103 protein-coding genes, 1 tRNA gene and 1 pseudogene (1 of these 105 only partly in view) are annotated in these 115343 nt (G+C 59.4%); 48 read left to right on the top strand and 57 right to left on the bottom strand.

What is annotated here, in order from left to right; genetic code table 11:
• From AC07W7_RS00705 to AC07W7_RS00650, 12 genes are all read right to left on the bottom strand, one after another.
• On the bottom strand, window positions 1–795 hold the 5' portion of the coding sequence (locus tag AC07W7_RS00705) for an ABC transporter substrate-binding protein (RefSeq protein WP_495038409.1). 516 nt of this gene lie to the left of the window's left edge; the window shows 795 of its 1311 coding nt (coding positions 1–795); it begins with the start codon at window positions 793–795; its stop codon lies beyond the left edge, outside the window.
• Window positions 796–1135: 340 nt separating this feature from the next.
• Window positions 1136–1561 carry an organic hydroperoxide resistance protein gene (locus AC07W7_RS00700; RefSeq protein ID WP_076965220.1) on the bottom strand — a complete coding sequence of 142 codons (426 nt, stop codon included), beginning with the start codon at window positions 1559–1561 and terminating at the stop codon, window positions 1136–1138.
• 57 nt (window positions 1562–1618) lie between these two features.
• The gene (locus AC07W7_RS00695; RefSeq protein WP_141562814.1) at window positions 1619–2347 is read right to left on the bottom strand and encodes a DsbA family protein; all 729 of its coding nucleotides are present in this window, start codon (window positions 2345–2347) and stop codon (window positions 1619–1621) included.
• Between the two features lie 169 nt (window positions 2348–2516).
• A complete protein-coding gene (locus AC07W7_RS00690; RefSeq protein ID WP_076965218.1) occupies window positions 2517–2960 on the bottom strand; it encodes a MarR family winged helix-turn-helix transcriptional regulator in 444 nt (147 codons plus the stop codon).
• Window positions 2961–3103: 143 nt separating this feature from the next.
• On the bottom strand, window positions 3104–4117 hold the full coding sequence (locus tag AC07W7_RS00685; protein ID WP_495038408.1) for a carbon-nitrogen hydrolase family protein: 1014 nt from the start codon (window positions 4115–4117) through the stop codon (window positions 3104–3106).
• A 60-nt stretch (window positions 4118–4177) separates the two neighbouring features.
• Complete coding sequence (locus AC07W7_RS00680) at window positions 4178–5119, bottom strand: fumarylacetoacetate hydrolase family protein (RefSeq protein ID WP_495038407.1); 942 nt, start codon at window positions 5117–5119, stop codon at window positions 4178–4180.
• A gap of 49 nt (window positions 5120–5168) precedes the next feature.
• On the bottom strand, window positions 5169–6299 hold the full coding sequence (locus tag AC07W7_RS00675) for a cupin domain-containing protein (protein ID WP_076964657.1): 1131 nt from the start codon (window positions 6297–6299) through the stop codon (window positions 5169–5171).
• Window positions 6300–6340: 41 nt separating this feature from the next.
• Window positions 6341–8665, bottom strand: coding sequence for a bifunctional salicylyl-CoA 5-hydroxylase/oxidoreductase (locus AC07W7_RS00670; protein WP_495038406.1), 2325 nt, complete (start codon window positions 8663–8665; stop codon window positions 6341–6343).
• Window positions 8662–9117 carry an acyl-CoA thioesterase gene (locus tag AC07W7_RS00665; RefSeq protein WP_076964655.1) on the bottom strand — a complete coding sequence of 152 codons (456 nt, stop codon included), beginning with the start codon at window positions 9115–9117 and terminating at the stop codon, window positions 8662–8664. Before AC07W7_RS00665 ends, AC07W7_RS00670 begins: the two co-directional genes overlap by 4 nt.
• A 6-nt stretch (window positions 9118–9123) precedes the next feature.
• Window positions 9124–10632 (bottom strand): indolepyruvate oxidoreductase subunit beta family protein, encoded by a 1509-nt coding sequence (locus AC07W7_RS00660; protein WP_495038405.1) that lies wholly within the window; start codon window positions 10630–10632, stop codon window positions 9124–9126.
• 138 nt (window positions 10633–10770) lie between these two features.
• Window positions 10771–12078 carry an MFS transporter gene (locus AC07W7_RS00655; RefSeq protein ID WP_495038404.1) on the bottom strand — a complete coding sequence of 436 codons (1308 nt, stop codon included), beginning with the start codon at window positions 12076–12078 and terminating at the stop codon, window positions 10771–10773.
• Window positions 12075–14276 (bottom strand): thiamine pyrophosphate-dependent enzyme, encoded by a 2202-nt coding sequence (locus tag AC07W7_RS00650; protein ID WP_495038403.1) that lies wholly within the window; start codon window positions 14274–14276, stop codon window positions 12075–12077. The genes AC07W7_RS00655 and AC07W7_RS00650 overlap by 4 nt, the downstream gene beginning before the upstream one ends.
• A gap of 482 nt (window positions 14277–14758) precedes the next feature.
• Here AC07W7_RS00650 and AC07W7_RS00645 point away from each other — a divergent pair, with 482 nt between their 5' ends.
• Both AC07W7_RS00645 and AC07W7_RS00640 read left to right on the top strand, forming a co-directional pair.
• Window positions 14759–15787: an AraC family transcriptional regulator gene (locus AC07W7_RS00645; RefSeq protein ID WP_495038402.1), complete on the top strand. Its 1029-nt coding sequence runs from the start codon at window positions 14759–14761 to the stop codon at window positions 15785–15787.
• A gap of 51 nt (window positions 15788–15838) precedes the next feature.
• Window positions 15839–16351 carry a VOC family protein gene (locus AC07W7_RS00640; RefSeq protein ID WP_169902155.1) on the top strand — a complete coding sequence of 171 codons (513 nt, stop codon included), beginning with the start codon at window positions 15839–15841 and terminating at the stop codon, window positions 16349–16351.
• Window positions 16352–16436: 85 nt separating this feature from the next.
• Here the strand turns inward: AC07W7_RS00640 and AC07W7_RS00635 are convergent, their stop codons facing one another.
• From AC07W7_RS00635 to AC07W7_RS00620, 4 genes are all read right to left on the bottom strand, one after another.
• The gene (locus tag AC07W7_RS00635) at window positions 16437–18035 is read right to left on the bottom strand and encodes a phytoene desaturase family protein (protein ID WP_242627638.1); all 1599 of its coding nucleotides are present in this window, start codon (window positions 18033–18035) and stop codon (window positions 16437–16439) included.
• Between the two features lie 15 nt (window positions 18036–18050).
• A complete protein-coding gene (locus tag AC07W7_RS00630; protein ID WP_099168921.1) occupies window positions 18051–18842 on the bottom strand; it encodes a cyclase family protein in 792 nt (263 codons plus the stop codon).
• Between the two features lie 174 nt (window positions 18843–19016).
• The gene (locus AC07W7_RS00625; RefSeq protein WP_495038401.1) at window positions 19017–20429 is read right to left on the bottom strand and encodes a purine-cytosine permease family protein; all 1413 of its coding nucleotides are present in this window, start codon (window positions 20427–20429) and stop codon (window positions 19017–19019) included.
• Window positions 20430–20466: 37 nt separating this feature from the next.
• Complete coding sequence (locus AC07W7_RS00620) at window positions 20467–21537, bottom strand: porin (protein WP_083743111.1); 1071 nt, start codon at window positions 21535–21537, stop codon at window positions 20467–20469.
• Window positions 21538–21814: 277 nt separating this feature from the next.
• Between AC07W7_RS00620 and AC07W7_RS00615 the strand changes: the two genes are divergently transcribed.
• From AC07W7_RS00615 to AC07W7_RS00605, 3 genes are all read left to right on the top strand, one after another.
• Window positions 21815–22852 carry an AraC family transcriptional regulator gene (locus AC07W7_RS00615; protein WP_495038400.1) on the top strand — a complete coding sequence of 346 codons (1038 nt, stop codon included), beginning with the start codon at window positions 21815–21817 and terminating at the stop codon, window positions 22850–22852.
• Between the two features lie 5 nt (window positions 22853–22857).
• Window positions 22858–23772, top strand: coding sequence for a LysR family transcriptional regulator (locus AC07W7_RS00610; RefSeq protein WP_099168923.1), 915 nt, complete (start codon window positions 22858–22860; stop codon window positions 23770–23772).
• A gap of 160 nt (window positions 23773–23932) precedes the next feature.
• Window positions 23933–24388, top strand: coding sequence for a YybH family protein (locus AC07W7_RS00605; protein ID WP_099168924.1), 456 nt, complete (start codon window positions 23933–23935; stop codon window positions 24386–24388).
• A gap of 55 nt (window positions 24389–24443) precedes the next feature.
• Here the strand turns inward: AC07W7_RS00605 and AC07W7_RS00600 are convergent, their stop codons facing one another.
• From AC07W7_RS00600 to gtdA, 5 genes are all read right to left on the bottom strand, one after another.
• The gene (locus AC07W7_RS00600) at window positions 24444–25694 is read right to left on the bottom strand and encodes an MFS transporter (RefSeq protein ID WP_495038399.1); all 1251 of its coding nucleotides are present in this window, start codon (window positions 25692–25694) and stop codon (window positions 24444–24446) included.
• 128 nt (window positions 25695–25822) lie between these two features.
• On the bottom strand, window positions 25823–26764 hold the full coding sequence (locus tag AC07W7_RS00595; protein ID WP_495038398.1) for an AraC family transcriptional regulator: 942 nt from the start codon (window positions 26762–26764) through the stop codon (window positions 25823–25825).
• 69 nt (window positions 26765–26833) lie between these two features.
• Window positions 26834–27475, bottom strand: a complete 642-nt coding sequence (gene maiA, locus AC07W7_RS00590) for a maleylacetoacetate isomerase (RefSeq protein ID WP_076964643.1) — start codon at window positions 27473–27475, stop codon at window positions 26834–26836.
• A gap of 37 nt (window positions 27476–27512) precedes the next feature.
• Window positions 27513–28211, bottom strand: coding sequence for a fumarylacetoacetate hydrolase family protein (locus AC07W7_RS00585; RefSeq protein WP_495038397.1), 699 nt, complete (start codon window positions 28209–28211; stop codon window positions 27513–27515).
• A 16-nt stretch (window positions 28212–28227) separates the two neighbouring features.
• Complete coding sequence (gene gtdA / locus AC07W7_RS00580) at window positions 28228–29277, bottom strand: gentisate 1,2-dioxygenase (RefSeq protein WP_076964641.1); 1050 nt, start codon at window positions 29275–29277, stop codon at window positions 28228–28230.
• A gap of 139 nt (window positions 29278–29416) precedes the next feature.
• On the opposite strand from gtdA, the gene AC07W7_RS00575 reads away from it, so the two are divergent.
• On the top strand, window positions 29417–30346 hold the full coding sequence (locus AC07W7_RS00575; RefSeq protein ID WP_099168940.1) for a LysR substrate-binding domain-containing protein: 930 nt from the start codon (window positions 29417–29419) through the stop codon (window positions 30344–30346).
• Window positions 30347–30433: 87 nt separating this feature from the next.
• On the top strand, window positions 30434–31918 hold the full coding sequence (locus AC07W7_RS00570; protein WP_495038396.1) for an aldehyde dehydrogenase family protein: 1485 nt from the start codon (window positions 30434–30436) through the stop codon (window positions 31916–31918).
• A 54-nt stretch (window positions 31919–31972) separates the two neighbouring features.
• Here AC07W7_RS00570 and AC07W7_RS00565 read toward each other — a convergent pair whose 3' ends face one another.
• The 3 genes from AC07W7_RS00565 to AC07W7_RS00555 all read right to left on the bottom strand — a co-directional run bounded on the left by AC07W7_RS00565 (window position 31973) and on the right by AC07W7_RS00555 (window position 36475).
• On the bottom strand, window positions 31973–33100 hold the full coding sequence (locus AC07W7_RS00565) for an NAD(P)-dependent alcohol dehydrogenase (protein WP_076964639.1): 1128 nt from the start codon (window positions 33098–33100) through the stop codon (window positions 31973–31975).
• A 178-nt stretch (window positions 33101–33278) separates the two neighbouring features.
• Complete coding sequence (locus tag AC07W7_RS00560; RefSeq protein ID WP_076964638.1) at window positions 33279–34379, bottom strand: alkene reductase; 1101 nt, start codon at window positions 34377–34379, stop codon at window positions 33279–33281.
• Window positions 34380–35089: 710 nt separating this feature from the next.
• Window positions 35090–36475 (bottom strand): formylglycine-generating enzyme family protein, encoded by a 1386-nt coding sequence (locus AC07W7_RS00555; protein WP_495038395.1) that lies wholly within the window; start codon window positions 36473–36475, stop codon window positions 35090–35092.
• Window positions 36476–37252: 777 nt separating this feature from the next.
• Between AC07W7_RS00555 and AC07W7_RS00550 the strand changes: the two are divergent.
• Window positions 37253–37393, top strand: a pseudogene (locus AC07W7_RS00550) (IS5/IS1182 family transposase); the annotation flags it as partial.
• A gap of 217 nt (window positions 37394–37610) precedes the next feature.
• On the opposite strand, the gene def reads toward AC07W7_RS00550, so the two are convergent.
• Both def and AC07W7_RS00540 read right to left on the bottom strand, forming a co-directional pair.
• Window positions 37611–38120 carry a peptide deformylase gene (gene def / locus AC07W7_RS00545; RefSeq protein WP_495038394.1) on the bottom strand — a complete coding sequence of 170 codons (510 nt, stop codon included), beginning with the start codon at window positions 38118–38120 and terminating at the stop codon, window positions 37611–37613.
• Window positions 38121–38389: 269 nt separating this feature from the next.
• Window positions 38390–40243, bottom strand: a complete 1854-nt coding sequence (locus AC07W7_RS00540; RefSeq protein ID WP_076964636.1) for a sigma-54-dependent Fis family transcriptional regulator — start codon at window positions 40241–40243, stop codon at window positions 38390–38392.
• A gap of 314 nt (window positions 40244–40557) precedes the next feature.
• Between AC07W7_RS00540 and pchA the strand changes: the two genes are divergently transcribed.
• From pchA to AC07W7_RS00520, 4 genes are read left to right on the top strand one after another with little or no spacing between them, the layout of a single operon-like run.
• Entirely contained in the window at window positions 40558–42033 is a 1476-nt protein-coding gene (gene pchA, locus AC07W7_RS00535; RefSeq protein ID WP_495038393.1) for a 4-hydroxybenzaldehyde dehydrogenase, read from the top strand.
• A gap of 53 nt (window positions 42034–42086) precedes the next feature.
• Window positions 42087–42422, top strand: coding sequence for a c-type cytochrome (locus AC07W7_RS00530; protein WP_099168929.1), 336 nt, complete (start codon window positions 42087–42089; stop codon window positions 42420–42422).
• A 10-nt stretch (window positions 42423–42432) separates the two neighbouring features.
• Complete coding sequence (locus tag AC07W7_RS00525) at window positions 42433–43125, top strand: hypothetical protein (protein WP_495038392.1); 693 nt, start codon at window positions 42433–42435, stop codon at window positions 43123–43125.
• Window positions 43126–43138: 13 nt separating this feature from the next.
• Window positions 43139–44707, top strand: a complete 1569-nt coding sequence (locus tag AC07W7_RS00520; protein ID WP_076964632.1) for an FAD-binding oxidoreductase — start codon at window positions 43139–43141, stop codon at window positions 44705–44707.
• 423 nt (window positions 44708–45130) lie between these two features.
• Here AC07W7_RS00520 and AC07W7_RS00515 read toward each other — a convergent pair whose 3' ends face one another.
• Window positions 45131–46120 (bottom strand): AraC family transcriptional regulator, encoded by a 990-nt coding sequence (locus tag AC07W7_RS00515; RefSeq protein WP_495038391.1) that lies wholly within the window; start codon window positions 46118–46120, stop codon window positions 45131–45133.
• Window positions 46121–46805: 685 nt separating this feature from the next.
• On the opposite strand from AC07W7_RS00515, the gene AC07W7_RS00510 reads away from it, so the two are divergent.
• The gene (locus AC07W7_RS00510) at window positions 46806–47669 is read left to right on the top strand and encodes an alpha/beta hydrolase (RefSeq protein WP_099168932.1); all 864 of its coding nucleotides are present in this window, start codon (window positions 46806–46808) and stop codon (window positions 47667–47669) included.
• A gap of 640 nt (window positions 47670–48309) precedes the next feature.
• Here AC07W7_RS00510 and AC07W7_RS00505 read toward each other — a convergent pair.
• The 3 genes from AC07W7_RS00505 to AC07W7_RS00495 form a co-directional block, all read right to left on the bottom strand.
• Complete coding sequence (locus AC07W7_RS00505; RefSeq protein WP_495038390.1) at window positions 48310–49743, bottom strand: MFS transporter; 1434 nt, start codon at window positions 49741–49743, stop codon at window positions 48310–48312.
• The gene (locus AC07W7_RS00500; RefSeq protein WP_197883168.1) at window positions 49740–50822 is read right to left on the bottom strand and encodes an MBL fold metallo-hydrolase; all 1083 of its coding nucleotides are present in this window, start codon (window positions 50820–50822) and stop codon (window positions 49740–49742) included. The genes AC07W7_RS00505 and AC07W7_RS00500 overlap by 4 nt, the downstream gene beginning before the upstream one ends.
• 345 nt (window positions 50823–51167) lie before the next feature.
• On the bottom strand, window positions 51168–51593 hold the full coding sequence (locus tag AC07W7_RS00495) for a cupin domain-containing protein (RefSeq protein ID WP_083743138.1): 426 nt from the start codon (window positions 51591–51593) through the stop codon (window positions 51168–51170).
• Between the two features lie 383 nt (window positions 51594–51976).
• Here AC07W7_RS00495 and AC07W7_RS00490 point away from each other — a divergent pair, with 383 nt between their 5' ends.
• The 4 genes from AC07W7_RS00490 to AC07W7_RS00475 all read left to right on the top strand — a co-directional run bounded on the left by AC07W7_RS00490 (window position 51977) and on the right by AC07W7_RS00475 (window position 53389).
• Window positions 51977–52357 carry a YidH family protein gene (locus tag AC07W7_RS00490; RefSeq protein ID WP_076965271.1) on the top strand — a complete coding sequence of 127 codons (381 nt, stop codon included), beginning with the start codon at window positions 51977–51979 and terminating at the stop codon, window positions 52355–52357.
• 10 nt (window positions 52358–52367) lie between these two features.
• Window positions 52368–52697 carry a DUF202 domain-containing protein gene (locus AC07W7_RS00485; protein ID WP_495038389.1) on the top strand — a complete coding sequence of 110 codons (330 nt, stop codon included), beginning with the start codon at window positions 52368–52370 and terminating at the stop codon, window positions 52695–52697.
• Window positions 52698–52853: 156 nt separating this feature from the next.
• On the top strand, window positions 52854–53009 hold the full coding sequence (locus AC07W7_RS00480; protein ID WP_495038388.1) for an HAD family hydrolase: 156 nt from the start codon (window positions 52854–52856) through the stop codon (window positions 53007–53009).
• Window positions 53006–53389, top strand: coding sequence for an HAD hydrolase-like protein (locus tag AC07W7_RS00475; protein ID WP_495038387.1), 384 nt, complete (start codon window positions 53006–53008; stop codon window positions 53387–53389). Before AC07W7_RS00480 ends, AC07W7_RS00475 begins: the two co-directional genes overlap by 4 nt.
• A gap of 530 nt (window positions 53390–53919) precedes the next feature.
• On the opposite strand, the gene AC07W7_RS00470 is transcribed toward AC07W7_RS00475, so the two are convergent.
• The 5 genes from AC07W7_RS00470 to AC07W7_RS00450 all read right to left on the bottom strand — a co-directional run bounded on the left by AC07W7_RS00470 (window position 53920) and on the right by AC07W7_RS00450 (window position 57647).
• Window positions 53920–53995: transfer RNA gene (locus tag AC07W7_RS00470), tRNA-Gly, on the bottom strand.
• Between the two features lie 60 nt (window positions 53996–54055).
• On the bottom strand, window positions 54056–54616 hold the full coding sequence (gene pgsA, locus AC07W7_RS00465) for a CDP-diacylglycerol--glycerol-3-phosphate 3-phosphatidyltransferase (protein WP_029293776.1): 561 nt from the start codon (window positions 54614–54616) through the stop codon (window positions 54056–54058).
• Between the two features lie 32 nt (window positions 54617–54648).
• Window positions 54649–56472: an excinuclease ABC subunit UvrC gene (gene uvrC / locus AC07W7_RS00460; protein WP_076965275.1), complete on the bottom strand. Its 1824-nt coding sequence runs from the start codon at window positions 56470–56472 to the stop codon at window positions 54649–54651.
• Window positions 56473–56488: 16 nt separating this feature from the next.
• The gene (gene gacA / locus AC07W7_RS00455) at window positions 56489–57130 is read right to left on the bottom strand and encodes a response regulator transcription factor GacA (RefSeq protein ID WP_029293774.1); all 642 of its coding nucleotides are present in this window, start codon (window positions 57128–57130) and stop codon (window positions 56489–56491) included.
• A gap of 151 nt (window positions 57131–57281) precedes the next feature.
• A complete protein-coding gene (locus AC07W7_RS00450; protein WP_495038386.1) occupies window positions 57282–57647 on the bottom strand; it encodes a helix-turn-helix domain-containing protein in 366 nt (121 codons plus the stop codon).
• 81 nt (window positions 57648–57728) lie between these two features.
• Here AC07W7_RS00450 and AC07W7_RS00445 point away from each other — a divergent pair, with 81 nt between their 5' ends.
• Window positions 57729–57968 (top strand): DNA-binding protein, encoded by a 240-nt coding sequence (locus AC07W7_RS00445; protein WP_076964561.1) that lies wholly within the window; start codon window positions 57729–57731, stop codon window positions 57966–57968.
• 36 nt (window positions 57969–58004) lie between these two features.
• Here the strand turns inward: AC07W7_RS00445 and AC07W7_RS00440 are convergent, their stop codons facing one another.
• A complete protein-coding gene (locus AC07W7_RS00440; protein WP_495038385.1) occupies window positions 58005–58454 on the bottom strand; it encodes a GNAT family N-acetyltransferase in 450 nt (149 codons plus the stop codon).
• 644 nt (window positions 58455–59098) lie between these two features.
• Between AC07W7_RS00440 and AC07W7_RS00435 the strand changes: the two genes are divergently transcribed.
• From AC07W7_RS00435 to AC07W7_RS00380, 12 genes are all read left to right on the top strand, one after another.
• The gene (locus AC07W7_RS00435) at window positions 59099–60169 is read left to right on the top strand and encodes a 3-deoxy-7-phosphoheptulonate synthase (RefSeq protein WP_495038384.1); all 1071 of its coding nucleotides are present in this window, start codon (window positions 59099–59101) and stop codon (window positions 60167–60169) included.
• 81 nt (window positions 60170–60250) lie between these two features.
• Window positions 60251–60532 carry a peptidylprolyl isomerase gene (locus AC07W7_RS00430; protein ID WP_032861429.1) on the top strand — a complete coding sequence of 94 codons (282 nt, stop codon included), beginning with the start codon at window positions 60251–60253 and terminating at the stop codon, window positions 60530–60532.
• 135 nt (window positions 60533–60667) lie between these two features.
• Window positions 60668–62527 (top strand): extracellular solute-binding protein, encoded by a 1860-nt coding sequence (locus tag AC07W7_RS00425; RefSeq protein WP_495038383.1) that lies wholly within the window; start codon window positions 60668–60670, stop codon window positions 62525–62527.
• Window positions 62527–63588, top strand: coding sequence for a microcin C ABC transporter permease YejB (locus AC07W7_RS00420; RefSeq protein WP_076964565.1), 1062 nt, complete (start codon window positions 62527–62529; stop codon window positions 63586–63588). Before AC07W7_RS00425 ends, AC07W7_RS00420 begins: the two co-directional genes overlap by 1 nt.
• The gene (locus AC07W7_RS00415) at window positions 63588–64610 is read left to right on the top strand and encodes an ABC transporter permease (RefSeq protein ID WP_169864989.1); all 1023 of its coding nucleotides are present in this window, start codon (window positions 63588–63590) and stop codon (window positions 64608–64610) included. The genes AC07W7_RS00420 and AC07W7_RS00415 overlap by 1 nt, the downstream gene beginning before the upstream one ends.
• A 14-nt stretch (window positions 64611–64624) precedes the next feature.
• Window positions 64625–66214, top strand: a complete 1590-nt coding sequence (locus AC07W7_RS00410; RefSeq protein ID WP_495038382.1) for an ABC transporter ATP-binding protein — start codon at window positions 64625–64627, stop codon at window positions 66212–66214.
• A gap of 16 nt (window positions 66215–66230) precedes the next feature.
• Entirely contained in the window at window positions 66231–67637 is a 1407-nt protein-coding gene (locus tag AC07W7_RS00405) for a sigma-54 interaction domain-containing protein (protein ID WP_495038381.1), read from the top strand.
• Between the two features lie 442 nt (window positions 67638–68079).
• Window positions 68080–69471, top strand: coding sequence for a GntP family permease (locus AC07W7_RS00400; protein ID WP_169864998.1), 1392 nt, complete (start codon window positions 68080–68082; stop codon window positions 69469–69471).
• Between the two features lie 7 nt (window positions 69472–69478).
• Entirely contained in the window at window positions 69479–70252 is a 774-nt protein-coding gene (locus tag AC07W7_RS00395; RefSeq protein ID WP_076964570.1) for a 3-hydroxybutyrate dehydrogenase, read from the top strand.
• 172 nt (window positions 70253–70424) lie between these two features.
• Window positions 70425–72377 (top strand): acetoacetate--CoA ligase, encoded by a 1953-nt coding sequence (locus AC07W7_RS00390; RefSeq protein ID WP_495038380.1) that lies wholly within the window; start codon window positions 70425–70427, stop codon window positions 72375–72377.
• A 145-nt stretch (window positions 72378–72522) separates the two neighbouring features.
• Complete coding sequence (locus tag AC07W7_RS00385) at window positions 72523–75072, top strand: PAS domain-containing hybrid sensor histidine kinase/response regulator (protein WP_495038379.1); 2550 nt, start codon at window positions 72523–72525, stop codon at window positions 75070–75072.
• 41 nt (window positions 75073–75113) lie between these two features.
• Complete coding sequence (locus AC07W7_RS00380; RefSeq protein WP_029293742.1) at window positions 75114–75389, top strand: peptidylprolyl isomerase; 276 nt, start codon at window positions 75114–75116, stop codon at window positions 75387–75389.
• 113 nt (window positions 75390–75502) lie between these two features.
• Here the strand turns inward: AC07W7_RS00380 and AC07W7_RS00375 are convergent, their stop codons facing one another.
• The 8 genes from AC07W7_RS00375 to AC07W7_RS00340 form a co-directional block, all read right to left on the bottom strand.
• Window positions 75503–76411, bottom strand: a complete 909-nt coding sequence (locus tag AC07W7_RS00375) for a sugar kinase (RefSeq protein ID WP_495038378.1) — start codon at window positions 76409–76411, stop codon at window positions 75503–75505.
• A gap of 117 nt (window positions 76412–76528) precedes the next feature.
• The gene (locus AC07W7_RS00370) at window positions 76529–77737 is read right to left on the bottom strand and encodes an amino acid deaminase (protein ID WP_495038377.1); all 1209 of its coding nucleotides are present in this window, start codon (window positions 77735–77737) and stop codon (window positions 76529–76531) included.
• Between the two features lie 17 nt (window positions 77738–77754).
• Window positions 77755–78519, bottom strand: coding sequence for an IclR family transcriptional regulator (locus AC07W7_RS00365; protein ID WP_495038376.1), 765 nt, complete (start codon window positions 78517–78519; stop codon window positions 77755–77757).
• A gap of 179 nt (window positions 78520–78698) precedes the next feature.
• Window positions 78699–79088 carry a RidA family protein gene (locus AC07W7_RS00360; RefSeq protein WP_076964575.1) on the bottom strand — a complete coding sequence of 130 codons (390 nt, stop codon included), beginning with the start codon at window positions 79086–79088 and terminating at the stop codon, window positions 78699–78701.
• A 15-nt stretch (window positions 79089–79103) separates the two neighbouring features.
• Entirely contained in the window at window positions 79104–79871 is a 768-nt protein-coding gene (locus tag AC07W7_RS00355; protein WP_495038375.1) for an amino acid ABC transporter ATP-binding protein, read from the bottom strand.
• The gene (locus AC07W7_RS00350) at window positions 79868–80518 is read right to left on the bottom strand and encodes an amino acid ABC transporter permease (protein ID WP_076964577.1); all 651 of its coding nucleotides are present in this window, start codon (window positions 80516–80518) and stop codon (window positions 79868–79870) included. The genes AC07W7_RS00355 and AC07W7_RS00350 overlap by 4 nt, the downstream gene beginning before the upstream one ends.
• Before the next feature lie 12 nt (window positions 80519–80530).
• Window positions 80531–81193 (bottom strand): amino acid ABC transporter permease, encoded by a 663-nt coding sequence (locus AC07W7_RS00345; RefSeq protein ID WP_057440843.1) that lies wholly within the window; start codon window positions 81191–81193, stop codon window positions 80531–80533.
• Between the two features lie 52 nt (window positions 81194–81245).
• Window positions 81246–82091 carry a transporter substrate-binding protein gene (locus AC07W7_RS00340; RefSeq protein ID WP_495038374.1) on the bottom strand — a complete coding sequence of 282 codons (846 nt, stop codon included), beginning with the start codon at window positions 82089–82091 and terminating at the stop codon, window positions 81246–81248.
• Window positions 82092–82396: 305 nt separating this feature from the next.
• Here AC07W7_RS00340 and AC07W7_RS00335 point away from each other — a divergent pair, with 305 nt between their 5' ends.
• Entirely contained in the window at window positions 82397–82759 is a 363-nt protein-coding gene (locus tag AC07W7_RS00335) for a thioredoxin family protein (RefSeq protein WP_076964579.1), read from the top strand.
• Here AC07W7_RS00335 and AC07W7_RS00330 read toward each other — a convergent pair.
• From AC07W7_RS00330 to rpiB, 3 genes are all read right to left on the bottom strand, one after another.
• Window positions 82756–84318 (bottom strand): TerC family protein, encoded by a 1563-nt coding sequence (locus AC07W7_RS00330; protein ID WP_076964580.1) that lies wholly within the window; start codon window positions 84316–84318, stop codon window positions 82756–82758. The two genes, AC07W7_RS00335 and AC07W7_RS00330, sit on opposite strands and share 4 nt — an antisense overlap.
• Window positions 84319–84740: 422 nt before the next feature.
• Window positions 84741–85721 (bottom strand): sugar-binding transcriptional regulator, encoded by a 981-nt coding sequence (locus AC07W7_RS00325; RefSeq protein ID WP_029293725.1) that lies wholly within the window; start codon window positions 85719–85721, stop codon window positions 84741–84743.
• A gap of 63 nt (window positions 85722–85784) precedes the next feature.
• Window positions 85785–86246, bottom strand: a complete 462-nt coding sequence (gene rpiB, locus AC07W7_RS00320) for a ribose 5-phosphate isomerase B (RefSeq protein ID WP_076964583.1) — start codon at window positions 86244–86246, stop codon at window positions 85785–85787.
• 282 nt (window positions 86247–86528) lie between these two features.
• On the opposite strand from rpiB, the gene AC07W7_RS00315 reads away from it, so the two are divergent.
• The 7 genes from AC07W7_RS00315 to dhaL all read left to right on the top strand — a co-directional run bounded on the left by AC07W7_RS00315 (window position 86529) and on the right by dhaL (window position 93892).
• On the top strand, window positions 86529–88016 hold the full coding sequence (locus AC07W7_RS00315) for a sugar ABC transporter ATP-binding protein (RefSeq protein ID WP_197883188.1): 1488 nt from the start codon (window positions 86529–86531) through the stop codon (window positions 88014–88016).
• Window positions 88013–88990: an ABC transporter permease gene (locus AC07W7_RS00310; protein WP_076964585.1), complete on the top strand. Its 978-nt coding sequence runs from the start codon at window positions 88013–88015 to the stop codon at window positions 88988–88990. Before AC07W7_RS00315 ends, AC07W7_RS00310 begins: the two co-directional genes overlap by 4 nt.
• A 55-nt stretch (window positions 88991–89045) precedes the next feature.
• Window positions 89046–90053, top strand: a complete 1008-nt coding sequence (locus tag AC07W7_RS00305; RefSeq protein WP_076964586.1) for a substrate-binding domain-containing protein — start codon at window positions 89046–89048, stop codon at window positions 90051–90053.
• A 136-nt stretch (window positions 90054–90189) separates the two neighbouring features.
• Window positions 90190–90945, top strand: a complete 756-nt coding sequence (locus tag AC07W7_RS00300) for an SDR family oxidoreductase (protein ID WP_495038373.1) — start codon at window positions 90190–90192, stop codon at window positions 90943–90945.
• 26 nt (window positions 90946–90971) lie between these two features.
• Complete coding sequence (locus AC07W7_RS00295; RefSeq protein WP_076964588.1) at window positions 90972–92087, top strand: MDR/zinc-dependent alcohol dehydrogenase-like family protein; 1116 nt, start codon at window positions 90972–90974, stop codon at window positions 92085–92087.
• A gap of 152 nt (window positions 92088–92239) precedes the next feature.
• On the top strand, window positions 92240–93241 hold the full coding sequence (locus tag AC07W7_RS00290) for a dihydroxyacetone kinase subunit DhaK (RefSeq protein ID WP_076964589.1): 1002 nt from the start codon (window positions 92240–92242) through the stop codon (window positions 93239–93241).
• A gap of 3 nt (window positions 93242–93244) precedes the next feature.
• Window positions 93245–93892: a dihydroxyacetone kinase subunit DhaL gene (dhaL, locus tag AC07W7_RS00285; RefSeq protein ID WP_076964590.1), complete on the top strand. Its 648-nt coding sequence runs from the start codon at window positions 93245–93247 to the stop codon at window positions 93890–93892.
• On the opposite strand, the gene AC07W7_RS00280 is transcribed toward dhaL, so the two are convergent.
• Window positions 93849–94763, bottom strand: a complete 915-nt coding sequence (locus AC07W7_RS00280) for a LysR family transcriptional regulator (protein WP_169902052.1) — start codon at window positions 94761–94763, stop codon at window positions 93849–93851. The genes dhaL and AC07W7_RS00280 overlap by 44 nt on opposite strands.
• A 150-nt stretch (window positions 94764–94913) precedes the next feature.
• Between AC07W7_RS00280 and AC07W7_RS00275 the strand changes: the two genes are divergently transcribed.
• Window positions 94914–96440, top strand: a complete 1527-nt coding sequence (locus tag AC07W7_RS00275) for an MFS transporter (RefSeq protein WP_169902053.1) — start codon at window positions 94914–94916, stop codon at window positions 96438–96440.
• A 70-nt stretch (window positions 96441–96510) separates the two neighbouring features.
• Here AC07W7_RS00275 and sohB read toward each other — a convergent pair whose 3' ends face one another.
• Window positions 96511–97533 carry a protease SohB gene (gene sohB / locus AC07W7_RS00270; RefSeq protein ID WP_076964593.1) on the bottom strand — a complete coding sequence of 341 codons (1023 nt, stop codon included), beginning with the start codon at window positions 97531–97533 and terminating at the stop codon, window positions 96511–96513.
• Between the two features lie 261 nt (window positions 97534–97794).
• Here sohB and AC07W7_RS00265 point away from each other — a divergent pair, with 261 nt between their 5' ends.
• The 6 genes from AC07W7_RS00265 (at window position 97795) to solA (ending at window position 104635) form a co-directional block, all read left to right on the top strand.
• The gene (locus AC07W7_RS00265; protein WP_236310123.1) at window positions 97795–98505 is read left to right on the top strand and encodes a histidine phosphatase family protein; all 711 of its coding nucleotides are present in this window, start codon (window positions 97795–97797) and stop codon (window positions 98503–98505) included.
• Between the two features lie 56 nt (window positions 98506–98561).
• Entirely contained in the window at window positions 98562–98876 is a 315-nt protein-coding gene (locus AC07W7_RS00260; protein WP_495038372.1) for an SCP2 sterol-binding domain-containing protein, read from the top strand.
• A gap of 178 nt (window positions 98877–99054) precedes the next feature.
• Complete coding sequence (gene hglS, locus AC07W7_RS00255) at window positions 99055–100425, top strand: 2-oxoadipate dioxygenase/decarboxylase HglS (RefSeq protein ID WP_495038371.1); 1371 nt, start codon at window positions 99055–99057, stop codon at window positions 100423–100425.
• A gap of 460 nt (window positions 100426–100885) precedes the next feature.
• On the top strand, window positions 100886–101698 hold the full coding sequence (locus AC07W7_RS00250; protein ID WP_495038370.1) for a pyrroline-5-carboxylate reductase family protein: 813 nt from the start codon (window positions 100886–100888) through the stop codon (window positions 101696–101698).
• Window positions 101699–101703: 5 nt separating this feature from the next.
• Entirely contained in the window at window positions 101704–102573 is an 870-nt protein-coding gene (locus AC07W7_RS00245) for a methyltransferase domain-containing protein (RefSeq protein ID WP_495038369.1), read from the top strand.
• A 907-nt stretch (window positions 102574–103480) separates the two neighbouring features.
• Entirely contained in the window at window positions 103481–104635 is a 1155-nt protein-coding gene (solA, locus tag AC07W7_RS00240; RefSeq protein WP_495038368.1) for an N-methyl-L-tryptophan oxidase, read from the top strand.
• 78 nt (window positions 104636–104713) lie between these two features.
• On the opposite strand, the gene AC07W7_RS00235 is transcribed toward solA, so the two are convergent.
• The 4 genes from AC07W7_RS00235 to AC07W7_RS00220 all read right to left on the bottom strand — a co-directional run bounded on the left by AC07W7_RS00235 (window position 104714) and on the right by AC07W7_RS00220 (window position 109026).
• Window positions 104714–104935, bottom strand: coding sequence for a DUF465 domain-containing protein (locus AC07W7_RS00235; protein WP_076965357.1), 222 nt, complete (start codon window positions 104933–104935; stop codon window positions 104714–104716).
• Window positions 104936–105085: 150 nt separating this feature from the next.
• Entirely contained in the window at window positions 105086–107215 is a 2130-nt protein-coding gene (locus AC07W7_RS00230) for a hybrid sensor histidine kinase/response regulator (protein WP_169865037.1), read from the bottom strand.
• Window positions 107216–107312: 97 nt separating this feature from the next.
• Window positions 107313–107951: a ribonuclease T2 family protein gene (locus AC07W7_RS00225; protein ID WP_169865040.1), complete on the bottom strand. Its 639-nt coding sequence runs from the start codon at window positions 107949–107951 to the stop codon at window positions 107313–107315.
• 106 nt (window positions 107952–108057) lie between these two features.
• A complete protein-coding gene (locus AC07W7_RS00220) occupies window positions 108058–109026 on the bottom strand; it encodes a Gfo/Idh/MocA family protein (protein WP_495038367.1) in 969 nt (322 codons plus the stop codon).
• A gap of 142 nt (window positions 109027–109168) precedes the next feature.
• Here AC07W7_RS00220 and AC07W7_RS00215 point away from each other — a divergent pair, with 142 nt between their 5' ends.
• Window positions 109169–109531 (top strand): NUDIX hydrolase, encoded by a 363-nt coding sequence (locus AC07W7_RS00215; RefSeq protein ID WP_076963856.1) that lies wholly within the window; start codon window positions 109169–109171, stop codon window positions 109529–109531.
• 3 nt (window positions 109532–109534) lie between these two features.
• Here AC07W7_RS00215 and AC07W7_RS00210 read toward each other — a convergent pair whose 3' ends face one another.
• Window positions 109535–109783 carry a DUF1652 domain-containing protein gene (locus AC07W7_RS00210; protein WP_076963855.1) on the bottom strand — a complete coding sequence of 83 codons (249 nt, stop codon included), beginning with the start codon at window positions 109781–109783 and terminating at the stop codon, window positions 109535–109537.
• A 409-nt stretch (window positions 109784–110192) separates the two neighbouring features.
• On the bottom strand, window positions 110193–110522 hold the full coding sequence (locus AC07W7_RS00205) for a hypothetical protein (RefSeq protein WP_197883805.1): 330 nt from the start codon (window positions 110520–110522) through the stop codon (window positions 110193–110195).
• 170 nt (window positions 110523–110692) lie between these two features.
• Between AC07W7_RS00205 and AC07W7_RS00200 the strand changes: the two genes are divergently transcribed.
• A complete protein-coding gene (locus tag AC07W7_RS00200) occupies window positions 110693–111235 on the top strand; it encodes a hypothetical protein (RefSeq protein ID WP_169865042.1) in 543 nt (180 codons plus the stop codon).
• 58 nt (window positions 111236–111293) lie between these two features.
• On the opposite strand, the gene AC07W7_RS00195 is transcribed toward AC07W7_RS00200, so the two are convergent.
• On the bottom strand, window positions 111294–111932 hold the full coding sequence (locus tag AC07W7_RS00195; protein ID WP_099170904.1) for a hypothetical protein: 639 nt from the start codon (window positions 111930–111932) through the stop codon (window positions 111294–111296).
• A 103-nt stretch (window positions 111933–112035) separates the two neighbouring features.
• Window positions 112036–114183: a TonB-dependent receptor family protein gene (locus tag AC07W7_RS00190; RefSeq protein ID WP_495038366.1), complete on the bottom strand. Its 2148-nt coding sequence runs from the start codon at window positions 114181–114183 to the stop codon at window positions 112036–112038.
• Between the two features lie 125 nt (window positions 114184–114308).
• On the opposite strand from AC07W7_RS00190, the gene AC07W7_RS00185 reads away from it, so the two are divergent.
• Window positions 114309–115145, top strand: a complete 837-nt coding sequence (locus tag AC07W7_RS00185; protein ID WP_495038365.1) for a 5'-nucleotidase, lipoprotein e(P4) family — start codon at window positions 114309–114311, stop codon at window positions 115143–115145.
• The last annotated feature ends 198 nt before the right edge of the window (window positions 115146–115343 follow it).

Below are 115343 nucleotides of genomic sequence, written 5' to 3'. Positions count from 1 at the left end.
GGTGTTCAGGTCTGGGGGAATGACCACCCCCGTGACGATTTCCACCTCAGCGCGCTTGAACGCGGCGATCTGTGCCGAAAAGTCATCAGTCAGGCTTTGAAAGCGCCCGGGATCGATCAGCCGCAAGCCCTTCTGCGCCAACACCGGCGGGAAGCCTGACTGGGCATCACCCCACGCATTGCCGTCACCGTCGTTGGGGAACAGGCCCCCCACGGACTTGTTGGTCGGTATGCCCTCCCACATTGCGGTGTACGTGCCGATGACATCTTCCAACCCCCAGAAGAAGTGGTAGGTCCACTCGAACCCTTGATCGCGCTGACCGCCACGGGTAAAGAACCAGGGCTGCCACGGCGCGACCGTGGAAATACAGGGGATTTCGTTGATTTCACATTGATCGCAAACTGGGTTGGTGGTTTCCGGCGTTGACGACACCAGCATCAGGTCCACCTGGTCAGACAGAATCAGCTCACTCGCCACCTCTGCCGCTCGGTTGGGGTTGGACTGGCTGTCCTTGACCAGCACCTCCAGGCGATAGGCCTTGCCGGAAACGTCGAGCGTATTCTTCAACAAGCGCTTGAGCGATTCGATGATGTACTGATCGGCCGCCGCAAAGGGTGCCAAGGGGCCGGTCTGCGGGCTGACATAGCCGATTTTGATCACCCGTTCGCCGCCCACGGCGAAGCTCAATGGCAGGCTCGACAACGCCGCACCACCGGTCACAACGCCGGCGGCCCCCAGGAAATCACGGCGCGAGAAGTCTCGGCCAAACAGTTTTTTATCATTGTTATCTGTCATGTCGTACTCCAAAACGGCTGCGTATCAGCAACGTCCGGGCGCTCAAAAGCGCAGCGTGCAGGTATAACCAACATGCCGGGGCAGATGCTTTACGCAAGTGGACGGTTTAGAAAAAGAAACTGACGTTGCATTCACCGCGCTCGGTTGTACGTCAGGCTACAAGCCCGCGATTACCCCAACAATTCTCTTCTCGGCGACTACAGTGTTTGCGAATCCAGAACAATCGATTGACCTGCCCGAGGTCACTGACAACGACAAAGGGGCGAGGCCGAATCTCTCATTCGCCCTCGCCCCTCTCTGGATACCAACCGCCACGTTCTTACCGACCCACCGGGCGATATCAGACCAGCGTCAAGGTCACCTTGATATTGCCCTGTGTCGCATTGGAATAAGGGCACACGATATGCGCCTTCTCCACCAGGCGTTCGGCCACATCGCGCGGCATCCCGGGCAGCGAGATCTTCAGTTCGACTTCAATGCCAAACCCGGTGGGAATAGGGCCAATGCCAACATAGCCGTCGATAAGGGTATCGGCCGGCAACTTCACCTTGTCATTGGCAGCCACAAAACCCAGTGCGCCCAGGAAGCAGGCCGAATAACCCGCCGCGAATAACTGCTCCGGGTTACTGCCCGCCGCTCCGTTACCGCCCAGGGTCTTGGGCATTGTCAGCTTTACATCGAGCACCCGATCTTCGGTAAAGGCTCGCCCTTCTCTACCGCCACTGGCCTGGGCATGCGCGACATATAACGTTTTTTCAACTGGCATATAAACTCCACCATCAGATACAACGGTTTTAAATGGCTTGCCAAGCGTCAAACACACTTACCTGGCACGCCCCATGACCTCTTCCAGCCGGGCAATCAACTGGGCCTCAGACACTTCGCCAACGGCCAGCAATGTCCGCTCGCCTTTGCGTTCAACCAGGATGCTGGGGAACGCATTGATCCCCCAACTGCGGCAACTCTTGAACTCCTGCTCCACCCGTCTTTTCATCATGGGCGACTCGAACAGCAATACGAACTCGGAAAAGTTCAAACCCAGGTCACAGATACTGCGATAAAACTCCACCTGCGTCGGGTCCTGGCCTTCAACATAAAACTTGTATTGAACCGCCTTGAAGAAATCCAACACGGTGAACGTTTCAAGTTCCTGCAGTTCAATCATCATGGCGGCAGTGACCACCGCGCGGCAGGCCGGCTCCGTGTCGTAGTTAAACGTGTCTCTGGACAATAAGTCCCCGCCGAACGGTTGACCGGTCACTTGCTGGATATGCGCCCACTCGTTTCTCAAGAATGCCTTGAAGGGTTCTGTCCATGGGTCGCCACCGCCGGCACGCAGGCCACCGACCGTCAAAACAAAAGCGATGCCTTGTGCTGAACAATACGCAGCCAGACCTTCAATGACCGGGGAAATCCCCCAGCACCAGGAACACATCGGATCACCGATATAGTGCACGACATATTCGGTTTGCTTTTTGCCTAGCGTCAAACCAGGGGCACTTGCCTCGCCATCAACTGAACAGGTGCGCGATTCAGTATCACATTTAATCATTGCAGCCTCTCAGCGCTTATATATCCACAAACCTGAAATCAATTAACGTTGCTTGGGCAAGGTTAATTCACAATCAGCACTTGAAAAATATATAAAAACTTAAAGGACTAATAAGCTTTGTTGAAATATAGGGTGCCATCGCCAGCCGGCGCCGACGATGCCCCGGCACTCAATTCCTCGGGCTGTGCCGGTCGATCAGTTCACGCAAGACTTCCTTGAGGGCCTCGATCTTCTTCGCCTCGAAGGGGGCCAGAATTTCACGCTCGTGTTTCTCGGCCAAGGCCACCAGGCCGCTGACCAGGCGTCGCCCCGTAGGCGTGACACGCACCAGGGTATAGCGGCGATCGTCAAGGCTGGTGGAACGTTCGACATACCGCTGCGACTCAAGCCGGGTCAGCAGCCGGGTGACGGTCGGCTGCTTGCTTACCGTGGTCTGGGCAAGGGCGCTAATGGTCATGGCCCCATCACTGGCCAACGTCGACAACACGCGCCACTCCAGCACCGAGAGCCCATGCTGCTCGACGATGGCATGAAACTGGGTGGAGACCAGGTACCAGGCCTGGCCGAGCAATGCGGGCAAATAATTATCAACAAACGCCTTTGTTCTAGCCATTCCAATCGCCGCCTCGTCCTCTTCCTGAACCGGCGACGATTCTAGCCTCTTTGACGGCGGCGGGGGGGAATTACCCGTACCCCGCGACATGCCTCAAGGCCTCCCGGACAGCAGCGGGCAGGCAATCACTGGCCGTAGGCGACTCATGGCACAAACTCCTGGCTGGGCTCGACTGACGGCTCCTCGACGGGGCCAATATCCTCGAAACGCGCCGACTGTTGCGGGCGGCGATTGATCCGCAGGTCAAAGATGTCAAAGCGGTTGTAATGACCGGCGATGTCGTGCATTTGCCGAGGCTGGATGCAGCGCGACAGGTCGATATTGGCGTAGACAATGCCCTCCTCGTCAATCAACGGCTGGCCGATCACCCGCCCATCCGGCCCGAGGATCCCGGAAAAAGCACTGTTGCGCCGTGAGAGCAAGGCTCGCGCCTGCGGGTAATCGGGCTCGAGCGCCTGGATAATCTCTTCACTGACCGTCGAGCACGAAACGACCGTGAACAGCTTGCCCTCGAAGCAGTGCGCAGCCGCGCGGACCTTGATGGCCTCGGCCATATCGTAGTCGGACGGGGCCACGGGCAAAGAGATGTAGCTGGCCACATGCACCAACTCCCCATCGGCGATCAAGGCAAACCGGGCCAGGGTGTTGGTGTTCTCACCACACGCCAACGCACCGAGGGGCCCCACCGTCGTGGCATGGACGCGCAGTGCCGAAGCATCGCCAGGCGCCCAGGTCAGTTTTTCGGCCCAGGTCGGCACCAGCTTGCGGTGCCGGCCAAGGATCCGCCCCTCATCGGAAATAGTCACCAGCGTGTTGTAGAGCGTGCCCACGCCGTGGCTACTCCGCTCGTTGACACCCACAACGACATTGATGTGATGGCGTGCCGCAGCCTGGGCAATCTTGGCAATCTCGGGGCCGGGAATCTCGATCGCCGAGCGCACCAGTTTCTCGAACCATGGGCTGCCTTCAATCGGGCTGCCCATCCAGTTCCAGTAGGGGTAGCCCGCCACAAACACCTCGGGAAAAGCCACCAGTCGCGCACCGTTGTCGGAGGCTTCCTCAATCAGACGGATCACTTTGTCGACGGTGGCGTCGGTGTCCAGGAAAACAGGGGCTGTCTGTACCGCCGCAGCCTTGAATCGGGGGAGTTCAAGCATGACAGTTCATCCGGTTGTACACGAAGGAATCAGGCCAGCCGCACAGGGCTGGCCCATTGTTTACTGAGGCTGGCCTTTACGCGGCTCGTCGCCGACGGCAACCACAGGGTTGCGCAGCGTGCCGATCTTCTCGACCCACGCCTCAACCACATCGCCTGGCCACAACCACTCTTGTGGCGTACGTCCGGCGCCTACGCCCGAGGGGGTGCCGGTGGCAATAATGTCTCCCGGCTCCAGGGTGATACCGGCACTGATATCGGCAATCAGCGTGGGGATGTTGAACAACAGATGGCGGGTATTGGAGTTTTGTTTCTCCACGCCATTGACCTTGAGGCTCAGGTTCAGGTTATGCGGGTCGGTGATCTCATCGGCGGTGACAATCACCGGGCCCAGTGGCGCATAGGTGTCCTGCCCCTTGGAGTAGATCCATTGACCGGCGCGCCGGTTGTCACGGGCACTGATATCGTTGAGCACGGTGTAGCCAAACACATGGCCCAGCGCCTCGGCCTCGTTCACACCTTTGGCGCGGCGCCCCATGATCACCGCCAGCTCCACCTCCCAATCCATCTGCCGGGTAATGGCTGCGTTGTGTTCGATGGCATCGCCCGGGCCGATCACCGTGGTCGGAGGCTTGGAGAAAATCACCGGCTGCGTGGGCAAGTCCTTTGAGGTGTCCAGCGAGCGGCTCGACTCCGCCACGTGCTCGACATAGTTCAGGCCGATGCCGAAGATGTTCTTGCGCGGCCGCGGGATAGGCGCCAGCAGCTTGACATTGGCCAACGGCAAAGCCACGTCCAGCGGCCACTGGCCGGCGCAAGCCTTGAGCAGCGCCGTCGTCGAGGCCACGGCATGGGGCCCCAGGTCGATAAAGTCGAGGATATTGTCCGGCAAGGCCTGGCCCGAGTGCTGGCCCAGGTGGTGCAGATCAATCACCAGATCGTCCACGATGGCCCCCAGTCGGGCGGCGGCACTCACGTGGGCGCGATAGGTTACGAGTCGCATGGTCGAAATTCTCCAGATAAATACAGCAGGGTGGTGTTCCAGGCCCGGGTTAGGCAGATGGCAGGACCGGTTGGTGGCCGCCGTTGTCAGCCAGCGCCTCCTCTCGGTACAGGCCCAGTTTTTCCATCACCGGCAGGTCGCTGAAACAGAACAGGCAGGCGTCGTCACTCTGGGAGGCATTGACATGCTCATGCCAGGCCCAGGACGGCACGCAAAAAATGTCACGCTCCTGCCAGTCAAAGCGCAGGCCATTGATGATCGAGTAGCCTTTCCCCTTGGCCACCTGGTAGATAAAACTGCCGGTATGGCGATGGGCCTTGCCCACGAACCCCGGGCGCAGCAACTGCATGCTCGCGCCGATAGTGGCCAGGACATGGCCGCCATTGACGGGGCTGGTGTAGTGCATCAATGCACCATCGAAGGGGTTGTCGTCGCGGGCTGCCGAATAACGCAGCAGGGCCTCGTAGGTCGGTTCCCACTGGTACTTGAACAAGGGCGAATAGGGCTTGTTCCAGCCGATGTTCTCCGGGCGCAGGCCGGGCGCGCCCCACAGGCTCACCAGGTCGTCGACCGGGTGGCCGATCGCCTGTTGCAAGTCCGGGTGCACGGCATAGAACCCGGCCTCCAGGGCATTGACCAGGGGAATATCCAGGCCGTCCTGCCAGATGCACGGCAGGCCGTCCTCCTCGACACCGTGCTCGTGCCAGGTGCCGTTGGGCGTCAAGACAAAATCGTTGGCGCCCAGTGTCAGCTTGTGGCCGTCAACAATGGTGTAGGCCCCACGCCCCTCCATGATGAAACGCAGCGCCGAAGACGAATGCGCATGCGCGGAGGCCCGCTCGCCCGGGTGCATCACTTGCAGCCCGGAGTACAGCCAGCCCACGGCGGCAGACACCTCGGTCCGCCCCGGGTTGTTCAGGTAGATCACCCGGCGTCCGGCCTTTTCTGGCGTTACCAGGGTGACCGAGCGCAGTACATGCTCACGCAGGTCGCGGTAGCGCCAGAGCACCGGCACGGATTCGGACTGGGGCTGCCAGGGTTCGATTTTATTGGCCACGGTCCACAGTGCACCGGTCTTCAACTGATCCAGCTCACGGTAATAGGCCAGCAGTTCCGGGGTGTCTTCCACGTCGGCGCGCCCCACAATGCCTTCGCGGTATTGGTCATACGAGGTAGTCATGGTCTTTCTCCTCTTTACAGGATGCCGTGGGCACTGAGCCCTCAGGACTTGCTTCGGGTGAAGCTACGCTCAAGCGGGTCTTTGCCCCATTGATAGGGCAACGGCCATTCGACGTCTTGCCAGCCTAGCCTGGCGCTCTCTCTCAGGAGCCAGGCCGAATCGGCCAGATGCGAACGCGACAAGGCACACAGGTCCGCACGCCCCGAGGCGATAATGCCGTTAACCTGGTCGGCCTCGGTGATCGCGCCTACGGCGATGGTGGGCACATGGGCTTCGTTGCGGATGCGGTCGGCAAACGGGGTCTGGTACATACGGCCATACACCGGCCGCTGGTCCGCGACCACCTCTCCCGAAGACGCCGCCACCATGTCCGCCCCGCCTTCACTGAAACGCCGGGCAATCTCTACCGCCTCATCCACCTGGGTCCCGCCCGGGGCCCAATCCGTGGCCGAGATGCGGACCGAGATCGGCAAGTGATCGGGCCAGGCTTGACGTATGGCCGCCAAGACCTGGAGAGGGAAACGCAGGCGATTGGCCAATGAACCGCCGTACTCGTCGCTGCGCTGATTGGTCAGGGGCGAGATGAAACTTGAGAGCAGGAAGCCATGCCCGGCCTGCAGTTCAAGCCAGTCAAAGCCGGCCTCGGCAGCACGGCGCGCGGCATCGGCGAACTGCTTGCAAGCCCGGGCCAGGTCATCGCGGCTCGCTTCGTGCGGCACCTGCGAGATGTCCGCCAGGTACGGCAACGGGCTCGCACTGATCAGCGGCCAGTTACCATCGGCCTGTGGGTGGTCGGCCTTTTCCCAGCCCAACTGCGTAGAACCGCGACGCCCGGCGTGATTGAGCTGCACGCCGATATGCGCCCCACTCTCGGCATGCACGAAGTCGGTGATTTTTTTCCAGGCCACCACTTGCTCGGCGTTCCACAAACCGGGATCACCTGCGGTGATACGCGCCTGGGGCGAGACCGCCGTGGCCTCGGCCAATACCAGCCCGGCGCCGCCCAGGGCCTGGCCACCAAGATGGACCAGGTGGAAGTTGCCTGGCAGGCCATCCTGGCTGGAGTACAGCAAGGTGGGCGAGACCACGACCCGATTCTTCAAGGTCACACCGCGCACCGTGTAAGGGGTCAGAAACGGCGGACGTGGCCGCTCCCCCGTGACCGTCGGCACACCCGCCCGCTGAGCCTGCCAGCGTTCGTAATCGCCGAGCCACTGGGGGTCGCGCAAGCGCAGGTTCTCGTGGGAAATACGTTGCGAGCGGGTCAACAGAGAGTAGGCAAACTGCTCCGGCTCCAAACGGGCATAACGCGCCACGTTCTCGAACCATTCCGTGGAGTTGCGCGCCGCATTCTGGATCTTCAACACCTCGATGCCACGCACCTGCTCGTAATGCGCCAGGCGTTCGCCCAGCGCCCCGCCGGCCTTGAGGGTGTTGCACAACTCGATAGCATCCTCCAGTGCCAGCTTGGTGCCCGAACCAATCGAGAAATGCGCGGTATGCGCCGCATCGCCCATCAGCACCACCGGCACTTCGCCGCCTTGCGGGCCATGGGGCTGGGTCCAATGCACCCATTTGCCACAGATCACCCGCGGGAAGCGGATCCAGATGGCCGCACCGCGCAGGTGCGAGGCATTCGAGAGCAGCGGTTCACCGTCAAGCCAGGGGGCGAACAGTTGTTCGCAGTAGGCGATCCCCTCCTCCTGGGACATCTGGTCGATCCCCGCCGCCTGCCAGGTGGCATCGGTCGTCTCGACGATAAACGTAGAAAGGCCGTCCTCGAACTGGTAAGCGTGGGCCTGGAACCAGCCATGCTCTGTGGGCACAAACAGAAACGTGAAGGCTTCAAACACTTTGCGTGTTCCGAGCCAAACGAAGCGGCAATGGCGCTGGTCGATATCGGGCTGGTAGGTCTGCGCGTAGCGTGTACGCACCGTGCTGTTGACGCCATCGGACGCGATCACCAAGTCAGCGTTGTACTGGCGCGCAATCGCCTGGTCGTCCGTCACCAGGGTTTCAAAGACCAGTTTGACTCCCACCTCTTCGCAGCGCGCCTGCAAGATATTGAGCAGTTTCTTGCGGCCAATCCCGATAAAGCCATGGCCGGCACTGCGCATCAGGCGGTCTTTGAAATGGATGTCGATATCGTCCCAGCGACTGAACTCATCGGCGATGGTCTGCGCGGACACGGGGTCGGCTTCGCGCAGGTTGTCCAGGGTCGCATCGGAGAAGACCACCCCCCAACCGAAGGTATCGTAAGGTCGATTGCGTTCGACCACGACGACCTCATTGGAGGGGTTGTGCAACTTCATCAGCAAACCAAAGTACAGGCCGGCGGGACCACCGCCGATGCAGGCAATGTTCACATTGCGCTCCTTTCGTTATTGTCTTTATTGGGGGTGGAGGAAGCCGTCAGCGCCAGCCGCAGCAGGCTCGGCAACTCGATGGCCTGATGACGCTCCAGGGACGTCGACACCAGGACCTGCGTGACCTTCATGCGCACCTGCCCCTCAAGGTCGGTACACCCCAGCGCCAGGGTCAGCGACTTGCCGCCAAGCCTGATCACCTCCAGGCTCAGTATGACGTCGTCGCCCATGCGGCTGATGGCCTGGAAGTCGGCTTCAAGGTGGACAGTCGGCAACCCGAAACGCAGCTTGCCGATGTAACCGGCGAAGCCCACATCGGGCAGAAGCTCGTCGATCCAGGACTCCAGCAAGTTGTTGAACATCACAAAATATTGCGGGTAGAACACAATGCCCGCCGGGTCGCACTCAGCGAAGCGGATACGGTGCTCACGGACGAATTTTTTCGGACTCATAGGACACTATCCTTGGAAAGGTAAGGCATGACGTTGCAGGCATTCGCGCAGCTGGTGGCCGTGCTCGTCGGCCAATGCCGCATCGCGCAGTTCACGTAGCGTCGTCGGCGCCAGGAAACGGGAGTGTTCGTCCACCACGGCCATCAACGTTTCGTAGTTCTTCAGGCCACGGGCGTGGGTGTCGCTGTAGCCCTTGACCAGGCGCTGGCACTGGGCGGCTTCCAGGGCCAGCGCCGGGTCGATCGCGGCCAGCGTCTGTACCCGTTGCAGCCATACTTCAATGCGCGCGTTTTCCTGGGTATAGCGCAGCGTTACACGGCGCCAGCGACGCCAGCGCGACAGGCCGTAGAGCAGGAGAAAACCGCTCAGGGAGCTGGTCTTGATCGTTCGCCCCTGCTGGGTGAAACGGGCCACCAGGCGATGGGTTCGATGGGGCTTGGCCAGCCAGCGGCCCAGGCCCGCCGGCAAGGTTTCGCAGATTTCTTCGATCCGCGGGTGCATGTACTCTTCAATCGTCAGGACCTGGTCGGCTTTGGAGCGCACCTCGCTGCGCACCCGCTCGAAGCGGCTGCCACGGGTCTTGAGGTCTGCCACCCGGATGGTGTCCTCGTAGGACATCCAGAGCGCCAGGTAACGGGCCGTCTCCCGCAGCAACTCGACATCCCCGCCGCCGGGGGCCGCTGACACTGTCTGGAGGCGGTCCAGATACAGGCGGGCGTAGTCCGGGTCCTGGTAATCGATAAGTCGGCGTACGCCCTCAATAACGATATCCACCACACTGGCCGGAAAACCTCGCGCCCGTTCGAGCAGCCCGGCCACCAGCGGATGCGGCGGCCGTGCGGCCTCAGGGCCCACGACGGCACTGTGCGGTTCACGGGCTTCGTCCTGGGTCTCGCGTGCCCGGGTATAGCCCGCCTCGAAAGCCTGCAGGCTGGGTTTGACGCCAACGCCCCCGCGCTCAATCGTGGCCTGGAACTGCGTCCGGTTGAAGGGCAGTACCCCCGTGCCACTGAGGGCGCCAAACAACACGGCACTGATAACGCTGCCCGTGCGCTCGGCGACCTGCTCCATGTTGAAGCTGACAAAACGCTTGGCCGCCCGGCTCGCCTGGAGCAGCAGCGCCGCGCTGTCGACCCGGCCGTCGCCCATCGCCGACTTCTCGGCAATCGAATAGACCCGGTGGGTCGAGGTCACAAAGGTGGTCCGCTCAGGGGTGACGAAGCCACGCTGCACAGCACGCCCAGCCTCCATCAGCTCCGAGGCCAGCACGATATCCACATCCCCCGGCAATGGCGCCTGCGAGAGCACCGGCACCCTGGCTTGTGGAGCATCGGCACCGGGGAACAGCTCAACGTAATAAATCGTCGCGCCAGTGCGCTGTGCAACCCCGGGAACAGAGGTGGTCTGGGCGAAATAGCCGTTCTCCTCCCCCAGGTTGACAATCCAGTCGGCGAGCACGCCACCGCCCTCGCCGCCCATGGCGAGAATGGCAATCTTGATAGGTTCACTGGGCATAGACAGACTCCAGAGCCGGCACGAGGTGCGTACCGGCTCCCATGACAAGTTGATAATTGCCAGCACGGGGCGAGAGGTGCGCAGGCGCGCGTCGGCCCCCAAGGCTGGCCCCACAGGAAAACATGCAGGCTTGATCCATCATGGCAATCTCGCTGGGCGTGCGGGCAGCAGGAACACCGCCACGGCGGCCACCAGGCCTACCAGCGCAAACGCAATGAAGTTCCAGGCCTGGCCGATCCCGCTGCCGGCCACGTAGCCACCCAGCAAGGGCCCGCTCATCGCCCCGAACCGTGCAAAGCTCAGGCCCCAGCCCGTCGCGGCGGCCCGCACCCGCGGCGGGTAGTAGTCGGCCAGGTGGCCCGTCAAAATCAGCGAAGCGCCAATGCTCCCCAGGCCCGCAATGGCAACCAGCACATAATTGATGGCCATGCTATTGCGCGCAGCCAGGGCAAAGATGGCCAACGCCCCCACCAGGTAGAACACCCCGACCACCGCCCGCACGCCGAAGCGATCTGCCGCGCGCCCCAGAAACAAGCCCCCCAACGCCGAGGCCAGGCTGAACATGATCAACAGGCCCAGGCTGGAGCCCAGGTCGTAACCACTCTGGCGCATGATGGTGGGCAGCCAGGTGTTGAGGCCGTAGATCAGCAGCAGGCCGCAGAACAAGGCCACCCAGAAGCAGGCCGTCGCCCGCAGGTGCCGCCGGGCAAAGACCTCGGCCAGTACCTGCTGCCAGGCCGGCTGTTGGCTGAGCGGCTGCGCCGGCAGCTCGGGCACAGCCATCTGCAACTGTGTGGCGAGCCTTGTCGCCTCCTGTGTGCGCCCTTGACCGACCAGGTACTCAAGCGACTCCGGCAGCATGCGCGCCATCGGCCACAGCAACAGCACCGGCAGCACGCCGACGGCAATCACCCCGCGCCACCCCTGGGTGGGCAGCAACCAGATCGCCGCGGCGGCGGCACACAGGATGCCCAGCGAATAACCGGAATACATCAACCCGTAATTGAAGCTGCGGCGCTCAGCTCGCGAATATTCGACGGTCAAGGCCGCGGCGACCGGAATCACACCACCCAGGCCCAAGCCCCCGACAAACCGGAAGAAGCCGAACCAGGCCGGCGTGGGCGCCCAGGCAGCGCCAGCCATCATCAGCGAGAACACCAGCACGCACAGCAACAGCATGCGCCGGCGCCCAAGCAGTTCACTGAGCATCCCCACCAGCAGCGCGCCGAAAAACATGCCGATCATCGCGTAGCTGCTGAGCATCCCCAGTTCCAGCGGCGTCAGGCTCCAGGCCTTGTCCTGCGCCAGTGCCGGCAGGATCGCCCCCATCACGCCCACGTCGTAGCCTTCAAACAAGATGGCCAGCCAGCACACGAACAGGACTCTGGCCGTGACCCTGGAAGGTGGGCCGAGCTCGGGGACGTCGCTTATACCCACGCGGTTCATAGGGCATACCGGGAGCGACGGCGGGCATCGGCATCCTGCAACACGCCAATGACCGCGATCCGCACACGCTGGCTGAAGCGGTCCCACCACGAAGGGTTACTGACAATCTGGGCCCGGTAAAACGATGGGCAGAGCACCGCGGCATGGGCGACCTCGCCACAGTTGCCACACCCCACGCAGCTCTCCATCACCATGGCCACCGGGTCTTGGCGCAACGGGTCCGGGTTATCGCGGATCGACAAGGAAGGGCATCCAGAAAGACGGATGCAGGAGTGATCGCCGGTACAGGTATCCGGGTCGATGCCAAAGCGCTCACGCACAACCCGCTGACCGTCGGCCAAGGCTTTGCGCACGACCTTTTTCTCGCGACGCTGCAGATTGAGCATGCATTCGCTCTGCGCGATCAGCACCTTCGGCCCGGCCTCCTGGGTAGTCAAGGCTTCGCGCAGGGTCGAGACCATGGCTTTGAGGTCATAGGTGCGCTTGATCGTGCGCACCCACTCGACCCCCACCCCCTTGACCGCTCTCTCGATTTCATGACCGGTGCTGCGCGAGGCATTGGCCGCCCGCGACGACAACACATCCTGGCCGCCGGTGGCCGAGGCGTAGTTGTTGTCGATAATGATCGTCAGGTTGTCACTGCGATTGAACACCGCATTGGCGACACCGCTGGTCAGGCCGTTGTGCCAGAACCCCCCGTCGCCCATCAGCGAGATAGCGCGCTTGCTCGCCGGCGCCGTTCCCGGGGCCACGTTGAAGGCCGCTGAACTGGCGCCTCCCAAACCGTACCCCATGGTCGTACTGCCGAGGTTGAAGGGCGGCAGGATCGAAAACAGATGGCAGCCGATATCGGCACTGATGTGATGCTTGCCAAGCTCACGCTCGACCAGCTTGATCGCCGTGAAAATCGGGCGCTCCGGGCATCCGGTACACAGGCCTGGCGGTCGCGGGTGGACGATCCGGTCCAGGGACTGCTTGGCCATCATGGCATTGGTGGCCAGCCCTTCAGGCGACTCGTCGGTCGGCAGCATCACGATCGGGATGCCAAGCGATTGCTCAGGGGCCTGCAGGACCCCATAGCGCTCCAGAAAAGCGCGTACGCCCGCAAGCACCGTGGCGGTGTTGTAGTCCCCGGCCAGCGGCAGCATGTCCTTGCCATGCAACGCCGTTTCCAGCCCCAGCTGGCGCAGGATCGTCGAAACGTTTTGCTCTACAAAATTGGGCTGGCCTTCTTCCAGCAGCAAGATGGCGCGCTTGCCCTGGCAAAAGCGTTCAAACTCCTCGTCAACCAGCGGGTAGGCCACGTTCATGACGTACAAGGGAATTGTCGAGGTGCCGTAGACATCGGACAGCCCCAACTTCTGCAACGCACGGATAAGCGTGTTGTAGTTGCCCCCCTGCAGGGCGATGCCGACATCCGCCGCGCCCTCAGAGAAGAACTCGTTGAGCTGGCGCTCTTGGATAAACCGGATCGCCGCCGGCCAGCGTTGCTGGATTTTCTCCCGTTCGTGCAGGAAGCTCGCGGGCGGCAAGACGATGCGGTCGAGGTCGCGCACCGGGTTTTCCAGGGCATCCTTGACCGTAAAGGGCGGCGGGCGGTTATCGGAGGCGACAAACTGACCATGCAGATGGCAAGAGCGAATGCGCATCTGCAACATCACCGGGGTGTTGCTGGCCTCGGACAGATCGAAGCCATCCTTGACCGCCTGCACAATGCTTGGCAGGTTCGGACGCGGGTCAAGCAACCACATCTGCGACTTCATCGCGAATGCATGGCTGCGCTCCTGCATGATCGAGGAGCCCTCGCCATAATCCTCGCCCACGATGACCAGCGCGCCTCCCGTCACCCCGCCGGATGCCAGGTTGGCCAAGGCATCGGAGGCCACATTGGTCCCCACCGTGGCCTTGAAGGTAATCGCACCGCGCAATGGATAGTTGACCGACGCCGCCAGCATCGCCGCCGCCGTGGCCTCACTGGCGCTGTTTTCAAAGCGGATGCCATATTCACCCAGAATGTCCTGGGCATCCGAGAGCACGTCCATCAAATGCGAGATGGGCGAACCCTGATACCCCCCGACATACGCCACACCCGACTCCAGCAACGCCTTGGTGACGGCCAGGATGCCTTCGCCGTTGAACACCTCGCCGGCGCCAGCACGCAACTTCTTCACTTCCTGGACAAAGGATCGCTCGGCCATGGTGCTTATCTCTCTGATCAAGTGAACAAAACTGTCTATGGCTTCTACCTTCATACGGGGAGGCAGTCGCGTCAATGCATGAATAATCATGTAGTCAATCTTGCTGCAAGATCTGGATATGCATAGCAGTACAAGGATAAGAACAGACCCGGCCCAGCCCATCCTGGCTGAAGGCCGCGAAGAAAAGCGACGTATTTCCACCAGCGGATATTCGGGGAAAGACCTTTATTTAAAGGAGATTCACGCTGTTTATCGGAAGACGTCGACCTGATGGGCACACCGTTTATCCAGCATGCCCGTCATACATTGCATTTTCCGGCGGACCGTGAGATTAATAATTCACCACAGAAAAACAATATGAATAATCATATGAAATATCAGCAAGCCTCATAGCGCAGAGCCCCGGGCATGCACGGTCGAGGCTGTTGTTCATAACAATAATCAGGCTGATAGCCGGCCAAGCTCCGAGAGGGGTAGCACCTGTGCAGAATATTCCGACCTCCACCTATTCGCCCGTGCGCGGGCAGGCCATGCTCTTTTCATCCGAGCGCGTTCTCAACGAACCGGAACGCCTGCTTTTTGCGTCCGCCGACCTGGAGCAAGTGCGCTCCATGGTCGGCCAGGTCATCGCCAATCATCACTTGAAGCAGACCAACGAAGCCGAACGCCTGGACGCGCGCATGCATTACCTGACCCTGGGCGACATCTCGCTGAGCCGCCTGCGCTACGGCGCCAATGTGCAGATCGAGCGCGGGCCCCTGGAGCATTGTTTCCTGGTGCAGATGCCTGTCCAGGGGTGCGCCGTGATCGAAAGCGGTGGCCAGCGCATCGAGTCGTCACTGGAGCTTGCGTCAGTCCTGAGCCCGGGAGACGAGGCGAATATGCAGTGGAGTGGCGATAGCGACCAGATCATGCTGAGGATCTCGCGCTCGCTGGTCGAACGCACGCTGGTTGGGCACCTGGGCCACCCATTGGAACACCCCTTGCGCTTCGATCTCGGGTTCCGCTGGCAGGATTCGGCCCCCTGGCGATGCCTGCTCTCTTACCTGCTCGATTGCGCAACCCAGTATCCAGCCCTGGCCCAGCACAAGCTGGTCATGACCCATATCGAGCAACTGACCGCCTCAATCCTGCTGACGGCCCATCGGCACAATCACACTGAAAGCGCACCGGCCCGGCGCAGCACCATCCTGCCCCGGCATGTTCGCCGCGCCCAGGACTACCTGCGTGCGCACGCCCATGAGCCGATCAACGCCGAGCAGTTGGCGCAGGCGGCCGGGGTCAGCCTGCGCAGCCTCTACAGCGGTTTCAAGGATTTCCTGGGCATCAGCCCGATGCAGCATCTGCGCGAATTGCGCATGGAACGCGTGCGTGCCGAACTGATCAGCGGCGAGGTGACCAACATCGCCGGCATCGCACTGCGCTGGGGCTTTACCCACATGGGCCGGTTCAGTAATGACTACAAGCTGCGCTACAACGAAACACCCAGCCAGACCCTACGTCGGCATTGAGCCCCTGGACTTCGATGCCGCTTTCGCCCTGCTCCCACTGGAGGATTCAATGTGATTACTCAAACGGTTATGGCGCCCCATTTCGGGCTCACGGTTCCCGACCTGGAGGCCGCGATCCACTGGTATGTGAGCATACTGGGCTTTCGCCTGCTCACCGGCCCCCTCGAGGTCAGTGAACAAGACAGCGATCTGGGTAAAGCGGCCCAAGCCATTTACGGCAAGGGGTTCGAGCAGTTCCGCTTTGCCCACCTGGCGACGCCAGACAACATCGGGCTGGAGCTTTTCCAGTTCAAGGCGACACCGTCACAGCCCAACGAGAACAATTTCCAGTTCTGGCTCGGCGGCTACAATCATATGGGCCTGACCGCCGTCAATGTGGCCCAGGCCGTCGCCGGTGTCGTGGCCGCGGGAGGCAAGGATCGCAGCGGCGTCCTGCTGATCAACCCGCAAAAAGGCTATGAGATTGCTTACTGCCAGGACCCTTGGGGAACAATCATCGAGTTCTGCTCACACCCCTATGTCAGCATGTGGGAGCAGGCTGGCGACGGCGCCCCTAAAAGCTAGGGCGCGTATGGAAGCGGGCTTGCTCGCGATGACCGACACTGCGCCATCGCGAGCAAGCCCGCCCCTTACAAACAGAGATGAGCGCCTACCTGACGGGCGCTATCTCGTTGGCCACCAGGGTGCCCGATCCCGCCCCCAAGCCTGGGCCCGGGTGGGTGGAGGCCCCGATATGAAACAGGTTGCCCACGGGGGTGCGGTTACCACGGGCTTGCCCGGTACTGGCCAATGGTCGCAGCCAGAAGAATTGATCCGGCGAGCAAATCCCCGAATAAGGATCCCCTCCCACCAGGTTGCAATTGAGCGCTTCCAGGTCCGCCGGTGAATAGGCCCGCCGGCCGACAATCAGCCCGGCCAGCCCCGGCATGACCCGTTCCAGACGTGCTTGCACCCGGTCGGCGAAGGCTTCCCGCACGCCCTCGTTCCATTGGCCGTCTGCCGGCACCGCAATCTCACCCGCCGCATCTCCTTTCAGCCGTGAGGGCAGTTCCTGCAATTGCACCCACAAGATCCAGGCGCCTGCCGGGGCACGCGAGGGGTCGACTGCCACCGGCTGGCCAATGGCGAGCGTCGGCCGTGCGGGCAACAGGCCGTTGTTGGCCTCGGTCACCGAGGCACAGACCTGCTCCATGCTCTCGGTCAGGTGCACCAGCGGCACCTTGAGCAGTTCCGTCTCCAGCCACGCCGGCGGGGCGCTGAGGGCAAAGTGCAGTTGCATGCCACCCCGGCCATAACGATAACCCTCGGCACGCTCGCGCAGTACCGGCGGGACATCCACCAGCAACCCGCCATAAAGCTGCTGGGGGGTAACGTTGCACACCACCGCCTCACTCGCCTGAAAACGACGCCCGTCGGACAACTGCACGCCCGTGGCGCGGGCCTTGCGCTTCTGCCCCTCGACGACCACACGTTCGACGTGGGCACTGGACAGCAAATGCCCGCCATGGCTCACAATAATCTGCATCAGCGCCTCGACCAAGCGGATGCCCCCTCCCCTGATCACCGGCATCCCCCCGTTGATCACCGACGCAAAGGTCAGCTTGCCGATCAACGCCGAACTCGCATCATCCGGCCCCAGCCCCGAGTGCAGGGTCCAGGGGGCAATCAAGGCCCGGGTGGTGTCCGAGCGGACGGTGCGCTCAGACCAGCGACGGAAGCTTTCCAGGGCCTCGGCCGTAAATGCCATCAGGCCATCGAGCCCACGTTTGCGCCACTCACTGAACAGCAACCGGAGCAAGCCCAGCCCATAAGGGTTTTTGCCCAGCAGGCCAAAGGTCAAAGCCGCATCCCGGCCGAACAGATGCCCGGCCATAAGCGCGATGGCCTGGCCATCCCCCGGCGCCAGGGCATCCAGCCGGCGCACCGTATCAGCCAGGTCAGCCTTGAGGGCCAGGCCGGAGCCATCCGGTCGGACCAGGCCGGTGGAATACTCGCTGGGCAGCACCTCCAGCCCCGCCTGTTCCAGCGCGGGCCTGAGCTCGGCGTACGCCGCACTGCCGACAAACAGAGGGTGCCATGAGGACATGACTTCGTGCTGATAGCCGGCAAACAACTGCTCGGTACGGATACAGCCGCCAAACCGATCATTGCGCTCCAGCACCAGCACGCGCTTGCCACGCACAGCCAGCAGTGCGGCGCCCACCAGGGAGTTAATCCCACTGCCAACAAAAATAACCTGAGAATCCACTTGCGCCTTCATCCCTTACTCCACCAGCGCCAAGACGCGCAAAGGGCTACCGGAACCGCCTTCGATCTTCAGGGGCGCGGAGATAATCAACGCCCCCTGAGGAGGCAACTGGTCCAGGTTCTTGAGGCACTGCAAACCATAGCGGTTGGCACCGTGCATCAACGTATGGCAAGGGTAAGCCAGGGGCCAGGCGTAGGACTGGCCGGCATCGGTATTGATGGTCTCGACACCAAAACCGTGCACCTTGCGCTGCTCAATCAGCCACTCGACGGCCTCGCGGGTCGGGCCCGGGGTATGCGCGCCATCCTCACGCAGATTGAGAAAAGCAGCGGCGTCGTGTGCCCGTCGAGACCAGTCGGTGCGCAAAAATACCCAGGCCCCCTCAGGGATTAAGCCGTGACGCTGCTCCCACTCCACCAGGAACGGCACGGTCAACAGCCAGTCTTCATTGACGAGCACCTCGGCACTGGCGTCGATCACCACGGCAGGTGCAATAAAATTCTCTACGGCAATGGTATCGACGCTGCTATCCGGGCAATCGCGCCCGGAAACCCAGTGCACCGGGGCATCAAAATGCGTGCCCGTATGCTCGCCACAGGTAAAGTTGTTCCAGTACCAGCCAGGCCCGGCTTCGTCGTAGTGCGAGATGCGCTCGATCTTGAACGACGCGACCTGGCCAAACTGAGGAGGCAATTGCAGGCTCGGAAAGGAAGGCGACAAGGTTTGTGTCAGGTCGATGACACGTACCCCACCGCACGCAAGCTGTGCTGTCAGCGCTGGCAATAGAGTTGTAGTTGGGGTTGCCATTCAGGGACCTCTGGCCATTGGATTGGAGGTGATGCCGTTGTACCTGGCGCCGCCGGCTTGGTGCATGGCGCCCAGACCTTGACTATGGACGTGAAAGCCGGCGAGCGCCTATCCAGGCCTCGCTCTGGCTATCCGGTGAATGCTGGTTTTACGGTTCGACGCCCATTGCCTTGATTAACCGCGTCGCACTTGAGCGTCAATCACGGGTTTGCCGCTCATCAGCATGCTGAGTAGCGGGTACAGCAAAAAGGACGAGAGCAGCGAGGTCACAAACTCAATCGGCATCCAGGCCTTGAACCCATAGCGCGCCAGGACAAAACCGACCACGACGGTAATAAGCCCCGGCCAATTGAACTCAACGACACCGGCCTGCAGGCGCCGGGGCGCGACCCAGAAATAGTCAGCGATGATGATGCCGGCGAAACCGGTGGTCAGCACCCCGAGCACGGTAATAAAACCATTGACCCAGTCGAGGATCGAGCCGACCAGCATCAGGCATGCCAGGACATTGGACAGGATGACAAAGGTCAAGCGCCCAGGCCGCCAGCCGATCGTCACGTCAAACAAGTTGGTCAGGGATAGTGAGGAGCTGTAGGTATTGAGCACCTGGGCTTTTCCCTGGGCCAGAAACAGCAGCACGGCCCCCAGCGAGCCTCCGAACACAATAAACGCCGCGGCAACGCTGTCGGGGCTTTGCAACACGGTCTGGACCGCATCGGCATGGGACACGCCTCGCGATACGTAGTAGCTGACCAATTGCTCGGTGCCGGCGTACATTAGAATCGCCCCCACCAGGAGCATGACGATATCCATAAACAGATTGCCAAAAAAGGCGGCAATCAATACATCCTTGGAAGAGCGGGCATAACGCCCCAAATCCCCATCAATCAAGGCCAGCGCACCGGCAGAGCCGATCAGGACATTGACGCAAAAGCCAAACTTGCCCCATGGCGTATCCGCCCCCATCTTCACCAGCACTTCCTCGGGGAATTGCGCGCCGAAACTCACGACATCGCTCCAGTTCTGGCCCGATGAATGGATCACGTCAAACAGCATGTAGCCCAGCAGTAATAAAAATGCGATCAGGGTATAGGACGCGACTTTAGAGACCAGTTCAAATCCGAAAGCCGTCAGCAAGACCCACACCGCCGTCATGATTGCGTAGACAAGCACTTGCAACCCCAGCGTGTCATCCAGGTCCAGCCAGAAAATCAGCCCCTTATAAAGCAAGGCATTTTCCAGCGCGATAAACCCGATGATCATGAACCCGAACGTCAAGGCCACGACGGCGGACCCTCGTCGGCCAAAACCATGCTGGCGCGCCAACATAGAGCTGGCCAAGCCCGTTTTATAGGCAACGTGGCCCACCCCCCACCCCAGCAGGGCCCCTACGACCGTCACCAACAGCCCGGCCATAACCCCCATCCAGATGCCCGCAACAAAAGTCACCAGCGCCCCGATGAATATCTGTATCAATGTCGTCACGATACCGGTGGTACTCCAGGACAACTGCAGCCAGCCATGCCGGGAATCTTCGGGCACGGGGCTCAGGGAGTGATCATCGGTCGTGGATTGAGTAGCGGCCATAAAACTTCCTCATGAGATGTCTTTAAAATCAGACTTATTATTCGTAGTAGAACCGGGCACCCACATGCAGCACACTTTGTTCGCGGTCGGTGGAAACACCGTAGGCGCCAGAGATATAGGCACTTTGATCATCGCCTCCGGTGATTTGATACACCGCAGACACATAGGCATCCCAGTTCTTGTTAAATCGATAGTCGTAGGTGACACCCACTTGGTTAGCCATGTTTTTATTGAGCCTGGCATTGCCCTTCAAGTACATGTAGTTGGCATATAATGAAGAGTTGGTGGTAACCGGCACGAGCGCGCCAATTGCGTAAGAGTCGATGACTCCACGGCTATAGGTGTTTTCTGTGCGGGTATACAACACGTCGCCGATGAACGAAGAAAAGTCGTAGGCGGCGCCGACGCCGTAGTTCCGGATACCGTCACGCCCCTTATTGATGGCTCGATGACGCGAGTCGGTATAGGCCGCCATGACCCGAAGCGGGGACTGGATATACTTGACGCTGTAACTGCGGGTTTTCCCGTAGCGGATATCACTGCCCGGGTCTCCATCGCCATGCATCACGCCGAAACTGAAGCCGTTGAAATCCGGGCTGAGGTACTTGACGGCCCGGTCCGTGGGGAACCCCGCAGCCACCCGGTTATAGTCAATCGAGCCGGTGGGCAGCCCGAGATTAAAAAAGGGTCCCGCTTGAAGTTGCAGCAGCGGCACGTTACGCAGCTTCTCGCCCCAGCGGTCAACCGCCAGGGTCTCAAACATGAAATCCCATTGCTTGCCCACGGTGACCTGACCGAAGTCAGAGTCTATGCCCGCAAACATCTGTCGAGAAAAAGTCCCGTCTCCGGTTATTTTCAGATCCTGCAAAGAATAGCCTGACTCAAGCTTCATGACCCCCGCATAGCCGTTGCCAAACTCCTTTCTGGCCTTGAGGCCAATAAAGTTAGGGGACAGTCGTCCCTCCTGATAATGATATTGCTGTTCGCCATTGATATTACTGGTCGAACTCCAACCGATGTCGGTCAGTACATAGGGTTTAAAAAAATCATCTGCAACGCTTTGACCACACACCACGAACAGTAACGACACGCATCCGACATATCTCATGTTTCGCCCCTGCTTTTTTATTGTTTTTTGAGCATTTTTATTTTAAACAGCCCGTACTACCCGGCTGCTTGGGGGGCATTAAAATCGACTATGCCGAGCCGTCGCTATCCCGGCAATTAAATGTTTTTATCCATCCCGTATGCATAAAAACAACGGAATCCAGAAACAAGAACCGATTATCCTGATAGTGCAGCTTTTTAAGGAGTTTTCAACTTTGCCGCGTGGCTGACATGTTAAAAACCCTGTGTTTATACGCGCACGCCAAGGGTCATTTACGATGAGCTCATTAAAGCCACAGGCCGGCACCCCCAACCACCAGGTGACTCACATTGACCTCTGTGATTCAGAGGTAGCCCAGTCGTGGACGACGACCGTGTACGGGCCACATAGCCTGAATGTACATTCGCCAAAAAGAATACACTTCAGGCACACCTCCCGCTTATTACAGGCGGTGAGCGTCGGCTACATCGAATACGGTACAGACGTGACTATCAGCGTCGACGCACACGACCCCCTGGAAAGCTATAGCATTGAACTGCCCATTCACGGCCATCAGCGGTGGGAAAGCGCGCATCAGAGCATTTTGTCCGATCAGCACAACGGGTTGATCCTCTCGCCTAATATTGGCCAGAAACTCTACATCTCCAACGACTGCAAAAAAATCCAGGTCGTGATTCCAGGCGCATTAATGCGAGCGAGCCTGGAAAGCCTTCTCCATAGACCGATCAAGGAAGACCTGCGGTTTATCCCGGACATGAACAATGTCAGCGGCCCATCAGCCGGCTGGTGGAGAATGGCCAGGCACTTTACCGATGAGGCCTGCCGCGCCGATAGTTGCCTGGTACACCAGGGGCTGGCCAGTGAAATAGAGTCCGTCCTGGTCAAAGGGCTGATCCTGGCGCAGCCCAATAATTACTCAAGCGCACTGGACAAGGTCTTTAATGCAAACCTGCCCAACTTTCTCCAACGGGCACTCAACTTTATCCACCGTCACGCCAAGGAAGAGATCAAACTCAATGCCATCGTCGCGAGCAGTGGCGTCTCCCGACTCACGTTGTTCAACGGTTTCAAAAAACATATCGGCGTGCCTCCGATGTTCTATATCCGCCGCTACCGCCTTGAAGAAATCAGAAAGGCCATTATGCGCGATCGCGCCAACTCACAGATATCGGGGATCGCCATGGACTGGGGCTACACTCACCTGGGGCGTTTTGCTTCAGACTACCGCAAGTTTTTTGGTGAATGCCCAAGCCATACGGCCAAGCGTCGAAAGTCAGAAAACCTCAGCACAACCCTCACTCATCGGCCAACCTGAGCACCATGGATAAACTCACCGCAATGGCGACATTCGTCAAAGTCGTTCAAACCGGCAGCTTCACGCGTGCCGCCGTGGCGCTAGGCCTGCCCAACGCGCGGATCTCCCAACGGATCACTGACCTTGAACGCGTGCTGGGCGTACGCTTGCTCAACCGCACGACCCGGGCGCAAAGCCTCACCGAAGACGGGCACATCTACTTTGGAAAATGCCTGGTTATCCTGGAGGCGATCGAAGAACTTGAAGGCTCGCTCAGTACAGACCCCGCGCACTTTTCAGGAAAAGTACGTGTCGAGACCCTGAGGTCCGTTGCCCACTGGATTATCGCGCCACGCCTGGAAGCGTTTTATCAGCGCCACCCGAATATTGCCCTGAGCCTGAGAAGCAGTGACCGTATAAGTAATCTGGCGGAAGAAGGCATCGACTGTGCCATACGGGGCGGGCACCTGGAGGATTCCGAAATGGTGGCAAGGCATGTGTGCGACGTGAAGCTGGGCCTGTATGCAGCGCCACAGTACCTTGAGGAATATGGCCCTATCGCCACCGCTGAAGACTTGGCCAATACCCGCAAGATCAGTTGGTTCAATGCCAAGGGGACATGGCGTTTATTGTCGAAAAAAGATGCCATGGACGTCAAAGCCCGCGAATGCATGCAGTTTGACGATCCAGAGATAGCGATCCAAAGCTGCCTTGCCGGGAGTGGTGTCTGCCCTGGAGCCCCTTTTGCGGTTCAATCTTATGTGCAGGCTGGAACGCTTGTCCCCATTCTTGCACAGTGGCATTTCACACCACGGCCAATTCACATTGTCTATCCGACAAAAAAGCACCTTTCCACCCGGGTGCGCAACTTCGCAGAGTGGGCCTTTGAAGTCATGCAGTCAGACCAGGGTTTGCACCTGGCCCCACAAGACCTGGCCTGAGGCCTGTGCTCGAGTCCTCTTTAAAGCAGGCATAGTGCCTGCTTGGTTATTAAGCAATATTTAAAATAGCCTTCACTAAACCGCTGTTTTTCACGGTTCAAAAAAACTTCACACTCTTCAGTGCCACTTGAAAAATCATCAAACGGTATTGGAGATTAAAATGACAAACCTAAAAAATATAACCCTTGCCTTATTAACACTCTCATTCGCCGGCTTTTCCTATGCGCAGGCGCTCCCGCAAACCCCACTCCAAGTTGCACAGGCCTTTGAAAAGGACTTCAACGCGAATAACTTGAACGGTTTGATGCGTTTGTACGGTCCCCATTCGATATTTGTCCCGTCTCCCGGTGTAAGCCTCAATACCCCGGAACAGATCCGTGGAGCGCTCACACAATTCATGGCGCCGAAAGTGCCGATCAAAATGGTCGTTCGGCAGATTTATCAAAATAAGGAAACCGCCCTTATCATTTCCGACTGGTCGATAAAAGGCACGGACCCGCAAGGCAATCCCGTGGATCTTTCCGGGACCGGCGCTGATATCGCCGCCAAACGTCCTGACGGGAGCTGGGGCTACGCCATTGACAACCCCTTCGGCGTTGCCCCCAAGTCGCCCTGAGACGCGACACGGGCGGACTGTTGAGCCACGTCAAACAGTCCGCCCCACTCCCTTACTAAGAAACCACCTGAGGCAGGCCATGGACTTTTGAAGGCGCGGTTTCCCTGAACAACCCCATCACCAGCAAGCCAGCCACTGCCCCACCCAGCGACAGATACAAGGTGTACTCGATGCCGTAATGCAAGGCGATGTAACCCGCAATCGCCGGCGCCACCCCACCTCCAAACACTTCCCCGATCCCCACCACCAGCCCGGTCGCAGTCGAGGTCAGCGCCGCCGGCACCGACTCGCTGGTCATCGGCCCGACGATCATGCACACCACGCCGAAGTTGAAGAACATCGCCAGGAACAACAGGATAAACAGCTGCACAGGCTCGGCGCCGGTACGGGTCAACAAGCCGATACACAGTGCCGTCGCCAGGCAACACCACACGGCAACCGGCTTACGTCCGAACCGATCGGAAAGCGTCGGCATGATCACCATCCCGAAAAACCCACCCAGGCCCAGCGCCGACATGATGAAGCCCATTTGCTGCATGCCCAGGTGCAAAAGATCCGTCAAGTAATTGGGCAGCATCACCGCCACCACGCTCAACGCCATCTGCATCACCAGCATGCCGGCGATGTTGATCACTATGTTGCGGTGCTTGAGCGTATGGCTCCACTTCACACCCTCGGCCTTGACCGGTTGTACCGCGCTCGGCCGGGGCGCGAGCGCCGCCGTTTCCCGCAAGGTCCGGTACAGCAACCAGGCGACGATAAAACCTGGCAGCGCCACCACCGCAAAGACCCACCGCCAGGATGGCAAGACCAGCAATAACTGGGTCGCCAGAATCGGTGCCAGCCCCAACCCCAGGAGCGGGAAAAACGCCTGTTGGATGCCCATGTTCATCCCCAGCCTTTTCGGGTGGGAGGCTTCGCCCGTGGCGGCAATGGACGTGGGGGTAAACGCGCCCTCGGCAACCCCCATCGCGACCCGGATGAGCAACAATGCCGCCACGCCACCGGCCAATCCAGAAAAGCCGGCCAGCAGCGAGAACAGCAGCACCGCCGGAATGATCACCTTGCGTCGGCCAATACGGTCCGAGACCCGCCCCATCACTATCGAGGCCGCGCCCCAGGCGATGGCGAGCGCTGCGGAAATATTACCCAGGTCCTGATAATCCAGGCCCAGGTCCCGCATCATGGTCGGGAACAGCGGCAGAATGATAAAACGGTCCAACCCCACCAGACCAAAACCCAACGCCAATAAAAGGACCGCCTTGCACTCATAGCGCGAATCCCAGCGACTGTTCGATACGCTCATGTTCAATACCTGTTGATGTGACTGGAGGGGCCCTGAATCGAGGGACTCGAAGACAGGTCAGAAAGACGGCGGCCGTTACCGCCAGAGCACGCGCACGTGTCTGTTTGAGCCGTCGCCCGAACCGCCGATCAGTGGGTGTTGCTGGCGTTTCTCAAGGCGCGGGGCGCAATGCCGTAGCGCTCGCGAAAACGTTTGGAAAAGTTCGAGAGGTCATTGAAGCCGCAGTCGAAGGCGATCTGGGTAATGGAGCGCCCCAGATACCGCGGGTCGCAGAGCAACAGGTGACAGCGCGCCAGGCGTCGCTCCAGCAGCAGCTTGCCAAAGGTCTGATGCTGGCGGGACAACACCAGGTCCACATAGCGTCGGGAAACCCCCAGCTCCTGCGCCAGGCGCGAGGATGAAAACTGCGGATCGGAAAAATTGCGGTCCAGTGCGCTGAGCATTTGCGCGGCAAGCATCGGCATTTTTGCCTCCTTGCGCGTGGCGGCGGGCGCCAGGTGTGCCACGCATTCGCACAGCATTTTTGTGGCGGCTTCAGTCATGGTTTCAACGGCACTGGCCCGGACAGGGCCAGCGGACAGCACCAGTTCAAGCATGGCGGTTGCCGCCTGGCTGTCGGCGCTGATCTCGACAAGGGGTTCGTCCAGCATCAGCAGCGCTGCCGGGTGCAAGGCCGTAAAACGCCGCTTGGACATGCGCAAGGCAATATGCTCAAAGCAACCGTCCATGACCAGCTCATGGGGCTTGCTGCTGTCGAGTACCACCAGGCTGCCCTGCGGCAGGCCGCCGTCATGGCGGCGATGACTGAGGCCAATGTCGCCGGCCTTGACGTAGAGCATGAGCACGAAATCACTGTCGACCTGGCGCAGTTTGAACAGCGACCGGGAGGTGCAGTGGGCCGTGCCCCGCAAACGTGCGACGACGACGTCGCGACTGGAAACATGCTGGTAGAACCCACAGAAACTGTCGGTTGCACAGTAGTCCAGATTGACCAGGGTGCTGTTGACCTCATTGCTCCAATCGTGCAATTGGTGATAGTTGCATTGCGCACTGCTTGGCATGTTTTCCATGACTGATTGACCGTTGCCGTTAGGTTTAACGTCAGGTCGAGACGTGGGCCCCGACCCGTGAGTCGCCGGTCAGGCAATGTAGTCCGGTTGCTGCTCCGGGGCTGCCTGGATAAAGGCGGGATGTTCAAGGCAGTGGCGATAGATCGCCATGCTCCGTTCAAAGTGCTCCAACTCACAGCCCATGCGCAGCGCATTCGCCACCTGCGGCACCAGGCAACAGTCCGCCAGGGTAGGCTGTTCACCGAAGCAATACGGCCCCTGCCCGTGGCGTTGCAACAGGCCTTCCAGCGCCTGCATGCCCTGCTCGACCCAGTGCTGGTACCACGCTGACTTTTGCCGGTTGTCCACCCCCAGCTCACGCTGCAAGTAGCCCAGCACCCGCACGTTGTTGAGCGGGTGGATATCGCAGCCGATCAGCATCGCCACTTCCATGACCCGCGCGCGTTGCAACGGCGCCAGGGGAATCAGGCGCAAGCCTTCGCGGGTCTGGTCAAGGTACTCAATGATGGCCAGCGATTGACTGAGGGCCGTGCCATCGTCGTCAATCAACAGTGGCACCGCCCCCGACGGATTACGACTGAGGTACTGTGCCGAACGCTGTTCACCGCTGCGCAGGTTGATGCCGTGGTAGTCCACGCTCAGCCCCTTGAGGGCCAAGGCAATACGCACACGGTAGGAGGTGGAGCTGTTGAAAAAACTGTAGAGCTGCATGGGAGCCTCCAATCATTGGACGACAAAAAACCTGGGCTCAGACCACACGAACGCTGATCACCCCGAGGTGATCCACACCCCCGGTCATCAACTGGCCGGCGACCACCGGGCCGACGCCTTCAGGCGTGCCGGTCATGATCAGGTCGCCGGGTTTGAGCTCGAAGAAACGCGACAGATAGGCGATGGTTTCCGGCACCGACCAGATCAGCTTGTCGAGGCTGCTGCGTTGCTTGTCTTCACCGTCGACCTGTAACCATAAGCCGGCACTGGCGGCGCCCTGGAAACCGGCAGCCGGCGTCAACGGGCCGATGGGCGCGGACTGGTCAAAGGCTTTGCCCAACTCCCAGGGGCGTCCCATTTCGCGGGCTGTCATTTGCAGGTCGCGACGGGTCATGTCCAAACCGACGGCGAACCCCCAGACGTACTCATTGGCGTGTTCCAGGGCAATGTCCTTGCCCGCTTTGCCGATCGCCACCACCAGCTCGATCTCGTAGTGATAGTTGCTGGTTTCGGCGGGGTACGCCAATTCCAGGGTCTGCCCCGGTTGCAGCGGTACTACCGCATCCGCGGGCTTGCAGAAAAAGAACGGCGGTTCGCGGTCGGGATCAAACCCCATTTCACGCGCATGGGCCGCGTAATTGCGGCCCACGCAGTACACGCGGCGCACAGGAAACGTGTCGGCACTGCCATCAATGGCAAGGGCAGTGACGGCTTGAGGGGCAACGGCATAAGTCATGGTCGACTCCGGGGTTTCAAAGAGATTCACGGGATTCACGCAAGAGGCCCAGCGCTTGCTGCACCGGCCGATCGGAAAAACTGAACAGCACGCACTCTTGCTCGGTCTGGAAGCTGACGGCGGCCCAGCTCGGCACCACAAACGTGTCGCGGGGCTCGAAATCGAAGGGCTGGCCGGCGATCAAGACCCGGCCTTTGCCTTCGACGACGGAGTACACCGTGGCGTCGGTACTGCGGCTGGTCTGCCCACGGAAACCGCGTGGGAGGATCTGCATGAACGTCGCGATGGTCGCCATCGGCGAACCACCGGTGGCCGGGTTGACATAGCGCAGCTTCACGCCCTCCCAGGGGTCGATCTGCTCCTGGCGCAGCAAGGTGTCCAGTGCTTCGCGGCTGCGCTCGTAGGGGTATTTGAAAATCGGCGACGTGTGGGAACTGACCTGATGGCGCACCGGCAACATATTCATGCCGAAACGCGCCAGGTTGTTGCCCTCGGGGCGGCTGATGGGCTGCACCGGCTGCTCGTAGTTCTCAGCGAAGGCGGCGTCGAAAAAACGCACCAGCGGAATATCCAGGCCATCGAGCCACACCACCGGCTCCCCGCCCTCTTCCAGACTCGGGTTGCCGTGATCGTGCCAGGCCCAGGACGGCGTAATGATAAAGTCGCCCGGCGCCATGCTGGCACGCTCGCCGTCCACGGCGGTAAACGCCCCGCGCCCTTCCACCACAAACCGCAGGGCCGACTGGGTATGCCGGTGGCTGGGAGCGATTTCACCGGGCAGGATCAACTGCAAGCCGGCGTACAGGCTGGACGTGATCGCGGCCTGGCCGCGCAACGCCGGGTTTTCCAGCACCAGGACACGGCGAACGGCTTCCTCGGCAGAGATCAGCCGGCCGGCCTCCTCAAGGTATGGCCGCAATTGCGAATAGCGCCACAGCGCAGGTTGGCAGGCACCGGCCGGCGAGGCTGGAACCAGGCTATGCAGGCGCTCCCACAGGGGAAACAAGTGGTGAGCATCAATGCGTTGGTAAAACGCCTCGCGTTCGGATTTAACGTTGTTGTTCACAGGGCACCCATTCGAGCTGACCAATCGTTGTGCACCGATTATCATGGGGCCAGATATATTCTAATAATGGTATTTCTTCATTCATCCATGCCATTTATGGTATGGATAATTCCGCCACTGTTGAGACCCCGCCATGAGCATCGACTGGACCCGACGACTGCGCGTACAGCACCTGCATCTGCTGGTCAGCCTGTGCGAAACCGGCAGCATCAGTGAGGCCGCGCGCGTGACCTTCAGTACCCAGCCGGCGCTGTCCAAATGGTTGAAGGAGCTTGAGGAGTACGTTGGCGCACCGCTGTTCGAGCGCCATGCCCGTGGCCTCACGCCCACGGCCCAGGGGTGGGTGCTGCTGGGCCATGCGCGGCGCGTGCTCAGCGAAATGGATCGTGCGCAACAAAACCTGCTGGCCATGCAGGACGGAATGTCCTATCGCGTGGTGATCGGCACCTCGCCGGCATCCGCGCCCAACCTGGTTCCGGCTGCGATCATCCAGTTTCTCAAACGCCACCCCAAAGCCCAGGTGCAATTGCAGGAAGGCACCATGAACACCTTGCTCGAACGCCTGGAGCTGGGGCAGTTGGACCTGGTGGTGGGACGCCTGGACAACTACACCCCGCGCACCGCGTTGCGCAGCGAATGCCTGTATGAAGAAAGCATGCGGGTGATCTGCCGGGCAGACCATCCGCTGACCCGACTGCCCGGGCTGGGGTGGGACGATTTGCGTCAGTACGACTGGATCGTCTGGCCGGCGGGTACACCGATCCGCAGCAAACTCGACGAAGCCTTGACCCATGTGGGCCAGGGGCCGCTGCCCTATCGCATCGAGTCGTCGTCACTGGTGGGCAACCTGTGGTTGCTGCAATACAGCGACATGCTGTCGATCGCTTCGGACCGTGTGGCCGAGCACTTCACACAAAGACGCCTGATCGTGCCGCTGGCCTTTGAACTCAATGCCCAGGGCTCGCTCGGCATGTGCTGGCGCGATGAACCGCATCCCGACCCGAGCCTGCCAGACCTGCTCGAAAGCCTGCGCGTGGCGGCCACGCAACAAACCTCGGCCACTGCCTGATTGGACTAGTTTTGCTGCTCGGTGGGCCGGGTAAGCCCGGTGCCCCCTCGGGCACCCTTTGTTGTCTCACCTCCAGAGGAATACTCGATGACCACTCTCCCAGGCAACGCCACCCAACAGGTCGTAGCACGGCATTGGATCAACGGCCAATGGCACGACAGCGAACAACACGGGCAAAGCATCGACCCGGCCACCGGTCATGAAATCGGGCGCTATGCCAAGGGCATGGCAGGCGAAGCTGCGGCTGCGGTCGCCGCCGCGCACCGGGCCTTCTTGACCACGGACTGGAAAAGCAACCGCGAGCTGCGCGCCCGTGTGCTCCACGAAATGGCCGAGCGCTTTGAAGCCCGCGCCGCCGACTTGCAGGCACTGCTGAGCCTGGAAAACGGCAAAGTGGCGGGCGAAGCAATGTTTGAGATTTCCCTCGCCGCGCCCGGCCTGCGCTACTGTGCCGGGCTGATTTTCAGCGATTATGGGCGCGCGGCCCAATGGAGTGCCGGGCGGTTTTCCATGGTCCTGCGCGAGCCCCTGGGTGTGGCCGGGATCAGCGTGCCATGGAACTCACCCGTGGCGCTGATGGTACGCTCCCTGGCGCCGGCATTGGCGGCAGGCTGCACCACCGTCATCAAGATGCCGAGCCAGACAGCCCAGACCAACGCGCTGCTCGCCCAGATCCTGAGCGAAGTGAAGAGCCTGCCGCCTGGGGTGGTGAATATGGTCACCGGTGAGTTTGAAGTGCTGGATTACCTGGTGCGCTCACCGGATGTACCGACCATCAGCTTCACGGGCAGCACCAGCACCGGTCGCGCCATCAGCGCCAGCGGCGCCCCCCTGCTCAAGCGTTTCGGCCTGGAGCTGGGGGGCAAGACGCCCATTGTCGTGTTCAACGATGCCGACCTGGACGCCGCGCTGCCAAAAATCGAGAAAGCACTGACCGTGTTCGCCGGTCAATTCTGCATGACCGGCAGCCGCCTGCTGGTACAAGCCGGGATCGTCGACCAGGTGCGCGAGCGTTTGGCCCAGCGCCTGCGCCAGGTCAAGGCGGGGCCTGCAGCAGACCCGAGCAGCGACATGGGCCCACTGATCGACAAGAACAGCGTCGCACGCGTTGAGGCAATGGTGATCGAAGCCATCGACAAGGGGGCCAACGTGATTGTGCGCGGAGGCCCGATCACCGAGGGGCCATTGGCCAAGGGCGCGTTTTACCAGCCTGCCTTGCTGGAAATCAGCGACCCCAAGGCCGATATCGTACAACGCGAGATCTTTGGCCCGGTGTTGACCCTGCAAGTGTTCGACACCGAAGCCCAGGCGGTGGCGCTGGCCAACGACAGTGAATACGGGCTCGCGGCCAGTGTCTGGACCCGTGACGGTGACCGTGCGCTTCGCATGGCCGCCGCTATCGAGGCCGGTACCGTGTGGATCAATGACTGGGCCGCCATGCGCGACGAATTCGAGGAAGGCGGCTACAAGCAAAGCGGTCGTGGCCGGTTGCGTGGTGTCGCGCAGTTGGAAGACTTCCTGGAGTACAAGCATGTGGTGCTACAGCCGGGGGTGATCGACCCGCTGGGCTGAAGACTGCCAGCGACATGGCCGCCTCCCCGGCGGCCATGTCGCATGCGCCTGTACTCAGTCCATCAGCAACACCGGCTTGATCACCGCGCCGGACTTCATATCGGCGATTGCCGTCTCGATCTCTTCAAGCCGGTAGTGGCGGATCAGGCGGTCAATCGGGAATAGCCCGTCGCGATACAACTGCACCAATTGCGGGATGAATTTCTTCGGTTTGCTGTCCCCTTGCAGAATACCGCGCACCGTCCGCCCAAACAGCAGATGGGTCATGTCCAGGCTGGCCTCAGTGCCCAGTTTGGAGCCCCCGATCAGGCCGCAGATACCGCGGGCCTGCAACATCTGGAAGGCCGAGCGCAGCACTTGGGGGTGACCGGTGGTGTCCAGTGCATAGTTGACCCCGTCCGGGCACAGTTCCAGCACCGACGCCAGCGCATCCACCTGGGACGAATCAAAGACATGCGTCGCGCCCAGCGTCTTGGCCAATGCGAGCCGCTGCGGCACCTGGTCGATCACCACGATCGGATAGCACCGCGCAACCGCCGCCGCCATCACCGCCGCCAGCCCGACATTGCCGGCTCCCGTGATGACCAGGGATGAGCCGACGTCCGGCTTCAAGGTATTGAGAATAGCCCCGGCCCCGGTCTGGAAACCACAGCCCAGCGGTGCGAGGGTTTTCAGGTCAACGTCCTTGTCGACCACCACCACGTTGGCCTCGGTGGCAATTGCATGGGTCGCCAGCGCGGACTGGTTGAAAAACGCACCGTTGATGCGTTCCTCCTTGCCCGACGGCAAGCGTTTCAACAGCGGCGCTGGCACATCCCAGGCGGTCCCGGAGTAACGCATGCCAGAGAAATTCATCTGCATATGGTGATGACAATAGGCGACGGCGCCGTCCAGGCAACTGGGGCATGTGCCACAGGCCGAAAACGACATCAAGACATGATCACCCGGCTTGACCGTCTTGACACCGGGCCCTACGGCCTCAACGACACCGGCGCCCTCATGGCCCAAGACCACCGGCAACGGCGTGGGGTAAAACTGGTCGCGGATGATCACGTCAGTGTGGCAGATCCCGCAGGCCACGATCTTCACCAGTACTTCGCCGGCCCCGGGCGCTTCAAGCTCCAGGTCTTCGATCAAAAAGGGGCCGCCGGCTTCGCGAACAACTGCTGCCTTGATATGCATGGGTTTTCCTCGGGTACGTGCGTTAGAAACGGCGCGCCCCACGGATGCTGACAGGGGCACGTTAAAAGATCCGTCTACTTTTACAACGCCAGCCAGAGGATGGCTTCGCTAGGCCGGCAATATGACTTGTCCAGGCAGGCACGCTGCAGCGAGTGCATGCGCGCCCCATCGACCAGGGTCAAGCAGGCGAGTAAACCGGATAATCGGTGTAGCCCTTGGCATCGCCGCCGTAAAACAGCGCCGGATTTGCTTCAGCAAGAGGCGCGGCCTGGCGGATACGTTCCACCAGGTCTGGATTGGCAATAAACGGACGCCCCATGGCAATGGCATCTACCAGGCCTTCGGCGAGCAGGGCTTCTCCACGTTCGGCATCGTAGTTGCCGCAAACGATCAAGGTCTTTTGAAAGGCCGATCGCAAACGCTGGCGAAAACCCTCGGGGTAAGCCGGGCCGCCAGTCCACTCCCATTCCGCCAGGTGCAGGTAGGCAATGTCGCGCTGATCAAGAGCATGCGCCAAAAATAATGCCATCGCTTCGGGCTCATCGTCTTGAATGTCACTGATCGTTCCCCACGGCGATAAGCGCACCCCTACCCGATCAGCCCCCACGACCTCAATCAACGCATCGACGGTTTCCAACAGGAAGCGGGCGCGGTTTGCCAATGAGCCGCCATATGCGTCTTGCCGCTTATTGGTGCCTGTTGCCAGAAACTGATCAAACAAATAGCCATTTGCACCGTGTACCTCGACGAGATCGAAGCCCGCAGCCACAGCGTTCCGGGCCGCCTCAACAAAGCTTTGCTTGACCGACGCCATGTCATCAAGCGTCATCTCCCGGGGTTTCTCGGCAGGCGCCATCAGGCCCGAGCCCTTGCCGTCCGAGATAAAAACCTGGGCCTGGGCCTGGATGGCGGACGGTGCAACCGGCGCGCTCCCCTGGGCCTGCAACGAGGCATGGGACATGCGGCCCACATGCCAGAGTTGTGCCGCAATCAAGCCGCCGGCCTCGTGTACGGCGTGGGTTACCTGTTTCCAGCCAGCCACCTGCTCGCTTGAGTAAATACCGGGTGTATAGGCATAGCCCTGGCCCTGGCGGGAAACCTGTGTGCCTTCGGTAATGATCAATCCGGCACTGCCACGCTGGGCATAGTAAAGGGCGTTCAACGCGGTGGGTGCATCACTGCCATGCTTGGCCCGCGAGCGTGTCATAGGCGCCATGACAACACGGTTTTTCAGCTCAACACGCCCCATTTTCAACGGGGAAAGCAGACGATTTTTCATGGCCTTGTCCTCGGTCCAGAGTTGTCTTCAGATAAAATCAACTTACTTAGTGATCATTACAAAACAAAATACTCGAAGCAAGCCTCCGTTTTTTGATCACCCACAAATGACTTCACCCAAGCAACGCAGGTAGAAGGCGTAATCGACGCCAACCCCAAACCCGCCGCCAGCCCGCAGACTGAACTTAAAAGAATGACCAACCACGATGTTGGCTCAAGAGGCACTAATTAGGTTGTTGAAAAAGACCGAACCGAATTGGATTCTGGCAAACGCCCCGTCATGTTCTTCAATGTCAGCGGAAGACCGAGCCAATGCGTGGATCCGATCTCAGGGTGCGGACAAAAGCTACAACCAGAATTTTTTTGTCCAGATGGCGCGTGAGCTGCAGGGCTTTTCGGTGCACAACTTGATCCGTTTGGGGAGCTTGTCAGGCTGGTGGGGTGGGTCGCATGTTTAGGCGAGGTGCGCCTAGAAATCGCCCCTAGGTGAATATTTGCGCTGGAACTGGCAAAACACCCGCTGACTGAGGCGGGATAAAGGGCAGCGCCAAGCCTGAGCGGCTGAAAAATCTCAAGCTTGGCGGGTTGGGGGAGCTAGGAATGAATTTTTCAACGGCCTGTTAAGCATAGGCCGTGCGCCCCGTAGTTCACGAATAACCAATTAAAAGGTGACCCGAACGGTTGAGAAAAAGGCATCCAGTAGCTTGATAACTAAATATCTCTGGCCAATCGGAAACCCCACATAAAAGCACGGGCCTGCGAAGAGAAATAGGCATTCCGATAGGCAATCCTGACGTTTACCGTATTATACGCCCATGCCCCTCCTCTCAATACGCCAAAGTGACACAACCCGTTATTCTCTTTCCCCCAAACTGAACCATCAGTCGGTGCATTGCTATAACTATAGTGCCAGCAATCGTCAACCCACTCCCTAGCATTCGCCAATATATCGTAGATACCAAAATTATTCGGCTTGAATGATGCGACCGGCGCAGTAGAAATCTGCTTATCGCTACACATAAACTTACTGAATCCATATTTATAATATTCATCCGTGGTCAAATCGTAAACGTTGGCATAACCACATGCCTCGTCTCGATTATTACCCCAAAAGAAGGTTGTCTGAGTCCCTGCTCGTGCGGCATATTCCCACTCAGCCTCCGTTGGAAGACGATATTTATGCCCCGTTTTTTTCGATAGCCATTCAGCATATGCGCGGCCATCTTCACGACGAACACAAACTACGGGCTCATTTTCTCCTTGTTTAAACCCAGTATTTTTATAGTTAGCTTCCTTAGAGAAAAAAAGTTTAGCCAGAGCAACTTGCGGATTTGCAGGCGGGCTTAGTGAAGTACAGCCTTCTGGTAAACTGTAGCCAGTTTCATTAACGAACGTCTGAAAGCTACCCAGTGTCACCTCCGTTGAAGACAAAGCAAATGGCTTCTTTATCACCACCTTATGACGAGGAATTTCCCACGCATGTACTTTGGCATTTACCTTTTCGGCAACGGCTTCCTCCTCAGTTGCCCCCATAACGAAATCACCTGCGGGGATGACGACCATTTCCGAACAATAGCTATCCGTGCAATCTACAAACCTATCTAAAGGCTTGAGTTCCTTATTTTCTATCAGTGAAGGAGATTTATTAACATGGATTAAGTTTGGGTATTTTTCAGACACAATGACATCCTTAGCCCAGATAATAGTCGACTGCCACTCTTGCAACATTTGCTCCAATCGAGCAGGTCTTTCCAGACTTAACGAGGAGCCATCATAATCACCAGCTTGGCAACGTGACTGTAGGTATTTGACCTCTGCAGATAGGGAGTCCAACTTGTTTTTTACTTGCCCCTGCAAAAACTGATTGTAAGCAGAGCTGACAATTGATTTTTTTAGATCTTCGGCAACAGCTTTTTGGGCGTCTGACGTTTTTTGCAAAACCACCTCATATGTTGCTGAGCATTTATCAAGTGAGTCCCACCTCATAGAGTCCGCCAACGACTGCAACGAAAGTGAAACTTGGTTTTCGCTTGCATAAGCAGAATTAAAACCAACAAACAAAAAAAATGAAATTGAAAAACATTTAATACTTTTCATAAATCACTCTCCTATTTTCATTTGGGAAACTCTGATCAAATTTCGCATAATTGCAGCGAATTTAAGTTAAAGCAGTATTCAGCCCCAACCGTAAAGCAACGAATTACTGAGCTTTTCGGCACACGACTTTCTGTATTAAAAGCGTAAATATTTTTAAGACATCCCTGGCAGTCTCTTCGCCGTGAAGTCGTCTGGTGTCTCAACGAAACGTGCAGCCACTTCACATTTGCTTTATCAATCCCAGCGCTACCCCTCTCGCTTGGTGCGGGCCTACCTAAACTTTTTTCAGAAATATTTGCACAGTTGGTATCCCTCCTTCTATCCAACCATCTATCGTCACACGCCCATAGGCTGAACAGCCCATACGCCTCTGACTTTTAAACCAGTTTCAGTACTTGACTGAATCTCTTGTGCGACTTTTGTGGCCAGCTTTCGACGAATTTATAGCCGACGGCAACGAGTATTACGGGTATTTCGGGCGCAGTCAGTTGAAACTCACGTGCGACTCCGACATCATCAATGTGTTAGTCGAAATTTGGCTTTCTATTAGCTCATTAATACTTTTCATGAGTTTTCCCGTCGAATGTGATACTTCGATAACTCTATACCGCAATCACACAGAAGCGACCTCTCATACATGCTTCTAAAATCCTCTTTTTTCGACTGCAAGAAAATACTCACCCATGAGAAACTGCCTCTCGTGAACGAGAGTTTGTCACTCATAGTGAATCGCCCCGGGTTTCGTAGACACCTCTTTGCCTTAAGGAAACGCTGAAAAAGCACCAGTTTGGCTATACCAAGGTGCGCTTGCGTGGCCTTGCGAAGAACACCGCGCAGCAGGTGACGCTGTTCGCGCTATCGAACCTGTGGATGGCGCACCGACATTTGCTGACGAATGCGGGCGAGGAGCGCCTGTAATGCGGGGAACGACCACTGCGAGAGGCTCGCAGTGGCTAAAAAGCATGAAATACACGGCTAATCTGATCGTTTTTTGACTGATGCGCTGTTTTCTAAATCGCAGATGGCGAAATGACCTGAAAATATCGGGCCACTTCAGACTATCCTTAACCCGAGAGCAATTTTTTTGGTGCTTTTATTTTCCACTTATGGGGAATTGAGAGTACCAAAGAACTGATTATTTATTCTCTATAGTTTCTCGTTGATAAGGAGAGACCTCACTGGCGATATCGATATAAAGAATGCCATTCAAATGGTCGACTTCATGCTGAATAATGCGGGCATGAAAACCTTCTGCTTTGCCTTGAACCTTAAGACCATCAATATCTTGAGCCGTGTATTCGATAGTCGTGTATCGAGGCACAATACCTATTTTCCCTGGAATACTAAAACACCCCTCACGTCCTTCTGCCCATCCTTCTCCCGAGGTAATAACCGGGTTTATTAGTACAGAAGGAGGTATCAGAGGTTCGCCAGGCGCTCGCTCTTCATCCCCAGAAAACTCAAAGACAATAATTCGTGCGCTCACCCCAATTTGGGGGGCAGCCAAGCCCACTCCACGACCATCACGCATGGTTTCAAACATATCAGATACTAAGGTTCGTAGCTCATCAGTCGAAAACCTATCAACCTGAGTAGCCACTTCACGCAATAAGGGGGCATCGGGAGGAAGAAACGTTCTTATCATCAAATATCTCCTAAAAACTGCTGTGAAAAAAGCTTATAAAAACTTTTATTACTCTCTTTCACTCAACGTCGCAATGGATAATCCTGTTGCTCGAAAGTTCCGAAAAATAGGGCTCTCGGCGGTTAAGCTTGGCGGTCTCGCCAGGCTGTAGCACTGGGCATCGAAAACTACGGTATGGGGATTCTGCCGCCACCGGGTACTTACAGGCAGTTGTTTGTCGTCAACTATCTGGCCGATACCGTAGTGCAGGCCGCTACAAGCGCTAGGCGCTAGCTCCCCTTGAGGCGATAGCTGACCTGCGCTCGACTCATGCCGAGCATCTGCGCTGCTGCCGTGATGTTACCGCCCGAGCGTTCCAGCGCCAGTCGCACCAGGCGCAGTTCGATCTCTTCCAGGGATATGTTCAACACCCGTTGGTGACCGGAAACAAAGGCCTGCAGACTCTCCAGCAACGGCTCTTGAAGGGGGCCTGCTCCCGAACCTTCGGTGGAGGTTGCGGCTGCCTGCACCTCGGCTGCGGGCTCATCCCGGCGCTGCACAGCAGAAAGGCGCCCTTCGGGGGTCAGGCCAATGGCCGTTGCCAGCAACGGCGCCCCCGCCTCGGCCAGGTGCACCATATCGATCACCTCGCCGTCACCGGCGGCAATCACACCGCGCTCGATCAGATTCTGTAGCTCACGGATATTGCCGGGAAACCGATACGTCAGCAGCGCGTTGACCAGCCGCGTACTGAACCGCGCCGGTCGACGCCCATGGCGCAGGCTGAAATGGCGTAGGAAGTAACTCATCAGCAACGGGATATCTTCGCGACGCTCGCGCAACGGCGGCAGGTGAATGGGGAACACATTCAATCGGTAGAACAGGTCTTCACGAAAACGCCCGGCCTCGACTTCGCGACGCAAGTCCAGGTTAGTCGCGGCAATGACCCGTACGTCCACGCGGATCGGAGCCGTGCCACCGACCCGCTCGATTTCACCTTCTTGCAAGGCACGCAGAATCTTGCTCTGCGCACCAAAGCTCAAGGTCGCAATCTCATCGAGGAACAGCGTCCCGCCATCGGCTCGCTCGAAACGCCCGGGGCGCGATCGTTCGGCGCCGGTAAAGGCACCACGCTCGACACCGAACAGTTCGGCCTCGACCAGGTTCTCAGGCAAGGTCGCGCAGTTGAGGGCCACCAGCGGCATCTGCTGTCGGGAACTGGCCTGATACAGGGTACGGGCGAATAATTCTTTACCGACCCCCGATTCCCCGGTCAACAACACCGTCGCCTGGGTTGGCGCGACGCGCTGCAGCAATTGACTGGCCGCGACGAACGCCGCCGAAATACCCACCAAGGGTATACCGTCGACGGGCTCTTCCAGTTCGGCGACGGTAGTTTCTATGCCCGAGGAGTAAGTGCTGCGACTGAGAAAATCCCCCGGGTCCAGATACGCCAGATCCACATCGATATCGTCCCACTGCTCGGCTGGCTTGCCGACGATGCGACAGGCTTTATGCCCCATCGACCGGCATTCCTCCTCACGAAAGACCACCAGGCGACCGAGCAGTGAAGAGGCGTAACCACTTGCATAACCGATCTCCATCCAGCAAGCCGGTTCACCTCCTAGGCCGTAGGCAGCAATATGTTCGTCGTCTTCCAGTGAGTTGTGCCAGAAAAACTCGGAGTAGAAATGACCGAGGCCCGAGTCGATCTCGAAGCGCACGACCTCGACATTGACCATACCTTCAAGCATGTGCAGTCGCGGTCCGGCGCTGTACAAGCTGGCGTGATCGCCTTCCGGCCATTGTTCGCTGACCTGGGTGGCGTCGCGCGCGCCTGCCTGCCAACCAATGCGCGTCAACTGGCCACGTGCCTTATCGAACCCCTGCGCGTCGATCAGCTCACGGCGGATCGCGCCGAAGGCCGAGCCTTGCATCAACATCACGCGCTGACCGCATAACCAGATGCTCCCGTCCTGTGGGGCGAAGGCCACGGTCTCGGCTAGTTGCTCGGCCGAAGGCAGACCACTGGCGCCGAACTGGCTGGCCCGGTCGACAATCAGGCGCTTTTGTCGGCCAAGCAGTTGCTTGAGAAACTCCTCATCTGCAGGGCGGCGATTCTTGTCAGGCGGGGGACGAGTCATAGGATCAATGAGCTGTTGGGAAGTAATTTTTTCAGTATGCCCGGACAACCCCCACGGTCAATCTGCCAATGATTGACCACAGGCCTTCTGACCCTCGTTCGTCCGATAAACGCACAAAAAAACATCAAGCGTCGAGCTTTCAACGGCCTGCGACATCCTCTGCATAAAATTCCGCACACGCTGTTTCAATATTTGTGTCCAGACGCGCTAAAAAAACATAACTATTTGATTTTATATAAATTAATTAATAAATCGAGTTTGGCACGATAGTTGTTATTACTAAGTCATGAGCACCCAATAAGAGAGACAACGCCATGACCGTTACTCGCCCTACCTATCAAAACCTTGAACTGCAACCTCTCGCCGGGAAATGGCGTGCCGGTAGCACCGATCGTCCGCTGGAGGTGTTCGACCCCTTCACCCAGACACGCTTGCTGCAAATCACCCAGGCCAATCGCGATGATCTCGATGAGGCTTACCGCAAGGCACAGGAAACCCAGGTCAATTGGGCAGCCCAAGGGCCGACCGCCCGGGCTCAGGTCCTGCTCAACGCGGTAAAGATCTTCGACGAGCGCCGTGAAGAAATCATTGGCTGGATCATTCGTGAGTCCGGCAGCACGCGCATCAAGGCGCAAATCGAATGGGGCTCCGCTCGCGCCATTACACTGGAGTCGGCGAGCCTGCCAAGCCGGGTGCACGGGCGCATTCTTGCCTCCAACATCCCTGGCAAGGAAAGCCGTGTCTACCGCACACCTCTGGGCGTGATCGGCGTGATTAGCCCGTGGAATTTCCCCCTGCACCTGACCGCCCGCTCCCTGGCACCGGCCCTGGCGCTGGGCAACGCGGTAGTGGTCAAGCCCGCCAGCGATACGCCTATCACCGGCGGCCTGTTGCTCGCGCGCATCTTCGAGGAAGCCGGATTGCCGTCGGGCGTGCTTAGTGTGGTGGTCGGTGCCGGCGCGGAAATTGGCGATGCCTTCGTCGAACACTCGGTCCCATCGTTCATTTCCTTTACCGGCTCGACCCAGGTTGGACGCTCCATCGGCCGCATCGCCAGTGGAGGTGAGCACCTCAAGCACATCGCCCTGGAGCTGGGCGGTAATAGTCCGTTCGTGGTCCTGGCCGATGCCGATGTCGAGCAGGCCGTCAGTGCCGCCGTGGTGGGTAAGTTCCTCCACCAGGGCCAGATCTGCATGGCAATCAACCGCATCATCGTCGAGCAACCGCTACTGGAAACCTTTACCCGGCGCTTCGTCGAGCGGGTCAAAGCCCTGCCTTACGGGGATCCGGATAAAGCGGAAACCGTGATCGGCCCGGTGATCAACAGCAAGCAATTGGCGGGCCTGCAAGCGAAGATCGCCACCGCCCGGGCCGAGGGCGCCAATCTGCTGGTGGGCGGGCAAGCCAAGGGGAACGTCCTGCCGCCGCATGTGTTTGGCGACGTCACCGCCAACATGGACATTGCGCGTGAAGAGATCTTCGGGCCGCTGGTGGGCATTCAATCCGCCCGCGATGCCGAGCACGCCCTGGAGCTGGCCAATTGTAGCGAATATGGACTGTCCAGCGCCGTCTTTACCTCCAGCCTGGAGCGCGGCGTGCAATTTGCGCAACGCATCCGCGCCGGCATGACCCACGTCAACGACATCCCGGTCAACGACGAACCCAACGCGCCGTTCGGCGGTGAGAAGAACTCCGGCCTTGGACGCTTCAATGGCGACTGGGCGATCGAGGAGTTCACCACCGACCATTGGATCACCCTGCAACACAGCCCCAGGCCGTATCCGTTCTGACCTGAACCATGGCGTCCATGAACCCACTTACCCATAAGAGAACGGAGTACGAAATGTCTTCACTCCTCAACCGCCCAGCGGTGAGATGGCCCCTCACTGTCTGCCTTGCCCTACCGATGACCCTGCTGGCGGGTAGCGTCTTTGCCGATGGTGACGGCGTCTGGAAAGGCGGCGAAAACGTCTATGCCAAAATGTGCGGCTACTGCCACGAAAACCAAGTCGGCCCGTCTATCAAGGGCCGCCAGCTGCCATCGCCCTACATCACCGCCATCGTGCGCAACGGTTTCCGTGCCATGCCGGCCTTCCCCGCTTCGTTCATCGATGACAATTCGCTGCAACAGGTAGCCGACTATATCTCCAAAACACCCGTTCCCGTGGCCAAGCCTTGAGGAGTCGGTAATGAATATTGAACGTCGTTTATTGCTCAAGGGAATGGCCTTGAGCGGCATGGCCGCAGCGCTGGTCAGCCGTTCGGGCCTGACCATGGCCAACGGTGCACTGGGCGTTCAGGCCCGGCCGGCGCTACCGACCCTGGCCCTAATGACTGGCGAGGTTGCCGCGTCGACCTTCCTCCAGGGCATCAACGCCAGCCCAACCGCTAGACAGGTCACGATGCAACGCGCCGACCTGAGCCTGGACTTCATCCTCGACCTGGAAAAACGCCTGGGCAGCACTCAACCGCAACGCATCATCGGCCTGGTGGACGATGCCAGTGCTGCCGTGATCATCGACCTAGCACGCAGTGCCGGCGCGCGCGTGCAGTGGCTGGGTCAGCATCGCGCCACGGCCAACGCCTCCCATCACCGTCTACTCAGTGCAAAGGCCGCCAGCGGCTGCGCCCCGCAGCTTGGCCTGAACCTGAACGCCTGCGGTACCCACTTCAGCCTTACTGAACAGCGCTTGCATGGCCAACACGCACCGTTGCAAGTCTCTGCGACGGCGCGCAACACCGCAGGTTCCGAGCAATGGGCGGCCACGCTGGGCTACACCCTCGCTGCACTGGGCACCGCCAATCTCGGTCAGGCGCCCCTGATCGCCAGCCGTGCCTCGCCGCTGACCGGTAATTTCGTTTCGTTCTCGATCGAAGCTTGAAGGAACTCTCCAGATGACTGAAAAAACCAACAACAAGCTACTGCCTCGTGGCGTCAACGCCGCCCACTTCGAGCAAGCCATCGCCAAGTTCCGCACCTTGCTCGGCGAAGACAACGTCCTGGTCAAGGACGATCAACTGATCCCCTACGCCAAGATCATGATGGCTGTGGACAACGCCGGGCACACACCTTCTGCTGCTATCACCGCAACCACCGTCGAGCAGGTGCAAGGCGTGGTGAAAATCTGCAATGAACACAAGATACCAGTGTGGACCATCTCTACCGGTCGCAACTTCGGTTACGGCTCCGCAGCACCCGGTCAGCGTGGCCAGATCATTCTCGACCTGAAAAAAATGAACAAGATCCTCCACGTCGATCCCCAGCTGTGTACCGCCCTGGTCGAGCCGGGGGTAACTTACCAGCAGCTTTACGACCACATCCAGGAACACAACTTGCCCTTGATGCTATCGTTCTCCGCGCCGTCGGCCATCGCCGGACCGCTGGGCAACACGATGGATCGCGGCGTGGGCTACACGCCTTACGGTGAGCATTTTATGATGCAGTGCGGCATGGAAGTGGTGCTGGCCAATGGCGACGTGTATCGCACTGGCATGGGCGGGGTTAAGGGCGACAACGCCTGGCAAGTCTTCAAGTGGGGCTATGGCCCGACTCTGGATGGAATGTTCACACAGGCGAACTATGGTATCTGCACCAAGATGGGCTTCTGGTTGATGCCCAAACCGCCGGTGTTCAAGCCGTTCGAGATCAAGTTCGAGAACGAGTCGGATATCGCCGAAATCGTCGAATTCATCCGCCCGCTGCGCATCGCCCAGGTCATCCCCAACTCGGTGGTGATCGCCGGCGTACTGTGGGAGGCCTCCACCTGCAATACCCGCCGCTCCGACTACACCCTTGAGCCCGGCGCGACCTCCGACGCGATCCTCAAGCAGATCCAGATAGACAAGAACCTCGGCGCCTGGAACGTCTACGCCGCACTTTACGGCACTCAGGAACAGGTCAACGTCAACTGGAACATCGTCAAGGGGGCACTCAAACAATTGGGCAAGGGTCGGCTCGTCACACAGGAAGAAGCCGGTGACACCCAGCCCTTCAAATACCGCGCCCAACTGATGTCGGGTGTACCAAACCTGCAGGAATTCGGCCTGTACAACTGGCGTGGCGGTGGTGGTTCCATGTGGTTCGCACCGGTCAGCCAGGCCCGAGGCAGCGAATGCGACAAACAGCAGGCGCTGGCCAAGAAGACGCTCAACAAACACGGCCTGGACTACGTCGGCGAGTTCATCGTCGGCTGGCGCGACATGCATCACGTCATCGACGTGCTGTACGACCGCACCAACCCCGAAGAGACCCAGCGCGCCAATGCCTGCTTTGCCGAATTGCTGGATGTATTCGAGCAGGAAGGCTATGCCGTGTACCGCGTCAACACCGCCTTCCAGGAGCGTGTGGCGCAGAGCTATGGTCCGGTCAAACGCAAGCTTGAACATGCCATCAAGCGTGCCCTGGACCCGCACAACATCCTGGCACCGGGCAAGTCGGGCATCGACCTCACCAACCCATTTTGATGATGCTTGATACCCCGTCAGGCCTGGCGGGGCTTTTTATCTTAGGATACGCAATGACTTACACACAGTTGCTCGCAACCAGTACCCTGCTGCTGGCTGCCTTCCTGACCCAGGCCCAAGGCGACGTAACCTAGGGTCGACATCCCGGGCCGAAAGCATGGGAAGTGATCGTCCAACTTGAAGGCAAGCTCACCGAGAAGAACATTCCCCGCCATATGATCGGGCGCGAAAAGCGTGTGGTGGCCACGGCCATCACTGCGGCGACATTCAAAAAATATCTCTGAGAATTGAACAAGGTTATTGATCTTGGATCAGGACCGCTATGAGGCTTATGCCAACCACGATCTTACCTAACGGCCATCACTCAGTGACTGCCTGTGCAACCGGTGGCGTGATCTACATAGATCACTGCAAGCAGGAGTTTCAATTGGTACGGTGCAACCTCAAGGTTTGCGAAGGCAACTCCCCAAAACGCTCTTTGTATTCCTTGGAAAAACGTCCAAACTGCTGAAAACCGTAATCCATAGCAATACTGGAAACTTTTTCAGAGGATCGCGCCTGGATCAGGCGTAATCGAACTTGATCGAATCGTAATTGACGAAAATATGCGATCGGTGTCATGCCGTAATACGTATGAAAATCACGATAAAGGCGCTCGCGGGAGACCCCCACAGCTCGCTCAAGATCCACGAGCGTCAGAGGGAGTTCCAAGGACTCATTAAACATAATTTCAAGTTGTGTCAGGTACTGCGGGCGCCCCGCTTGGCGCGCCAGCAATTCATCAAAATAGTTATGTCGTTGCGAGAACAAGAGGCTGGTGATCAAGCTGTTTTCAAAGTTGCTCCACACGTCTGGCAGATCGCATAAAGAGCTCTCAGCCAGCAGAATCTCTTGAAAATTTTCCACCAGCTGCCACCACTGCTGCATTGCACCATCCAAACTCACCTTTGGCTCGAAAAGTATCGGCTGCGAAATTTGCCGACCCAGCAGCTTTGATAACTTCACCTCCAGTGCCCTGCGCGCGAGCTTAACCATCTTTTTGCGGCATTTCTCGCCAATGGTCATGCGCAAGGACTGGTTGGGCGAGAGGATCACCCCTACTGAAGAATTGGAGACGAATGAACTACCCTGATGCTCAATACTTTGCTCTCCGTACAGAGGCAAGTTGACACTGTAGCTCTGCTCCAGATTTTCGATCTTGACACGTACCAAGGTCGAATATTCGATTATCCCAATAGCTGAATTGCCTATTATGGTCCCATAATGGCGAAAATCCAGTTCGCGGGGCCTGGGAACTTCAAGATCATGTGGCCCGTTGATATTCAACATCCACTGTACGGCTTGTGCGGGCGTGTTGAGAACTGTTGAAAACTGCTGACGAATTACATTGTTTTTATTTTGATGGTAAAACATAGCATTTCCTCGATAGCCACTTAGTGCGGCTTTTGCAGGCTAAACGCGTGAAACAGTGCCGCGTCCTTCTGATGTTTCGTACAGTGCTTCCTGCATTGCCAGATCACGGTAGCCAAACTAGCTCTGCATCTGATGCACGCGCAGCATCGCCCACCTTGGATAATTTCAAACTACCCCCATCCATAAAAATGGCTCCTTGAGTGGGGTAGTCACCGAGATCAGATTTTGCAAAAAAATAGAACTCAGTCCGCGAAGGTCTAACCTCTGCTCTTTTGGAGGAACCATTCAAGGCCACGCTATTTCGCTCGTGACCGCACGTCAAGCTCCATCAGTCTGTCATTCATCTTTATAAAAAAAATTGCTCACAGCCTGAGGAAATCCGCAAAACCGCATAGCAATTACGTTATAGCCGAATAGTACTGGGGCGGGGTCGGAGGTTTAATCAGTTCTTCCCCGAAGCGAGCAAGGGTCAGACTTCCATGAGCACCCAATCTATTGCCGAGTGGCAAGATTCTATCAGGGGCTGTCTGGACCTCCGTCCTTTGGCGATTTGGAACCTCCTGATGCGCCTCCCTTCAAGGCTTGGAGAAATCTACGAAAGTAGCGGCGCGTCAAAAGCACCGTACCTGCCTAGCCATCCCCGTACCAGGGATGGGCCAGAACACTAACCGCAAGAGCCTGCGCAATGCCGAAAAATACGCCTGAATATCAATACGTCACAGGGCAGTACCGCCCTGGTTTCACCACTCTTTTCGAACAGTATCAATTGGCAAACGACAGGGTGCTCCTGGAGCGCTCCTGGGATCTAGACGTCCGGTACGGCTTGCATCCGAGGCAGACCTTTGATCTGTGTTTCGCCAAAGGGCGTGCCAAAGCCAATCTGATCTATCTTCACGCCGGCTATTGGCAATCGCGGGATAAGGCACAGTTTCGCTTTATCGCCTCAGCCCTGACTGATCGCGGCTATAACGTAGCCCTGCTGAACTACCCACTTTGTCCTGAAGTGTCTGTCGCTCAAATAGTTGCCACACTAGGCCACGGCGTATTGTTCACCCGAACTGCACTTCCACTGAAGGAACAACTGCTGCCGCTTATCGTCGTAGGGCACTCAGCGGGAGGGCACCTTGCGGTTGAATTGGCAATAGCACAAGCAGCGCTTCATCAACGGCAGCAACCCATCTCAGCGATAGTGCCCATTAGCGGAATTTACAATTTAGAGCCGCTGATCGAGACCAGCCTAAATAAAAAATTGCTCCTAGATAGACGCCAAGCGCAGGCCTGCTCACCGCTGACCCGCGTGACCGGAAATCTGGTTCCAGCAGCCTTTGTAGTGGGTGGCGAAGAAACACCAGCGTTTCTGGAGCAGAATCGCACCATGATGTCTGCATGGAGCCTTACTGATAGCCCAGCAACTTGCCTGGAAGTTGCCGGGCGGGATCATTTCACTGTTTTGCAAGAATTTGAGAGCCCCTCCGGGACTCTACTCAAACTGATCGAAACCATATATCAAGCGGTTTGCCCTGCTATCGATTGTGTTACATGTAAGTGATGATCAAACGGTTCTCCTGATAATCCCCCGAGGCCAGATCTCTGTCGTAGCGGGTCTTGACGTAGATGTTCCGCCGCGCTCAAACCAACGCCTTTGGTAGGCCACTCTGCACTACGCAGCTGAGGAAGATATTACGCTCACTTTCGACGCTCTGATCAGGGTGCTGTGGCCCCGATCGATACAGATACCGCACCGGTCGATCTTTCATGAGGTCCGCCTTGGTAGAAGTCAACATGAACATCTCCATCGGGTCTGCGGCAGCGCCGATGGCTATCCAACTTTTCTGGAACACCGACGCGGGCCCTTCTACATGTGCAAAGCATAACGAGTGGAAGCAGATTCATCGCCCGTAAAAAGCCAGGCCATTAAGCCGCATTGTTATTTTTATGACCACTTGCTGAAAAAATAGAAAAGTCCCACACCCAACTATCGAGCTCGTCGCCCCCTGACACAAATCCTGCTCGCTTTACCGGATCAGTGGAAGGCGCGACCAGACAGGTAAGGCAAGTAATAAAAAAGTCCGCCGGCAATACGCATAAACCAAGGCAACCTCTGGCTTGCGTTGAACTCTGCCAGCGGCGGTTGGGAGTAATCACGAGACGGCGGATGGACGCCTGCCGCTGGCGTGTTCGCCGTGCCCTTAAGTAAAGTACTGCTGAAGCTTCTTCGCCGTCCGGTCGGGATTTAGACAGAAGATGCTGATAAGGCCTACTGTCACCAAGTAAAAACCAATGTAGTCGAAAGAAGCGTTCATCCCTTCGGCCAACCGTTTGCTCATTTCCAAGGTCTGTGGCCCGCCTTTGACCATTTGCACGTAACCTGCACGCTCCATCAACATACCGACCATAACCGGCGCCACGATGCCCCCTAGAGACGCAATGGCAGTCAGAGTCGCCATGACTGCACCACGTTGTTTGGAGGCGACGCAAAAGGCCACTGCCGTCGGAGCGAGGGGAAAGGTCATAGCCAGTCCTGCGGCAATAACCAGCAAGGAGACCGCAGCGTATCCCTCCAGGTGAGGAAGAATCAGGAAGCAGACCCCGGACAAGATCAAGACGAAACCGAACGATGCGCCCAATGACAAGTAAACCGATAGGCCGCATCTCATCATTACGCGAGACGTATAACCCAACACACCCAGAGTCAGTGCGCCGAACAACCACGGAAAGGTAGACACTAGCCCCACCATTTCGGGTGAAAGCGACACTACCGCACTCAAGTAACGGGGCGACCACGTTGTCAGGAAGCCCTGAGCCCAAAAGCAACCTGCACCGGCGAGTGTCGCGATGATGAACATACTGGAGGAAAAAACCCGAAAAATGGGGACGTGTTTAAGACTGTCCGATTTTTCGGCAATGCTGGCTCGATCCTTGGGAGATGCCTGGTGTTTCGCACCTTCTGCGCGGAGAGCGCCCTCCTGATGCTTACCCTTGATATGACTGTAGGGGCCTTCTTTGGCGATCACCAGCCATAATGTTGACCAAATCAAGCCGACGAGACCGAGGAAACCAAATGCCCAGCGCCAACCCCACTGCGGATGGGCAATGATATAGGCAAGGATTGGAGCTGCAAAAATCGGCCCTAAGGTAGAGCCTATCGCCACCAGAGTGCTAGGCAAACCGCGCTCCCTGGCTGGAAACCAGCCGTGTACATGGTGCAGGGTAATCGGCATCGCAGGCCCTTCGGCAGCACCAAGCACTATCCGGGTTACAAGCAATACTGCAGCGCCTCCACCAAGCAACATCGGAAACTGCAAGACCGACCAAAGCCCCCCCATGGTCAACAGAATCCATCGGGTCGGCACCTTAGCCGCAAGAAAGCCGACCCATATTGCGCTAACGGCGAAAAGAAAGAAAAACGCACTGCCGATAAAACCGAACTCACTCGCGGATAAACCGAGTTCACGCATGGCAGGCTCAGCAACCAATCCCAAAACGGCCTTATCGGCAAAGTTGATCATCTGAAAAATCACTAGCATCCCGGTGATAAGCCAGGCGCGGCGATTCATCTGCCCCGAAGCGAGCGCCGCCCGCAATGTGTGAGGCGGATAAGCAGTTTGAGTTAACTCCGTCATACGCACACCCCTACGTTTTCAGAGCTGTGCGAAACTTCGCTCAAGGATGCGGCGTTAATATTGCTACCTACGCGAAAGCTGTCGTTATCCTCTGCCGCAAAAACCTTACCGCTGAAGTCACGATGGGCGGCCCGGAGCATTTTTTCGATGTCAGCCGCGCCCGGCACATTGGGTACGATATGATGCAGAATCAATTGACTGACACCAGCCGCCTGGGCCACTTTTCCCACCTGCTCGTATGAAGTATGAGACTCCTCAAGGTGTACGGCGATTCCTTCGCGGGCAGGCCCTTCTGGAAAAGTGGCCAGGATCGCGTCCAGATCGATGACCTCATGCAGAAGCATGTCGGCACCTTTGGCCAGGCGGATGCAATTTTCCGAGTAAGTCGTGTCACCGGAAATCACTACCGATCCGTACTTACTGTCAATGCGGAAGCCAAAAGCTGGGTAGCATAAACGGTGGTCCACCAGAATGGCCGAAACAACGACTTGCGCGTCTCGATAAACCACAAAAGGATCCATGACTGGATGACGGGCTAGCACGGGATCAGCCTTGGCTTCGGCCGGCACCTCAATGTCGTGGCCATAAACCCACTGATTGGGGCTGGAACGCCCTTCGTCGGCCATGCGAATGGCTACGTCAGACGCAAAAACCTTGTTGATCAACGCATCCACGATATCAGCAGTACCGACCATCGGGTGATCTCCACCACAGCAACCGGGCACGACAAGATGATCGCTATGAGTATGCAGGACGGGTACACGTGGCGGTTTAGCGGGTCCGTAGACGTGAATCGGTTGACTAAAGGACTCTCCCGGCACTTGCCAGCCGGTAAGCAGATACGAACCCAGATCATAAATATGATCAGAATGGTGATGGGTTATGAAAATCGCTCTTAATTGATCCCAAGTACAATGAGACCGGTAGTTACGAATACTGCCCATACCACAATCAAAAACGTATGAACATCCATCAACCACAACCGCAGTAGAGATACCTGCACGACTAGCTGAAACCACTGGCCCACCACCAGTGCCGAGAGTGTGAACAGTCATCCCAGAATGATTTACCTGGCTCATCCGACTACCTTTCTTGTTCTAGTTAATAAGAAAAATGGTTAATGCCAGATCAAATGTAATCCAAGAAACAACTTACCACTATGCAGTTTTCTCTTGTTCTTTATTCTTTTTCGCTTGCGACTTTATGATAAAGGCTACTTCAAGCCCTATGCGCAACAATCACGACCGCATTCCGGGCGGCGGAGACGGCCAGCATGAACGGTCAGAGCAAGAACTTTAAGCGCTCAAAAATAAGCTGACCGTTGCGAATTAATCTCTAATTTTAGGGATGAATAAATAAGGGAAATTCACACCGAACTTACTCTTCGACCACAGCCGCCGTCCCTGGGCGGCTGAGCCTGTAGATCATTCAAAGTTCGGGGCTGTACCTGGCTTCGAGAATACGATATTGCGCAGAGCTGACAGTCTTACCACTTCTTCGGGACTGGATTGATTGTGCAATTCATCGAAGAGGCTGGACAGGTCGTTACCCGGACTAACCCAGAACAGTCCACGAGCAGGTTTATCCGAATCGATGCGATACGCATGAGTCGAACCACGTTGCCAACAAACATAATCGCCAGGCTTGGCAGTCATCCACTCACCATCTTTATACAGTGCATACTCACCCTCCAGAACAAATACGTGCTCATCCTGTATCGGATGAGTATGCGGCGGTATAAAGCTGCCAGGAGGATCGTAGGTCAACCAAGCAAAACTACTCTGCTCATCTCCGCCGAGAATCGGCCAATAAGAAGTACCCAGCACATTCCAAACTTTACGGCCAATCATAGACTTTATTTCGTCAACACCGAAAGGTAGTGGCACGTTTCGGTCTGAGCGTATTATTCCTGACTCCATATTCCACACCTCACTCAAGTAAAATCCATACACCATGACCTTTCCGGGCAATCAGAGCGCCTACTGATAACTGCTCTTCGACAAGCACTCCGATGCCGTTCTTAATCAAGAAAGACATTAGACAAATCCCCTCAGCTCTTGCTATGCAGATATTTGATTAAAATTGTGCTTTTTTATTATGAAGCTACCAAAAATTGAATATGGTTTACCAAAATATGCTCTAGTTTCAAAAAAAAATTCGCTCAAAATGACAAGGCAGACGGTCTTCGACTGCACGACACGACCCACTGGAACCGAATGGAAGGTTTTTTGCCATGTTGCATCAAATCGATGAAAAATCCCTTAAAGTCAGGTTCCGTAGGGCTTTCGCACTTGCCGATGGATGCGAACCCGATCCTCGCTTCACGCTAGCCAATGAACGAACCTTCCTTGCCTGGATCCGTACGGCCATTGCGCTTCTGGCCAGCGGAATTGCACTGGATGCGCTCCCGCTAGATCTATTTGCCGGGCGTCTGCAAATGCTGCTGTCATATACACTCACTGGTATGGCGCTGCTAGTTAGCGTTAACGCAACCCTACGCTGGCTCAATGTGGAGCGCGCCCTACGTCGCCGCCAATCTCTTCCGTACCCAATCCTGGCACCAATACTGGGTTTATTCGGCCTGATAGTTTCAACCATACTGTTACTGCCTTGAGGCCACCTGCGTGTCGAGCTCTGCCACCCCTCCCCTACATGACGACCGGGGCCTACAGCCCGAACGCACTGCGCTGACCTGGGAACGCACCGTACTCTCTACTTTGGTACTTGGATGCACCGTATTTCGTCATCCCCTGGCCCGCGACATTCCCATGATGACGCTAATGCTTATGGCTCTGTGTATCGGCTCTATCTACTCATTATTAATCATCGACGGCTATCGCCAGTCAGCGCAGCACATACGTGGAGAAAGCTCAGCTCCACGGCTAGGCGAGGTGCTGATATTAGGGCTGGGCGTTGCAATGTTAAGTAGTGCAGCATTGTGGGGTATGTTGTAAAGGTCAACACTGGGGAGCTTCCCGCCAAGCTTGAACAACTGCCCCATGGCTTTGAGGCACAGGCTGAAACGATGGAGCAGTCGTCAATGAGTTTGAAACTACTGTCAGGCGTCAGCCCCTTTGAAGAAGCCCCCTTCGCTATCAGGAGGTCAACATGTGACTGATTCCACCATCATTATTTTCGATATGGACGGTACTGTCCTCGACTCGGCTCCCGGAATCCTTGAGAGTTTGACGTATGCCATCCGTCAAATGGGCCATGATTTTATTCCCGGCGCCGAGACGCAGAAGTTATTTGGCCCCCCCCAATGAACCAAATTGTCGCAGAACTTTTGGCGCCTTTCACAGACGATCGAGTCGACGAGTACGTCCACCTGTACCGCTCCCACTACAGGGAGCAAGGGCTCTACAAAAGCTTTCCGTACCCAGGCATCAGCAATGCGCTCAGTCATTTTTCGGACCGTCATTACTCGCTCTTTATTGCGACCTCGAAACGACAAGAGTTTGCTGAAAAAATGCTTACCTACAACGGATTGTTCAATGCTTTCCAGTCGATCTTCGGCACTTCGCCCGACGGTAACCTGGATGACAAGGCTGATCTGATGAAGACGCTGCTAGCATCCCTTGCGAAGCCCCCATCTAGCGTTTTCATGAGTGGCGACAAACGTGATGACTGCAGGCTGCGCAGCTAAATGCAATGATTCCGGTGGGTGCACTGTGGGGCTATGGGGCCGTCGATGAATTGAAAAACAGTGGGGCCCTGGCCGCCGATACACCCTGGGAATTACCCACCGTAGTTGACGGTCTGCTGCCCGCAGCTTGATAAGGAGCGACATGACCCCCACCGCCGCCAGCCCAGCAGTATCTAAAACGCCAGATTTTCCTGCCGCGGGCGGTCACGTTGAGCGCAAGCCCATCCGTGTCGCCCATCATGTAGTTTTCAGGCTTGCCGAACGGTCGTATCTCAGAGCGCCATAGCGAGCTCCTGAACAGAGTCAGGACCGGATGCTCGTCTCGCTATCCTAACTGCTCCAGCAAAAAACCGATTCAGTGCACATCCAAATCCAAAATCCTCATTCGGGACTTAAATCGGGACTTAAATCGGGACTTAAAGCACTGGATGGAGCTGGATTTCAGTGGTTCCTGCCGGAACGAAAAAAGGACCCGAAGGTCCTGATTTCAATCGCTTACAGAATTTAGTGGAACTCTGCAGCGCAATATTTGGAGCGGGAAACGAGACTCGAACTCGCGACCCCGACCTTGGCAAGGTCGTGCTCTACCAACTGAGCTATTCCCGCTTGGTGATGCGCATTCTATAGAATCCTCAGCACCCGTCAACCCCTTGATTCAAAAAAGTTTTATTTCTTTTCCACGGTCGTGCGCAGATGGGGCCAGGCGGCGCGCAGGTATTGCAGCATGGACCACAGGGTCAGGCCGGCGGCGATCAGCAGCAAGGCGTAGCCCAGCAGCACCCAGAAAGTGAAGTTAGACGGGTTGGCCAGCAGGATGACCAGCGCCAGCATCTGCGCGGCGGTTTTCCATTTGCCCATGTTGGACACGGCCACATGGGCGCGTGCGCCGATTTCGGCCATCCATTCGCGCAGGGCCGAGACGACGATCTCGCGACCGATGATCACGGCGGCCGGCAGGGTCAGCCACAGGTTGCCGTGCTCTTGCACCAACAACACCAGTGCCACGGCGACCATCAGTTTGTCGGCCACAGGGTCGAGGAACGCGCCAAACGGCGTGCTCTGCTCCAGGCGTCGTGCCAGGTAACCATCCAGCCAGTCGGTTGCGGCCGCAAAAGCGAAGACCGAACTGGAGGCCATGTAGCTCCATTCATAGGGCAAGTAGAACAACAAAATGAAAATCGGAATGAGCAGGACGCGTAGAACGGTGATCAGATTAGGGATATTCATCGGCACAACTGGCTACGAGGTGAGAAGGCATTCTACTCGCTGTGTAGGTTTGCATAAATCAACTCAGCGAGCTTTTTACTGATTCCAGGGGCTTTGGCTATTTCTTCAATGCTGGCACGGGACAATTCCTGCAATCCGCCAAAATGTTTCAACAGTTCGCGCCGTCGCTTTGGCCCTACACCCGCCACCCCTTCCAGGGTGGAGGTACGCCGGGTTTTACCACGTCGGGCACGATGACCGGTAATGGCAAAACGATGGGCTTCGTCGCGAATCTGCTGAATCAGGTGCAATGCCGGTGAATCGCCCTTCAAGGTGAACTCATGGGCGGCATCATTCAAGTACAACGTTTCAAAACCGGCCTTGCGCGTCGCGCCCTTGGCCACGCCGAGCAGGATCAGGTCGGGCACCGCCAGTTCGTTGAGCACGTCACGGGCCATGGATAGCTGGCCCTTGCCGCCGTCCACCAGCAGGATATCCGGCAGCTTGCCCTCGCCGTCCTTGAGTTTGCTGAAGCGCCGGGTCAGGGCTTGGTGCATGGCGGCATAGTCGTCGCCCGGGGTGACACCTTCAATGTTATAGCGTCGATAATCGGACTTGATCGGGCCTTCCGGGCCGAAGACCACGCAGGACGCCACGGTCGCCTCGCCGCTGGAGTGACTGATGTCGTAGCACTCCAGGCGTTGCGGCGGCTCGTCAAGCTTGAGCACATCGGCCAGCGCGTCAAAGCGCGCGGCCACATGCTGGCGGTTGGCCAGGCGCGCGCTCAGGGCCTGTTCGGCGTTGGTCACCGCCAGTTGTTGCCAACGCGCCCGCGTGCCGCGCACCCGGTGGCTGATGTCCAGCTCGCGGCCGCGCAGGGCGTGGATCGCATCAATCAAGGCGGGGAAGTCTTCGTGCACCACGTTGACGATCAACTCACCCGGCAAGTCGCGCTCGGGGCTGCTGACGTAGTACTGGCCAAGGAACGCGGCCATGACCTCGGCCACCTCCTCCTCGATGCCCGTCTGGGGAAAGAAGTTCTTGCTGCCCAGCACCCGGCCGCCACGTACGCTGATCAGGTGCACGCAGGCCCCGCCCGGGTTGACGAAGGCCGCAATCACGTCGACGTCACCGGTGCCGCCCTCCATACTCTGCTGGTCCTGCACCCGCCGCAGCAGGGACACCTGGTCACGCAGTTCGGCGGCCCGCTCGAAGTCCAGGACACTGGCCGCCTGCTCCATGGCGCCGGACAGTTCGTCGGCCAGGGCATTGCTGCGCCCTTCGAGGAACATCACCGAGTGCCGCACGTCTTCGGCATATTCCTGGGGCTCGACCAGCCCGACACAGGGTGCCTTGCAACGCTTGATCTGGTATTGCAGGCATGGGCGGGTACGGTTCTTGTAGAAGCTGTCTTCGCACTGACGTACAAAAAAGGTCTTTTGCAGCAGGCTCAGGCTCTCGCGGATCGCTCCGGCGCTGGGGTAAGGGCCAAAATATTTGCCCTTGTGCTTCTTCGCCCCGCGATGGATGCTCAGGCGTGGGAAATCGCCGTCCGACAGAAACACGTACGGGTAGGATTTATCGTCACGCAGCAGAATATTGTAGGGCGGCCGCCATTCCTTGATCAGCGTCTGCTCAAGCAGCAACGCCTCGGTTTCATTGGCGGTGATGGTGGTTTCGACCTGGGCGATACGCCCCACCAGCGCGGCGGTCTTCGGCGCCAGGCCGGTCTTGCGAAAGTAACTGGCCAGGCGCTTCTTGAGGTTCTTGGCCTTGCCGACGTACAGCAGGCGCGCCTCGCTGTCGAACATGCGATACACGCCAGGCCGGCCACTGCAGGTCGCTAGAAATGCACTGGGATCAAACGCGGCGGTTATTTCAGTGGCTTGCATTTCAGGCGCTGGCGTCCACCATGCCGTGGCGAACCGCCAGCAAGGTCAATTCAACATCACTGCTGATGGACAGCTTCTCGAAGATTCGATAACGGTAGGTGTTCACGGTTTTCGGCGACAGGCAGAGCTTGTCGGAAATCGACTGGACCTTCTGGCAGCCGACAATCATCAAGGCGATCTGAATCTCGCGCTCGGACAAGGCATCAAACGGCGAGTCGCTGACCGGCTGAAACGACTTGATCGCCAACTGCTGGGCAATCTGCGGGCTGATGTAGCGCTGGCCGGCGAATACCAGGCGGATGGCCTGGACCATTTCTGCGAGGCCCGCACCTTTGGTCAAATAACCTGCCGCGCCCGCTTGAAGAAGCCTGGTAGGAAAAGGGTCTTCCTCACAGACAGTGACCACGACCACCTTGATATCTGGATGACTGCGCAACAACTTGCAGGTAGCGCCAAGACCGCCAATCCCCGGCATCTTGACGTCCATCAACACCACATCGGGCTTCAATTCACGCGCCTTGATCAGGGATTCCTCTCCCGACTCAGCCTGGCCGACCACTTGCAGGCCATCGATGTCAGCCAGCATTCGTGTAATGCCTGTACGAACGAGATCATGGTCATCGACTACTAGCACCCTAATCAAGCAGACACCTCGCGAAATGGTCTTATAGGTTGCTGAACACCTTAGCAAAAAACCAAGGCACAGACCTAGCTGAACGCGTCATATATATAGAGTTTCAATACACTACGAACGCCTGCCGAACGGCAGGCGGGGTTGTTTCCTGGGTAAAAGGTCAGGATTCCTTGGGGATCGGCCGGGATTTTCCATTCACCACAGAGGAATGCTCTGCCAGGGTGCTGGTCAGCCTGCGGATTGCGTCCTGGTCCTCTTTAAACATCGCCCGGTAGTTGCCCAGCACCTTTTCTTCGATCTGGCTCAGGTTGTCCAACTGGATAGGCGTTGGGCTGCCCGTCAAGACAAACAGGATATCGACGCCCTTCTCAGCGACCCGGGACAAATAATCGGCCTTTGGCGCGCGGCCACCGCTTTCATATTTGCCTTGTGCGTTTGCTTCCACGCCTCCTATTTCACCAAAAACCTTTTGCGACAAGCCAAGTCGCTCTCTTTCTTGCCTTAAGCGCGAACCAATTCCACTCATTTGGATGTATTATCCTTTCTGGTACACCCCAAGAGGTGACAATGTCATCTCGTTTTACACAAACTTGAACGGTTTTGAACTATGCCCGGAATTCGTACCGCTGCACAAGCCAAAGCCTGGCTGGAACATCAAGGCAAATCGGTCCAGGCATTCGCCAGGGAACATGGCGTGGACCCGGCAACCACCTATCAAGTGCTCGCTGGGCGCAAAAAGGGGCGGCGTGGAGAAGCCCATAAGGTGGCGGTCCTTTTGGGCATGAAAGAGGGGATCATCCTTAACGAGACACAAAGCCCAAGTAATGATCAGGAGATTGGCTCCTAAGGAGCAGTATGCACCGATTCAAGTCGAGCGCGAGGTTTACCGAGACGACTGCGCTGACAAACAAACAGACTCCATCTGCCAGAAACAGCCCTCCTCACCGACAATACTCAGCCCCTGGCGCTGATACAGCCTTTTTGCCGGGTTGGTCTTGAATACCGTCAATCGCAAATAATCCCGGCTTTCGGCCCGGGCCTTGGCGATCATCCGTTCCAACACCCAACTGCCCGCGCCCTGACGGCGAAAAGCGTCAAGCAGGTGCAGTTCGCGAATGTACAACGCCTTATCATCCCGGCTCAGGCTGACGAACCCTACCGGCCTGTTATCCTGGCAAATCAACCAGTTTTCCCGCCCGGCCCAGGCGGTATCGAAGCCTTTGTCAGACCACGTCAGATGGTATTGCTGATAGTAATGGCCCATGGCCTGATGCGTCAGGCTGCGTGCAAAGGCCAGGTGCTGATCCGATGCAGCCTTGAGGGTGAATGCCATAGCAGTGGGCTCCATTGCGTCACAGGTCGCATCCAGGCAATCATTGTGAGTATCCTCCAGCATATCGGGACATCCGCCATAGTGCTAAGCCCCTCCTCACGATAGAAATTACTGATTGAATCCACCTACAGGCCTCAGTTAAGCTCCCCCCCATCATTTGGAGAAACACCATGTTGCCACTCACCCTCATCCAGGCTCGCCCTACCGCCAACGCACAGCGTTCGGTCGTGGCTACCCGCGTGAACGGCTTGAGCGCACTGGTCAGCTTTTATTTTGGGTATTGGTTTAGCCACTGGCGCGCCTGATACCTGAAATCGGCGCCCACTACTCAAGGGGTCGCCTACCAGAGAAATCTAACCCCCGGTCGGCTCCCCGACCGGGGGTTTTGTTTTTTCAGCCCTGAACACTTTTTGCAACACACCGAACTTAAAGGAAACCACACCATGAACTTCACCACTTATTACCGTTACGACACCTGCACCGCCTGGCGATTTAGCAAGCTCCGTTCGGGACAGCCTGCCGCCTCCGATCGGTCACCTATTGGTGGCAAGCCAACACACACCGCCAATACGGCCAATTGTCGAACACCCCAGTAGGGCAGAGCGTGCGGGAACAGCCCGCCGCTTGCCCAGGAAGCAGAAATTATGAACTCGTCCATCGCCGCCCTGCCCGTTACCACCCTGTCCAGCGCCAATGAAGCGCTGACCCAGCGTTTGCCCAGCGCCCTTGAGCTCAAGCAGCAATTGCCCCTGAGCCCGTTCCTGAGCGAGCAAGTCAATGCTCATCGCCAGGCGATCCGCGCGATTCTCACGGGTGAAGACTCGCGCCTGCTGGTCATCGTCGGGCCCTGCTCGATCCATGACCCCGAATCCGCCATGGAATACGCACGCAATCTGAAGAAACTGGCCAATGACGTCAGCGACCAGATGCTGCTGGTGATCCGCGCCTACGTCGAAAAACCGCGCACCACCATCGGCTGGAAAGGCCTGGCCTACGACCCGCACCTGGATGGCAGCGACGACATGGCCGCCGGCCTCACCCTGTCACGGGAATTGATGCGTGAAATGCTGCGCCTGGGTTTGCCGGTCGCCACCGAGCTGCTGCAACCGATGGCCGCCGGCTACTTCGACGATATGCTCAGTTGGGTCGCCATTGGCGCGCGCACGACCGAGTCGCAGATCCACCGGGAAATGGCCAGCGGCCTGGGCATGCCCGTCGGCTTCAAGAACGGCACCGATGGCGGCGTGGCCATTGCCTGTGACGCCATGCGCTCGGCGGCCCACCCGCACCGCCACTTCGGCGTCGACAGCCAGGGGCATCCGGCGATCATCCAGACCCCGGGCAACGCCGATACCCACCTGGTATTGCGCGGCGGCCACCGTGGCCCGAACTACGACCGCCAGAGCGTGGCCCAGGTCAAGACCGACCTGGCCAAAAGCAAAGTGGCCACGCGGCTCATGGTCGATTGCAGCCACGCCAACAGCGGCAAGGACCCGATGCGCCAGCCGGCGGTGTTCAATGACGTGCTGGAGCAGCGCTTGCAGGGCGACACCTCGCTGATCGGCATGATGCTGGAGAGCCATCTGTTCGCAGGCTGCCAACCGCTCAGCCCGTCGATGCGCTACGGCGTTTCGGTGACCGACGGCTGCCTGGGCTGGGACGGCACCGAGCAGTTGCTGCGTGAAACGGCCGCACGCCTGCGCGATCACGCCTGATGTAAATCAGTGGAACTTTGCCGGGAAATAACCGCCTGAATCCGGTACGCTCACCTTTTTTAATTCAAGGAATTATCCACCATGGCCAAAGCCACCGCCCGTCACATCCTGGTTGCCACCGAAGACAAGTGCAACGAACTTAAAGCCCAGATCGAAGGCGGCGCTGATTTCGCAGAAATCGCCAAAGCCAACTCCAGCTGCCCATCGAGCCGTGATGGCGGCAACCTGGGTTCGTTCGGCCCTGGCCAGATGGTCAAGGAATTCGACACTGTCGTGTTCAGCGCCCCGGTCAACACCGTGCAAGGCCCGGTGAAAACCCAGTTCGGCTATCACCTGCTGGAAGTGACCAGCCGCCAGGACTGATCCACGTTTTTGCAAAACATAACGGCCCGCCTTTTGGTGGGCCGTTGTGTTTGCGCCCCAGCAGGGAGACTGGCGACCCGTGCGCGGTTAGGGTACAAGTCCCCTTCCTTCTTCACCCGGCGCTCAAGGCTGATAATGCGACTGGACTTCCTCACGTTGGTTGGCTCTACCCTGGCCCTGCTGCTGGCGAGTGCTGTCTCGTTCGCCGCCCCGCAACATGCACTGACCGTCTACGGCGAACCCGCCAAATACCCTGCCGGTTTCAGCCATTTCGACTATGTAAACCCCGACGCACCCAAGGGCGGCAGCCTCAAGCGCTCGGCCATTGAAGTCGGGCGCTTCGACCATGTGCTGCCGTATATCGACAAAGGCATCGGCGTCAGCCAAGTGGACGGTTGGGTGTACTCGCCCCTGGCCTACCGCTCGCTGGATGAGCCCTATACCGTCTACGGCCTGGTGGCGCAAAAGATGGAACGCGCCGAGGATGGCCTGTACCTGCGGTTTTTCCTCAACCCCAAGGCGCGGTTTGCCGACGGCACGCCCATCACCGCAGAGGATGTGCGCTACAGCTTCAACCTGCTGATGACCCAGGGCAGCCTGCGCTTTCGCACGCTGTTCGCCGACGTCAAGCACGTCGAGGTCGAAGGCCCGGGGCAAGTGCGTTTTGACTTCTCCAGCAATGAAAACCGCACCCTGCCCCTGGATGTCGCGACCCTGCCGGTGCTCCCCGAGCATTGGTGGAAGAGCCGCGACTTTGCCAATGGCGGCGGCTATGAAGCGCCCCTGGGCAGCGGCCCGTACAAGGTCAGCAAGATCAATGCCGGCAGCACCATCACCTTCCAGCGCGACCCCGACTGGTGGGGCAAGGACTTGCCCGTCAGCCGCGGCCTGTACAACTTCGATCACCTGAGCCTGGAATACTTTGGCGATACCGAAGTTGCACGCCAGGTCCTGCGCGGCGGCGCCTACGACTTCAACCGCGAATTCTCCGCCACCGGCTATTCCATCGGCTACAACGGCCCGGCCCTGGACGATGGCCGCCTGCAACGCGCGCACCTGGCCAAGCAAGCCCCGCAGCCGGCCCAGGGCTATGTGTTCAATATGCAAAAACCGATGTTCCAGGACCGCCGCGTGCGCCAGGCCCTGGCCATGCTCTGGGATTTCGAGTGGGCCAACCGGCAGATGATGCGCAACCTGTATATCCGCCAGCAAAGCTACTTTTCCAACAGCCCGCTGGCCGCCACCCAACTGCCCGACGCCCGGGAGCTGGCGATTCTCGAACCCTTGCGCGGGCAGATCCCCGACGAAGTCTTTACCCAGGTGTTCAAGGCGCCGACCACCGACGGCAGCGGCATGATCCGCGACAAACAGTTGCAAGCCCTGGCCCTGCTGGAAGACGCCGGCTGGACCCCCAAGGGCGACAAGCTGGTGAACGCTGCCGGCGAGCCCTTGGAGTTCACCTTCCTCAATGTGCAGAACGGCCTCGAACGCCTGCTGCTGCCCTATAAACGCAACCTGGCGCAGATCGGCATCACCCTCAACATCCGGCGCATCGACTCATCCCAGTACGTCAACCGCCTGATGACCCGGGACTACGACATGATCGTCACCGGCTTCCCGGTCACCACCTCGCCGGGCATGGAGCTGTACAACTACTTCGGCTCCTCGTCGGCGTTCGACCCGGGCGCCAACAACTACATCGTCCTGCAAAACCCGGCGGTAGACACCCTGGTCACCGGCCTGGTGCGCGCCACCACCCAGGCGCAGATGCTCAGCTACGCCCACGCCCTGGACCGGGTGTTGCAATGGAATTATTACTGGATCCCCAATTACTACCCACACGGCGCCTCGGCCGCGTGGTGGAACCGCTTCGGTCGCCCGGCCATCGAGGCCAGCAACGACGAGGCGCTGGAGTCGTGGTGGGAAGTCAGCCCGACGCCCCTGACCAATGAACAGATGAAAGCCGAACTGAGCCAGCCGCGAGGTGCCCGCTGATGTTTGCCTATATCGTGCGGCGTCTGCTGCTGATCATCCCGACCCTGGTGATCATCCTGCTGGTGAACTTTGTGATCGTCCAGGCCGCGCCCGGCGGGCCGGTGGAACAGGCCATCGCCCACTTGCAGGGCATTGGCGGCGGCAGCGTCGGCGGCTCGGCCGGCGACGGCGTCAGCAGTGGCTCGCGCGCCAGCCGTGGCCTGGACCCCAAGCTGATCAAGGACATCGAAAAACAATACGGCTTCGACAAATCCGCACCCGAACGCCTGTGGCTAATGCTCAAGAACTATGCCCGGCTGGATTTCGGCAACAGCTTCTTTCGCGGCGCCACGGTGACCGACCTGATCCTGGAAAAGATGCCGGTGACCCTTTCCCTCGGCCTCTGGGCCACCCTGATCACCTACCTGGTATCGATCCCCCTGGGGATCCGCAAGGCGGTGCGCCACGGTAGCAGTTTCGATGTGTGGAGCAGCACCGCCATTGTCATTGGCTACGCGATGCCGGCGTTCCTGTTTGCGATGTTTTTGATCGTGGTCTTTGCCGGCGGCACTACCCTGAACTGGTTCCCGGTGCGCGGCCTGGTGTCGGAGAACTTCGAGCAACTGGGCACGCTGGGCAAGATCGCCGATTATTTCTGGCACCTGGTGCTGCCGGTCAGCGCCCTGGTGATCGGTGGTTTCGCCACCTTGACCATCCTCACCAAAAACTCGTTCCTCAATGAAATCACCCGCCAATACGTAGTCACCGCCCGGGCCAAGGGCCTGAGCGAACGGCGCGTGCTCTACGGCCATGTGTTTCGCAACGCCATGCTGCTGGTGATCTCCGGGATCCCCCAGGCGTTTATCAGTGTGTTCTTCGCCGGCTCGCTGCTGATCGAGGTGATTTTCTCCCTCGACGGCCTGGGCCGCATGAGCTACGAAGCGGCGGTGTCGCGGGACTATCCGGTGGTCTTTGGCTCGCTGTTTATCTTCACCCTGTTCGGCCTCTTGATAAAACTGATCGGCGACCTCTGCTACACCCTGGTGGACCCGCGTATCGACTTCGCCGCGAGGAACGCCTGATGCTCAATCTGTCTCCCGTGGCCCGTCGCCGCTTCGAGCGCTTCAAGCAAAACCGCCGGGGCTGGTGGTCGCTGTGGCTGTTTATCGGCCTGTTTATCCTGACCCTGGGCGGCGAGTTGATCGCCAACGACAAGCCGCTGGTGCTCAGTTACCAGGACCAGTTGTACTTCCCGGTGTTCAAGCGCTACACCGAGCAGCAGTTCGGCGGGCAACTGCCGTTCCAGGCCGACTACCGCAGTGACTATGTGCAGCAACTGATCCACAAAGACGGCGGCTGGATGCTGTTCCCGCCGATCCCCTTCAGCGATGACACGCCCAACTACGAGCTGACCCGCCCTGCCCCCAGCCCGCCGTCCACGGTGAACTGGCTGGGCACCGATGACCAGTCCCGCGATGTGCTGGCGCGGGTGATCTTCGGCGCGCGGGTGTCGATCCTATTCGCCCTCGGCCTGACCCTGATCAGCGCCGTCATCGGCATTGCCGCCGGCGCCTTGCAGGGCTATTACGGCGGCTGGGTCGACCTGCTCGGCCAGCGCATCCTCGAAGTGTGGTCGGGGTTGCCGGTGCTGTACCTGCTGATCATTCTCTCGGGGTTTGTCGAACCGAACTTCTGGTGGCTGCTGGGGATCATGGCGCTGTTTTCCTGGCTGGCCCTGGTGGACGTGGTGCGCGCCGAGTTCCTGCGCGGGCGCAACCTGGAATACGTGAAGGCCGCGCGCGCCCTGGGCCTGGGGGACGGCAAGATCATCCGCCGGCATATCCTGCCCAATGCCATGACCGCCACCCTGAGCTACCTGCCCTTTATCCTGACCGGAGCGATTTCCACCCTCAGCGCCTTGGACTTCCTCGGTTTTGGCATGCCGGCGGGCAGCGCCTCCCTCGGTGAGTTGATCGCCCAGGGCAAGCAGAACCTGCAGGCGCCGTGGCTCGGGCTCACGGCTTTCTTCACCCTGGCGCTGATTCTGTCGCTGCTGGTATTTATCGGCGAGGCGTTGCGTGACGCCTTCGACCCACGATCATAAAGGGCGATGCATCCATGACTGACAACCTGATCGAGATCCGCGACCTGTGCGTCGCCTTCAGCGGCCAGACCGTGGTGCGCAACCTGTGCCTGGACGTGCGCCGTGGCGAATGCCTGGCGCTGGTGGGCGAATCGGGCTCGGGCAAGTCGGTGACCGCCCATTCGATCCTGCAACTGCTGCCCCAGGCCGGCACCGCTAGCACCGGTTCCGTGCACTATCGCGGCCAGGAATTGCTCGGCGCCGACGCCGGCAGCCTGCAAAAACTGCGGGGCAACCGCATCGCGATGATCTTCCAGGAGCCGATGACCTCCCTCAACCCCTTGCACAGCATCGAAAAGCAGATCGGCGAAACCCTGCTGCTGCACAAGGGCCTGGGCGGCAAGGCGGCCCAGGCACGCATCCTCGAACTGCTGGAGTTGGTGGGCATCCGTAACCCCCAGGAGCGCCTCAAGTCCTACCCCCATCAGTTGTCGGGCGGCCAGCGCCAACGGGTGATGATTGCCATGGCCCTGGCCTGCGAGCCGGAACTGCTGATCGCCGACGAGCCGACCACCGCGCTGGATGTGACGGTGCAGCGCAAGATCCTGCTGCTGCTCAAATCCTTGCAGCAACGCCTGGGCATGTCCTTGCTGCTGATCAGCCATGACCTCAACCTGGTGCGCAGCATTGCCCAGCGCGTGTGTGTGATGCAGGCCGGGGAAATTGTCGAGCAGGCCGACTGCCTGGCCCTGTTCAATGCGCCGCAACACCCCTACAGCCGCCTGCTGCTGGATGCCGAACCGGTCGGCACGGCACTGTGCCAGGATGTGCGCGAGACGGTGTTGCAGGTCAACGACCTGAGTGTGCGCTTCCCCATCGGTGGCGGGCTGTTACGGCGCAAGCAGTACCTGCAAGCGGTGGACGGCATCAGCCTGGACCTGCAACGGGGCAAGACCCTGGGGATCGTCGGCGAGTCCGGCTCCGGCAAGTCCACCCTCGGCCAGGCGATTCTGCGCCTGCTCGACTCCAGCGGCAGCATCCGCTTCCAGGGCGAGGCCCTCGATGGCCTGAGCCAGAAGCAGATGCGGCCCTGGCGCAAACAGATGCAGGTGGTGTTCCAGGACCCCTACGGCAGCCTCAGCCCGCGCATGTCGGTGCAACAGATCATCAGCGAAGGCCTGGAAGTGCACGCGCCGTGCAGCCTGCAAGAGCGTGACGCGCAGGTGATCAAGGTGCTGCAGGATGTGGGCCTCGACCCGGCCAGCCGCCATCGCTACCCCCACGAGTTCTCCGGCGGCCAGCGCCAACGCATCGCCATCGCCCGCGCCCTGGTGCTGCGCCCGGCGCTGATGCTGCTGGACGAGCCCACCTCGGCCCTGGACCGCACCGTGCAAAAACAAGTGGTGGCGCTGCTGCGTGAACTCCAGGAAAAGTACGGCCTGACCTACCTGTTTATCAGCCATGACCTGGCCGTGGTGCGGGCCATGGCCCACGATATGATCGTGGTCAAGGACGGCAGGGTGGTTGAGCGCGGTCCGAGCCAGGCGGTGTTTGCCGCGCCGCAGCATCCCTACACCCAGGAGCTGCTGGCCGCCGCACAGGCTCCCCTGCCTTTCATTCAATAAACCTGGCGCCCCGAGCATGAACACCACCGAAAGCCTCAAGGACTACCCGCACGTTCGTGGCCTGGCGATCCAGTCCCTGTTCGAGATCATCGAGCAGTCCAGCGAAGGCACGGTGATTGTCGACCGCGACGCCAATATCGTGTGGATGAACGAACGCTACGCCAAGCGCTTCGGCCTGAAAAGCGCCGACCAGGCCATCGGCCAGCCGTGCGAGCAGGTGATCTCCAACAGCCTGCTACGCCAGGTGGTACGCACCGACCAGCCGATCCTCCTGGATATCCAGGACACGCCCAAAGGCCCGCTGGTGGTGATGCGCCTGCCGATCCACGACGATGCCGGCAAGGTCATCGGCGCCATCGGCTTTGCCCTGTTCGATGAGTTGCGCAACCTCTCGCCGATGATCGAGCGCTACCTGAGCATGCAACAGGAGTTGGCCTCGACCCGCTCGCTGTTGCGCTCACGCCAGAGCAAATACAACTTCGCGCATTTTATCGGCACCAGCGCCGCCAGCCTGGAGGTCAAGCGCCGGGCGCGGCGCAGCGCGAGTGCCGAGTCGCCGGTGTTGCTGCTGGGCGAAACCGGCACCGGCAAGGAGCTGCTGGCCCAGGCCATCCATGGTGCCTCGCCACGCGCCAACAAAGCCTTTGTCAGCATCAACAGCGCCGCCATCCCCCATGACCTTTTGGAAGCCGAATTCTTCGGCACCGCGCCCGGCGCATTTACCGGTGCCGACCGCAAGGGCCGCGCCGGCAAGTTGCAGCTCGCCCAAGGCGGGACGTTGTTTCTCGATGAAATCGGCGACATGCCATTGCCGCTGCAAAGCAAACTGCTGCGGGTGCTGCAGGAGAAAGAATTTGAGCCGGTGGGCTCCAACGAGATGATCCACAGCGATGTGCGGGTGATTGCCGCAACGTCCACCGACCTGGAAGCCGCGATCAAGCGCGGCGAGTTTCGCGCCGACTTGTATTACCGCCTCAACGTCTTGCCGATCCAGGTCCCGCCCCTGCGCGAACGCCTGGATGATATTCCGGCGTTGAGCGAGGCCATCCTCGAAGAACTGCGCAGCCAGCATGAACTGGACCGTGAAGCCCTGGCGTTGCTGGCCGAGCATGCCTGGCCGGGGAATATCCGCGAGCTGCGTAATGTGCTGGAACGGGCGGCGCTGCTCAGCGATGACCTGGTGCTGGATGCGCGGGAGATCCGTGCAGCAATTGGCACCTTCAGCCCGGTGGAGCGCAGCGCCGTGGCGCCCATGGAGGTCGAAACCTTCAGCGTGGCGCGGGAGCGGTTCGACCGGCAGTTGATTGCTGCGGCGTTGCGCCAGTGCGAGGGCAATGTGGTGGAGGCAGCCAAGCGATTGGGGCTCGGTCGCTCGACGCTGTACAAGAAGATGGTGGCACTGGGCATCGAGCAGTCTCAATAGAGAGACAAAACTCTCAATACCAAGACAGTCCCCTGTGGAAGCGGGCTTGCCCGCGATAGCGGTGTGCCAGGCAACAAATCCATGGCAGGTAGACCGCCATCGCGGGCAAGCCCTAATGCCAGTCAGTTAAGCCTTTTTGTAGGAGCGAGCTTGCTCGTGAAGAACTTGAGAGCGCCGCGTTTACCTAGCAAACACGCGTTATCGTTGACGTCCTTCGCGAGCAAGCTCGCTCCTACAGAAAGCAGAATCCGCTTAACTGACTGGCATTAGGGCAAGCCCGCTCCCACATTTGATCTGCATTTGTCTTGATATAGAGACACGGCTTCAATATAAACTTTAAATATCTATATATATCAATAAGTTAAAGAGTTGGCACGCTTCCCGCTATAGCCCCTTCCTACAAGCTCTACCCACAACAATAACAATCCGATGGAGACACACCATGAGTGTGATCATTGCCCTGGCGGCGCTTGCGCTGCTGATGCTGGCCGCCTACCGTGGCTATAGCGTCATCCTGTTTGCCCCCATCGCCGCCCTTGGCGCCGTGTTGCTCACCGACCCTTCCGCTGTCGCCCCTGCCTTTACCGGGGTGTTCATGGAAAAAATGGTCGGCTTTATCAAACTCTACTTCCCGGTGTTCCTGCTCGGCGCGGTGTTCGGCAAGCTGATCGAGCTGTCGGGCTTTTCGCGCTCGATCGTCGCGGCCGCCATCCGTTTGCTCGGCACCCGCCAGGCAATGTTGGTGATCGTGCTGGTCTGCGCATTGCTGACCTATGGCGGTGTATCGCTGTTTGTGGTGGTGTTTGCGGTGTACCCGTTCGCCGCCGAGATGTTCCGCCAGAGCAATATCCCCAAGCGCCTGATCCCGGCGACCATTGCCCTGGGCGCGTTCTCGTTCACCATGGACGCCCTGCCCGGCACGCCGCAGATCCAGAACATCATCCCCAGCACCTTCTTCAACACCACCGCCTGGGCCGCGCCCTGGCTGGGCTTGATCGGCACCATTTTTGTGTTCTGCGTCGGCATGCTGTACCTGGCGCGCCAGCGCAACAAGGCCCAACGTACCGGTGAAGGCTATGGCACCGACTTGCGCAACGAGCCGGAAACCGCCGCAGACCTGAGCCTGCCCAACCCGTGGATCGCCCTGTCGCCCCTGATTCTGGTGGGGGTGATGAACCTGCTGTTCACCCACTGGATCCCGCAGTGGTACGGCAAGACCCACAGCCTTGCCCTGCCCGGCATGAGCGCGCCGGTGACCACGGAAATCGCCAAGCTCACCGCGATCTGGGCGGTGCAGGCCGCGTTACTGGTGGGGATCATCATGGTCCTGGTGTTTGGCTTTTCGGCGATCAAGAGCAAGCTGGCCGAAGGCAGTAAAAGCGCGGTCAGCGGCGCACTGCTGGCGGCGATGAACACCGCTTCGGAATACGGCTTCGGCGCGGTGATCGCCTCGCTGCCGGGCTTCCTGGTGCTGGCGGACTGGCTCAAGGGCATCCCCGACCCGCTGGTCAACGAGGCGATTACCGTGACCCTGCTGGCCGGTATCACCGGCTCTGCCTCCGGCGGCATGAGCATCGCCCTGGCGGCCATGTCCGAAAGCTTTATTTCCGCAGCCCATGCCGCCAATATCCCCCTGGAAGTGCTGCACCGGGTCGCGGCCATGGCCAGTGGCGGCATGGACACCCTGCCCCACAACGGCGCGGTCATCACGCTGCTGGCAGTCACCGGGCTGACCCACCGCGAAGCCTACAAGGATATTTTCGGCATCACGATCATCAAGACCCTCGCGGTGTTCGTGGTGATCGGTACTTTCTACGCCACCGGCATTGTGTGAGGTTTTCATGACGACATTGAACGGCAAGACCGCCCTGGTCACCGGCTCTACCAGTGGCATCGGCTTAGGGATTGCCCTGAGCCTGGCCAAGGCCGGCGCCAACCTGATCCTCAACGGCTTCGGCGATGCCAGCGCGGTGATCGCCCAGGTGCAGGCGTTTGGCGGCAAGGTCGGCCATCACCCGGCCGATGTCAGCGACCCGGCGCAGATCGCCGAGATGGTCGCCTACGCCGAGCGCGAGTTCGGCGGCATCGACATCCTGGTGAATAACGCGGGCATCCAGCATGTGGCCGCGGTGGAAGACTTCCCGGTAGAACGCTGGGACTCGATCATCGCCATCAACCTGTCATCGGTGTTCCACAGCACCCGCCTGAGCCTGCCGGGCATGAAGGCCAAGGGCTGGGGGCGGATCGTCAATATTGCCTCGGTGCACGGCCAGGTCGGCTCGGTGGGCAAGGCGGCGTATGTGGCGGCCAAGCACGGGGTGATCGGCCTGACCAAGGTCGTCGGCCTGGAAACCGCCACCAGCAACGTGACCTGCAACGCCATCTGCCCGGGTTGGGTGTTGACGCCGCTGGTGCAGAAGCAGATCGATGACCGCATCGCCACAGGCGTTGAGCCGCAGCAGGCCCAGCATGACCTGCTGGCTGAAAAGCAGCCGTCCCTGGAGTTCGTCACCCCACCGCAACTGGGCGAGCTGGTGCTGTTCCTGTGCAGCGAGGCCGGCAGCCAGGTGCGTGGCGCGGCGTGGAATATTGATGGTGGGTGGCTGGCCCAGTAACCCCCTATCGCCCCAACAAAGAAGATCCAAATGTGGGAGCTGGCTTGCCTGCGATAGCGGTGGGCCAGTTAACTCATGCATGACTGATCCACCGCTATCGCAGGCAAGCCAGCTCCCACAGTTTGGATGTGTGTTGTCTGGCGGATCTCATACAAGAACAAGAGAGTGCGCCATGTCCGATATCCTCTGGCAACCCAGCCCGGAACGCATCCACACCACCCGGATGGACCAGTTCCGGCGCTTTATCAATGATCGCCACGCCTTGCAGATCAACGATTACCCCACCCTGCACCAATGGAGCATCGACCAGCGTCCGGCGTTCTGGGCGGCGATTGTCGAGTTCTTCGACGTGCAGTTTCGTACGCCGCCCAGCACCGTGCTGGTGGAAGGCGCGCAGATGCCCAGCGCCCAGTGGTTTCCCGGCGCCACCCTGAACTTTGCCGAACACCTGCTGCGCCGCCGCGATGAGCACCCGGCGGTGGTCGCCATCAGCGAAGACGGCCAGCGCGAACAACTGACCTATGCCGAACTGGCCCGCCACGTCGCCGGCCTGCAGCGCAGCCTGCAAGCGGCGGGCGTGGGCCTGGGTGATCGGGTGGCGGCGTGCATGCCCAATACCTGGCAAACCCTGGTGGGCATGCTCGCCACCAGCAGCCTGGGGGCGATCTGGTCCTGCTCCTCGCCGGACTTCGGCACCCAGGGGGTGATCGACCGCTTCGGCCAGATCGAACCCAAGGTGCTGATCACCTGCGCCGGCTATCGCTACGCGGGCAAGTTGATCGACCAGAGCGCCAAGCTCAATGAAATCCTCGAGCGCCTGCCGTCCCTGCAACAGCTGATCATCGTGCCCTACGCCCGGCCCGAGGCGCGCATCGAGGACTACCAGACCCCGGCCAACGTCGCCCTGTGGGATGACTTCTATTGCCCCGGCGGCGAACCGCAGTTTGTCGCCGTGCCCTTCGACCACCCGCTGTACATCCTCTACTCCAGTGGCACCACTGGCGTGCCCAAGTGCATCATCCACGGCACCGGCGGCGTGCTGCTGACCCACCTCAAGGAACACGGCCTGCACGCCGACCTGTCGCGCGACGACTGCCTGTTCTACTACACCACCTGCGGCTGGATGATGTGGAACTGGCTGGTCTCGGTCTTGGCCATCGGCGCCACGGCGGTGCTGTATGACGGCTCGCCGTTTCATCCGGGCCCCGCGCGCCTGATTGACCTGATCGACCAGGAACGCATCAGCGTGTTCGGCACTAGCCCGAAATACCTCGCCACCCTGGAAAAGGCCGGCCTGCAACCACGCCGCAGCCATGACCTGGGCAGCCTCAAGGGCCTGATCTCGACCGGCTCGCCACTGTCGCCCCAGAGCTACGACTACGTGTACCGCGAGATCAAGCAGCAGCTGTGCCTGTCGTCGATGTCGGGGGGCACCGATATCGTCTCCTGCTTTGTTATCGGCAACCCGGTGTTGCCGGTACGCCGCGGCGAAATGCAGTGCAAGAGCCTGGCGATGGCCATCGAAGTGTGGGATGAGCAGGGCCGGCCGCTGGTCGGTGAAAAAGGCGAACTGGTGTGTACCCGGCACTTCCCGGCGATGCCCATCGGCCTGTGGCATGACCCGCTGGGGGAAAAGCTGCGCGCTTCGTATTTCAGCCAGTTCCCCGGCGTATGGGCCCAGGGCGACTATGCCGAGCAGCGTGCCAATGGCAGCCTGTTGATCCATGGTCGTTCGGATGCGGTGCTCAACCCCGGCGGCGTGCGCATCGGCACGGCGGAGATCTACCGCCAGGTGGAAAAGGTCCCGCAGGTCGTGGAAAGCCTGGCCATCGGCCAACGTTGGCAGGACGATGTGCGCGTGGTGCTGTTTGTGCGCCTCAATGACGGCGAACACCTGGACGCCGCCCTTGAGCAACAGATCCGCGATGTGATCCGCGCCCATACCACGCCGCGCCACGTGCCGGCGAAGATCCTCAGCGTCACTGACATTCCACGCACCCTCAGCGGCAAGATCGTCGAGTTGGCGGTCAGGAATGTCGTGCACGGCGAACCGGTGAAGAACACCGATGCCCTGGCCAACCCCCAAGCCCTGGAGCAGTTTCGCAACCGCCCCGAGCTGGGGTAAAAAAGATGAAAGGTTTCAGCTTTGACGCACTCACTTGAAGAAAAACCCCTCAAGCATGCTATTTTTCGAGGGGTAACCAGCCGTTTCCGTACCACGGAGTCTTCGGCTTTTTTCATTCTTCAAGCGTTACGCGCAAGGCACTTACATGAACGGATCACCCACCGGCAGCGAGGCCGCGGCCCTGATCGCACGGCTGGACTGGGCCGCAAGCCCCCTCGGTGATGCCAGCCACTGGCCACAAAGCCTGCGCACGGCCATCGATATCGTCATCCATTCACCGATGCCGATGCTGTTGCTGTGGGGCACCGAACTCACGCAACTCTACAACGACGGCTTCGCCCTGCTGGCTGGCAACAAGCACCCCCAGGCCTTCGGCCAGCCGACGCACCGGGCCTGGCCGGAGCTGCAACACTTCACCACCCCGATCTACCGCGCCGTCCTGAGCGGCCAGGTGCGCACCTTTACCGAACAGCGCTTTGTCCTGCAGCGCAACCACCGCGACACCGAGATCTGGCTGGACCTGACCTACAGCCCGATCCGCGACGAACAGGGCCAGGTCGCCGGGATCCTGGTGACAGCGATTGAAACCAACGAACGCCGGCAACTGGCCCAGGAGCTGCAACAACGTTCCGAAGCCAGCCTCAAGGCCCAGCACAACACCGAGCAACGCTTGCAACTGGCCCTGGCCGCCACCGATGCGGTGGGCACCTGGGACTGGGATATCAGCGAAGACCGCTTTATCGCCGATAACCATTTTGCCCAGTTGCACGGGGTTGATCCGTGCCAGGCCCAGCAGTTGCCCATCAGTGACTACCTGCAAGGCGTGCACCCGCAAGACCGCGGCCTGATCGCCCGCAGCATCAAGCATTGCATCACCCATGGCACCGAGTACGCCGAGGAATATCGCCTGCTCCAGGCCAACGGCCAGGTGCGCTGGGTGTTTGCCCGTGGTCGCTGCTACAAGGACCACCACGGCCGACCGGTGCGCTTCCTTGGTGCGGCGCTGGACCTGACCGAACGCAAGCACACCGAGCAAGCCCTGCGCCAGAGCCAGACCGAGCTGCAGCTGATCATCAACGCCATGCCGGTGCTGATCGGCTATGTCGACCACACAGAACGCTTTCGCCTGAACAACAGCGCCTACCTCGACTGGTACGGCCTGACCCCGCAAGAACTGTATGGCAAGACCATCCGCGAAGTCCTCGGCGACAAGCTCTATGCCGGGCGCGCCGATAAAATCGCCGCCGCGCTCAAGGGCAAGGCCTGCAGCTTTGTCACCGTCACCCCCCATTGCGATGGCCGGCCCCGGCATGCGCTGATGAAGTATCTGCCCCGCTTCAGCGCCGATGGCTCGGTCAATGGCTTCTATATCTTTGTGATCGATGAGACTGAACGCAAACTCACCGAAGAGGCGCTGCGCCATCTCAACGACAACCTGGAAGAACGCGTGGCCCAGCGCACCCAGGCCCTGGCCGAAGCCAACCAGCGCCTGCAAAACGAGATGTTCGAGCGCGCACGCGCCGAAGACGCGCTGCGCCATGCACAAAAAATGGAAGCGCTCGGCCAACTCACCGGCGGGATCGCCCATGACTTCAACAATATGCTCACCGGGATCATTGGCAGCCTGGACCTGATGCAGCGCTACATCGCCGCCGGGCGCAGCGATGAGATTAGTCGCTTCACCGACGCCGCCGTGGCCTCGGCCCATCGCGCAGCCGCGCTGACCCATCGCCTGCTGGCCTTCTCCCGGCGCCAGTCCCTGGATCGCCAGCCCCTGGATCCGAACCAGTTGGTCACGTCCCTCGAAGAGCTGTTCCGCCGCACCAAAGGCGCCCATATCGACCTCAAGGTGCAACTGGGCAGCGACATCTGGCCGGTGAACACCGACGCCAGCCAACTGGAAAACGCCCTGCTCAACCTGGTAATCAACGCCCGCGACGCCATGCCCGATGGCGGGCAACTGAGCATCGAGACGGCCAACAGCTACCTGGACGGCAGCGACATCAGCACCCTGGAACCGGTCAAGGCCGGCGACTATGTGATGCTGGGCGTGTGCGACAACGGCGCCGGCATGACCCCCAAGATCCTGGCCAAGGCCTTCGACCCGTTTTTCACCACCAAGCCCATCGGCCAGGGGACGGGCCTGGGGCTGTCGATGATTTATGGCTTTGCCCAGCAATCCGGCGGCCACGTCACGATCCACAGCGAACCGGGCCGCGGCACCTGTGTGCGCCTGTACCTGCCGCGCCTGCATGGCACCGCCCTGGAGAAAGTCCTGCCGCAGCTCCCCGTGGAAGCCCCCGTGGCGCTGGATGGCGAAGCTGTGGTGGTGGTCGAGGACGATGCTGCGGTGCGCATGCTGGTGGTCAACCTGCTCGATGAACTGGGCTACACCGCCCACCAGGCCGCCGACGCGCGGGCGGCCCTGCCGTTGCTGGAATCTGACCTGCGGGTGGACTTGCTGGTGACCGATGTCGGCCTGCCCGGCATGAACGGTCGGCAACTGGCGGAAATCGCCCGCCAGCACCGCCCCGGGCTCAAGGTGCTGTTCATGACCGGCTACGCCGAGACCGCCGCCGAGCGTCAGGGTTTCCTGGATGAAGGCATGGACATGGTGGCCAAGCCGTTTTCCATCGACCAGTTGGCCACGAAAATCCGCAGCATGATCGGCGCCAAAGGCCAAGTTGATGCATAATCCCGCGCCTTCAAGCCCGACCGTTGCAAGGTAACTGCCCGATGAAAGCCCAAGCCCGCCATATCCTGGTTAAAACCAGCGAAGAAGCCGAACAGCTCAAGCAGCGTATTGCCAAGGGCGAAGCCTTTGATGTGCTGGCCAAGAAGTTCTCCACCTGCCCGTCCGGCAAGCGCGGCGGCGACCTGGGTGAAGTACGGCCGGGGCAGATGGTGGGGGTGATCGATGCGGTGATTTTCAAGAAACCGCTGCGGGTAGTGCATGGGCCGATCAAGAGCAAGTTTGGGTATCACCTGGTGCAGGTGTTCTACCGCGACTAAATCACCCTGATCGTTCCCACGCTCCGCGTGGGAATGCCTCACTGGACGCTCTGCGTCCGCTTCTGGGACGCGGAGCGTCCGTAGCTGCATTCCCACGCGGAGCGTGGGAACGATCACCCCCTGGGAATCAGCGCACCCGGAAGCTGGATCACCTGGCTCGCCAACCGATGCCCCGCCAAGGCTGCCTCCTGCGGCGAACCACCCCTGAGCCGGCTGGCCAGATACGCCGCACTGAACGAATCCCCCGCCGCCGTGGTGTCCACCACCTGCTCGACCACCCGCGCCGGCACCGCAAAACGCTCGCCACCGCAACGAATCAGGCAATCATCCGCCCCACGCTTGAGCACCACCTCCTCGATCCCCGGATAGGCCGCCAACACCTGCTCGCTGTCGGCATAGCCAAACAACGCACGCTCGTCATCCTCTGTCAGCAAGGCCATATCCACCAGTGCCAACACCTGCCGATAGGCCTCGCGAGCAGCCTCGACACTGGCCCACAGACGCGGCCGGTAGTTGTTGTCGAACACCACCCGGGCGCCACGCTGGCGAGCCTCGACCAGGGCGGCCAGCAGGCGTACGCGCCCCACTTCGCCCAAGACCGCCAGGGTGATCCCGCTGAAATACAGCACGTCATAGCCCGGCAAGGCCGCCAGGACCGGCTCGGCCCCAGGCGTGGTAAAGCAATCGCGCACTGCCGCTTCGTTACGCCAGTAGAGGAATTTGCGCTCGCCCTGGGCATCGGTCTGGATGCAGTACAAACCCGGCAGGCGCCCCGGCAAGCGCTGGACCCTGTCCAGGCCCAGGCCTTCGGCGGCCCATTGCTGGCACATGGCATCGCTGAAACGGTCATCGCCCAGGGCGGTGACGTAATCCACCGTGCTGCTGGCCCCCAGTTCGCGGCGCAGGTAGACGGCGGTGTTCAGGGTGTCGCCGCCGAAGCTCTGTTGCAGGCTGCCGTCGGCGCGGTGTTGCAGTTCGATCATGCATTCGCCGATCAGGGCGATGCGCGGGTGTGGGTTCATGTTCGGATTCTCGGGTGAGTTTTAGGGCCTCATCGCCGGCCAGCCAGCTCCCACATTTGAATGTATTCACAAATCCAAATGTGGGAGCTGGCTTGCCTGCGATGGCCGCGACGCGGTCTAGAAACAGGTGTGCAATGTCTCGATCACCTGCAACTGCTCATCCACCAAACACCCCACCTGCCACTTATCAAAGGTCAGGCACGGGTGCGAGGTGCCAAACGAGATGATGTCGCCAATGCGCAGCTCAACCCCCGCCGCCACGCTCATGAAGGCGTGCTGGTCCATTACCGCCGTAACCTTGCAAGCACTCACGTCATCGCCCACCGCAGGCAACACGCCGGCCTTGTAGCGCTTGAGTGGCACCGGCAGGCCGGCGTCGTAGGCCACGTCGCGCTTGCCCAGGGCGATCACCGCAAACCCCGGCTGCGGCAACGATTGCACATGGGCCCAGACTTCCAGGGCCGGGCGCAGGCCTTCGCTGAGGTCGCTGCGCCGGTCCAGCACGCAGCATTGCGCGTCCTTGTAGATACCATGGTCGTGGGCCACATAGCTGCCGGGGCGCAGTACGCTGAGGAAGCGCCCCTCGGCGTTTTGCGCGGCGAAAGACTCGGCAATCAGGTCATACCAGGCCGAACCCGACGCGGTGATGATCGGCTTGCCCAGGTCAAAGGCCCCGCTGTTCTGCATATCCACCGCCAGGCGCACCAGGGACGCAGCAAACTCGCGGATACCGCGGATGGCATGCTCACCGTGGATCACCCCTTCGTAGCCTTCGATCCCGGTAAGCGCCAGGGCCGGCTGGGCCTTGATTGCCCGCGCCAGGTCCAGCACCTCCTGCTCGCTGCGGCAACCGCAGCGGCCGCCGACCACGCCGTATTCGATCATCACATTCAGACGCAGGCCACGGGCGGCGAAGAATGCGCCCAGGTCAGCGACGTTGTCCGGGTGATCGACCAGGCAATGGAAGTCAAACTCGGGGTCAGCCAGCAGCTCGGCGATCAGCGCCATGTTCGGCGCGCCTACCAGTTGGTTGGCCATCAATACCCGGCGCACGCCACCGGCATAGGCCGCGCGGGTCTGCACTGCGGTAGCCAGGGTGATGCCCCAGGCGCCTTGCGCCAACTGACGCTGGAACAGCGCCGGCATCATGCTGGTCTTGCCATGGGGCGCCAGTTGCGCGCCGCTGTGGCTGACAAAATCCTGCATCCAGCGGATGTTGTGTTCCAGTGCCGCGCGGTGCAGCACCAGGGCGGGCAGGCTGACGTCGCGTACCAGGTGGGCACCGCTGGCGGCGGCGCCTTTTTCAACGGCATTGAAGGCAGACATGGGGTTACTCCGTTTCGCTATTCATTGATGCGACGGGCCAGGGTGTTGGCGCTTTCGATCAGCACCCGGCGGTAGTCGTTGTAATTGTTCTTGGCGTCGGCCCGTGGGGCGACGATACACAGGGTCGCAATGGCGACGCCCTGGGCATCGCGCACCGGGGCGGCAAAGCAGTGGGTAAAGGTGTCGGCGACACTGTCAAAGGAAAAGAAACCATCGAGGCTGGCCTGGCGAATCTGCCCGAGGAAGGTCGCCAGGGGCAGGCGCTGGCCATCCGGCAGGATAAAGTCGTCGTGGTCGATCAGCTCGATGATCTGCTGGTCGCTCAAATGCCCCAGCAACAAGCGCCCGGAAGCGGTCCAGGGAATCGGCGCGTTTTCACCGATATCCGAAGAGATGCGAAAATGCCGCTCGCCCTCGCGCATCAACGCCACCGTGTACTTGCGCCCGTTGAGCAGGCACATTTGCGCGGTCTCGCGGGTTTGCCTGACGATCGCCTGCAAGGCGTGATCGGCCTCGCGGGTCAGGTCGAAATGGCGCAAGTGGGCCTGGCCGAGGAAGTACAACTGGCGTCCCAGGTACACATGCCCGTCCTTGCCCACGGCTTCGAGAATCCGTCGCTCCAGCAGGGAGGCGACCAGTTCGTAGACCGTGGACTTGGGGCTGCCGATACCACTGGCAATATCGTTGGGGCGCAGGGGCTGGCCGACTTCCTTGAGAAAGTCAAGGATATCGAACGCCCGGTCCAGGCCCTTTGCGCGGCGTTTGATGGTGTCTTCGGTCATGGCGGTCTTCATTAGCGTAAGAGGTCCATGTAAGAACAGGGCTTTTGTGGGAGCGGGCTTGCCCGCGATAGCGGTGTATCAGCCAACTATTTAGCGACTGACACTATGCTATCGCGGGCAAGCCCGCTCCCACCCAAACCCAGTCCACATTGGATTTGTGTGGTCTTGAAGTCAGGCATTCAGCCTTTTTTCTTGTAGGCCACGCAATCGATCTCGACCTTGCAATCGACCATCATGTTCGCTTGCACACAGGCCCGCGCCGGGGCGTGTTCGGGGGTGAAGTACTCGCCGAAGACCTTGTTGAAACTCCAGAAATCCCGGGGGTCTTCCAGCCATACACCGACCCGGACCACGTCTTTGAGCCCATAGCCGGCCTCTGCAAGGATCGCCACGACGTTCTTCATGGTCTGGTGGGTCTGCTCGACAATCCCGCCATTGATGATCTCACCGTCCACCGCCGGCACCTGGCCCGACACGTACAACCAGCCATCCGCCTCCACCGCACGGGCGAATGGGCGGGGTTGGCCACCACCGGCGGTGCTGCCGGCGCCGTAACGAGTAATGCTCATAAAGTTGCTCCTTGATTAAAACCGAATATTTTTCAGAAATTCCGCCAGGCGTGGCGATTGCGGGCGCTCGAAGATGTCTTGGGGCGGCCCCTGCTCTTCAATCCGCCCCTGGTTCATAAACACGATGTTGTCCGAGACCTCGTAGGCAAAGCGCATCTCGTGGGTCACCAGCAACATGCTCATGCCCTCTTGCGCCAGGCCCTTGATCACACTGAGCACTTCGCCGACCAACTCCGGGTCCAGCGCCGAGGTCACTTCGTCGAACAGCATCAGGCTGGGGTTCATCGCAATCGCCCGGGCAATCGCCACCCGCTGTTGCTGACCGCCGGACAACTGACCGGGGAAGTGGTTGCGCCGTTCCAGCAGGCCGACGCGCTCCAGCCATTTTTCCGCCAGGGCCACTGCCTCGTCCTTGCCCATATGCTTGACCTTGAGCAGGCCCAGGGTGACGTTTTGCAACGCGCTCAGATGGGGGAACAGGTTGAATTGCTGGAACGCCATGCCGGTCATGGCGCGGTGCTGGGCGATGAGTTTTTCCGGGTGGCGCACGCGCTTGCCGGCAATTTCACGATAGCCAATGGACTCACCATCGAGGGTGATCTGCCCGCCCTGGAACTCCTCCAGCAGGTTGACGCAGCGCAGCAGCGTGGTCTTGCCCGAGCCGCTGGAGCCGATCAACGTCACCACATTGCCGCGCTGGAGCGACAGGTCGACGCCCTTGAGGACTTCCACCGCGCCGTATTGCTTGCGCAGGCCGCTGATGTTGAGCAAGGGTTGATTCATGGCAAGGCCACCCGTTTTTCAATGTAGCGCCCGAATAACTCGATGGCGTAGTTGATGACAAAGAACAAAAACCCGGCGAACAGGTAGAACTCCAGGGTCATAAAGGTCCGGGCGATGACTTGCTGGGTGCTCAACAGCAACTCGGCAACGCCGATCACCGACAGCAGGGTCGAGGCCTTGACGATCTCGGTGGAGGAATTGACCCAGGTTGGCAAAATCTGCCGCAACGCCTGGGGCAACAGCACATAGCCCAGGGACTGGTAGAAACTCAGGCCAATGGCCTTGCCGGCCTCCAGTTGCCCACGGGGAATGGCTTGCAGCGCACCGCGCACAATCTCGGCGACATGGGAGCCGCAAAACAGCGTGAGGCCCAGGGCGCCGGCCTGGAACGCACCGATCTGCCAGCCCAGCGCCGGCGCCATATAGAAGCAGGCCAGCACCAGCACAAACACCGGAGTGCCGCGGATCAGGTCGACGTACAGGCGAAACGGCGCGCGCATCCAGAACTTGCCGTAGGTCAGCACCAGCCCGGCGACGATGCCGATCAGGGTGCCGAAGATAATCGCCAGCACCGAGCAATACACGCTGGTCTGGAACCCGGCCCACAGGGTTGTCCGGGCAATCCACAACTCATGCAGCCAATCCATGGAGACCCCCTCTTAGCGACGGATCGCCAGGCGCTGTTCCAGGTATCGGAGCAGCATGGCGATGAGATAGCAGGCCGCCACGTAGAGCGCGGTCGTCACCAGCCAGGTTTCAATCACCCGGTAGCTTTCGACGTTGATCTTGCGGGCGTAATAGGTCAGCTCCGGCACGGCAATCGCCGCCGCCAGGGAGGTGTCCTTGAACAGCGAGATAAAGTTGTTCGACAGCGCCGGCAGCACGTTGCGCAGCATCACCGGCACCGTGATGTAAGCGCGGATCTGCCACTCCCCCAGGCCAATCGCCAGGCCGGCTTCGCGCAGGCCCTTGGGAATATTCAACAGGCCGGCACGGAACACTTCGGTCAGGTAGGCCCCGGCGTACAGCGACAGGGTGATGATGAACGAGGGGATCTTGTCCAGGCGGATGCCCAAACTGGGCAAGGCAAAGTAGATCAACAGGATCAGCACCAGGATCGGCGTGTTGCGCACCACCGTCACATACACCGAGGCCAGAATCCGCAGCGCACGGTGCCTGGACAGCATGGCAAAAGCCATCAACAGGCCGATCACGCAGCCGATGGCAATCGACAGCAAGGCCAGTTGCAGGCCCAGGCCGAGCCCCGCCAGCAAGGTGTCGAAATCGCGCCAGACTGCGGCAAAATTCAACTGATAGTTCATGCTCGGCACTACCTTGAGCGGGGCGCCCGTTGCGACGCCCCGCGCTCGACAATCATTTGAATTCCACCGGAAAACCAATCGCCGGGGTCGGCAGATCGACGCCAAACCACTGCTTGAACGAGGCCGCGTAGGTGGGGAACTCGACGCCGGTCATGGCTTCATGCAGGGCGGTGTTGACGAAGTTCAGCCAGTCCTGGTCGCCACGCTTGACCGCGCACGCGTAGGTTTGCGGGCTCCAGGCGTAGCTCGGGCTGCGGTAGCGCCCGGGGTTCTGCACCATCAGGTACTTGACCGAGGACTGGTCGGTGGCGGCGGCGTCGGCACGCCCGGAATTCACCGCCTGGTACATCAGGTCGACGCTGTCGTATTGGTCGACCTTGGCCTTGGGCAGCGCCTGGTGCACCAGTTCTTCGGCGTAGACGTTTTGCAGCACCGCCACGGTGACGCCATCGCCCGCGGCCTGCAGGTCTTCGATTTGCTGGTATTGGCTGTTGGCCGGCAACAGCAGGCCCACGCCTTCGCGGTAGTACGGCAGGGTAAACGCCACCTGCTGCGCGCGGCTGGCGGTAACGGTGATGAACTGGCAGCTCATGTCGACTTTGTTGGTCAACAGGTTGGGGATGCGCGCATCGGACGACTGCACCACAAACTCGACCTTGCTCGGATCGTTAAACAGGCCCTTGGCGACAATGCGCCCGATATCGATATCGACCCCCTGCAACTTGCCATCCGCGCCCTGGAAATGCCACGGCGCATTGGTACTGCCGGTACCGACAATCAGATGCCCACGCTTGAGCACGTCATCGAGCTTGCTGTCGGCCTGCACCTGGCTGGCGAGGGACACGGCGGCGACAAAGAGAAAAACACCGGCTTTTAACAGGGAGGGTCGGCGATGCATGGCAAGCACTCCAAGGGTTATTTATTCCGCTATACCGGAATAAGGTATGCAATAGCGGAATAAACAGCAGAAAGTGTGCCACAGCCCGTAACAGAAGAATATTGGAGGGTTAAAGTTGTTTTAAATCAGATAGATAGAAATACACCGACAACCCGGGCCCCGCCCGTGACAGCAGGCACACTGCTACCGTGCACCCCAATCCGTAGCGATCCGTCACATTGGCGTGCGCTACCTGTGAATTCTGACAGTAGACCGCCTGGCCCACCCGGCTTAGGGTTTGGCCACAGGCCTATAAGGAGAGTGTCATGGGGTTGATCAACACGGTGATCGACGACGCGGATGCGTATAGACGGGCGCTGCAGACACCCCGCACGGTGTTCATGCTCTTTGTATCGCCCCAGTGCCCGGCGTGCGGCGCGGCCAAGCCACTGTTCAGCAAAGTGGCCAGCCGCTATCGCCGCCAGGCAGCCCTTTATGTCCTCGATACGAGCCAGACCCCACGGCATCCCGAGGTCACCGGCACACCGACGCTGCTGATCCTGAAAAACGGCAGGCTGGTGGAGAAACTCAAGGGGTTCGGCCCCTGGGAGACCCAGGAGCAGACCCTGAAGAAAACCTTCGAGCGGCACACCCGTGGCGTGCCGACCAAAAGGGCCAGGCCCCGTTAACCCGCCGCGACAGGGGTCAACAGCACCTGCGTCACCCGGCGCTCCTCCACTGCCGCCACGGTCAAGCGCCAGCCTTCGTATTCCAGGCTGTCACCCACCGCCGGCAGGCGGTCCAGCAGGCTCATGACCAGCCCGGCAAGGGTCTGGTAATCCTCGGTGGCCACCGCCTGAAAGCCGGTACGCTGGCGAATCAGGTTCAGGTTCAACGCACCGTTGGCGCGGTAACCGCCCTGCTCCTCGACGATGTCCGGGCCTTCGACTTCGCTGGCGTCCGGCAACTCACCGGCGATGGACTCCAGGATGTCGGTCATGCTCAACACCCCCATGAAGTCGCCGAATTCGTTGATCACGAAGGCAATGTGCGTCGACTCCTGGCGCATCTGCTCCAGGGCGTTGAGGATCGAGAAGCTGTCGAGCAGGTTGATCGCCCGTCGCGCCAGGTGTTCCAGGTTCGGCTCATTGCCGGCCAGGTACTCCTTGAGCAGCTCCTTCTTGTGCACGAAGCCCAGGGGCTCATCCACCGCGCCATTGCGGATCAGCGGCAAGCGCGAGTAGGACGAGTGCATCAGCTTCAGGCGAATCGTCTCCGGGTCGTCGGCCAAGTCGATACAGTCGACATTCGCCCGCGGGGTCATCAAGCTGCGGATCGGCCGTTCGGCCAACTGCAATACACCACTGATCATCACGCGCTCACGGCGGTCGAACAGCGGGCCTTGCTGGCCCTGTGGGTCGCCCAACAGGTCGGTCACGTCTTCACCCACTTCCTCGACCGCCAGGCTGCGCCCACCCAACAGACGCATCACCGCATGGGCGGTACGCTCACGGATCGGCCGCAGGCCCTGCGCCGACTTCTTGCGGCGCGCCCGGGCGATCTGGTTGAACACCTCGATCAAAATCGAGAAACCGATGGCCGCGTACAGGTAGCCTTTGGGGATATGGAAGCCCAGGCCTTCGGCGGTCAGGGCAAAACCGATCATCATCAAGAAGCCCAGGCACAGCATGATCACCGTCGGGTGCGCATTGACGAAACGGGTCAGCGGCTTGCTGGCCACAATCATCACACCGATGGACACGACCACCGCAATCATCATGATCGCCAGTTCATCCACCATACCGACCGCAGTAATCACCGCGTCCAGGGAGAACACGGCGTCCAGCACCACGATCTGCGCCACGATCGGCCAGAACATCGCGTAGGCCGCATTGCCGGTGCGTTCGGTAACGTGCCCTTCGAGCCGTTCATGCAATTCCATGGTGGCCTTGAACAACAGGAACACACCACCAAACAACATGATCAGGTCACGCCCGGAGAAGCTCTTGTCGAACACCTCGAACAACGGCTGGGTCAGGGTCACCAACCAGGAAATACTCGCCAACAGGCCCAGGCGCATCAGCAGTGCCAGGGACAAACCGATCAACCGCGCACGGTCGCGCTGCTCCGGTGGCAGCTTGTCCGCCAGGATCGCGATAAACACCAGGTTGTCGATACCCAGCACCAGTTCCAGCACAATCAAGGTCAACAGGCCGAGCCAGGCCGTTGGATCCGCTAACCATTCCATATAGAAGTCTCTGTCTCTTTATTGATGTTCAGAATGCCGGGCACAACAAGACGCGGTCGGGTGACCGGGAAAAGGTTAGCAGTCTGAATAGAGGATGTTTGAGCGGGAACGGCGGCAGTAGCGGTCTTGGGGAAAGACGACTGGGGGGCTCCGAGAGGGTGTTCATGCAAGTCCTGCAGTGAAAAAAGGACTTTAATCCTACAGTGGAAATACAAATTTCCTACAATTTAAAACTATTACAAGATCTGTAAAAGCCGCCCCCAGAAGCCTGTGCTGTGGGCTTGTGTAGGAGCTGGCTTGCCTGCGATAGCATCGCCTCGATCTAACTGATACACCGAGGTGTCTGCATCGCAGGCAAGCCAGCTCCCACACAAGCCAGCCCCCTCACACACGCCAGTGCCCATATTTTGAGAGGAGACAGGTCAGGTTTTACGGGTAGCGTCGTCCAGCGCCAGGATGGTGTGGGCATTGGTCACCGTGGTCGCCAGGGTATTGATCACCCCCGAGCGCAACGCCCCCAGGGTCGCGGCGGCCTTGGTGTTTTCACTGGCAATCGCCACCACATCGGGAATGCGGAACAACTCCTGCACCGTCAAGCCGATCACCCGCCCCTGGATGGCGTTGACCGCCGGCTGGCCGTGGATGTCAATAAAGTCGTAACCCATCATGTCGCCCACCGTGCCGGACAAGCGCGCCTGGGCGATTTCCTGGGGGGAGAACCAGCCCATGCGCACCATATTGCTGTTCTCGCTCATGTCGCCAATGCCGATCAGCGCCATATCGGCGCGCCGTGCACGGTCGAGGGTGGAGCGTACGGTGTCGTTGCTGATCAGCACGCTGCGCAGTTCCGGGTTGGCCACCAGCGCCGGGGCGTACAGGCTTTCGCTCTCGCCGCCAAAGCGCAGGGCCAGGCGGCGGCAGATATGGTCGGGGTTCATGTATTCGCCGGCCTTGAGCGAACCGCCGATGGCGCAGACAAACGTGCAGTTGCGCGTCACCGGCAAAAACACGTTATCGGCCACGGCCCCGACATTACGGCCCATGCCCACGGCGACAATCATGCCGTCGCCCAGGGTTTTGTTCAGGTAGTTGGCCACCAGGCTGGCCACGGCGGAGCGCTGGGTGTCGGCGTCGCTGTGGTCCACCGCGATCAACGCGCGGTCCAGCTGGAAGCGCTCGACCAGCGCCTGTTCCAGTTCGTTGTTCATCGCCGGATGCTGCAGCACCCGCACCTCGACAATCCCTTCATCGCGCGCACGCTTGAGCAGCCGGCTGACTTTCGCCCGGGACAGGTCAAAGCGCTTGGCGATGGCTTCCTGAGTGACGTTCTCAAGGTAATAGAGCATCGCCACTTCGGTCATCAGATCGATATCGCTGGCGGTGCGCAGGGTACTGTCACTCATGGGGACGGGCTTCCGTTTCGGCGTCAAAGGCGCATTCTCCCGACTCTTGCCCCGCCACGTCCACTACTGATGCCCATCACGCTCAATGGCATTGATACGCTCGACCTTGGCCCCGGAACGCGCCGCCTCGAACTCCGAGGCCAGAAACGCGGTGACGATGCTCTTGGCCAGCTCCGCCCCCACCACCCGCGCACCGATGGACAGGATCTGCGCATCGTTGCTCTTGCGCGCGCGCTCCGCCGAATAGGTGTCATGGGCCTGGGCCGCACGGATCCCCAACACCTTATTGGCCGAGATCGCCATGCCAATGCCCGTGCCACACACCAGCACCCCCAGGCGCTGTTGCCCGGCATTGATGGCCGTGGCCACCGCCAGCGCAATATCCGGGTAGAGCACCGGCGCCGTGGAATGGGTGCCAAAGTCAGTCACCGGATACCCCAGCGCCTCGATATGGCGCCTCAACAGTTCCTTGAGCTCAAAACCCGCTTCGTCGCATCCGATAGCCACCGGAAAAGGTGTGTTCATGGCATTAGGCTCCGCTGTCATGGTGACGCTTAAGACTGATCATATGATCACTCAATGAAATTTCTATCAGCCATTTCTCGGATATTCCTCCGCAACTGTCAAGCACGTTTTAACTGACCCACCAGTCAACCCCCTCTAAAACGCCACCCATCAATAAAATGCAGGCAACTACAAGTTTTCAGTGAAAGAGATTGACTGATCAGAATTTCATTTGGTACACATATGATCACGCAGCAACACGACTGTGTACCTAATAAGAACTCACAGCACGAGGACACGCCGATGGCCACGCCATTACTGCTCCAGGCTGAACACGTCGCCAAGGCCTACGCGGGCATTCCCGCCCTGCGTGACGGCCGCCTCTCGCTGCGGGCCGGCAGTGTGCATGCCCTGTGCGGCGGCAATGGCGCCGGCAAATCCACGTTCCTCAGTATCTTGATGGGCATCACCCAGCGTGACGCCGGCAGCATCCTGCTCAATGGCGCCCCCGTGCATTTCCATCGCCCCAGCGAAGCATTGGCGGCGGGGGTCGCGATGATCACCCAGGAGCTGGAACCGATCCCCTACATGAGCGTCGCCGAAAATATCTGGCTGGGCCGCGAACCACGGCGCGCCGGCTGCATCGTCGACAGCAAGGCACTACACCTACGCACCCGCGAACTCCTGGAAAGCCTGGAGTTCGACGTCGAAGCCACCACGCCCATGCATCGCTTGAGCGTGGCGCAGATCCAACTGGTGGAGATCGCCAAGGCGTTCAGCCATGACTGCCAGGTGATGATCATGGACGAACCCACCTCCGCCATCGGCGAGCGCGAAGCCGAGACCCTGTTCAAGGCCATCCGCCGCCTCACCGCCCGTGGCGCCGGGATCGTGTATGTGTCCCATCGCCTCAGCGAGCTTGCACAGATTGCCGACGACTACAGCATCTTGCGCGATGGCGCCTTCGTCGAAAGCGGGCGCATGGCCGATATCGACCGCGCCCACCTGGTGCGCGGTATCGTCGGCCAGGAGCTGACGCGCATCGATCACAAGGTCGGCCGCGCAAGCGCCGCCGAGTGCTGCCTGGACGTCCAGGGCCTGAGCCGTAGCGGCGAGTTCCAGGACATCAGCCTGCAAGTGCGCCAGGGCGAAATCCTCGGCATCTATGGCCTGATGGGTTCGGGGCGCAGCGAGTTCCTCAATTGCATCTACGGCCTGACCACCCCGGACGCCGGCAGCGTCACCCTGCAAGGCAAGCCGATGCCCATCGGCCTGCCCAAGGCGACCATCCGCGCCGGCATGTCCCTGGTCACCGAAGACCGCAAGGAAAGCGGCCTGGTGCTCAGCTCCAGCATCCTCTCGAACATCGCGTTGTCGGCGTACAAGCAGCTGTCGAACTGGTCGCTGATCAATGCACGCAAGGAAAACCAGTTGGCGGCGGACATGGTCAAGCGCCTGCAGATCAAGACCACCTCCCTGAACCTGCCAGTGGCCTCCATGAGCGGTGGCAACCAGCAGAAAGTGGTGCTTGCCAAGTGCCTGTCGACCCAACCGGTGTGCCTTTTGTGCGATGAGCCGACCCGGGGTATCGATGAAGGCGCCAAGCAGGAGATCTATCACTTGCTCGACCAGTTCGTGCGCGCCGGTGGCGCGGCCATCGTGGTGTCGTCCGAAGCCCCGGAACTGCTGCACCTGAGCGACCGTATCGCGATTTTCAAGGGCGGCCGGCTGGTGACTATCAGCAGCGACACCGCCCTTTCCCAGGAAGCCTTGTTGAGTCTTGCCTCATGAATGCCAAAACCCTTGCCGCCCCGCTGACCACCCCTTCGCGCAGCCGCCTGCGGCTTTCCCTCGACCGCTTTGGCCTGCCGCTGGTGTTTATCCTGCTGTGCGTGGTCATGGCGTTTTCCAGCGAATACTTCATGACCTGGCGCAACTGGATGGACATCCTGCGCCAGACCTCGATCAACGGCATCCTGGCCGTGGGCATGACCTATGTGATCCTGACCAAGGGCATCGACCTCTCGGTAGGTTCGATCCTCGCCTTTGCCGGGCTGTGCAGCGCCCTGGTCGCGACCCAGGGCTATGGCCTGCTGGCGGCGGTCAGCGCCGGGATGTTTGCCGGGGCGATGCTGGGGGTGGTGAACGGTTTTATGGTGGCCAACCTGTCGATCCCGCCCTTTGTCGCCACCCTCGGCATGCTCAGCATTGCCCGGGGCATGACCTTTATCCTCAACGACGGCAGCCCGGTCACCGACCTGCCGGACGCCTACCTGGCCCTGGGCATCGGCAAGCTTGGGCCGATTGGCGTACCGATCATCATCTTTGCCGTGGTCGCGCTGATTTTCTGGATGGTACTGCGCTACACCACCTACGGGCGCTACGTGTACGCGGTGGGCGGCAACGAAAAAAGCGCGCGCACCTCGGGGATTGGCGTGCGCAAGGTGACGTTCTCGGTGTACGTGGTCTCGGGCCTGCTCGCCGGCCTGGCGGGTGTGGTGCTGTCGGCGCGCACCACCTCCGCCCTGCCCCAGGCCGGCATGTCCTATGAGCTGGATGCGATTGCCGCGGTGGTGATCGGCGGCACCAGTTTGTCCGGCGGCGTCGGCACCATCGTCGGCACGCTGTTCGGCGCCCTGCTGATCGGGGTGATCAACAACGGCCTGAACCTGCTCGGCGTGTCCTCCTATTACCAGCAGGTCGCCAAGGGCCTGATCATCGTGCTCGCGGTGTTGATTGACGTGTGGCGCAAGAAAAAACGCTAGTCGCTTTTGCTCTGATCCGAACTGAACGACCACAACAATAAACGGGGTTCTCATCATGAAATTCGCTACATCGTTTGCCGCCGTGGCGGCCCTCTCCCTGCTCGCCAGCAGCATCACCCTGGCCGCCGATGGCAAGACCTACAAAGTCGGCGCCGCCGTGTACGGCCTCAAGGGCCAGTTCATGCAGAACTGGGTGCGCGAGCTCAAGGAACATCCGGCAGTCAAGGACGGCACCGTGCAGTTGACCGTGTTCGACGGCAACTATGACGCGCTGACCCAGAACAACCAGATCGAAAACATGGTCACCCAGCGCTACGACGCGATCCTCTTCGTGCCGATCGACACCAAGGCCGGGGTGGGCACGGTGAAGCAGGCGATGGCCAACGATGTGGTGGTGATCGCCTCCAACACCAAAGTCGCCGATGCCAACGTGCCGTACGTGGGTAACGATGATGTCGAGGGCGGGCGCCTGCAGGCCCAGGCCATGGTCGACAAGCTCCAGGGCAAGGGCAATGTGGTGATCATCCAGGGCCCGATTGGCCAGTCGGCACAGATCGACCGCGAAAAAGGCGAACTGGAAGTGCTGGGCAAGCACCCCGGGATCAAGATCATCGAGAAAAAGACCGCCAACTGGGACCGCGCCCAGGCCCTGAGCCTGACCGAGGACTGGCTCAACGCCCACCCCAAGGGCATCAACGGGGTGATCGCACAAAACGACGACATGGCTCTGGGCGCCGTGCAGGCCCTCAAATCCCACGGCCTGACCTCCAAGGATGTGCCCGTCACCTCCATCGACGGCATGCCCGACGCCATTCAGGCAGCCAAAAGAGATGAAGTCACCACCTTCCTGCAAGACGCCCAGGCCCAGTCCCAGGGCGCACTGGACGTAGCCCTGCGGCAACTGGCGGGTGAAGACTACAAACCCAAGTCGGTGATCTGGGAGCGCTATGCCAAGGACGTAACCTGGGGCGACGGCACTGCGAAGAACTACATCCTGCCGTGGGTGCCGGTGACCAATGCCAATGCGGATGCGCTGTACCAGCAGGTCAGCGGTACTAAATAGCAACGCGGTCAATGTGGGAGCTGGCTTGCCTGCGATTGCATCACCTCGGTATCCCTGACAGACCCAGGTGCCCGCATCGCAGGCAAGCCAGCTCCCACATCCGATCTCCACTGTTTTTGAGAATGGAGTTAAACCAATGTCTGGATTCTGGAACCAAGCCTTCGACCTCACCGGTCGTTGCGCCGTGATCACCGGCGGGGCTGCGGGGATCGGTCTGGCGTGTGCCCACTTGCTAGTGGAGCGTGGCGCGCGCGTGGCCCTGCTCGACCGTGATCCGGCCGTGGTTGAAGTGGCCGCCAGCCTGGGCAGCGGGCATCTGGGCCTGGCCGTCGACCTGCGCCAGCTCGACCAGGTGCAGAGCAGCATCGACTACGTGGTCGCGCACTTCAAGCGCCTGGACTGCCTGGTCAACAGCGCCGGCGTGGTGATGTTGGACAAGGCCATCGATGTCAGCGAAAACGCCTGGGACATCACCCTGGAGATCAACCTCAAGGCCAGCTTTTTCGTGGCCCAGGCCTGCGCCCGGCATATGCTCGCCCAGGGCAGCGGGCGCATCGTCAACCTGGCGTCCCAGGCGGCAGTGATCGGCCTGGATCGGCATGTGGCCTATTGCGCGAGCAAGGCTGCGATTGTCGGCATGACCAAGGTCCTGGCCATGGAATGGGCGCCACACATCACGGTAAATGCCATCTCCCCCACCATCGTCGAGACCGCCCTGGGCAAGAAAGCCTGGGCCGGCGATGTGGGCGAACGGGCCAAATTGCAGATCCCGGCGGGCCGTTTTGCCCAGCCGGATGAAATCGCCGGGCTGGCGTTGTACCTGCTCAGCGACGCAGCCCAGATGATCACCGGCGCCAACATGGTGATCGACGGCGGCTACAGCATTCAGTAATCCATCTATTCGTCGTGAGGTCTGTCATGTCCACCGCTACCGAACGTACCGCCGAACAACTCCACCCGGTGATCCCCAAGACCATGCAGGCCGTGGTCTGCCATGGCCCGGAAGACTATCGCCTGGAAACCGTCGATGTACCGACGCCCGGCCCCGACGAGATCCTGACCAAGGTCGAGCTGTGCGGCATCTGCATGGGCGATATCAAGACCTATCGCGGCGCGCCGTCGTTCTGGGGCGACGCCGAGCAGCCGCGCTACGTCAAGCCGCCGATGATTCCCGGGCATGAGTTTGTGTGCCGCGTGGTCGCCCTGGGCCCGGGCGCCGAGAAGCGTGGGGTGAAGGTCGGCGACCGGGTGATTTCCGAGCAGATCGTGCCGTGCTGGGGCTGCCGCTTCTGCAATCACGGCCAGTACTGGATGTGTCAGAAACACGACCTCTACGGCTTCCAGAACAACGTCCAGGGGGCCATGGCCCAGTACATGATTTTCACCAAGGAAGGCATCATCCATCAGGTGCCCGACTCCATCGCGCCAGACGAAGCGATCCTCATCGAACCCCTGGCCTGCTCACTGCACGCGGCGGAACGGGCCAATGTGGATTTCGACGATGTAGTGGTGGTAGCTGGCGCCGGCACCCTGGGCCTGGGGATCATCGGCGCGGTACGCATGCGCAACCCCAAACGCCTGATCGTGCTCGACATGAAACCCGAACGCGCCGAACTGGCCCTGCGCATGGGCGCCGATGAGGTCTGGAACCCGGCCGAGGTCGATGTACTGGCAAAAATCCGCGACATCACCGACGGCTATGGCTGCGATATCTATATCGAAGCCACCGGGCACCACAAGGCGGTGAACCAGGGCCTGGCGATGCTGCGCAAGCTGGGGCGTTTCGTCGAATTCAGCGTATTCAACGACGAGGCCACGGTAGATTGGTCGATCATTGGCGACCGCAAGGAACTGGACGTGCTCGGCTCACACCTGGGCCCATATATGTACCCGCGGGCCATCGACTTTATCGGCAAGCGCAAGATCGACATGCGCGACGTAGTGACCCACAAGTTTGCGCTGGCGGATTTCAAGGAGGCGTTTGCGGTGATGGAGCGCGGGGACAAGTCCTTGAAGGTCGTGCTCGAACCCTGAACCCAACACACATCCAAATGTGGGAGCGGGCTTGCCCGCGATGGCAGTGGGTCAGCCAACTCATGTGTCTTCTGACACACCGCCATCGCGGGCAAGCCCGCTCCTACACTTGAATGACTGCGCCCAAGACAACAAGAACAGGAACCCGCGTTATGAATCGAGTCATCAACGATCCGGACCAAGTGGTCGAGGACATGCTGCGCGGCATTCTGGTCGCCCATCCCGAGCTGCGCCAAAGCGACAGCAACCCCCGTGTGATCAGCAAGGCCAAGCCCTCCGGCCCAGGCCGCGTGGGCATCGTCACTGGGGGCGGCTCCGGCCATGAGCCGGCCTTCCTCGGCTACGTCGGCCCCGGCCTGGTGGACGCGGTGGCCGTCGGCGAAATCTTCTCGTCGCCCACCGCCAAGAGTTTTTTCGATGCCTTCCGGGTCGCCGATCACGGTGCCGGCGTGGCCTGCCTGTATGGCAACTATGCCGGCGACAATATGAACGTGAAGCTGGCGATGAAAATGGCCGCCAGCAAGGACATGCGGATCCGCACCGTGGTCGCCAACGATGACGTGGCCTCGGCGCCCAAGGCCGAGATCGCCAAGCGGCGCGGGGTGGCCGGGGAAATCTTTATGTGGAAGATCGGCGGGGCCGCCGCCGCGCAGCACTATGACCTGGACGGGGTGATCCGCGTCGCGCAGAAGGCGGTCGATCACTGCCGCTCCATCGGTATCGGCCTGACGCCCTGCACCATTGCAGCGGTGGGCAAGCCGAACTTCCAGATCGCGGACGGCCAGATGGAACTGGGCATCGGCCATCATGGCGAACCGGGGATCGAGGTAATCCCGATCGAACCCGCCGCCGCCATGGCCGAGCGCATGCTGGCACCGATCCTCGCCGACCGCGATTTCAGCCAGGATGACAGCGTGGTGGTGCTGGTCTCGGGCCTGGGCGCGACACCGGTGATGGAGCTGTACATCTTCTACGCCGAAGTCGAAAGCCAGCTCAAGGCCAAGGGCCTGAAGATTCATCGCTGCTATGTCGGCAACTACTTCACCTCCCTGGAAATGATGGGCGTGACCCTGACCCTGCTGGGCCTGGATGCCGAGCTGAAAACCCTGATCGACCAACCTTGCCGCTCCATCGGCATGACCCAGGCGGAATAAACCATGAGCCAGTCTTTCTCTACCCACGACGGCAGCGCGGTTGTCGCTGACCTGGTCAGCGTGATCGTCGCCAACCGTGAATACCTCAGCGAAGTCGACGGTGCGATTGGCGATGGCGACCATGGCATCAATATGGCCAAGGGCTTTGCCCATTGCGGCCGTACGATCGAAGGCCGGCAGTTGACCCTGGCCGAGGCCCTGGACGAACTGACCCTGAGCCTGATGGAAGGCATCGGCGGCTCCATGGGCCCGCTGTATGGCAGCCTGTTTATCGGCATGGCCGACGAGGTGCGCGGCAGCGAAGACATTGATGCGGCGACCTTCGCCCACTTGTTGCGCGGTGGCCTGACCTCGTTGCAGGACATCACCGAAGCCGGCGTCGGTGATAAGTGCCTGATGGACACCCTGATCCCGGCGGTGCAAGCATTTGAGCGGGCCCAGGCCAGTGGTGCGTCCTTCAGCGAAGCCCTGGAAGCAATGAAACGCGCGGCCTCCCAGGGCCGTGACTCGACCAGGGACCTGGTGGCCAGGATCGGCCGGGCCAGCCGCCTGGGTGAGCGCTCGCTGGGGGTACTGGATGCCGGGGCGGTGTCGTGCTGCCTGATCCTCACGCAGTTGGCGGACTCGATCCAACCCCGTCTGGCCCCGTAGGCGCGAGCTTGTGCTTGACGTGCTGGATATACCGCGCCACCGCCGGGGCCTTTTCAAAGCGCCGGTAAATCAGCGACAGCCACGACGAGGCATCGCTGCCCTCGATGGTGCGGTAGTGCACACCCGGCAGGCTGACATGCCCCACCACCGACTCCGGCACCACCGCCACGCCCTGCCCCAGCGACACCAGGGCAATCACCGCCACCAGGCCGCCCGGCTGCGGCCCCAGGCGCGGGGCATAACCGCCTTGTGCGGCGACCTGCAAGGTGCCGCTGATTTGCTCGGGCAGGATGAAGGTCTCGTTCTGCAAATGCGCGCAGGTGATCGCCTTCAAGCCCAGCAGCCACGAGCCCTGGGGCAGCGCCAGGACAAAACCTTCGCTGCCCAGGCGTAGCGCCTCCACGCCATCGGGCAAGGTCATGGGCGAGCGGATATAGCCAATGTCGTAGCGCCCTTCGGCCACCAGCCCCGGCAGCAGGGCCATGGGGCTTTCCCGCACGCTGAGGCTGACATCGGCAAACTGCGCGCAGAACCCCTGTACCTGGCGTTGCAGCACCCCGGAATACACCGCCGACGCCACATAGCCCAATTCGATATGACCGATCTCGCCACGCCCGGCGCGCTGGGCATTGCGCTGGGCAAACTCGAACTGGCGCACGGTGGCTTCCGCTTCAGCCAACAGCGCAGTGCCCGCCTCCGTCAGGCTGACGTCACGCTGGCGCCGGATAAACAGGCGGGTGCCCAGGGTGCGCTCCATATCCTGGATCTGCCGGCTCAAGGTGGGCGGGGCAATATCCAGCTGCTCGGCGGCACGCGTGAAGTTGCGGTGCCGGGCAACGGCCAGGAAGTAGCGGAAATGACGTATTTCCATAACAGGATTAGCTCAAAGGTAATGAAGTGCCTCGCCTCGGCTAACAGAACTGATAAGCGCCGACGATAAGCTGACAGGACGCCCACAGTAGAGAGTCCTCGTGATGCCCGTCAAATCCAGCCTATCTGTTGCCTGCCAGGTAATCATGCCATGAGCCAGGTCAGCCCACGCCTTACCCTGTTGACCGCCTCCGGGGTTTGTTCGCTGATTGTCCTCGACACCAACATCGTCGCCGTGACCCTGCCAACCATTGCCCGCGACCTGGGGGCCAATTTCGCCGATATCGAATGGGTCGTCAGCGCCTATATGCTGGCGTTTGCCGCCCTGCTGCTGCCGGCCGGGAGCATTGCCGACCGCTTCGGCCGCAAGAAAACCCTGGTGTGGGGCCTGGGTATTTTTATCCTCGCCTCCCTGGGCTGTGGCGCCGCGCCCAGCGTACTGCTGCTGGATATCGCCCGCGCCGTGAAGGGTGTCGGGGCCGCGTTGCTGTTGACTTCGGCCCTAGCCTCCATCGGCCATGCCTTTCATGATGAACTGGAACGGGCCAAGGCCTGGGCGTTCTGGGGCGCCTGCATGGGCGTGGCGATGACCGCTGCCCCGACCCTTGGCGGCCTGATTACCCACTACATGGGCTGGCGCTGGATTTTCTACCTCAACCTGCCGGTGGGCCTGGCCTTGCTGGCGCTGGTCCTGCACGCCATCCCGGAATCGCGCGACAGCCAAGCGGCACGCCTCGATCCCTGGGGCAGCCTGGCCTTCAGCGCCAGCCTGCTGTGCCTGATCTGGGGCCTGATCGAAGCCAACCGGATCGGCTGGGACAACCCGTTGACCTATGCGCGGTTGCTCGGCGGCGCGTTCCTGCTGGGCCTGTTTGTGCTGGTGGAGCGTTTGCAACGCCGGCCCATGGTGGACCTGCAACTGTTCCAGTACCCGCGGTTTATCGGGGCCTTGCTGGGGATGTTTGCCTATGCCGGTTGTGCCCAGGTGATGATGACGCTGCTGCCGTTCTACCTGCAAAACGGCCTGGGGTTTTCCGCGATTGCCTCGGGCCTGGGGATGCTGCCGTTTGCCCTGACCATGCTGATCTGCCCGCGTATCGGCGCACGCCTGGCCAGCCGCTTCGCTCCTGCAACCATGATGGCGGCCGGCCTGGCCCTGGTGGGCAGCGGCAACCTGCTCAGCGCCTGGGCAGTGACTGCCGGCGGTTACCTGCCGTTCGCCCTGGCGATATCCGTGACCGGTGCCGGTGCCGGCCTGCTCAATGGCGATACCCAGAAAAACATCATGGCCTGCGTGCCAAGGGACCGCGCGGGCATGGCGTCGGGCATGAGTACCACCATGCGTTTCAGCGCAATCATGTTGGCGGTCGGGGTATACGGGGCGCTGTTGGCCAGCCATAGCGAGCATCTGCTGCAAACCAGCCTTGGCACGCAATGGCAGGCCCAGGTGCCGGGGATTGCCTCGCGGGTGGTGGCTGGGGATATGCCTGCGGCCATGGCGCTGCTGCCGGAGTCGGCGCAGGGGCTGGTGCAACCCTTGGCGTGGCAGGCGTTTGTCGGTGGGTTTGCCAGGGTGTTGTGGGTGGCGGGGCTATTGGGGCTGCTGGGGGCGCTGGTGGTGGGCCTGCTGATGCGGCATCCGGTGCCGCTGCTACCGGAGCAACGCAACCCCTTGTAGGCGCCGGCTTGCCGGCGATGGCGAGCAGAAGATCGTCATTGTCGGCAAGCCATGCCCTACAGGGCGGGGGTTACCAGAAGCGCTGCTGGGTCAGGCGGCTCCACCAGGCCAGCAACACTCGGTCCACCGAGCCGCTGGCCGCCAGGCCCACCCGCTCTTGCAGGCTTTTACGCTCGGCATAGTGCAGGTGGAACAGCTCGGCGGTCTTGGCCCTGGTGGCCAGGTATTCGTCACTGGTCTGCAGCGCGTCCACCAGTTGCTTGTCCAGCGCCGCGACGCCCAGCCAGACTTCACCGGTGGCCACTTCATCAATCGCCAGTTGCGGGCGATAGCGCGACACGAAGTTCTTGAACAACTGATGGGTGATATCCAGGTCTTCCTGGAACTTCTCCCGGCCCTTCTCGGTGTTTTCGCCAAACACGGTGAGGGTGCGCTTGTACTCGCCAGCCGTCAGCACTTCAAAGTCGATATCGTGTTTTTTCAGCAGGCGGTTGACGTTGGGCAACTGGGCCACCACGCCAATCGAGCCGAGGATGGCAAATGGCGCACTGATGATCTTCTCGCCGATGCACGCCATCATGTAGCCGCCGCTGGCCGCGACCTTGTCGATACACACCGTCAACGGCACACCCGCCTCGCGGATCCGCGCCAATTGCGACGACGCCAGGCCATAGCTGTGGACCATGCCACCGCCGCTTTCCAGGCGCAGCACCACTTCGTCCTTGGGTGTGGCCAGGCTCAGCAGCGCGGTGATTTCATGGCGCAGGCTGTCGGTGGCCGAGGCCTTGATGTCCCCGTCAAAATCCAGCACAAACACCCGCGGCTTGGCCTCGGGGGTTTTCTTCTGTTTTTTCTCGGATTTGCTTTGGGACTTGCGCAGCGCCTTGAGCTGGTCCTTGTCGAGCAGGGTCTGCTCCAGGCGCTCGCGCAGGCCCTTGTAGAAATCATTGAGCTTGCTGACCTGCAACTGCCCGGCCTGCTTGCGCCGGCCCTTGCTGCGCAACGCTGCAAAACTGATCAGCACCACCAGGATAGCGACGACCAACGTAACGGTTTTAGCCAGAAAACTTGCATACTCAGCCAGAAACTCCATGGGACTCCTTACAGAAACGGTGCGCCAGGCGCGGATTGCCCCAGCATACCGGCGGGACTGCCGGCGGGCCAGAGCTGAAACCCCTTGAAACGGGACTCTAAAGGATCATGCGCGCGTAATGATCCAACAAACACCGCTCGACAGCTCCCACAGGGATATCAGCCTCTAACGAGCTTTTAAAACAAGCGTATGTTTTTTCATTGACAGCTTCCCGGCATCCTCATAACCTCGCCAGACTTTCAACGTACCGGGTGAACGGACGTGGGCAGCATCTATTTGATTCGACATGGCCAGGCCTCCTTCGGTGCAGACGACTATGACGTCCTGTCGCCCGTCGGTGTGCAGCAGGCCCAGGTACTGGGCAGCCACCTGGCCGACCTGGGCCTGACGTTCGACCGTTGTGTGTCGGGCGACCTGCGGCGCCAGCAGCACACGGCCAACGCCACGTTCGAGTCCATCGGCGCCCAGGGCCTGCCGGTGCCGCCCCTGGAAATCGACAGCGCCTTCAACGAATTCGACGCCGACGCGATCATCCGCGCCCTGCTCCCGGACCTGCTCGGCAGCGAGCCGCAAGCCCTGGAAACCCTGCGCAACGCCCCGCAGAACCGGGGTGAGTTCCAGCGTATCTTTGCCCTGATCATCGAGCGCTGGCTGAGCGGCACCTACGACCCCCCCGGCCTGGAAAGCTGGCTGGGGTTTGTCGAGCGCGTCCAGGGTGGCTTGCAGCGCCTGCTGGAGAGTGCCGACAATGCCCACAAGATCGCGGTATTTACCTCCGGCGGCACCATCACCGCCCTGCTCCACCTGATTACCCGCATGCCTGCCACCCAGGCTTTCGAGCTGAACTGGCAGATTGTCAACACCTCGCTCAACCACTTGAAGTTCCGTGGTCGCGAAGTGGCACTGGCTTCCTTCAACAGCCATACCCACTTGCAACTGTTGAAGGCGCCGCAGCTCATCACTTTCCGATGAATTGCGGCCAACCGTGACCCCAAGGTCACTGGCACCACCCATAAAAGGATCGAACCATGACTGACGTAGCTAAAGCCGTAGAAGCAATGAAAGCCAAATTCAACCCAGGCGCTGCCGACGGCCTGGACCTGGTGTTCGGTTTCCGTATCGACGACACCAAAAACTTCTCGCTGGTGGTTAAGAACAACACCTGCGAACTGCTGGAAGGCGAAAACCCTGACGCCCAAGTGACCCTGGTCATGGACGGCGACACCATGCAAGGCATCGTCGACGGCTCCACCGACGGCATGCAGGCCTTCATGGGCGGCAAGCTGCGCACCGAAGGCGACATGATGCTGGCAATGAAACTCAGCGAGCTGTTCCCGGCCTGATCCAGGGCAATCTGGGTTGACCAATCCCGCCTACCCAGGCGGGATTTTTGTATGTGCCGGTGGCGCTCATTCATTTGCAGAATGAAGTCCAGAGGAATCTTCATTTGCACCCACGGGCCACGCCCAACAAAATCTGGCTCACGGCCCACACCACCGTTATCGCCGCCAGGAATTTTCTATGCCGACCCCGCGCTTTATCAGCCCCGATGCCATCCGCAAAGACTTCTCCCGGGCCATGTCCGACATGTACCGCGAGGAAGTGCCGCTGTATGGCGCGCTGCTGGAGCTGGTGGCCGACACCAATGCCCGGGTGCTGGCAAGCGACCCCGCCCTGGCGCGGCAACTACAACGCACCGGCGAAATCCAGCGCCTGGACAGGGAACGCCACGGTGCCATCCGCCTGGGCAGCGCCTATGAACTGGCAACCATCCGCCGCCTGTTTGCGGTGATGGGCATGCAGCCGGTGGGCTACTACGACCTCACCCCGGCCGGCGTGCCGGTGCATGCCACGGCCTTTCGCGCCGTGCATGAAAGCGCCTTGCAGATCAGCCCGTTCCGGGTCTTCACCTCGCTGCTGCGCCTGGAACTGATCGAAAACCTTGAACTGCGGGCCTTTGCCGAAGCCGCCCTGGCCAAGCGTTCGATCTTCACCCCACGCGCCCTGGCCCTGATCGAGCAGGCCGAAGCCGACGGCGGCCTCAATGCCAGCGATGCCCAGGCCTTTATCCAACAAGCCCTGGAAACCTTTCGCTGGCACCACACCGCCACGGTCAGCGCGGCCCAGTACCAACAACTCAGCGACCAGCACCGGTTGATTGCCGACGTGGTGGCCTTCAAGGGCCCGCACATCAATCACCTGACCCCACGCACCCTGGACATCGACCGCGTACAAGCCGACATGCCCGGCAAAGGCATCACCCCCAAAGCCGTGATCGAAGGCCCACCCCGCCGCCAATGCCCGATCCTGCTGCGCCAGACCAGCTTCAAGGCCCTCGACGAAGCCATTGCCTTTACCGATGCCAAGGGCAGCCACAGCGCACGCTTTGGCGAGATCGAACAACGCGGCGTGGCCCTGACCCCCAAGGGCCGGGCGCTCTATGATCAGTTGCTCAACGCCGCCCGGGACGAACTGGGCGCCTTTCCCAATGAAGCCAACGCCCAGCGCTACACCGACCTGATGGAGCAACACTTCCAGGCCTTCCCGGATAATCACCGGGCCATGCGCGAGCAAGGGTTGGCGTTCTTTCGCTACGGGGTGACCGACAAGGGCCGTGCCGCCGGGAAAGGCGCGCCACAGAGCCTGGACGCATTGGTCGAGGCGGGTTACGTCGATATCGAACCGTTGGTGTATGAGGATTTCCTGCCGGTCAGCGCGGCGGGGATTTTCCAGTCGAACCTGGGCGATGCCGCGCAGAATCACTACATGGCCAACGCCAACCAGGCTGAGTTTGAACAGGCCCTGGGCCGCCAGACCCTGGATGAGTTGCAGCTGTATGCAGACACCCAGCAGCGCTCGATCGACACCTGCCTACAGGCGCTGCGCACCTAGAAAAAGAGTTCGCCCGACACCACAACGCATTCCATGCGTAGTCAACTTGCCCCAGGGCCGGGCGAACGGTTGGGATAATAGGCAGTGGCGAGGCGGCTGTCCTTGGGGCAATTCTGAAGAAATATGGAGCCTTCTCTTATCGACCCTGCCCCCTTGCCCGCGTCAGGCAGCCTCCTGCACTTTGGAATGTTTTGGGACTGCTGCGCAGCGCGAGCAAGCTTTCCCGCAACGAGGGAAACCTTATAGAAATCTATACCTCATCGTACGCAGACAACACTCCGCAAGACGGTAATGGTTATAATCGCCTGCTAATTCGCCATGTATTAAAACGATCATATACTCGACCGGAAAAGTACTACAACGATTTAGGACGCTTTTGATTTGATATAAATCCAATCCGAGACGATGCTCATCAAACCAGCTAGTACATAGAGGCTCTTATTCACTACCGGAGGCTTTTATGAACACACCATCAAAGATAAGCATCGTAATCGTAGGAGCAGGACACATGGGGAGTGCACTCGCACTCGGACTAAAAAATTCCAACCTCAATATCTCTATAATCGTAATCGAGCCCAACCCCATTCGGCGCGCCAGCATCACTGCTAATGGAATATGCACACAAGAGAGCATACCAGAACTAAAAAACACAAAAATCTTATTGTTAGCTATTCCTCCTCAAGCATTTTTTTCTTTTACAGAAAACTGTGAAAAAATTAAAAATTATTCAGGCTTGGTAATTTCAGTTATGGCTGGACTTACCATATCAACACTAAAAAAGGCTACTTACACAACACAAATTTGTCGTGCCATGCCAAACATCTCCTGCGCAAACCTAGATGGAATGACTGTTCTTTACTACTCAAAGAAAACCACAAATACAAACAGAGCATTGACCAACCAATTATTTTCCAGCCTTGGAAAATGTCTCCTATTAAAGAAAGAATATTTAATTGATAGTGCCACGGCATTAGTCGGTGGAGGCCCTGCTTACGTCGCCTATTTCGCAACCTCCTTATTAAATTTTGCAACAAGCAATGGTTTCGATAAAAAAAGCGCATCACTTATAACCACTCAAATAATTCGAGGCACCACCACTCTACTAGCTGAAAACAAAAATTCCCCTCTGAACATTTGCAAGCTTGTAATGACAGCCAAAGGTACAACCGAGCAAGCAATTAAATACTTTGACAAAAATAAATTAAGCGATCTTGTCATCGAAGGTCTAAACAAGGCTTGTGCACAGGCCAAAAAAATAGGCGAAGGGAGATAAAACATATGTTGGGACTTATTGATCACAGTGTACCTGGATGGTCTCAACCCAGTGACGGATTTCACTACTTAAACAGCCAGCCTTCCACTTACGAAGTCTATTTTGGCCTTGGACAAAGACTAATTTTTTTAAACACTCTCAACGTATTTAAAATAAGCTTAGCCGGCTTAAAACTTGGTGACTATCTGGTTCGCACATCAGATGCTATTACTTTGAATGGTAGCTTTCTAGATATTGGAACGGGAAGTGGCGCACATGCATTACTGATGAGAAAACTCGGCAACAAAAAAATTATTGCAACGGACATATGCAAGGCATCTATTAATCAAGCAAAAACACATGAAAAAATTAATTTTAAAACCAGCGAAATTACATTCCACATAAGTAATCTTTTTGAAAAAATCCCGCAACAGAAATTTCAAACTATTGCCTTTAACCCTCCAGGCTGGCGCACACCATCCACCTCACTAATCAAGATTCTAGAGGGTTTGGAGCGCAAAGGAGAGCTCTCTGCTCGCGCAATGTTTTATGGCGATGACGTCATAACACGTTTCCTCGAAGATCTCCCGAGATACCTTAGCATTGGCGGCAGAGCCATTATCGGTCTCAACTCTCTAGTAGGAATAGATGACATATTTAAAAAATATAATGACAAAAACAACAAAACTCCATTATTACAATACAAACTAATTGAACGATACACACTCCCTCTGCTTTACTATTCAGCCCAATGGCAGAAACTCGAAAAAAATTTAAAAATCGAGTTTGAGGAGTGGTCTAGAAAAGGCTTGGCGAATTACACAATTGACAGACAAGGGAAAATATACTGGTCGTACGAAATAATTGAAATTTCTCATAGATCATCTGAAAAATGAGCACCCCCTCATCGCTCTATTTAGCCACATACATATGGGCACTCTTTTGTGCTAGCGCTGCAAATATACTCTTAGGACTTTCATCACTCTATTGGCGGGAGCTAAGCGTTTTCTCGCCCTTGACACTTATTGCTTGTCGAATATTGCTGTCCCTAATCACGCTGGCACTTATTATTTCCTGGACAAGAAAAATTCAAGAATTTAAAAAACTAAAAATAAAAACTCTAAGCCTACACTTCGGCGCCTCCATACTCCTGAGTATAAACTGGGGGACGTTTATATGGGCTTCAGTAAATGGACATATTTTAGAAAGCGGTTTCGGATACTTATTAGCCCCATTCCTATCAATAGGTATAGGTGTACTTATTTACAATGAAACACTTAGACCTACTCAAATCCTTTCAATTATCACAATATCTGCCTCAGCCACACTGCTAATCTTATACGACAGCGAACTCAATCACTGGGTATATTCAGCAATAGCTATATCTTGGGGCTTATACACATGTACAAAAAAAGCCACCTCATTAAGCTCTATAAGTGGGCTTCTAATAGAAACTCTATTTTTGAGTATCGGAATTTTATTGGCATGGATTATACTTGACTGGTCATTGGTGTGGCCCGAAAATACCACATATCGTTTTCGATGGTTGATTCTCTTCGCCGGATGTGTCTCAGTCATACCTTTAGCGATGTTCGCTTACGCAGCAAAAAGACTCCTCCTTGCAACGACTGGCTTTCTTCAGTTTATACTCCCTATCACACAATTTTTTGTTGCCATATTTTTTTACAGACAATCTATTTCAATAGGATCCTTGTCTTTATTTTTAGTAACATTTGGAATATTAGTTTCTCTATTTCTTTACGAATGCGCCGACACTCGATCTCAACAAAGGAGCTCGATCAAATGAAAAATTATTATGATGTAATAGTCGTTGGCCTTGGAGTTTTTGGGGCGTCTGCGCTGTGGCGATTGGCATCGAAAGGTAAACGTGTGTTGGGAGTCGATGCTGGTGGACCCACTCACTGCTTCGGATCGTCTCATGGCAGCTCAAGAATTTTTCGCCGCGCTTATTGGGAGGGAGAAAAATACCTTCCTCTTCTCAACCATGCAGATACGCTATGGAATGAGTTGGAGGCCGTAGCTCAAAGAAAACTCTTATTTAGAACCGGCGGTATTTTTATTGGACACAGCGACAGTCGCGTGGTGAAAGGAAGTACGAGAACAGCCAAACTTTCTCAAATACAGCACAGCCTATTGACCGCAGATAAAGTCTGCCGGCATGTTCCAGCATTCAATATACCCCATAACTTTGAAGCTCTATACGAACCAGGTGCCTACGCAATTTCCGCCTGTGACGCCAGATTGACAATGTTAAATGAGGCAGTGCATCAAGGCGCCGTAACACTATTCGGCGAAAGTGTTGTTTCTGTAAAAAACAATGGTGCGGGTGCAACATTGAAAACCAAGAATGGTAATTCTTATACTGCAAAATCAGTAATTGTTACGACCGGCCCTTGGATTGCTGAACAGCTGCTACCCGAGCTAAAGGATTACCTAGAAACCAGAAAGCTGCCTGTTTACTGGTTCACTCCAAAAACAGGATCGGAAAATATTTTTTCTCCTGAAAATTTTCCAGTCTTTCTCTATGAGTCCTCACATGGTCATCTACTGTACGGAGTGCCCTCAATTGTCAGCAATGAACCTGGTGTAAAGATAGGATTTCATAATCGGCAACAGATCCCGACACATCCCTCGTGGATGGAAGTCCAGATCTCGCAGCAATCGATAGAAGAAATATCTACCATTGTCAGCCCCCTATTGCCTGATCTTGAACGTTTACCAACACGAGCAAAAAACTGCTTCTATACCATGAGCAAGGATGAATCTTTTTTGATCGGCGCCTCCACTAAACTGAACTCGGTGTATTTTGCATCCGCATGTTCAGGACATGGATTCAAGTTTGCAACTGCTATAGGTGATGCTCTTGCACACTTGGTCAACGGACAGGATCCAAGCGTATCAATTTCAGAATTCTCCCCAACACGTTTTTGGAACTAAAAAATACTGCAACTGTTGAAAAACATTAAGCCGTCAAGGAGCGACGTTCTCGCCCCCTGACTGACTCCACTTCGTGTATCAAAGCAGCTTGGTAATTTCGTCTTTGATCAACAAGCGTTTTTCCTTCAGTTTCTTCAAATCATCATCGTTGCCGGCGGCCCTTTCGGCGCTTAACACCAATTCATCGACAGTCTTGTATTTGTCAAATAACGCATTCAGGTGAGGCTTCTCTGCCCGGCGTTTTTCGACATCTTCCTTGCTCAACCCCAAATCCTGATAAAGATCATGTTTCACTGGCATGAAGTACCTCCGCAAGTTAATCAATGACTGGTACACCTTGAAGCTAGCCCATCCATGGGCCTCTTGTCATGCCCAAGGTCAATTCCCCTGGCCCGGCGCCTGGGCAATGTTCAGGTCTTGCCAGGTTATCGCCGGCACCTTGGCAAATGCTCAATCGCCGTGGCTTACCCGTGCGGTCAGTACCGAGCGTACCTGTTGCGCCAGGTCTTCGGGGCGGTAGGGTTTGCCCAGCAGATGAATGTCGTTGCCCAACAGGTGGTCGCTGGAAAGAATGTCGCGGGTATGCCCGGAGGTGAACAACACCGCAACCGGCGGCTGTTGCGCCTTGGCCCACTGGGCCAGGTCGGTGCTTTTGATCCGCCCAGGCATGACCACATCGGTGAAGATCAGGTCGGGCCGCAAGCCGGTGCGCAGCATCAGCATGGCGTCATCGCCATCCTCGGCGGTGAGCACCGTGTAGCCAGACTGTTGCAGCAATTCCACCGCCGCGCCGCGTACGCCTTCGTTGTCCTCCACCACCAGAATGGATTCCCGGCCGCCCTCTTGCAGGGCCTCACAGGGTGGGGCTTCCTGGCTTTCCGGCTCAAGGCTGTGGGGGAAGTACATCTGCACCACGGTGCCCTGGCCTGGCTCGCTGCTGATCTGCACATGCCCGCCACTTTGCTTGACGAAACCAAACACCATGCTCAAGCCCAGGCCGGTGCCGTGGCCGTCAGGCTTGGTGGTGAAGAACGGCTCGAAGACCCGCCGCAGCACCGCCGGCGGCATGCCGGCCCCGGTGTCGCTGACCGACAGGCGTACATATTCGCCGGGGGCAATCCCGTTGCGGCAGCCCTCCTCGGGCGACAGGCTGATGTTTTCACCGGTGATGCGGATCACCCCCTCGCCCTTCATGGCATCCCGGGCATTGATCGCCAGGTTGAGCACGGCGTTTTCCAATTGATTGCGATCGACATGGATGCACCAGGGGTCTTGCGGCAATTGCACATCGATCTGGATGGTTTCCCCCAGGGCCCGCTGCAGCAATTCACCCAGGCCTTCATAAATGCGCCGGGGGTTGAACACCGCCGGTGACAGCGGCTGGCGCCGGGCAAAGGCCAGCAGTTGCGAGGACAGCTTGGCGCCGCGCTCGACGGCAGCCAGGGCGGCACCGACGCGCCGTTGTACCTGGGGGTTGTCCCGTTCATGGCGGGCCAGCAGGTGCAGGTTGCCGGCAATCACCTGCAGCAGGTTATTGAAGTCATGGGCCACGCCCCCGGTCAGCCCGCCAATGGCTTCGAGCTTTTGCGACTGGCGCAATTGGTCCTCGGCGGCCGAACGCGCCTGGACTTCGGCGGCGACGCGCTGCTCCAGGTTATGGGTGAGTTTGAGCAAGGACTCTTCGGCAATCTTGCGTACATGGATATCGATGATCACCCCGGGAAAGCGCAGCGGCTGCCCGCCCGCATCCAGCTCGCAACGCCCGCTGGCCAGCACCCACAGATAGCTGGCGTCGGGGCGTCGCACGCGAAACTCGACGTTATACGGGCCACCGGCTTCCAGGGTGCGGGCAATCAGGCGGTTGACCCGCACCAGGTCATCGGGATGGATGACCTGAGTGGCCACGGCAATGGGCAGGCCTTGCTCCACGTCGGCCATGGTCAGGCCCAGGGTGCGGGCGAAACGCTCGTCACCCGACAGCCGGTCGGGCAACACATCCCAGACAAAGGAGCCCAGCAGCGCCCCGGCATTGAGCGCCAGTTGCAAGCGCTCGTCGGCCACGCGGTAAGCCCCCTCGGCTTCCTGGCGCAAACGCTCGGACAGTACGTGCTCGGTGGTCTCCACCACAATCGCCAGCACCCCGGCCGGCTGCTGGTCGTCACCGGCCACCGGGCTGTAATAGAGGTCCAGCCACAAGTCTTCAGGGCGACCATTGCGCAGCAACATCAAGGCCTTGTTGCGGTAGGACAAGGTGCCACCGGCCAGGCAGGTGTCCATGACCTGCCGGTTGAAATCGGCCACTTCCGGCCAGCCCTGCTCCACCGGCACGCCCAGCAGAAACGGGTGGCGCCCGCCGGCAAACACCGAATAGCTGTCGTTGTAGATCATGTACCCGGCACGGCCCCAGAGCATCACCATCGGCACCGGCGAAGCCAGGAGCATCTGCACCGCACACGTCAGGCTGGTGGACCAGCGGTCAATCGGGCCCAGGTCGGTGGTCGACCAGTCAAAGGCACGGATCCTTTGGGCCATTTCACCGCCCCAACCGTCACAACCATGGGTATTGGATAAAAATTGCATGAATCAGCTCGGTGCAGAGAGAAGGCATTCACCACTGTTGGAGCATAGCGCTGCCGGATGGTTTCACTCTGTATAGCTTATGCACCAACCGCCGGGATTATCGCTGGGCAGGTATTCGGATCTCGCCGCCCCGGCATTGGGTCTTGACGCTCTTCGGGCAACCGGCGAAGCGCAACTCCTTGCTCAAGCAGACCCGCACCTCCGACAACACCTTGCCCCGGCAGATCACGGCCATGCCGTGGCGCCCCATGCGGGGGTTGCTCTCGCGAAACAAGGCTTCAATATCCCGGGCGGCAAGTGGGCCGGGCACATTAAAAGGCTCGAACGCCTGCGGAATCTGGACCACCGCCAATGCGGCATCGGCCTTGTCCAGGTAGTCGGACGCCTCCAGGCCACTGCATGTGCCGTGCTTGGCCCATTCATGTTTGAGCAGTTTTTCAGTCACGAACAATGACATGCCCTTGGCCAGTTCCTCGGCCGACAACCGCGACCGCGGCAGGCAAGAGGCCGGCCACCCGCCCCGGGCATATTGCGGCCACAGGCCATGTAGCACAAAGCCGTAGCCCTTGCCGGTGCACTGCTGGTCCTGTGGATGGGTCAGGCAGAAAGTCGGCGACCAGGACAGTGACAACACATAAAAATCAAAGTCGCCGGCCTGCCCCTGGCTGCGGGAGGCTGCACCCGCCTGCGCGGCCAACGCCAGGCACAGGGCGATCCAGGTGGTTCTCCATTTCATCGGGCAAATCCTTTATCAAAGTGAGCGGCCATTGTTCTGGGCCACACCCCGGCGCGCAGTCAGGTAACGCGCTGCCGCACGGTAGAAAGCTCGACAGCTCCAGGCATCAAGGCTTGCGCTGCAGCACCCGATCCATGATCCGGTCGGTCTTCAGGGCTTCGATGGCCAGTGCCGGGTGTACACATTCGCCACGGATATGCGCGTTCATGCCCAGTACGTGGTGCCACTGGATATGGGGGTGATGGGCAATATGCAGGGTCTGGCTGACCTCGGCCTCAAGTTGCAACGGTTGCTCATCAAACACTGAAAAGGTGATGCGTCCAGCGCTACCGATCAACTCGACCCGGTCCTCGGGGCGGTCGGCCACAAAGTTCCAACAGCCCATCCCCAGCGCGCCCGAGGTGAAGCTCCAGCAGGCGGTGACGGCATCTTCCGCCGCATAGCGCCCAGCCTGGCGCGCGGTATACCCCGTGACCTCGACGATATCCCCCGCCAGGTACTGGAACAGGTCCAGGCCATGGCTGGCCAGGTCGGCAAAATAGCCCCCGCCGGCAATCGCCGGGTCGGTCCGCCAGTTGCTGGCGTGGGTATCGGTCGGCGATGGCGGCTTGCACAACGTCCAGCTCAGGTGCCGCAACTCGCCAATGCGCCCTTGTTGCAGCCAGGCACGCACCTGCTGGAAGCGCGGCAGGGAACGCCGGTAATAGGAGACAAACAGATGCAACCCGGCCCGCTCGAAGGTGCGCTGCATCAAGGCGCTCTGCTCGGCATTGAGGGACATCGGCTTTTCGACGCAGCAATGCTTGCCTGCCGCGGCCACCAGCAGGCTGTATTCCAGGTGGCTGTCGGGGGGCGTGGCGATGTACACCGCATCCACTTCGGGGTCATCGATCAGGGCCTGGGCATCCGTGTAAAACCGGGCAATCCCATGGCGTGCCGCATAATCGCGCACCGCTTGCGGGCGACGCCCCATCACAGCCACCAGGGCCGAACCTGGCGCTTTGTAGAAAGCGGGTCCACTCTTGATCTCAGTAACACTGCCACAACCGATCATGCCCCAGCGGATGGTGCTCATCTGACTTTCCTTCACCGGTGTTTTTTTCAGTGGAGCAGTATCGGCGTTTTCCTTCACGGTCTCCAGCCTCGCCCTATAAAGACCCCGCATGACAATTGCATTACACTTTTATGACGATCATCCAGTCGCGGGGGCACAGACGATGAAAATACGCGCAACGGTGATTTGCGAACACGAGGGGCACATTCTGTTTGTGCGCAAGGCCAGGTCGAAATGGGCCCTGCCCGGTGGCAAGGTCGAGCGCGATGAGCGCCCGGTCGGCGCGGCCGCGCGTGAACTACAGGAGGAAACCGGGCTGAACGTGGATGGGTTGCTGTATCTGCAGGAGTTGAAGGCCAGTGACACGCTGCATCACGTGTTTGAAGCCTCGGTGGTGAACATCGACCAGGCCCGGCCCTGCAATGAAATCATCGATTGCCAGTGGCATGCCTACAGTGCGTTGGAGCAACTGGACACCACCGCTGCCACCAAGCGTATCGTCCGCTCGTTTCTGCGCCGGCTCTGACGCCTAGCCGAAGGCCGCAAAGCCCCGGCGCCCGGCCTTGAGCTCGGTGCGCAGTTCGCCGATCAGGTTGGAGATTGCACGGATGCTGTCCAGGCCCTGGGGCGACACGCCGGTCAACAGCAGCTCCACACGACCGGACTCGGGCTCGAAGATACGGATCGTCAAAAAACCCTGGGGGTTGACGCTACAGTCACACGACAGCGGGGCAAAGCCGGACGCCATGATGCGACTCAACTCAACGATCGGAATCATTCTGGCTACCCTGGGTCGCACATGACGCGATGGACGTGATCCCAGCAGAATAGATGAGGGTGTGCAACACGTGTGGGTAATCCTGCGAAAGTGTTAGCTACCCCACACTTTCCCCCGAAAGCGCTGGTGCAATGGCGCCAGAAAAACCATGGGTGTTTCGCCACTACCCGGCTATGCAGGTCAAATCGCGGGCAAAAAAAATCCCAGGTGGCTGATGGAAACCTGGGATTTAAAAATGCATAAACCGTGGGAGGTGAACGCCCGCTCATCATAACTACCGAGACAACTTGTAACAAGTTGATCCATTAGCCTTTCGTCGGATTGAAACAACGCTAAGTCATTCAATAACCACACATTTTTTATGGTTCCCGGTGTCTTCAGTGCCACTTTTTGGTGCGGCTACAGGGGTCTATTTACGCGCCAGTTTGTAGCGTATGCACTCTTCATAAAAGCTTGCGCGAACGGCCGCCGGCTTGAGGCGCGATGCGCTGTCATAGGTCTGCTCGGTGATGCCCATGGCCATCATGCGCATCCAGGACTTGTCGAACTTGTACCGCTGGATCTTCTGCCGCGCCGCATACAATGAAACACCGGCCAACTTCAGCTCCTGGGCCCTGGCCGCCGTGCCCGCGCCCCAACTGCACATGTACCGGTCCCCTTCGCGCAGCGCCTTGCCCTGGGCCGCCACCGCCCCGCTCGCCAGGGCCAAGGCAATCAGCGTGATTGTTACATTGCGCATTGGCATCCCACCTAACCACTTGAAAATAAAAGTGATTTTGGCGAGATCTGGATCAGTTGGGGGCCATTAAAATGCCTTCTTGGCGATCAGCCTTCCCCGCCAGGGTTGCTGCCCTACCGGCGGCTGACCATAATCGCCCACCCTTTATCCCCCTCACGCAAGGAAATGCCGTGAAGAAGTTTCTCCTGCTGGCCCCATTGTTGATTCTGCTGCAAGGTTGCGGCGCGACCATGACGTCATACGAGCCCAGTTTCGACAACGTCCAACGCCTCAAGCAAAACCCTGCGCTGCAACCTGTCAGCCAGGCCCAAGTCACTGCCGCCTCGGGCCAGGGCTGGTTGATGGTTCGGGCCAACCCGATCAGCTCGCCAGCCGGCAGCATCCCCGCCCACGTGCAGGCGGCGCTCACCCAGGAGCTGTCCCTGGCCGGCCTGCTGAATCAAAGCGCGCCACGGCGCCTGGATGTGCTGCTGGTGAAGAGCGAGCTGACGGCGGGCGTGGGCTCCGGCCATGGCACGCTGGCCGCGCGCTTTACCGTGGTCAAAAATGATGCCGTGGTGTACGACGCCACCAAGGAAGTGACCAGCGTGTGGTCCAGTTCATTCTTCGGCCCCATTGCGGTCCTGAATGCAACCAACGCCTACAACCCGCTGGTGCGTGACTTGCTCAAGGCCTTGTACAGCGACCCGCTGTTTATCCAGGCACTCAAGTAAAAACACAGGTAAAAAAAAGGGAGCCGGTCAGCCGGCTCCCTTTTTTTGCAGCCCGGAATCAGGCTCGCGGCACACCGCCATCCAGTGCCGAGTACTTCAGGTTGTTGCTCTCGACCATCTGCTTGAGCAACGCATTGACCTGGCGCGTAAAGGTGTCGGTCACCGCTTCTTTTGGCGTGTAGGCCATCATCGGGATAAACCAGATACCCAACCAGGTGTTGATCGCATCATGGTTGCTGCCTTTGCTCAGCGCCTGGCCTTGGGGGTCCAGGGCTTCCAGGCTCATGGTGTACTGGTCGGTACCCAACGCCGGGATAATGGTGAAGGTAAAGCCGCTGATAAAGGCCAGTACCATCTGACCGCCCCCTGGCGGATGGTTGTAGACCTTCAGGCGCAGGCTGTAGTCGCCCGGCTGCTTCTGGAACTCATCCAGGGTCACACGGCCGAACAGGCCGGAATCGGTGAGGATCTTTTGCAGTTGCGGACGCAGCATATCCCGCGCCTGGGGGACTTCGGCAGCGGCAGCGTTGGTCGGTTCGCCTTGATAGAAATCAAAGTCGACATAGACGTTCGGCTTGTTGGCGAAACTCGCCTTCGATGGCAGGGTGACTGGCGCGACTTCGTCCTTGGTGAAGCTGGCGCAGCCACTCACTGCCAACATCATCAGGGCCAACCCCAGCATTTTTCCAATGTGCATTACGACTTCCTTAGTTGATGGAGCGTCTCCATGGCCGGAGGTGCTGGGGCGGATGATAGAGCGTCAAGGGCAATGATGAAAAGCCATATGGGGATGGATAGACTTAACGCAGGCTCCAGGACACCCCGGCATACACCCCCATGCCATCGCCCGGCGTCGAGCGCGCCATATCGCGGCCATGGTCGTCATACCCCGGAGTCACGGTATTGGCGTAGCGCTGGTGGGTCAGGTTGCGCAGGTCGATCCAGGCTTGCCAGTCCTGTTTCGGTGCGTCATAGCCGACGGTCGCGCCCAACAAGCCATAGGCCGCCGCGTAGTAGGAATTGGCATAGTCCACCGCCACCCGCGAGGAATACTCGCCATTGAGGCTGCTGAAAAAACCACTGGGATGGCTGTAGCGCAACTGCGCCTGGTAGTAGTGCCTGGGGATGCCGGGCAGCGTGTTGTCGCCAAATCGCGGGTCATCGCGGTAATGGAAGTTGCTGAAGGTGTAGGCCTGGCGCAGGGCCAGGCGGCCGGCGTTGCCAGCATCCCACAGCGCGCTGGTGAGGCTCAGTTCCAGGCCCTGGTGGATAGTCGGGCTGGCGTTGGATTCGGCGACCACCTGCGAACTCGTGAGGCTTGCCGCCTGGGTCTCGACGCTGAGCAGTTCATGGCGCACCAGCGAGTGGTACAACGCCAGGTCCCATTGGCCGAACCAGGCTTCGCCGCGCCCGCCCACTTCCAGGGTGGTGGCGGTCTGGTTTTGCAGTTCCACGCCTTCGCGGGCCAAGCCTGAAGCCGGATTACTAGCATCTTTGGCAAAGAACTTGTTGGAACCCCAGATCATCGACCAGGCATGCGGCGGCTCCACCGAGCGGCTCAGGTTGCCATACACCTGCAACTGCGGGTTGAAGTCATAGCGCAGGCCCACGCGCGGGGCATAGTCCCAGTCATGAGTGCTCAAGGGAGCATGGGTTTCGGGGTAGGTGACTTCGGTTTCGCGACGGGTATAGATCGCCGCCAGGCCGGTGGTCAGCCACAGGTCGGGCAGCAGCTCCAGGTCGTTGCTCACGTGCAGCACCGTATCCGACCCCAGGTAACTGTAGTCACGGGTCTTGGTCCCCGGGGCGAAACCGGCGGTGGTCCCGGCAGGCACGCGCACGTACTCCGACACACCGTTATTGGGCAGGCCCTGGGTGGTGCGCAAGCCGACCGTGGTCTGGCTGGCGCGCCCCAGCAGCGTGTCCTGGCGGATGTAGTTCAAGGTGCCGCTGATATCGGTATACGCCACCTTGAGGCGGTTGGTGCCTTCGCGCAGGTCCATGGGGTAGTCGTGGTACACCAGCCCCGCTTCAACGCGGGAGTTATCGTCCAATTGCAGCGTGGTCTTGTTGGCGATCCAGGTAGAGCCCGGCTGCAAGCGCTTGGAGTCGCGTGCCAGGTTGAGGGCGTTGGCTGCGCGCGGGCTGTGCTCGATCTGCTGGCGCGTGAGTTTGCCGGGGCTGTCGTTGGCGGTTTCGCGGTAACGCAAATAGAAGCGGGTTTCCAGGTCCGGGTTGAACCGGTAGCCGAAGTTGGCCGCCACACCCTTGCCACTGCCGGCGCTCTGTTGCTGGAAGCCATCATCGTCAGTGTCGGTCAGGCTGATGTAATAGTCGGCATCGCCCAGCACTTGCCCGGAGCTGATTTCCCGCTGGGCATAACCGTGGCTGCCAGCCCCGTAGCGCACACGCAACCTGGGGGCATCGTAGCCGGTGTGGGTCACATAGTTGACCGCCCCGCCCAGGGCCAATGCCCCCCGGTCAAACCCGTTGGCGCCGCGCAGCACTTCGACCCGGCTGAGCCACAACGGGTCCTTGAGCTCATAAGGCGTACCGCCGGGGCCGGTGAGTGGCAGGCCGTCGATGGTTTCATACAAACCGGATGCGTGGCTGCCGGGGCCACGGTTGATGCCCGAGCCGCGAATGGAGATTTTCACCCCTTCGTTATTCGCCGCCTTGGCGTAGATGCCGGCCTGGTACTTGAGCACATCTTCGTTGCTGCTGACCCGCCCCTGCTCGACGCTTGCCATGTCAACGTAGTTGGTGGCGCCGGGCACCTGCTTGAGTTGCGCCTGGGCCGCTTCGCCTTCGCTCAGTTCAGGGCTGGTGACTTGCAGCGGCGCCAACTGCAATGCCTCCTGGGCCTGGGCCAGGTGGCTGAATGTCAGGGCAGCCCCCAAGCCGAGCCAGCGTGGGGAAAGAACAAGCAGGGGTTGTCGCAGGCGCATGGGCCGAATCCTTGAAGAGGTCTGCGGTTGGAAGCCGCGGATCATACGCAGGTCACGCACAAACCTGGTCGATTAGGCTAATGTGCTGGCCCTGAGCGCCCCTTCACTCTTGAGGCCGAGCCTTTATGCGCAATCTCACCTTCGCCAGCATCTGCCTGTTCTCTTCACTCCTGGTCGGCTGCCAACAGCACCCACCGGCCAATGACCAACTGGATGCCGTGCTGTGGACCCAGACCTCCATCGAACACGAGTTGATCTATCGCCAGGTGTTCGCCGACGCCACCCGCCAGCTCGACGTGGCCCTGGCCACCCAGGACTGGGACGCCCTGCCCTTTGCCCCGCGCAACCTGAGCGGCCTGCCGCCGGCAGTGATTGTCGATATCGACGAAACCCTGCTGGACAACGTGCCGCTCAATGCGCGGGACATCGTCAACAACCAGGTCTACGCCTATGACCGCTGGAACACCTGGGTCGACCAGGCCAAGGCCCAGGCCCTGCCCGGCGCCGTGGCGTTCTTGCAGGCGGCGCGGCAGCGCGGGATCAAGGTGTATTACCTGACCAACCGTGAGCACAGCCAGGTCCAGGCCACCGTCGCCAACCTTCGCCTGCGCGGCTTCCCGGTGGACAGCAACGAACAGGTACTGGCGGCCGCCACCCCGACCGGCCATTGCGAACAGGCCAGCTACGGCAAAAACTGCCGCCGCCAGTGGGTCGCCAGCCAGGCGCGGGTGTTGTTGATGGTCGGGGATTCCCTGGGGGATTTCGTCCAGGCCGAACACAACACCCTGGCCGCCCAACACCGGGCGGTCGAGCCCTATGTGGGCTGGTTCGGCCAGCGCTGGTTCCTGCTGCCGAACCCAACCTACGGCAACTGGTACAGCGCGCCCTATGGCGACCGCGAAGAGATTCCATTTGAGCAAAAGCGTTTTTTCAAGCGTGAGGCCCTGCAGTTGCAGCAATGAGGATCAGCTGTGGCAGCTGAAATGCAATCCTCCAAACCCTGAAGATCGAGATGGGAGCTGTCGAGCCCCAGCGAGGCTGCGATGGCGGCGGCATGGCTGGGAGGGATGCTGGCTGACCCAGCGCTATCGCTGGCAAGCCAGCTCCCACCTTGGATCTTCAGTACATTGAGTACCGTATGCATCCTGCGGTGGCAGTGA

The sequence above is a fragment of the Pseudomonas sp. GW821-FHT01D09 genome (assembly GCF_059422465.1).
This window is presented reverse-complemented; position numbering and strand designations above follow the sequence as displayed.

Excerpts from the sequence above, each read along its gene's own strand:
- solA (WP_495038368.1), top strand. The coding sequence starts at position 103,481 with ATGAAAAATTATTATGATGTAATAGTCGTTGGCCTTGGAGTTTTTGGG.
- AC07W7_RS00475 (WP_495038387.1), top strand. The coding sequence starts at position 53,006 with ATGAACCAAATTGTCGCAGAACTTTTGGCGCCTTTCACAGACGATCGA.
- AC07W7_RS00445 (WP_076964561.1), top strand. The coding sequence starts at position 57,729 with ATGCCCGGAATTCGTACCGCTGCACAAGCCAAAGCCTGGCTGGAACAT.
- AC07W7_RS00500 (WP_197883168.1), bottom strand. The coding sequence starts at position 50,822 with ATGAGCCAGGTAAATCATTCTGGGATGACTGTTCACACTCTCGGCACT.
- AC07W7_RS00540 (WP_076964636.1), bottom strand. The coding sequence starts at position 40,243 with ATGACTCGTCCCCCGCCTGACAAGAATCGCCGCCCTGCAGATGAGGAG.
- AC07W7_RS00660 (WP_495038405.1), bottom strand. The coding sequence starts at position 10,632 with ATGCCCAGTGAACCTATCAAGATTGCCATTCTCGCCATGGGCGGCGAG.
- AC07W7_RS00515 (WP_495038391.1), bottom strand. The coding sequence starts at position 46,120 with ATGTTTTACCATCAAAATAAAAACAATGTAATTCGTCAGCAGTTTTCA.
- AC07W7_RS00275 (WP_169902053.1), top strand. The coding sequence starts at position 94,914 with ATGAGCCAGGTCAGCCCACGCCTTACCCTGTTGACCGCCTCCGGGGTT.
- AC07W7_RS00280 (WP_169902052.1), bottom strand. The coding sequence starts at position 94,763 with ATGGAAATACGTCATTTCCGCTACTTCCTGGCCGTTGCCCGGCACCGC.
- AC07W7_RS00245 (WP_495038369.1), top strand. The coding sequence starts at position 101,704 with ATGTTGGGACTTATTGATCACAGTGTACCTGGATGGTCTCAACCCAGT.
- rpiB (WP_076964583.1), bottom strand. The coding sequence starts at position 86,246 with ATGAACACACCTTTTCCGGTGGCTATCGGATGCGACGAAGCGGGTTTT.
- pgsA (WP_029293776.1), bottom strand. The coding sequence starts at position 54,616 with ATGAATATCCCTAATCTGATCACCGTTCTACGCGTCCTGCTCATTCCG.
- AC07W7_RS00570 (WP_495038396.1), top strand. The coding sequence starts at position 30,434 with ATGACCACTCTCCCAGGCAACGCCACCCAACAGGTCGTAGCACGGCAT.
- maiA (WP_076964643.1), bottom strand. The coding sequence starts at position 27,475 with ATGCAGCTCTACAGTTTTTTCAACAGCTCCACCTCCTACCGTGTGCGT.
- AC07W7_RS00415 (WP_169864989.1), top strand. The coding sequence starts at position 63,588 with ATGCTCAATCTGTCTCCCGTGGCCCGTCGCCGCTTCGAGCGCTTCAAG.
- AC07W7_RS00295 (WP_076964588.1), top strand. The coding sequence starts at position 90,972 with ATGTCCACCGCTACCGAACGTACCGCCGAACAACTCCACCCGGTGATC.
- AC07W7_RS00305 (WP_076964586.1), top strand. The coding sequence starts at position 89,046 with ATGAAATTCGCTACATCGTTTGCCGCCGTGGCGGCCCTCTCCCTGCTC.
- AC07W7_RS00205 (WP_197883805.1), bottom strand. The coding sequence starts at position 110,522 with ATGCGCAATGTAACAATCACGCTGATTGCCTTGGCCCTGGCGAGCGGG.
- AC07W7_RS00260 (WP_495038372.1), top strand. The coding sequence starts at position 98,562 with ATGACTGACGTAGCTAAAGCCGTAGAAGCAATGAAAGCCAAATTCAAC.
- AC07W7_RS00375 (WP_495038378.1), bottom strand. The coding sequence starts at position 76,411 with ATGAACCCACACCCGCGCATCGCCCTGATCGGCGAATGCATGATCGAA.
- AC07W7_RS00435 (WP_495038384.1), top strand. The coding sequence starts at position 59,099 with ATGAACTCGTCCATCGCCGCCCTGCCCGTTACCACCCTGTCCAGCGCC.
- AC07W7_RS00560 (WP_076964638.1), bottom strand. The coding sequence starts at position 34,379 with ATGAAAAATCGTCTGCTTTCCCCGTTGAAAATGGGGCGTGTTGAGCTG.
- AC07W7_RS00520 (WP_076964632.1), top strand. The coding sequence starts at position 43,139 with ATGACTGAAAAAACCAACAACAAGCTACTGCCTCGTGGCGTCAACGCC.
- AC07W7_RS00315 (WP_197883188.1), top strand. The coding sequence starts at position 86,529 with ATGGCCACGCCATTACTGCTCCAGGCTGAACACGTCGCCAAGGCCTAC.
- AC07W7_RS00530 (WP_099168929.1), top strand. The coding sequence starts at position 42,087 with ATGTCTTCACTCCTCAACCGCCCAGCGGTGAGATGGCCCCTCACTGTC.
- AC07W7_RS00250 (WP_495038370.1), top strand. The coding sequence starts at position 100,886 with ATGAACACACCATCAAAGATAAGCATCGTAATCGTAGGAGCAGGACAC.
- AC07W7_RS00595 (WP_495038398.1), bottom strand. The coding sequence starts at position 26,764 with ATGGAAAACATGCCAAGCAGTGCGCAATGCAACTATCACCAATTGCAC.
- AC07W7_RS00365 (WP_495038376.1), bottom strand. The coding sequence starts at position 78,519 with ATGACCGAAGACACCATCAAACGCCGCGCAAAGGGCCTGGACCGGGCG.
- AC07W7_RS00620 (WP_083743111.1), bottom strand. The coding sequence starts at position 21,537 with ATGAGATATGTCGGATGCGTGTCGTTACTGTTCGTGGTGTGTGGTCAA.
- AC07W7_RS00665 (WP_076964655.1), bottom strand. The coding sequence starts at position 9,117 with ATGAGTCCGAAAAAATTCGTCCGTGAGCACCGTATCCGCTTCGCTGAG.
- AC07W7_RS00325 (WP_029293725.1), bottom strand. The coding sequence starts at position 85,721 with ATGAGTGACAGTACCCTGCGCACCGCCAGCGATATCGATCTGATGACC.
- AC07W7_RS00525 (WP_495038392.1), top strand. The coding sequence starts at position 42,433 with ATGAATATTGAACGTCGTTTATTGCTCAAGGGAATGGCCTTGAGCGGC.
- AC07W7_RS00400 (WP_169864998.1), top strand. The coding sequence starts at position 68,080 with ATGAGTGTGATCATTGCCCTGGCGGCGCTTGCGCTGCTGATGCTGGCC.
- AC07W7_RS00405 (WP_495038381.1), top strand. The coding sequence starts at position 66,231 with ATGAACACCACCGAAAGCCTCAAGGACTACCCGCACGTTCGTGGCCTG.
- AC07W7_RS00690 (WP_076965218.1), bottom strand. The coding sequence starts at position 2,960 with ATGGCTAGAACAAAGGCGTTTGTTGATAATTATTTGCCCGCATTGCTC.
- AC07W7_RS00230 (WP_169865037.1), bottom strand. The coding sequence starts at position 107,215 with ATGCAATTTTTATCCAATACCCATGGTTGTGACGGTTGGGGCGGTGAA.
- AC07W7_RS00345 (WP_057440843.1), bottom strand. The coding sequence starts at position 81,193 with ATGAACTATCAGTTGAATTTTGCCGCAGTCTGGCGCGATTTCGACACC.
- AC07W7_RS00440 (WP_495038385.1), bottom strand. The coding sequence starts at position 58,454 with ATGGCATTCACCCTCAAGGCTGCATCGGATCAGCACCTGGCCTTTGCA.
- AC07W7_RS00190 (WP_495038366.1), bottom strand. The coding sequence starts at position 114,183 with ATGCGCCTGCGACAACCCCTGCTTGTTCTTTCCCCACGCTGGCTCGGC.
- AC07W7_RS00235 (WP_076965357.1), bottom strand. The coding sequence starts at position 104,935 with ATGCCAGTGAAACATGATCTTTATCAGGATTTGGGGTTGAGCAAGGAA.
- AC07W7_RS00685 (WP_495038408.1), bottom strand. The coding sequence starts at position 4,117 with ATGCTTGAACTCCCCCGATTCAAGGCTGCGGCGGTACAGACAGCCCCT.
- AC07W7_RS00310 (WP_076964585.1), top strand. The coding sequence starts at position 88,013 with ATGAATGCCAAAACCCTTGCCGCCCCGCTGACCACCCCTTCGCGCAGC.
- AC07W7_RS00340 (WP_495038374.1), bottom strand. The coding sequence starts at position 82,091 with ATGCATCGCCGACCCTCCCTGTTAAAAGCCGGTGTTTTTCTCTTTGTC.
- AC07W7_RS00330 (WP_076964580.1), bottom strand. The coding sequence starts at position 84,318 with ATGGAATGGTTAGCGGATCCAACGGCCTGGCTCGGCCTGTTGACCTTG.
- AC07W7_RS00655 (WP_495038404.1), bottom strand. The coding sequence starts at position 12,078 with ATGAACCGCGTGGGTATAAGCGACGTCCCCGAGCTCGGCCCACCTTCC.
- AC07W7_RS00380 (WP_029293742.1), top strand. The coding sequence starts at position 75,114 with ATGAAAGCCCAAGCCCGCCATATCCTGGTTAAAACCAGCGAAGAAGCC.
- AC07W7_RS00630 (WP_099168921.1), bottom strand. The coding sequence starts at position 18,842 with ATGGCAACCCCAACTACAACTCTATTGCCAGCGCTGACAGCACAGCTT.
- AC07W7_RS00600 (WP_495038399.1), bottom strand. The coding sequence starts at position 25,694 with ATGAGCGTATCGAACAGTCGCTGGGATTCGCGCTATGAGTGCAAGGCG.
- AC07W7_RS00430 (WP_032861429.1), top strand. The coding sequence starts at position 60,251 with ATGGCCAAAGCCACCGCCCGTCACATCCTGGTTGCCACCGAAGACAAG.
- AC07W7_RS00700 (WP_076965220.1), bottom strand. The coding sequence starts at position 1,561 with ATGCCAGTTGAAAAAACGTTATATGTCGCGCATGCCCAGGCCAGTGGC.
- AC07W7_RS00395 (WP_076964570.1), top strand. The coding sequence starts at position 69,479 with ATGACGACATTGAACGGCAAGACCGCCCTGGTCACCGGCTCTACCAGT.
- AC07W7_RS00195 (WP_099170904.1), bottom strand. The coding sequence starts at position 111,932 with ATGCACATTGGAAAAATGCTGGGGTTGGCCCTGATGATGTTGGCAGTG.
- AC07W7_RS00290 (WP_076964589.1), top strand. The coding sequence starts at position 92,240 with ATGAATCGAGTCATCAACGATCCGGACCAAGTGGTCGAGGACATGCTG.
- AC07W7_RS00420 (WP_076964565.1), top strand. The coding sequence starts at position 62,527 with ATGTTTGCCTATATCGTGCGGCGTCTGCTGCTGATCATCCCGACCCTG.
- AC07W7_RS00490 (WP_076965271.1), top strand. The coding sequence starts at position 51,977 with ATGTTGCATCAAATCGATGAAAAATCCCTTAAAGTCAGGTTCCGTAGG.
- AC07W7_RS00605 (WP_099168924.1), top strand. The coding sequence starts at position 23,933 with ATGACAAACCTAAAAAATATAACCCTTGCCTTATTAACACTCTCATTC.
- AC07W7_RS00585 (WP_495038397.1), bottom strand. The coding sequence starts at position 28,211 with ATGACTTATGCCGTTGCCCCTCAAGCCGTCACTGCCCTTGCCATTGAT.
- AC07W7_RS00495 (WP_083743138.1), bottom strand. The coding sequence starts at position 51,593 with ATGATTGGCCGTAAAGTTTGGAATGTGCTGGGTACTTCTTATTGGCCG.
- AC07W7_RS00615 (WP_495038400.1), top strand. The coding sequence starts at position 21,815 with ATGAGCTCATTAAAGCCACAGGCCGGCACCCCCAACCACCAGGTGACT.
- sohB (WP_076964593.1), bottom strand. The coding sequence starts at position 97,533 with ATGGAGTTTCTGGCTGAGTATGCAAGTTTTCTGGCTAAAACCGTTACG.
- AC07W7_RS00675 (WP_076964657.1), bottom strand. The coding sequence starts at position 6,299 with ATGACTACCTCGTATGACCAATACCGCGAAGGCATTGTGGGGCGCGCC.
- AC07W7_RS00650 (WP_495038403.1), bottom strand. The coding sequence starts at position 14,276 with ATGGCCGAGCGATCCTTTGTCCAGGAAGTGAAGAAGTTGCGTGCTGGC.
- hglS (WP_495038371.1), top strand. The coding sequence starts at position 99,055 with ATGCCGACCCCGCGCTTTATCAGCCCCGATGCCATCCGCAAAGACTTC.
- AC07W7_RS00300 (WP_495038373.1), top strand. The coding sequence starts at position 90,190 with ATGTCTGGATTCTGGAACCAAGCCTTCGACCTCACCGGTCGTTGCGCC.
- AC07W7_RS00390 (WP_495038380.1), top strand. The coding sequence starts at position 70,425 with ATGTCCGATATCCTCTGGCAACCCAGCCCGGAACGCATCCACACCACC.
- def (WP_495038394.1), bottom strand. The coding sequence starts at position 38,120 with ATGATAAGAACGTTTCTTCCTCCCGATGCCCCCTTATTGCGTGAAGTG.
- AC07W7_RS00425 (WP_495038383.1), top strand. The coding sequence starts at position 60,668 with ATGCGACTGGACTTCCTCACGTTGGTTGGCTCTACCCTGGCCCTGCTG.
- dhaL (WP_076964590.1), top strand. The coding sequence starts at position 93,245 with ATGAGCCAGTCTTTCTCTACCCACGACGGCAGCGCGGTTGTCGCTGAC.
- AC07W7_RS00220 (WP_495038367.1), bottom strand. The coding sequence starts at position 109,026 with ATGAGCACCATCCGCTGGGGCATGATCGGTTGTGGCAGTGTTACTGAG.
- AC07W7_RS00510 (WP_099168932.1), top strand. The coding sequence starts at position 46,806 with ATGCCGAAAAATACGCCTGAATATCAATACGTCACAGGGCAGTACCGC.
- AC07W7_RS00350 (WP_076964577.1), bottom strand. The coding sequence starts at position 80,518 with ATGGATTGGCTGCATGAGTTGTGGATTGCCCGGACAACCCTGTGGGCC.
- pchA (WP_495038393.1), top strand. The coding sequence starts at position 40,558 with ATGACCGTTACTCGCCCTACCTATCAAAACCTTGAACTGCAACCTCTC.
- AC07W7_RS00335 (WP_076964579.1), top strand. The coding sequence starts at position 82,397 with ATGGGGTTGATCAACACGGTGATCGACGACGCGGATGCGTATAGACGG.
- AC07W7_RS00370 (WP_495038377.1), bottom strand. The coding sequence starts at position 77,737 with ATGTCTGCCTTCAATGCCGTTGAAAAAGGCGCCGCCGCCAGCGGTGCC.
- AC07W7_RS00555 (WP_495038395.1), bottom strand. The coding sequence starts at position 36,475 with ATGAAAAGTATTAAATGTTTTTCAATTTCATTTTTTTTGTTTGTTGGT.
- AC07W7_RS00610 (WP_099168923.1), top strand. The coding sequence starts at position 22,858 with ATGGATAAACTCACCGCAATGGCGACATTCGTCAAAGTCGTTCAAACC.
- AC07W7_RS00410 (WP_495038382.1), top strand. The coding sequence starts at position 64,625 with ATGACTGACAACCTGATCGAGATCCGCGACCTGTGCGTCGCCTTCAGC.
- AC07W7_RS00215 (WP_076963856.1), top strand. The coding sequence starts at position 109,169 with ATGAAAATACGCGCAACGGTGATTTGCGAACACGAGGGGCACATTCTG.
- AC07W7_RS00185 (WP_495038365.1), top strand. The coding sequence starts at position 114,309 with ATGCGCAATCTCACCTTCGCCAGCATCTGCCTGTTCTCTTCACTCCTG.
- AC07W7_RS00385 (WP_495038379.1), top strand. The coding sequence starts at position 72,523 with ATGAACGGATCACCCACCGGCAGCGAGGCCGCGGCCCTGATCGCACGG.
- AC07W7_RS00360 (WP_076964575.1), bottom strand. The coding sequence starts at position 79,088 with ATGAGCATTACTCGTTACGGCGCCGGCAGCACCGCCGGTGGTGGCCAA.
- AC07W7_RS00450 (WP_495038386.1), bottom strand. The coding sequence starts at position 57,647 with ATGAGTGGAATTGGTTCGCGCTTAAGGCAAGAAAGAGAGCGACTTGGC.
- AC07W7_RS00695 (WP_141562814.1), bottom strand. The coding sequence starts at position 2,347 with ATGATTAAATGTGATACTGAATCGCGCACCTGTTCAGTTGATGGCGAG.
- AC07W7_RS00680 (WP_495038407.1), bottom strand. The coding sequence starts at position 5,119 with ATGCGACTCGTAACCTATCGCGCCCACGTGAGTGCCGCCGCCCGACTG.
- AC07W7_RS00505 (WP_495038390.1), bottom strand. The coding sequence starts at position 49,743 with ATGACGGAGTTAACTCAAACTGCTTATCCGCCTCACACATTGCGGGCG.
- AC07W7_RS00225 (WP_169865040.1), bottom strand. The coding sequence starts at position 107,951 with ATGAAATGGAGAACCACCTGGATCGCCCTGTGCCTGGCGTTGGCCGCG.
- AC07W7_RS00355 (WP_495038375.1), bottom strand. The coding sequence starts at position 79,871 with ATGAATCAACCCTTGCTCAACATCAGCGGCCTGCGCAAGCAATACGGC.
- AC07W7_RS00210 (WP_076963855.1), bottom strand. The coding sequence starts at position 109,783 with ATGATTCCGATCGTTGAGTTGAGTCGCATCATGGCGTCCGGCTTTGCC.
- AC07W7_RS00565 (WP_076964639.1), bottom strand. The coding sequence starts at position 33,100 with ATGCATATCAAGGCAGCAGTTGTTCGCGAAGCCGGCGGCCCCTTTTTG.
- AC07W7_RS00625 (WP_495038401.1), bottom strand. The coding sequence starts at position 20,429 with ATGGCCGCTACTCAATCCACGACCGATGATCACTCCCTGAGCCCCGTG.